The 112,617-nt window shown below is 62.3% G+C and carries 106 protein-coding genes and 1 riboswitch (1 of these 107 only partly in view); of the genes, 55 read left to right on the top strand and 51 right to left on the bottom strand.

What is annotated here, in order from left to right:
• From GC127_RS22870 to GC127_RS14635, 5 genes are all read right to left on the bottom strand, one after another.
• Positions 1 to 79, bottom strand: the 5' portion of a protein-coding gene (locus GC127_RS22870) for a hypothetical protein (protein WP_199861265.1). 65 nt of this gene lie to the left of the window's left edge; the window shows 79 of its 144 coding nt (coding positions 1-79); it begins with the start codon at positions 77 to 79; its stop codon lies beyond the left edge, outside the window.
• 153 nt (positions 80 to 232) lie between these two features.
• Complete coding sequence (thiC, locus tag GC127_RS14650; RefSeq protein WP_151978832.1) at positions 233 to 2,035, bottom strand: phosphomethylpyrimidine synthase ThiC; 1,803 nt, start codon at positions 2,033 to 2,035, stop codon at positions 233 to 235.
• Between the two features lie 112 nt (positions 2,036 to 2,147).
• Positions 2,148 to 2,279: riboswitch (TPP riboswitch) on the bottom strand.
• Between the two features lie 137 nt (positions 2,280 to 2,416).
• Entirely contained in the window at positions 2,417 to 3,418 is a 1,002-nt protein-coding gene (gene gap / locus GC127_RS14645) for a type I glyceraldehyde-3-phosphate dehydrogenase (protein ID WP_151978831.1), read from the bottom strand.
• Positions 3,419 to 3,660: 242 nt separating this feature from the next.
• Entirely contained in the window at positions 3,661 to 6,471 is a 2,811-nt protein-coding gene (locus tag GC127_RS14640; protein WP_151978830.1) for a nidogen-like domain-containing protein, read from the bottom strand.
• 115 nt (positions 6,472 to 6,586) lie between these two features.
• The gene (locus tag GC127_RS14635; RefSeq protein WP_151978829.1) at positions 6,587 to 8,383 is read right to left on the bottom strand and encodes a pre-peptidase C-terminal domain-containing protein; all 1,797 of its coding nucleotides are present in this window, start codon (positions 8,381 to 8,383) and stop codon (positions 6,587 to 6,589) included.
• Positions 8,384 to 8,528: 145 nt separating this feature from the next.
• On the opposite strand from GC127_RS14635, the gene gatB reads away from it, so the two are divergent.
• Positions 8,529 to 10,043: an Asp-tRNA(Asn)/Glu-tRNA(Gln) amidotransferase subunit GatB gene (gatB, locus tag GC127_RS14630; RefSeq protein WP_151978828.1), complete on the top strand. Its 1,515-nt coding sequence runs from the start codon at positions 8,529 to 8,531 to the stop codon at positions 10,041 to 10,043.
• Positions 10,044 to 10,097: 54 nt separating this feature from the next.
• Here the strand turns inward: gatB and GC127_RS14625 are convergent, their stop codons facing one another.
• Positions 10,098 to 10,874 (bottom strand): 2OG-Fe(II) oxygenase, encoded by a 777-nt coding sequence (locus GC127_RS14625; RefSeq protein ID WP_008280257.1) that lies wholly within the window; start codon positions 10,872 to 10,874, stop codon positions 10,098 to 10,100.
• Between the two features lie 30 nt (positions 10,875 to 10,904).
• On the bottom strand, positions 10,905 to 11,663 hold the full coding sequence (locus GC127_RS14620; protein ID WP_199861264.1) for an FkbM family methyltransferase: 759 nt from the start codon (positions 11,661 to 11,663) through the stop codon (positions 10,905 to 10,907).
• Between the two features lie 292 nt (positions 11,664 to 11,955).
• Between GC127_RS14620 and GC127_RS14615 the strand changes: the two genes are divergently transcribed.
• A complete protein-coding gene (locus GC127_RS14615; RefSeq protein WP_151978826.1) occupies positions 11,956 to 13,584 on the top strand; it encodes an AMP-binding protein in 1,629 nt (542 codons plus the stop codon).
• Between the two features lie 96 nt (positions 13,585 to 13,680).
• Positions 13,681 to 15,069 carry a bifunctional enoyl-CoA hydratase/phosphate acetyltransferase gene (locus GC127_RS14610; protein WP_151978825.1) on the top strand — a complete coding sequence of 463 codons (1,389 nt, stop codon included), beginning with the start codon at positions 13,681 to 13,683 and terminating at the stop codon, positions 15,067 to 15,069.
• Between the two features lie 6 nt (positions 15,070 to 15,075).
• Here the strand turns inward: GC127_RS14610 and GC127_RS14605 are convergent, their stop codons facing one another.
• The 5 genes from GC127_RS14605 to GC127_RS14585 form a co-directional block, all read right to left on the bottom strand.
• Complete coding sequence (locus tag GC127_RS14605) at positions 15,076 to 17,031, bottom strand: cache domain-containing protein (RefSeq protein ID WP_151978824.1); 1,956 nt, start codon at positions 17,029 to 17,031, stop codon at positions 15,076 to 15,078.
• Between the two features lie 88 nt (positions 17,032 to 17,119).
• Complete coding sequence (locus tag GC127_RS14600; protein WP_081508225.1) at positions 17,120 to 18,136, bottom strand: Fe(3+) ABC transporter substrate-binding protein; 1,017 nt, start codon at positions 18,134 to 18,136, stop codon at positions 17,120 to 17,122.
• Between the two features lie 87 nt (positions 18,137 to 18,223).
• On the bottom strand, positions 18,224 to 19,033 hold the full coding sequence (locus tag GC127_RS14595; protein WP_151978823.1) for a metal ABC transporter permease: 810 nt from the start codon (positions 19,031 to 19,033) through the stop codon (positions 18,224 to 18,226).
• Positions 19,033 to 19,794 (bottom strand): metal ABC transporter ATP-binding protein, encoded by a 762-nt coding sequence (locus GC127_RS14590; RefSeq protein WP_151978822.1) that lies wholly within the window; start codon positions 19,792 to 19,794, stop codon positions 19,033 to 19,035. Before GC127_RS14590 ends, GC127_RS14595 begins: the two co-directional genes overlap by 1 nt.
• Entirely contained in the window at positions 19,785 to 20,273 is a 489-nt protein-coding gene (locus GC127_RS14585; protein WP_037297240.1) for a Fur family transcriptional regulator, read from the bottom strand. Before GC127_RS14585 ends, GC127_RS14590 begins: the two co-directional genes overlap by 10 nt.
• A 108-nt stretch (positions 20,274 to 20,381) precedes the next feature.
• On the opposite strand from GC127_RS14585, the gene GC127_RS14580 reads away from it, so the two are divergent.
• Entirely contained in the window at positions 20,382 to 21,431 is a 1,050-nt protein-coding gene (locus tag GC127_RS14580; RefSeq protein WP_237183479.1) for a zinc ABC transporter substrate-binding protein, read from the top strand.
• A gap of 126 nt (positions 21,432 to 21,557) precedes the next feature.
• A complete protein-coding gene (locus GC127_RS14575; protein ID WP_151978821.1) occupies positions 21,558 to 23,441 on the top strand; it encodes an acyl-CoA synthetase in 1,884 nt (627 codons plus the stop codon).
• Between the two features lie 116 nt (positions 23,442 to 23,557).
• Here the strand turns inward: GC127_RS14575 and GC127_RS14570 are convergent, their stop codons facing one another.
• Positions 23,558 to 25,123: a 2-isopropylmalate synthase gene (locus tag GC127_RS14570; protein WP_008280268.1), complete on the bottom strand. Its 1,566-nt coding sequence runs from the start codon at positions 25,121 to 25,123 to the stop codon at positions 23,558 to 23,560.
• 262 nt (positions 25,124 to 25,385) lie between these two features.
• Between GC127_RS14570 and GC127_RS14565 the strand changes: the two genes are divergently transcribed.
• Together GC127_RS14565 and GC127_RS14560 are read left to right on the top strand one after the other, a co-directional pair.
• Positions 25,386 to 26,051: an SDR family NAD(P)-dependent oxidoreductase gene (locus tag GC127_RS14565; protein ID WP_151978820.1), complete on the top strand. Its 666-nt coding sequence runs from the start codon at positions 25,386 to 25,388 to the stop codon at positions 26,049 to 26,051.
• Positions 26,045 to 27,574: a cryptochrome/photolyase family protein gene (locus GC127_RS14560; protein WP_151978819.1), complete on the top strand. Its 1,530-nt coding sequence runs from the start codon at positions 26,045 to 26,047 to the stop codon at positions 27,572 to 27,574. Before GC127_RS14565 ends, GC127_RS14560 begins: the two co-directional genes overlap by 7 nt.
• Here GC127_RS14560 and GC127_RS14555 read toward each other — a convergent pair whose 3' ends face one another.
• Positions 27,575 to 28,987 (bottom strand): MORN repeat-containing protein, encoded by a 1,413-nt coding sequence (locus GC127_RS14555; protein ID WP_151978818.1) that lies wholly within the window; start codon positions 28,985 to 28,987, stop codon positions 27,575 to 27,577.
• Between the two features lie 153 nt (positions 28,988 to 29,140).
• On the opposite strand from GC127_RS14555, the gene GC127_RS14550 reads away from it, so the two are divergent.
• The 3 genes from GC127_RS14550 to GC127_RS14540 all read left to right on the top strand — a co-directional run bounded on the left by GC127_RS14550 (position 29,141) and on the right by GC127_RS14540 (position 32,578).
• On the top strand, positions 29,141 to 30,808 hold the full coding sequence (locus GC127_RS14550; protein WP_008280272.1) for an NAD+ synthase: 1,668 nt from the start codon (positions 29,141 to 29,143) through the stop codon (positions 30,806 to 30,808).
• A gap of 117 nt (positions 30,809 to 30,925) precedes the next feature.
• Positions 30,926 to 31,729, top strand: a complete 804-nt coding sequence (locus GC127_RS14545) for a PHB depolymerase family esterase (protein ID WP_151978817.1) — start codon at positions 30,926 to 30,928, stop codon at positions 31,727 to 31,729.
• Between the two features lie 69 nt (positions 31,730 to 31,798).
• The gene (locus GC127_RS14540) at positions 31,799 to 32,578 is read left to right on the top strand and encodes a methyltransferase domain-containing protein (protein WP_151978816.1); all 780 of its coding nucleotides are present in this window, start codon (positions 31,799 to 31,801) and stop codon (positions 32,576 to 32,578) included.
• 9 nt (positions 32,579 to 32,587) lie between these two features.
• Here GC127_RS14540 and GC127_RS14535 read toward each other — a convergent pair whose 3' ends face one another.
• From GC127_RS14535 to GC127_RS14515, 5 genes are read right to left on the bottom strand one after another with little or no spacing between them, the layout of a single operon-like run.
• Positions 32,588 to 33,385, bottom strand: coding sequence for a phytanoyl-CoA dioxygenase family protein (locus GC127_RS14535; protein WP_151978815.1), 798 nt, complete (start codon positions 33,383 to 33,385; stop codon positions 32,588 to 32,590).
• Positions 33,378 to 34,757, bottom strand: coding sequence for an aminotransferase (locus GC127_RS14530; protein WP_151978814.1), 1,380 nt, complete (start codon positions 34,755 to 34,757; stop codon positions 33,378 to 33,380). The genes GC127_RS14535 and GC127_RS14530 overlap by 8 nt, the downstream gene beginning before the upstream one ends.
• Before the next feature lie 17 nt (positions 34,758 to 34,774).
• Positions 34,775 to 35,947: an aminomethyltransferase family protein gene (locus GC127_RS14525; RefSeq protein WP_151978813.1), complete on the bottom strand. Its 1,173-nt coding sequence runs from the start codon at positions 35,945 to 35,947 to the stop codon at positions 34,775 to 34,777.
• The gene (locus GC127_RS14520; RefSeq protein WP_254700120.1) at positions 35,944 to 37,503 is read right to left on the bottom strand and encodes an NAD(P)/FAD-dependent oxidoreductase; all 1,560 of its coding nucleotides are present in this window, start codon (positions 37,501 to 37,503) and stop codon (positions 35,944 to 35,946) included. The genes GC127_RS14525 and GC127_RS14520 overlap by 4 nt, the downstream gene beginning before the upstream one ends.
• Positions 37,500 to 39,137 (bottom strand): NAD(P)/FAD-dependent oxidoreductase, encoded by a 1,638-nt coding sequence (locus GC127_RS14515; protein ID WP_151978811.1) that lies wholly within the window; start codon positions 39,135 to 39,137, stop codon positions 37,500 to 37,502. The genes GC127_RS14520 and GC127_RS14515 overlap by 4 nt, the downstream gene beginning before the upstream one ends.
• Positions 39,138 to 39,275: 138 nt before the next feature.
• Here GC127_RS14515 and GC127_RS14510 point away from each other — a divergent pair, with 138 nt between their 5' ends.
• Positions 39,276 to 39,917 (top strand): TetR family transcriptional regulator C-terminal domain-containing protein, encoded by a 642-nt coding sequence (locus tag GC127_RS14510; RefSeq protein ID WP_151978810.1) that lies wholly within the window; start codon positions 39,276 to 39,278, stop codon positions 39,915 to 39,917.
• Between the two features lie 9 nt (positions 39,918 to 39,926).
• Here GC127_RS14510 and GC127_RS14505 read toward each other — a convergent pair whose 3' ends face one another.
• Entirely contained in the window at positions 39,927 to 40,685 is a 759-nt protein-coding gene (locus GC127_RS14505; RefSeq protein WP_151978809.1) for a cupin domain-containing protein, read from the bottom strand.
• Between the two features lie 262 nt (positions 40,686 to 40,947).
• Here GC127_RS14505 and GC127_RS14500 point away from each other — a divergent pair, with 262 nt between their 5' ends.
• The 13 genes from GC127_RS14500 (at position 40,948) to GC127_RS14440 (ending at position 51,484) form a co-directional block, all read left to right on the top strand.
• The gene (locus tag GC127_RS14500) at positions 40,948 to 42,072 is read left to right on the top strand and encodes a PotD/PotF family extracellular solute-binding protein (RefSeq protein WP_151978808.1); all 1,125 of its coding nucleotides are present in this window, start codon (positions 40,948 to 40,950) and stop codon (positions 42,070 to 42,072) included.
• 71 nt (positions 42,073 to 42,143) lie between these two features.
• Positions 42,144 to 43,079, top strand: coding sequence for an ABC transporter permease (locus GC127_RS14495; RefSeq protein WP_151978807.1), 936 nt, complete (start codon positions 42,144 to 42,146; stop codon positions 43,077 to 43,079).
• On the top strand, positions 43,076 to 43,876 hold the full coding sequence (locus GC127_RS14490) for an ABC transporter permease (protein WP_008280284.1): 801 nt from the start codon (positions 43,076 to 43,078) through the stop codon (positions 43,874 to 43,876). Before GC127_RS14495 ends, GC127_RS14490 begins: the two co-directional genes overlap by 4 nt.
• A 13-nt stretch (positions 43,877 to 43,889) precedes the next feature.
• Positions 43,890 to 44,993, top strand: a complete 1,104-nt coding sequence (locus tag GC127_RS14485; protein WP_081508241.1) for an ABC transporter ATP-binding protein — start codon at positions 43,890 to 43,892, stop codon at positions 44,991 to 44,993.
• A gap of 47 nt (positions 44,994 to 45,040) precedes the next feature.
• On the top strand, positions 45,041 to 45,739 hold the full coding sequence (locus GC127_RS14480; RefSeq protein WP_151978806.1) for a TetR family transcriptional regulator C-terminal domain-containing protein: 699 nt from the start codon (positions 45,041 to 45,043) through the stop codon (positions 45,737 to 45,739).
• Positions 45,736 to 47,802 carry an FAD-dependent oxidoreductase gene (locus GC127_RS14475; protein WP_151978805.1) on the top strand — a complete coding sequence of 689 codons (2,067 nt, stop codon included), beginning with the start codon at positions 45,736 to 45,738 and terminating at the stop codon, positions 47,800 to 47,802. The genes GC127_RS14480 and GC127_RS14475 overlap by 4 nt, the downstream gene beginning before the upstream one ends.
• Positions 47,803 to 47,822: 20 nt before the next feature.
• Complete coding sequence (locus tag GC127_RS14470) at positions 47,823 to 48,305, top strand: hypothetical protein (protein WP_151978804.1); 483 nt, start codon at positions 47,823 to 47,825, stop codon at positions 48,303 to 48,305.
• A complete protein-coding gene (locus GC127_RS14465) occupies positions 48,302 to 48,544 on the top strand; it encodes a hypothetical protein (protein ID WP_151978803.1) in 243 nt (80 codons plus the stop codon). Before GC127_RS14470 ends, GC127_RS14465 begins: the two co-directional genes overlap by 4 nt.
• Positions 48,545 to 48,708: 164 nt before the next feature.
• A complete protein-coding gene (locus tag GC127_RS14460) occupies positions 48,709 to 49,149 on the top strand; it encodes a hypothetical protein (protein WP_151978802.1) in 441 nt (146 codons plus the stop codon).
• The gene (locus GC127_RS14455) at positions 49,146 to 49,823 is read left to right on the top strand and encodes a MotA/TolQ/ExbB proton channel family protein (RefSeq protein ID WP_254700118.1); all 678 of its coding nucleotides are present in this window, start codon (positions 49,146 to 49,148) and stop codon (positions 49,821 to 49,823) included. The genes GC127_RS14460 and GC127_RS14455 overlap by 4 nt, the downstream gene beginning before the upstream one ends.
• Complete coding sequence (locus GC127_RS14450; RefSeq protein WP_008280291.1) at positions 49,816 to 50,193, top strand: biopolymer transporter ExbD; 378 nt, start codon at positions 49,816 to 49,818, stop codon at positions 50,191 to 50,193. Before GC127_RS14455 ends, GC127_RS14450 begins: the two co-directional genes overlap by 8 nt.
• Positions 50,190 to 50,570 carry a biopolymer transporter ExbD gene (locus tag GC127_RS14445; protein WP_151978800.1) on the top strand — a complete coding sequence of 127 codons (381 nt, stop codon included), beginning with the start codon at positions 50,190 to 50,192 and terminating at the stop codon, positions 50,568 to 50,570. The genes GC127_RS14450 and GC127_RS14445 overlap by 4 nt, the downstream gene beginning before the upstream one ends.
• Positions 50,567 to 51,484, top strand: coding sequence for an energy transducer TonB (locus tag GC127_RS14440; protein WP_151978799.1), 918 nt, complete (start codon positions 50,567 to 50,569; stop codon positions 51,482 to 51,484). Before GC127_RS14445 ends, GC127_RS14440 begins: the two co-directional genes overlap by 4 nt.
• A 33-nt stretch (positions 51,485 to 51,517) precedes the next feature.
• Here the strand turns inward: GC127_RS14440 and GC127_RS14435 are convergent, their stop codons facing one another.
• Positions 51,518 to 52,876, bottom strand: coding sequence for a serine protease (locus GC127_RS14435; protein WP_254700821.1), 1,359 nt, complete (start codon positions 52,874 to 52,876; stop codon positions 51,518 to 51,520).
• Between the two features lie 704 nt (positions 52,877 to 53,580).
• Between GC127_RS14435 and GC127_RS14430 the strand changes: the two genes are divergently transcribed.
• Genes GC127_RS14430 through GC127_RS14415 form a run of 4 tightly spaced genes read left to right on the top strand, consistent with a single transcriptional unit; the run spans position 53,581 to position 57,608 of the window.
• Positions 53,581 to 55,704, top strand: a complete 2,124-nt coding sequence (locus tag GC127_RS14430) for an AAA family ATPase (RefSeq protein ID WP_199861263.1) — start codon at positions 53,581 to 53,583, stop codon at positions 55,702 to 55,704.
• Entirely contained in the window at positions 55,688 to 56,197 is a 510-nt protein-coding gene (locus tag GC127_RS14425; RefSeq protein WP_151978796.1) for a hypothetical protein, read from the top strand. The genes GC127_RS14430 and GC127_RS14425 overlap by 17 nt, the downstream gene beginning before the upstream one ends.
• Positions 56,198 to 56,226: 29 nt before the next feature.
• Positions 56,227 to 57,036 (top strand): metallophosphoesterase, encoded by an 810-nt coding sequence (locus GC127_RS14420; protein WP_151978795.1) that lies wholly within the window; start codon positions 56,227 to 56,229, stop codon positions 57,034 to 57,036.
• Positions 57,033 to 57,608, top strand: a complete 576-nt coding sequence (locus GC127_RS14415; RefSeq protein WP_254700116.1) for a metallophosphoesterase — start codon at positions 57,033 to 57,035, stop codon at positions 57,606 to 57,608. Before GC127_RS14420 ends, GC127_RS14415 begins: the two co-directional genes overlap by 4 nt.
• A gap of 152 nt (positions 57,609 to 57,760) precedes the next feature.
• Here the strand turns inward: GC127_RS14415 and GC127_RS14410 are convergent, their stop codons facing one another.
• From GC127_RS14410 to cysE, 5 genes are all read right to left on the bottom strand, one after another.
• Positions 57,761 to 58,900, bottom strand: a complete 1,140-nt coding sequence (locus GC127_RS14410) for a UvrD-helicase domain-containing protein (protein WP_151978794.1) — start codon at positions 58,898 to 58,900, stop codon at positions 57,761 to 57,763.
• The gene (locus GC127_RS14405) at positions 58,897 to 60,528 is read right to left on the bottom strand and encodes an ATP-dependent endonuclease (RefSeq protein ID WP_151978793.1); all 1,632 of its coding nucleotides are present in this window, start codon (positions 60,526 to 60,528) and stop codon (positions 58,897 to 58,899) included. The genes GC127_RS14410 and GC127_RS14405 overlap by 4 nt, the downstream gene beginning before the upstream one ends.
• A gap of 401 nt (positions 60,529 to 60,929) precedes the next feature.
• Positions 60,930 to 61,241 (bottom strand): ETC complex I subunit, encoded by a 312-nt coding sequence (locus GC127_RS14400; protein ID WP_008280571.1) that lies wholly within the window; start codon positions 61,239 to 61,241, stop codon positions 60,930 to 60,932.
• 84 nt (positions 61,242 to 61,325) lie between these two features.
• On the bottom strand, positions 61,326 to 61,679 hold the full coding sequence (locus tag GC127_RS14395) for a DMT family protein (RefSeq protein ID WP_008280572.1): 354 nt from the start codon (positions 61,677 to 61,679) through the stop codon (positions 61,326 to 61,328).
• A 5-nt stretch (positions 61,680 to 61,684) separates the two neighbouring features.
• Positions 61,685 to 62,515, bottom strand: a complete 831-nt coding sequence (cysE, locus tag GC127_RS14390) for a serine O-acetyltransferase (RefSeq protein ID WP_008280573.1) — start codon at positions 62,513 to 62,515, stop codon at positions 61,685 to 61,687.
• Between the two features lie 85 nt (positions 62,516 to 62,600).
• On the opposite strand from cysE, the gene GC127_RS14385 reads away from it, so the two are divergent.
• Positions 62,601 to 63,578 carry an NAD(P)H-binding protein gene (locus tag GC127_RS14385; RefSeq protein ID WP_151978792.1) on the top strand — a complete coding sequence of 326 codons (978 nt, stop codon included), beginning with the start codon at positions 62,601 to 62,603 and terminating at the stop codon, positions 63,576 to 63,578.
• A 153-nt stretch (positions 63,579 to 63,731) separates the two neighbouring features.
• On the opposite strand, the gene bfr is transcribed toward GC127_RS14385, so the two are convergent.
• The 4 genes from bfr to hemP all read right to left on the bottom strand — a co-directional run bounded on the left by bfr (position 63,732) and on the right by hemP (position 65,110).
• Entirely contained in the window at positions 63,732 to 64,217 is a 486-nt protein-coding gene (gene bfr / locus GC127_RS14380; protein WP_008280575.1) for a bacterioferritin, read from the bottom strand.
• The gene (locus tag GC127_RS14375) at positions 64,165 to 64,398 is read right to left on the bottom strand and encodes a bacterioferritin-associated ferredoxin (RefSeq protein WP_368074233.1); all 234 of its coding nucleotides are present in this window, start codon (positions 64,396 to 64,398) and stop codon (positions 64,165 to 64,167) included. The genes bfr and GC127_RS14375 overlap by 53 nt, the downstream gene beginning before the upstream one ends.
• A gap of 80 nt (positions 64,399 to 64,478) precedes the next feature.
• Complete coding sequence (locus tag GC127_RS14370) at positions 64,479 to 64,949, bottom strand: hypothetical protein (protein ID WP_151978791.1); 471 nt, start codon at positions 64,947 to 64,949, stop codon at positions 64,479 to 64,481.
• The gene (gene hemP / locus GC127_RS14365) at positions 64,946 to 65,110 is read right to left on the bottom strand and encodes a hemin uptake protein HemP (protein ID WP_008280579.1); all 165 of its coding nucleotides are present in this window, start codon (positions 65,108 to 65,110) and stop codon (positions 64,946 to 64,948) included. The genes GC127_RS14370 and hemP overlap by 4 nt, the downstream gene beginning before the upstream one ends.
• A 160-nt stretch (positions 65,111 to 65,270) precedes the next feature.
• On the opposite strand from hemP, the gene GC127_RS14360 reads away from it, so the two are divergent.
• On the top strand, positions 65,271 to 65,795 hold the full coding sequence (locus tag GC127_RS14360; RefSeq protein ID WP_308341292.1) for a DUF1178 family protein: 525 nt from the start codon (positions 65,271 to 65,273) through the stop codon (positions 65,793 to 65,795).
• Between the two features lie 15 nt (positions 65,796 to 65,810).
• Positions 65,811 to 66,458 (top strand): SDR family oxidoreductase, encoded by a 648-nt coding sequence (locus GC127_RS14355; protein ID WP_081506673.1) that lies wholly within the window; start codon positions 65,811 to 65,813, stop codon positions 66,456 to 66,458.
• 4 nt (positions 66,459 to 66,462) lie between these two features.
• Here the strand turns inward: GC127_RS14355 and GC127_RS14350 are convergent, their stop codons facing one another.
• A complete protein-coding gene (locus tag GC127_RS14350; RefSeq protein ID WP_081506674.1) occupies positions 66,463 to 66,876 on the bottom strand; it encodes a VOC family protein in 414 nt (137 codons plus the stop codon).
• An 84-nt stretch (positions 66,877 to 66,960) separates the two neighbouring features.
• On the opposite strand from GC127_RS14350, the gene GC127_RS14345 reads away from it, so the two are divergent.
• From GC127_RS14345 to GC127_RS14335, 3 genes are all read left to right on the top strand, one after another.
• Positions 66,961 to 68,241, top strand: a complete 1,281-nt coding sequence (locus GC127_RS14345; protein WP_037297460.1) for an O-acetylhomoserine aminocarboxypropyltransferase/cysteine synthase family protein — start codon at positions 66,961 to 66,963, stop codon at positions 68,239 to 68,241.
• Between the two features lie 116 nt (positions 68,242 to 68,357).
• Complete coding sequence (locus GC127_RS14340) at positions 68,358 to 70,739, top strand: hypothetical protein (protein WP_151992564.1); 2,382 nt, start codon at positions 68,358 to 68,360, stop codon at positions 70,737 to 70,739.
• A gap of 27 nt (positions 70,740 to 70,766) precedes the next feature.
• Complete coding sequence (locus GC127_RS14335) at positions 70,767 to 72,665, top strand: monovalent cation:proton antiporter-2 (CPA2) family protein (protein WP_081506676.1); 1,899 nt, start codon at positions 70,767 to 70,769, stop codon at positions 72,663 to 72,665.
• A 12-nt stretch (positions 72,666 to 72,677) separates the two neighbouring features.
• On the opposite strand, the gene GC127_RS14330 is transcribed toward GC127_RS14335, so the two are convergent.
• Positions 72,678 to 73,766, bottom strand: a complete 1,089-nt coding sequence (locus tag GC127_RS14330; RefSeq protein ID WP_151978790.1) for a DUF2235 domain-containing protein — start codon at positions 73,764 to 73,766, stop codon at positions 72,678 to 72,680.
• A gap of 118 nt (positions 73,767 to 73,884) precedes the next feature.
• Positions 73,885 to 75,015 carry a type III PLP-dependent enzyme gene (locus tag GC127_RS14325; RefSeq protein WP_151978789.1) on the bottom strand — a complete coding sequence of 377 codons (1,131 nt, stop codon included), beginning with the start codon at positions 75,013 to 75,015 and terminating at the stop codon, positions 73,885 to 73,887.
• Positions 75,016 to 75,129: 114 nt separating this feature from the next.
• Between GC127_RS14325 and GC127_RS14320 the strand changes: the two genes are divergently transcribed.
• From GC127_RS14320 to GC127_RS14310, 3 genes are all read left to right on the top strand, one after another.
• On the top strand, positions 75,130 to 75,564 hold the full coding sequence (locus GC127_RS14320; RefSeq protein ID WP_008280588.1) for an Lrp/AsnC family transcriptional regulator: 435 nt from the start codon (positions 75,130 to 75,132) through the stop codon (positions 75,562 to 75,564).
• Positions 75,565 to 75,696: 132 nt separating this feature from the next.
• Positions 75,697 to 78,816, top strand: coding sequence for a valine--tRNA ligase (locus tag GC127_RS14315; protein ID WP_151978788.1), 3,120 nt, complete (start codon positions 75,697 to 75,699; stop codon positions 78,814 to 78,816).
• Between the two features lie 451 nt (positions 78,817 to 79,267).
• Positions 79,268 to 79,603, top strand: coding sequence for a hypothetical protein (locus GC127_RS14310; protein ID WP_008280590.1), 336 nt, complete (start codon positions 79,268 to 79,270; stop codon positions 79,601 to 79,603).
• Between the two features lie 85 nt (positions 79,604 to 79,688).
• Here the strand turns inward: GC127_RS14310 and ribD are convergent, their stop codons facing one another.
• The 4 genes from ribD to fabA form a co-directional block, all read right to left on the bottom strand.
• On the bottom strand, positions 79,689 to 80,759 hold the full coding sequence (gene ribD / locus GC127_RS14305; protein ID WP_151979759.1) for a bifunctional diaminohydroxyphosphoribosylaminopyrimidine deaminase/5-amino-6-(5-phosphoribosylamino)uracil reductase RibD: 1,071 nt from the start codon (positions 80,757 to 80,759) through the stop codon (positions 79,689 to 79,691).
• Positions 80,760 to 80,779: 20 nt separating this feature from the next.
• Entirely contained in the window at positions 80,780 to 81,262 is a 483-nt protein-coding gene (gene nrdR, locus GC127_RS14300) for a transcriptional regulator NrdR (RefSeq protein WP_008280592.1), read from the bottom strand.
• Positions 81,263 to 81,397: 135 nt separating this feature from the next.
• Positions 81,398 to 81,829 (bottom strand): hypothetical protein, encoded by a 432-nt coding sequence (locus tag GC127_RS14295; RefSeq protein ID WP_151978787.1) that lies wholly within the window; start codon positions 81,827 to 81,829, stop codon positions 81,398 to 81,400.
• A 23-nt stretch (positions 81,830 to 81,852) separates the two neighbouring features.
• A complete protein-coding gene (gene fabA, locus GC127_RS14290; protein ID WP_008280595.1) occupies positions 81,853 to 82,362 on the bottom strand; it encodes a bifunctional 3-hydroxydecanoyl-ACP dehydratase/trans-2-decenoyl-ACP isomerase in 510 nt (169 codons plus the stop codon).
• Between the two features lie 189 nt (positions 82,363 to 82,551).
• Between fabA and irrA the strand changes: the two genes are divergently transcribed.
• The 3 genes from irrA to GC127_RS14275 all read left to right on the top strand — a co-directional run bounded on the left by irrA (position 82,552) and on the right by GC127_RS14275 (position 84,777).
• Complete coding sequence (gene irrA, locus GC127_RS14285) at positions 82,552 to 82,971, top strand: iron response transcriptional regulator IrrA (RefSeq protein ID WP_037297550.1); 420 nt, start codon at positions 82,552 to 82,554, stop codon at positions 82,969 to 82,971.
• A gap of 11 nt (positions 82,972 to 82,982) precedes the next feature.
• Positions 82,983 to 83,972 (top strand): NADPH:quinone reductase, encoded by a 990-nt coding sequence (locus GC127_RS14280; RefSeq protein WP_151978786.1) that lies wholly within the window; start codon positions 82,983 to 82,985, stop codon positions 83,970 to 83,972.
• 166 nt (positions 83,973 to 84,138) lie between these two features.
• Complete coding sequence (locus GC127_RS14275; protein ID WP_151978785.1) at positions 84,139 to 84,777, top strand: hypothetical protein; 639 nt, start codon at positions 84,139 to 84,141, stop codon at positions 84,775 to 84,777.
• A 181-nt stretch (positions 84,778 to 84,958) separates the two neighbouring features.
• On the opposite strand, the gene GC127_RS14270 is transcribed toward GC127_RS14275, so the two are convergent.
• Entirely contained in the window at positions 84,959 to 85,387 is a 429-nt protein-coding gene (locus GC127_RS14270) for a peptidylprolyl isomerase (protein WP_008280601.1), read from the bottom strand.
• Between the two features lie 205 nt (positions 85,388 to 85,592).
• Here GC127_RS14270 and GC127_RS14265 point away from each other — a divergent pair, with 205 nt between their 5' ends.
• The 7 genes from GC127_RS14265 to GC127_RS14235 all read left to right on the top strand — a co-directional run bounded on the left by GC127_RS14265 (position 85,593) and on the right by GC127_RS14235 (position 91,866).
• Entirely contained in the window at positions 85,593 to 86,279 is a 687-nt protein-coding gene (locus tag GC127_RS14265) for a haloacid dehalogenase type II (RefSeq protein ID WP_008280602.1), read from the top strand.
• Complete coding sequence (locus GC127_RS14260; RefSeq protein ID WP_081506682.1) at positions 86,279 to 87,112, top strand: alpha/beta fold hydrolase; 834 nt, start codon at positions 86,279 to 86,281, stop codon at positions 87,110 to 87,112. Before GC127_RS14265 ends, GC127_RS14260 begins: the two co-directional genes overlap by 1 nt.
• The gene (locus GC127_RS14255; RefSeq protein WP_151978783.1) at positions 87,109 to 88,086 is read left to right on the top strand and encodes a threonine/serine dehydratase; all 978 of its coding nucleotides are present in this window, start codon (positions 87,109 to 87,111) and stop codon (positions 88,084 to 88,086) included. The genes GC127_RS14260 and GC127_RS14255 overlap by 4 nt, the downstream gene beginning before the upstream one ends.
• A 161-nt stretch (positions 88,087 to 88,247) precedes the next feature.
• Positions 88,248 to 88,571 carry a hypothetical protein gene (locus tag GC127_RS14250; protein WP_008280605.1) on the top strand — a complete coding sequence of 108 codons (324 nt, stop codon included), beginning with the start codon at positions 88,248 to 88,250 and terminating at the stop codon, positions 88,569 to 88,571.
• 50 nt (positions 88,572 to 88,621) lie between these two features.
• Entirely contained in the window at positions 88,622 to 89,419 is a 798-nt protein-coding gene (gene pcaD, locus GC127_RS14245) for a 3-oxoadipate enol-lactonase (protein ID WP_151978782.1), read from the top strand.
• A 66-nt stretch (positions 89,420 to 89,485) separates the two neighbouring features.
• The gene (locus tag GC127_RS14240; protein ID WP_151978780.1) at positions 89,486 to 90,571 is read left to right on the top strand and encodes a zinc-binding dehydrogenase; all 1,086 of its coding nucleotides are present in this window, start codon (positions 89,486 to 89,488) and stop codon (positions 90,569 to 90,571) included.
• A 62-nt stretch (positions 90,572 to 90,633) separates the two neighbouring features.
• Entirely contained in the window at positions 90,634 to 91,866 is a 1,233-nt protein-coding gene (locus tag GC127_RS14235; protein ID WP_151978778.1) for a mandelate racemase/muconate lactonizing enzyme family protein, read from the top strand.
• Positions 91,867 to 91,869: 3 nt separating this feature from the next.
• On the opposite strand, the gene GC127_RS14230 is transcribed toward GC127_RS14235, so the two are convergent.
• A complete protein-coding gene (locus GC127_RS14230; protein WP_151978776.1) occupies positions 91,870 to 92,790 on the bottom strand; it encodes a LysR family transcriptional regulator in 921 nt (306 codons plus the stop codon).
• A 105-nt stretch (positions 92,791 to 92,895) separates the two neighbouring features.
• Here GC127_RS14230 and metF point away from each other — a divergent pair, with 105 nt between their 5' ends.
• From metF to ptsP, 4 genes are all read left to right on the top strand, one after another.
• Positions 92,896 to 93,762, top strand: coding sequence for a methylenetetrahydrofolate reductase [NAD(P)H] (metF, locus tag GC127_RS14225; RefSeq protein ID WP_008280610.1), 867 nt, complete (start codon positions 92,896 to 92,898; stop codon positions 93,760 to 93,762).
• A 61-nt stretch (positions 93,763 to 93,823) separates the two neighbouring features.
• Positions 93,824 to 94,315 carry a PaaI family thioesterase gene (locus GC127_RS14220; RefSeq protein WP_151978774.1) on the top strand — a complete coding sequence of 164 codons (492 nt, stop codon included), beginning with the start codon at positions 93,824 to 93,826 and terminating at the stop codon, positions 94,313 to 94,315.
• A gap of 82 nt (positions 94,316 to 94,397) precedes the next feature.
• Positions 94,398 to 95,636 carry an aspartate kinase gene (locus GC127_RS14215; RefSeq protein WP_008280612.1) on the top strand — a complete coding sequence of 413 codons (1,239 nt, stop codon included), beginning with the start codon at positions 94,398 to 94,400 and terminating at the stop codon, positions 95,634 to 95,636.
• Between the two features lie 67 nt (positions 95,637 to 95,703).
• Positions 95,704 to 97,947 carry a phosphoenolpyruvate--protein phosphotransferase gene (ptsP, locus tag GC127_RS14210; protein ID WP_008280613.1) on the top strand — a complete coding sequence of 748 codons (2,244 nt, stop codon included), beginning with the start codon at positions 95,704 to 95,706 and terminating at the stop codon, positions 97,945 to 97,947.
• A gap of 10 nt (positions 97,948 to 97,957) precedes the next feature.
• Here the strand turns inward: ptsP and GC127_RS14205 are convergent, their stop codons facing one another.
• From GC127_RS14205 to GC127_RS14190, 4 genes are all read right to left on the bottom strand, one after another.
• The gene (locus GC127_RS14205) at positions 97,958 to 99,154 is read right to left on the bottom strand and encodes an HlyD family secretion protein (protein WP_151978772.1); all 1,197 of its coding nucleotides are present in this window, start codon (positions 99,152 to 99,154) and stop codon (positions 97,958 to 97,960) included.
• Positions 99,147 to 99,521: a hypothetical protein gene (locus GC127_RS14200; RefSeq protein ID WP_008280615.1), complete on the bottom strand. Its 375-nt coding sequence runs from the start codon at positions 99,519 to 99,521 to the stop codon at positions 99,147 to 99,149. The genes GC127_RS14205 and GC127_RS14200 overlap by 8 nt, the downstream gene beginning before the upstream one ends.
• A gap of 109 nt (positions 99,522 to 99,630) precedes the next feature.
• Positions 99,631 to 100,401 (bottom strand): EcsC family protein, encoded by a 771-nt coding sequence (locus GC127_RS14195; protein WP_008280616.1) that lies wholly within the window; start codon positions 100,399 to 100,401, stop codon positions 99,631 to 99,633.
• A gap of 68 nt (positions 100,402 to 100,469) precedes the next feature.
• Positions 100,470 to 100,955 carry a GNAT family N-acetyltransferase gene (locus GC127_RS14190; RefSeq protein ID WP_081506690.1) on the bottom strand — a complete coding sequence of 162 codons (486 nt, stop codon included), beginning with the start codon at positions 100,953 to 100,955 and terminating at the stop codon, positions 100,470 to 100,472.
• A gap of 89 nt (positions 100,956 to 101,044) precedes the next feature.
• Between GC127_RS14190 and GC127_RS14185 the strand changes: the two genes are divergently transcribed.
• Positions 101,045 to 101,650 (top strand): flavin reductase family protein, encoded by a 606-nt coding sequence (locus GC127_RS14185; RefSeq protein ID WP_199861262.1) that lies wholly within the window; start codon positions 101,045 to 101,047, stop codon positions 101,648 to 101,650.
• Positions 101,651 to 101,682: 32 nt separating this feature from the next.
• Here GC127_RS14185 and GC127_RS14180 read toward each other — a convergent pair whose 3' ends face one another.
• Positions 101,683 to 103,347 (bottom strand): iron ABC transporter permease, encoded by a 1,665-nt coding sequence (locus GC127_RS14180; RefSeq protein WP_081506691.1) that lies wholly within the window; start codon positions 103,345 to 103,347, stop codon positions 101,683 to 101,685.
• A 77-nt stretch (positions 103,348 to 103,424) separates the two neighbouring features.
• A complete protein-coding gene (gene cobT, locus GC127_RS14175; protein WP_151978768.1) occupies positions 103,425 to 104,441 on the bottom strand; it encodes a nicotinate-nucleotide--dimethylbenzimidazole phosphoribosyltransferase in 1,017 nt (338 codons plus the stop codon).
• Between the two features lie 78 nt (positions 104,442 to 104,519).
• On the opposite strand from cobT, the gene cobS reads away from it, so the two are divergent.
• Positions 104,520 to 105,278, top strand: coding sequence for an adenosylcobinamide-GDP ribazoletransferase (gene cobS, locus GC127_RS14170; RefSeq protein ID WP_081506693.1), 759 nt, complete (start codon positions 104,520 to 104,522; stop codon positions 105,276 to 105,278).
• A gap of 57 nt (positions 105,279 to 105,335) precedes the next feature.
• Here the strand turns inward: cobS and GC127_RS14165 are convergent, their stop codons facing one another.
• The 5 genes from GC127_RS14165 to GC127_RS14145 form a co-directional block, all read right to left on the bottom strand.
• Positions 105,336 to 105,845 carry a CarD family transcriptional regulator gene (locus GC127_RS14165; protein ID WP_008280623.1) on the bottom strand — a complete coding sequence of 170 codons (510 nt, stop codon included), beginning with the start codon at positions 105,843 to 105,845 and terminating at the stop codon, positions 105,336 to 105,338.
• 291 nt (positions 105,846 to 106,136) lie between these two features.
• A complete protein-coding gene (gene fdxA / locus GC127_RS14160) occupies positions 106,137 to 106,475 on the bottom strand; it encodes a ferredoxin FdxA (protein WP_008280624.1) in 339 nt (112 codons plus the stop codon).
• A gap of 52 nt (positions 106,476 to 106,527) precedes the next feature.
• On the bottom strand, positions 106,528 to 106,908 hold the full coding sequence (locus GC127_RS14155) for an RNA-binding S4 domain-containing protein (protein ID WP_151978766.1): 381 nt from the start codon (positions 106,906 to 106,908) through the stop codon (positions 106,528 to 106,530).
• Between the two features lie 3 nt (positions 106,909 to 106,911).
• Complete coding sequence (locus GC127_RS14150) at positions 106,912 to 109,824, bottom strand: helicase-related protein (RefSeq protein WP_151978764.1); 2,913 nt, start codon at positions 109,822 to 109,824, stop codon at positions 106,912 to 106,914.
• Between the two features lie 21 nt (positions 109,825 to 109,845).
• On the bottom strand, positions 109,846 to 110,406 hold the full coding sequence (locus GC127_RS14145; RefSeq protein WP_151978762.1) for a tetratricopeptide repeat protein: 561 nt from the start codon (positions 110,404 to 110,406) through the stop codon (positions 109,846 to 109,848).
• A 71-nt stretch (positions 110,407 to 110,477) separates the two neighbouring features.
• Here GC127_RS14145 and GC127_RS14140 point away from each other — a divergent pair, with 71 nt between their 5' ends.
• Both GC127_RS14140 and GC127_RS14135 read left to right on the top strand, forming a co-directional pair.
• A complete protein-coding gene (locus GC127_RS14140) occupies positions 110,478 to 110,768 on the top strand; it encodes an SCP2 sterol-binding domain-containing protein (protein ID WP_151978760.1) in 291 nt (96 codons plus the stop codon).
• Positions 110,768 to 111,757 (top strand): alpha/beta fold hydrolase, encoded by a 990-nt coding sequence (locus GC127_RS14135; RefSeq protein WP_151978758.1) that lies wholly within the window; start codon positions 110,768 to 110,770, stop codon positions 111,755 to 111,757. Before GC127_RS14140 ends, GC127_RS14135 begins: the two co-directional genes overlap by 1 nt.
• Here the strand turns inward: GC127_RS14135 and GC127_RS14130 are convergent.
• Positions 111,711 to 112,541 carry a fumarylacetoacetate hydrolase family protein gene (locus GC127_RS14130; protein WP_151978756.1) on the bottom strand — a complete coding sequence of 277 codons (831 nt, stop codon included), beginning with the start codon at positions 112,539 to 112,541 and terminating at the stop codon, positions 111,711 to 111,713. The two genes, GC127_RS14135 and GC127_RS14130, sit on opposite strands and share 47 nt — an antisense overlap.
• Positions 112,542 to 112,617: the final 76 nt, after the last annotated feature.

Genomic DNA, 112,617 nt, shown 5'->3' with positions numbered 1-112,617 from the left:
GGCTATCGTTCAGTATGACATCGGCACCGATCGCCACTAGGACGATCCCCCCAAGGCCAATCGCGATTGTGTTGGTCATGCCGCGCGCCTTTGCCGTCTGCGTCTCGCAGGGTATGCAACAGAGGCTGCCGCCATGCAAGCCGGATCAAGGGCCGGGAGGGGCCTGGCCATAGGGCCGGAGGCGCAAAACGGCCCCCGGTGCCGGGCACCGGGGGCGTGCGATCAGGTCTGATCACTCGTCAAGGGGCAGGTAGATATCGCCGGCTTCGCGGAACTTTTCGGCCATCGCCGCCATACCCTCTTTCTGGGCCTCGGCGCGGATGTCGTGGCTGATCTTCATCGAGCAGAATTTCGGCCCGCACATCGAGCAGAAATGCGCCACCTTATGCGCCTCTTTGGGCAAGGTCTGATCGTGGAAGTCGCGGGCGGTTTCCGGGTCGAGCGAGAGGTTGAATTGATCCTCCCAGCGGAATTCAAAGCGCGCGCGGCTGAGCGCATCGTCACGCCGCTGCGCCCCCGGCAGGCCCTTGGCAAGGTCGGCGGCATGGGCCGCGATTTTGTAGGTGATGACGCCGGTTTTCACATCGTCGCGGTCGGGCAGGCCCAGATGTTCCTTGGGGGTGACATAGCACAGCATCGCACAGCCGAACCAACCGATCATCGCCGCCCCGATGCCGCTGGTGATATGGTCATAGCCCGGCGCGATATCGGTGGTGAGTGGCCCAAGGGTGTAGAACGGGGCCTCGTGGCAGCATTCAAGCTGCTTCTCCATATTCTCTTTGATCTTGTGCATGGCGACATGGCCCGGCCCCTCGATCATCACCTGGCAATCCTTGCGCCATGCGATTTTCGTGAGTTCGCCCAGCGTCTCCAACTCGGCGAATTGTGCGGCGTCATTGGCATCGGCGATAGAACCGGGGCGCAGCCCATCGCCCAATGAAAAGCTCACGTCATATTGGCGACAGATGTCGCAGATGTCTTCGAAATGCTCATAAAGAAAGGACTCGCGGTGGTGATGCAGGCACCACTTGGCCATGATCGAACCGCCTCGGCTGACGATGCCTGTTACCCGATTTACCGTCATTGGCACCATGTGCAGGCGCACGCCCGCATGGATGGTGAAATAGTCCACGCCCTGTTCGGCCTGTTCGATCAGCGTGTCGCGGAACACCTCCCATGTCAGGTCTTCGGCAATGCCATTCACCTTTTCCAGCGCCTGATAGATCGGCACGGTGCCGATGGGCACGGGGCTGTTGCGGATGATCCATTCGCGCGTGTTGTGGATGTTGCGGCCCGTCGAGAGATCCATCACCGTATCCGCGCCCCAGCGGATCGCCCAGACCAGTTTCTCGACCTCTTCCTCCATCGAAGAGGTGACGGCGGAGGTGCCCATGTTGGCATTGATCTTGACCAGAAAATTGCGGCCGATGATCATCGGCTCCAGTTCCGGGTGGTTGATATTTGCGGGGATGATGGCGCGGCCTGCCGCAATCTCTTGCCGGACGAATTCGGGGGTCACGTAGTCGGGAATATTCGCGCCCCAGTCGTTGCCGTCGCGGTGACAGGGTGTCAATTCCCGCAGCTGGTTTTCGCGGATGGCCACGAATTCCATCTCGGGCGTGATAAGGCCTGCGCGGGCATAGGCCAGTTGGGTGGGGGCCGCCCCCGGCTTGGCGCGCAGTGGCCGGTGCTGAACCGGAAACTCCGGCACCAGTCTATCGCCGGTGACAAAGCCGTTATCCTCGGGCTTGACGTGGCGGCCCTCGTAATCCTCCACAGTCCCGCGTGCCATGATCCACGAGCGGCGAAGCGGCGGCAAGCCTTGGCGAATATCGGTGGTGCGGTCCGGATCGGTATAGGGACCAGAGCTATCATAGACGGCCAGCGGTGCCTCGCCTGCGGTGGGATGGGTCGAGATTTCGCGCATGGGCACTGCGATTTCGGGATAGTGCTGGCCGTTCACATAGATTTTTCTAGAGGCGGGCAGGGGGCCGGTGGTCACGCTAGGGGTGATGTTCTGGGTGGGGACGTTCATTTTGGTGCTCCTCGAGTCAGTTTCTACAAAGAGACCAGATGAGCGTGGCAGGGAGGCAGGAGGGCAGCATATACGCCCCGGTTCAGGCCATGGGATCTGCCGGAACGTGGCATGATCGCGAGCCCTAGCTTCCTACGCCAGTATCAACTGGGTCAGGTTCAAAGGGTCGCGACACTGCAATATCTGCAAAGATGGTTGCCAGCCGCCTCTCAGTCCCTCAGTTGGGACTCCCCTGCGTAGGAAAAGCGTATGCGGTAACAGAGGGCCGCGCAACCCGAAGTTTCGGGCCTGCGAGCCCAGAGGCAGATCGGCGCGTTCCAATGGCAAAGCGCCGGGCCGCGCGTATCGCGGCCCGGCGCTGCACAAAATGTGAGGGCTTGTTTACTGCAACCGGCCCATGGCGACGGCGACATCGGCCATGCGGCAGGAAAAGCCCCATTCGTTGTCATACCATGCCAGCACCCGCACCAGACGGTTGCCGATCACTTTGGTCTGATCAGGGGCGAAGATCGAGCTTTCCTCGGTGTGGTTGAAGTCGATGCTGACCTTGGGTTCGGGATCATAGCCCAGAACGCCCTTCATCGCGCCAGCGGCGGCCTCGGCCACCACGGCGTTGACATCGGCCTTGGTCACATCGCGCTTGGCGACAAAGGTCAGGTCCACCGCCGAGACATTGGGCGTGGGCACGCGGATGGCAGAGCCGTCGAGTTTGCCCGCGAGTTCCGGCAGCACCTCACCAAGCGCTTTGGCGGCCCCGGTCGAGGTGGGGATCATCGACATCGCGGCGGCGCGGGCGCGGTAGAGGTCATTGTGGCGACGGTCCAGCGTCGGCTGGTCACCGGTATAGGCGTGGATCGTGGTCATGATGCCGCTCTCGATCCCGATCGTATCATTCAGCACCTTGGCCAGCGGCGCGAGGCAATTGGTGGTGCAAGAGCCGTTCGAGATCATCCGCTCAGAGGCCAAGAGCGCGTCATGGTTGACGCCGTAGACCACGGTGCGATCCACGTTCTTGGCGGGGGCCGAGATCAGCACCTTGCGCGCGCCGCGTTCAAGATGGGTGCGGGCCTTGTTTCCATCATTGAAATTGCCGGTGCATTCGAGCACCACATCAACCCCGTCCCAATCCAACTCGTTCATGTCATAGGTCGAGAACATCTGGATCGGGCCGCGCCCGAGGTCCATCGTCTGGCCCTCGACGGTGATGGGATGGGCAAAGCGGCCATGCACGCTGTCATAGCGCATCAGATGCGCTGCGGTCTCAATCGGCCCGGTTGCGTTCACCTTGACCACCTTGATATCGTTGCGCAGGCTTTCCGAGATATGGGCAAGCGTGGCGCGACCGATACGGCCGAAACCGTTGATTCCTACGGTGATGGTCATGGGCGACTCCTGATAGCTGAATTGGCGTCCGTATAGACGGGGCAGAGGACGCCGGAAAGCGGTAAAAGTCGTTTTCCAGTTGGAATACAGGATGTTAGCGGTAACCTTGCGGGGGTTGGCGTGGCTTTGCCGGTGATTGCGCTAACGCAGGATGGCAGGTTTGGGCGATCAGAAGGCGCAGATTTGCCGCCAAGACATAGAGGCGCCCGAGAGCGCCCCTGTCGTTGATCTGCCAGTCCGAACTAGAGGAACGTGAAATCATCCACGGTGAGTTGCGCGGCGGTGATGCCTTCGACGAGGATCGTGTTGCCATTCACCGTCATCTGCGCGCCGCCCGCGACGTCGACGATATTCATCGCCGTGACGAACCCCGCGAGACCGTTACCGCCGTTGTTGATGTTTTCAACGCCAGTATCGGGATCGAAACGGCGGATGAAGAAACTGTCCAAACCGTCCTCGAAATCGGTGATCACATCCGCCTCGCCATCGAAGAAGGCGCTGAAGACGAATTGATCGGCCCCGGTTCCGCCAGTGATCACGTCATTGCCAGCACCTGCATTGATCGTGTCATTGCCCGCGCCGCCGTCGATCGTGTCGTTGCGCCCGCCGCCGGCGAGGAAATCATTACCGTCGCCGCCAAGGATGCTGTCGTCGCCTTCACCGCCGCCCACGCTGTCATTGCCCGCACCGGCATCAATGGTGTCCTGTCCGGTGCCGCCGCCGATGTCATCCGCGCCCTCGCCGCCGTCGATGAGGTCATTGCCAAAGCTGCCCGACATGCTGTCGTTGCCATCGCCGCCCGAGAGCGTGTCGTCGCCCGCGCCGCCTGCGACCACGTCATTGCCTGCGCCGCCGGTCACGGAATCCGCGCCAAAGCCGCCGCCCAGAATGTCGTCACCATCGCCACCGTCCAGGGTGTCATCCCCCAGACCGCCGCCGATATTGTCGTTGCCCGCCCCGCCAATGGCCAGATCATTGCCATCAGAGGACGAAATCCGGTCATCGCCAGCACCGCCGTCAAGGGTGTCATTGCCCTCGCTGCCGCTGAGCTGGTCATTCCCGCCGCGCCCCTCGAGCCGGTCATCGCCACCCAGACCGCTGAGCGTGTCGTCAAGCGTGGCCCCGAGCAGGGTGTCATTGCCTTCGGTGCCTTCGAGGTTGAGCGAGACCGGATCAGCGGTGGTGACGGTTTCGGTCACTGAGGCAGGCACCTCGGCGGCAGAGTCGAAGAACGAGCTATCGCCTGTCAGGGCAAAGTCGAGCACGGCGTTTTCGAAATTGGGCGTGCCTTGGATCAGGCCCGCATCGAGCGCCGCAGCAATCGCGGCATCCCGCACCGCCGGGTCGAGCGTGTCGAGGCTGACAATCTCGCCGGGGAATTCGGGCAAGTAAAACCCATCAAGGCTTTCGCCCGCGTCATAGGTAAAGAGGCTGTCCGCCTCAGAGGCGACGCGCCAATCCTCGCGGTATTGACCGTAGAGATCGGCAAAGGCAAAGGGACGGGCCAGCACGGTGCCATCGGCGCGCGCGACATCATTGCTGGCGTCGCCGTCGCCATCGCCCAGCAGACCTTCGAGACGACCCAGCAGCTCTTCGTTGAGGCGCACGTCGATATCAACCCGCCCGTCACGCACGATCACGCGCACCTGGCTGTCGCCATTGCCGACCACGTTATCTGCGCCCGCATAGACGATGATATAGGTATCGCCTTCACGGAAAATACGGTCATTGCCAACCGCGACAGAGCCGAAATCCTCAATCTCGGTGGCCACGCCGCCGATATGCAGCGGGGTCGCGTCATTGGCGTCGATCATCACTGCCGTGCCGCCGAGATTGGTGGCGATGGCCTGATTGACGCTGACGTTATCGCCCACTGGCACCATGCGCGCCTGAAGCTCGAAATCGCTGTCGGTGCCACGCAGCAGCACGAATTCGCCCGCCGCCTGGAAATCATAGCCGACGCCGTCGAGTGTCGCGAGATGCGGGTCACCCGCAACCCAACCGCCCGCGCCGACCGGCGGCAGAAGCGGGACGATAGAGTCGACCACGCCGCCGTTGCGCACGGCAAAGTTCCAGATGCCGATCAGTCCGGTATTGCCGGGGATCACATCCAGGCTGAGGATTTCATCCTGATTGCCGGATTGCGGCAGCTCAAAGAACGTGCCTTCGACGCCGGTGCCCGATGTATAGCCCGCGCGCGCAACCGTGCCGCCAAGGCCGTTGGTGCCGCCGCTGGCGTTACCGGTTGTCCAGTTCACCTCTTCATAGCGGAACTGAATGTCGAAATCGCCATTGCCACGATCCGTGAGGATAAGTTGGAAGGCGTTGAGCAGGTCGGTGCGCGAGCTAAAGTAGCCGACATCGTCCCATGTGACGATAAGTTGGTCGCCCAGCGTGTTGAAATCCCAATGCACAAGGTTGCTGCCTTGCGAGTTTCCGCCCGGGGTTGGGGCAACTTCGCCGCCGCGGGTGTCGACATCCGCAAAGAACGGCGTGATGTTGGGATTGTTGCTGACGCCTGTGATCACGTCGGGCGTGAAGGTGCCGCGCGGTCCGGTGAAGGTCACCGAGCCGTTGTTGTTGATCCAGAGACCTTGGTAAACGGTGCCAAAGAAATTCAGCCCGTTCTCGAAGATCGGGGTGATGTCGATCTGTACGGTTGAGCCGTCATCGTTGCGGGCCAGAAAATCCTCGCCGAACCCGGCATCGCCGCCCAGACCCCGGATCAGGCCGGGGCTGGTGTTGTCTGGGTTGAGCAGCACATCGGTGCTGATGTTGTCGAATTGCAGGCGCTGGATATTGACTAGAATGTCGGTGTCGCCGGTTGCGGTATGGGTGATAGTGCGCTGTGCACTTTCATTCACGCCGGTGCTGTAATCGGCGGCATTGCCCGCGAAGACGGCCGTATCGAACCCCGCGCCCCCATCCAGCAGATCGTTACCCGCGCCACCTGTTAGCGTGTCATCCCCAGCATTCGCAGTGATCGTATCGTTATCGGCGGTGCCGACAAGATCGTCAGCCTCCGGTGTTCCCGGAATTACAAGACCTTCCATGGTAAAACTCCCCAGTTTTCCAAATGCGCCTTATTCAAACACTATGATCACGATTCTGTGAAGTGTTTTAAATTCGGAGTTTCGCATGTATGAATTTGGGGGGAGGGGGAGACCTTTAGAGGAACGTGAAATCGTCCACTGTCAGTTGCGCGGCGGTGATGTCTTGGACGATCACAGTCTGTCCGTTGAAGGAAATTTCTACGCCGCTGGCAGTGTCGACGATGCCCAGCGTTTCGAAGGGCGCTGCTGATGAGGGGGCAGTGGGTGGCTCTGGTGTATCCATGGCCATGAACCGAATGACGATAAGGTCGACGCCATCTTCGAAATCGAGAACACTATCGGTTTCTCCCTCTTTAGCGACGGTGAATTCGAAGTGATCTGCACCCGCGCCGCCCCTGAGTACGTCGTCGCCACGTGCGCCGTTGACCGTGTCATTGCCATCGCCGCCCTCAATCGTGTCCGCACCGCTGCCACCCGAGAGGTCGTCATTGCCGCTCCCGCCTTGGATGCTGTCGTCGCCCTTGCCGCCGCCGACTTGGTCGTCACCTGCGCCGCCGATGATCGTATCTCGGCCTGTGCCACCGCCAATCTGGTCGGCCCCGTCGCCCCCATCAATCCGGTCATCGCCCGCGCTGCCGGACAGGCGATCATTGCCCGCGTCGCCCGTGATGCGGTCATTGCCGGACGCACCGGCAACTATGTCATCGCCCGCGCCCCCCGAGAGGTAATCCGCGCCGCTGGCACCCGTGAGCGTGTCATGGCCGTCGCCACCGTCCAAGGTATCGCGGTCCCAGCCACCGGACAAAAAATCATCCCCGAGACCGCCCGTGATCAGGTCGTTTCCTGAGCCACCGCCAACGGTGTCGTCGCCATCGCCTGCGTCAATCGTGTCATTGCCCAGCCCGCCACCAATATTGTCATTTCCAGCATCGCCGGTGAGGGAGTCATCCCCCAATCCGGCGCTGAGGGAGTCGTGACCTTCACCGCCGTTGAGGGTGTCGTGGCCGAGACTGCCGTTCAGGCGGTCATCCCCGCTCTCGCCGAATATCTCATCACCGCCCTCCTGACCAAAGAGCCTGTCGTTGCCATCGCCGCCCAAAAGCGTATCGTTTCCTTCGTCCCCCGCGAGACGATCATCACCGGCAAGACCGTTGAGAAAATCATCGTCACGATTTCCCAAGAGCGTGTCATTCCCAAGGGTGCCGACTTCGGTCAAAGGGAGAATCGCGTCTACCCATTTGACGGAATAGGGGATGGGAAAAAAGTTGGCATATCTGTCGTATCCCACTGCATATCGCGCGCTGACATAGAATGTGCCGGACTCGTCTGGAATGTAGGTCACATACTTGTTTGACGCTCGCGCGTCCGAGCTTGCGAGGCTTTCTCCATTGGCATCCCGCACCGACAGATCGGAGAGCGTGATGCCGTCCAGTTCGAAGCTCGCGGCCTCACCCGCGGTCAATTCCACTGCGAACCAGTCATAGTCGTTGCCGAAATCCATCTGCGCCTGGACCGAGGTGTTGGGGGCCAGCGTCGCGTGCGTGGTCACATCGCCGGGGACGTCGTCTTGAAACACGTTGGCCCGGATGACGTAGTTGTCCAAGTCGCCGCCCATGGTGCCGAATGTTGCGCCGATGGATATGAAATGCCGCCCGGATTGCTGCGGTGAGAAAACAAAAACGTTGTCTTGGTCGGATCGCAGCTCTGGGTCGCCGGTGTTGTTCATAAGCGGTATCTCATCGGGTGACAGGATTTGGACAAAAGGCAATCCCATGTCGATTTCGAACCGATAGGCAGTGTCTGCCTCAAGGTTTACCGCGATCCAGTCCCGACCGTCCGCGACGCTGCCACTGACGGAGCCACCGATTTCCAAAAACCCAGTTGTCTGCGCATTTGCGGTAAAATTATCCATAATATCATGTCCTTGTCTTGGAAATGGCGGTCGGCCCTTTAGTGTTTTCACGATTCTTGGTGGAGGTCTATGCCCCTCTTTCCCTGTTGCCCCCTTCGTGCGCCTGTCCTAGAACGCCTCTGATATGTCAGCCGGAGGCAGTGCCATGCTTGATCTCGCCTATGAAACGCCGAAACCTCGCGTCATTGCGGGGGCCAAGCATGATTGGGAACTGGTGATCGGGATGGAGGTGCATGCGCAGGTCGCCTCGAAATCCAAGCTGTTTTCCGGGGCGTCTACGCAATTCGGGGCGGAGCCCAATTCCAATGTCGCCTTTGTCGATGCGGCGATGCCGGGCATGTTGCCGGTGATCAATGAATTCTGTGTCGAACAGGCGGTGCGCACGGGGCTGGGTCTTAAGGCCAAGATCAACCTTTGGTCGGCCTTTGACCGCAAGAACTATTTCTACCCCGATCTGCCGCAGGGCTATCAGATCAGCCAGCTCTATCATCCGTTGGTGGGCGAGGGCGAAATTTTGGTTGATATGGCCCCCGGCATGGCGCGTCTGGTGCGGATCGAGCGCATCCACATGGAACAAGACGCGGGCAAGTCGATTCACGATATGGACCCGGCGATGTCCTTTGTTGACCTGAACCGCACCGGCGTCTGCCTGATGGAGATCGTGAGCCGCCCCGATATTCGCGGCCCCGAGGAGGCCGCCGCCTATGTCACCAAGCTGCGCCAGATCCTGCGCTATCTGGGCACCTGCGATGGCAATATGCAGAATGGCAATCTGCGGGCGGATGTAAACGTATCGATCTGCCGCCCCGGCCAGTATGAGAAATACATGGAGACGCAGGATTTCAGCCATCTGGGCACGCGCTGCGAGATCAAGAATATGAACTCCATGCGCTTTATCCAAGCGGCCATCGAATATGAGGCGCGACGTCAGATCGCGATTGTCGAGGCGGGCGGCACGGTGGTGCAGGAAACCCGGCTCTATGATCCGGACAAGAACGAGACCCGGTCCATGCGCTCCAAGGAAGAGGCACATGATTACCGCTATTTCCCCGATCCTGACCTCTTGCCGCTGGAGATCGAGCAGGCTTGGGTGGATGAGATTGCGGCCAACCTGCCGGAACTGCCGGACGCCAAGAAGGCGCGGTTCGTGCTGGAATTCGGGCTATCGGAATATGATGCCAACGTGCTGACCGCTGATCTGGCCAATGCCGCCTATTTCGAGGCGGTGGCAGAGGGCGCGGGCGATGGTAAGCTGGCGGCGAATTGGGTGATCAACGAGCTCTTTGGACGGCTCAAGAAAGAGGATCATTCGATCGAGGATAGCCCCGTTAGCCCGGCGCAATTGGCCGGGATCGTCCGGCTGATCAAGTCTGACGCCATTTCCGGCAAGATCGCCAAGGACCTCTTCGAGATTGTCTATACCGAAGGCGGCGACCCCGAAGAGATCGTCGAGGCGCGCGGCATGAAGCAGGTGACGGATACCGGCGCGATTGAGCAGGCCGTGGCCGAGATCATCGCCGCCAACCCCGCACAGGTGGAAAAGGCGCAGGCCAACCCCAAACTCGCGGGCTGGTTCGTGGGGCAGGTGATGAAAGCCACGGGAGGCAAGGCCAATCCCAAGGCGGTCAATGACATCGTGATGGCGAGGTTGGGGCTGTAAAAGGCCCCGGGCCATCCCGTCGCGGCGCATGGCCGCGACGCAGGCCTCTTACGCTCAGTTCTTCGGAACCTCGATATTGATCGTGAGGGACCGGCGGAACATGTCGGGGCGGGGGGCCTTGATCGGCTCAACGGCGTGCCAGGAATTGAAGGTCTTGACGAAGATCATGCATTGGTTCGAGTTGAACTCGTAGCAATCGAGCGTGTCCACCTCTTCGAACGGCAAGAACGTGTTGCGGAAGTTGAAGCTGCGCGTTTTGTCCTTGGGCCAGACGACCGAAGTGCCGCCGCCATACTCCGGCTTCCATTCGCCCGGCGCGACCATCGAGACGACCACGGTGATCAATTTGGCGGGCGCGTCTGTGTGCGGCAGGATCGAGCCGCCATCGCCCGGCATCATCGAGAATTCAAAGCGCGAGCGCAGCGGAGTCTTGCGCCGCTCGACCAAGGCCGCGCCGCAGAGCGCCTCGGTCAGGCGCAGGCCAAGGCGCGCGCCGGGCGTGTTGGTGAGCACCATCTTGCGGCCAAGGTCGAGGTCGATGTTGTGGCTGGCCAGAAAATCGACGATGCCGCGCACGAAGCGTTCGCTTTTGACCTCGTCGTGAAAGCGTTTCCAGACCGGGGTCGACTTGATGAAGTCGTGATACTGTTTGGCGTTGTTCACCTCGGAGAGGGAATATTTGTTGCCCAGCTTGGGCATGAACTGAAACCGCTCGGTGTCGGGCCAGTTGTCCAGCATCTCTTGGTAGAGGTCGGCGTCAAACACCGGCTTGGCAAAGGCGATGGGAAAGGGATCGTGGCGGACGTCAGCGCCGTCGAGATTGAACATCATGGGTGTCTCCTTGTTCGGGCGGTGCGGGTCTTAGGCCGCAGCCGGAGCGTAGATTGCGTTATGCGCAATCAACACCGGATCGGCGCCGCGTGCAAGTTTGCGTAAACCGATGTCGGTGCGGTGCCGCTTTTGCGCCCGGTAGCCAAGCCCGTCCATGAAGGCATCGAGATCCTCTGCGTAGTGGGGGCTGACCTCGACCTGAACCGAGCGGGGGCGTTTGGCAGAGCCAAGCACGTTGCGCATCCCCGCCATGACCAGAAGCTCGTTGCCGTCGACATCGACCTTGATCACATCGGGTGTGGGCACGATGCCTTCGGCAACCAGATGATCAAGGGTAAAGGCGGCCTTGAATTCGCGCAGGACCGGCACAAAGGGGCGCTCGTGCCCATCAAGGGTGCGGTCAAGCTGGCTCATGGCCGAGCCTGCCGTCGCCTCGATGATATTGAAGTCGAAAAAGCCGTTGCGGTCGCCCAAAGCGGCCGAAATCACCTTGGCGCGGCTGCTCAGACCGTTCAACGCCATGTTTTGCATCAGGCTGAGCGCATTGGCGGCATGCGGCTCAAAGGACAGGATATGCCCGGTCTCGCCCACAAGGTTGCCGGAAAAGACCGAGTAGAGGCCGACATTGGCCCCGATGTCGCAAAAGGTATCGCCGGGGCGCAGCGTGTCGCGCAGCCAGCGGATCGTGCCCTCTTCCTTTTGCAGGAGAGTGACGGCGCGTTTGTATTCGGTATAGCTGCGGCACGCGAACCGGTAGCTGCCTGTGTCGGTCCGAACCTCGATGGTCATACCGAGGGCCTGCGCAAGCGCGAAGCGTAATCTGAACAATCGACTGGTCAAGACATTTGGGCGGCGCGTGCCGGAAACAATCATACAAATACCTTTCAGAATCACGCCGCCCCGTGCTGAAATTTTGCACACGTCGCTTCGTCCCCTTAGTGCTGCGATTTGAACCTGTAAAGTTACTTTTTCAGCGTGAAAGCACGCTCTCACAGGCTCTGGGACGCGTGTTTGGCAATTGCATCGCTCTGGCATTGCTCTATTCCTTGGACGGATCCGCAGGGACAAGAGGAGGTGCGCGATGGGCTGGATGAAGGAGGAGACCGGGCTGGAGAAATGCGCCGCGAATTTTGTGGCGCTGACGCCGCTGTCGCATCTGAGGCGCGCGGCGCAGATATTTCCCGATCGTGAAGCGCTGGTTTATCGCGGCACGCGGCGCACGTATGCAGAGTATCACGCGCGCGTCTCGCGGCTGGCCTCGGCCTTGGTCAAGCTGGGGATCGAGCCCGGCGATGTGGTGGCGACCCTCCTGCCCAATATACCTGCCCATTGCGAGGCGCATTTTGGGGTGCCCGCCTGTGGCGCGGTGCTCAATGCCATCAACACAAGGCTAGAGGCCGATACAATCGCCTATATTCTCGATCATGGCGGGGCGCGGGTGGTGCTGTGCGATCCGCAATTCCTGCCGGTGCTGGCGCAGGCAATCGAGTTGATGGAAGGCCCACCGCCCGGCGTGGTCGAGGTGGCGGATGATGCGGCGGGCGTGCATGCCCATGGGCATTACATGGAGTATGAGGAGTTGCTGGCCTCTGGCGATCCCGATTTTGCATGGATCATGCCCGAGGATGAATGGGAGAGTTTGGCGCTCAATTACACCTCTGGCACCACCGGGCGGCCCAAGGGCGTGGTCTATCACCATCGCGGGGCGTATCTGATGACCATGGGCACGGTCGTGAGTTGGCAATTGCCGCGCTATCCGACCTATCTGACCATCGTGCCACTGTTTCATTGCAACAACTGGAACCATGTCTGGCTGATGCCGATGCTGGGGGGCAGGGTGGTTTGCTGTCGCGATATTACGGCGCGGGCGATTTATGACGCGATTGCCGATGAGGGGGTCACGCATTTCGGCGGCGCGCCCATCGTGCTGAATATGATCGTCCATGCCAAAGAGGGCGAGCGGCGCGCGTTCGACCATGTGGTCGATGTGTTCACCGCAGGGGCCCCGCCGCCCGCCGCGACATTGGCTGCGATCGAGCCGTTGGGCTTTACCGTGACGCAGGTCTATGGCCTGACCGAGACTTATGGTCATGTCACCGAATGTCTGTGGCAGGATGGCTGGGATGCCCTGCCTGAGGATGAGCGCTATACGATCAAGGCGCGCACCGGGGTTTTGATGCCGATGATGGAAGAGATCACGGCGATGGACCCCGAAACCATGGCGCAAATCCCGATGGATGGCGCAACCTTGGGCGAGATCATGATCCGGGGCAATTCGGTGATGAAAGGCTATCTCAAGAATCCGGCGGCGACCGCAGAGGCGTTTCGCGGGGGCTATTTCCATTCCGGCGATATCGCGTTTCAGCATCCCGGCGGCTATCTAAAAATCGCGGATCGGGCCAAGGATATCATCATTTCAGGTGGCGAGAATATTTCCTCGGTCGAGGTCGAGGGGGTATTGATGCGCCATCCTGCCGTGATGCTTTGTGCCGTGGTCGCCAAGCCGGATGAGAAATGGGGCGAGGTGCCCTGTGCCTTTGTCGAGTTGAAGGACGGGGCCGAGGTGAGCGAGGCCGAGTTGATCGCCTTTGCGCGTGAGAGGCTGGCGGGGTTCAAGACGCCCAAGGCGGTGGTGTTTCAGGAATTGCCCAAGACATCCACCGGCAAGATCCAGAAATTCGAACTGCGCCAGAGCGCCCGCGCGCTTTGATTTGGCGGGCTGCGTCATACGCCTGACACAGGCCCGCGTTTGGGTGGGGTGAGGCTGGGTTAGGGCGCGCAGGCTGCAGGGCAGGAGGTTTGCCGGATGAAGATCGAGAACCGCGTCTTTGACGAGTTGCAGGTGGGGCAGAGCCAGAGCCTGCGGCGGCTGTGCACGCAGGATGATTTGCTGGTCTTTGCCAATATGTCGGGCAATCACAACCCGATGCATCTCTATGATCTGGATGGCGATGGTGATGGTCAGCCCGAGGCCTATGTGCCGGGGATGTTTCTGGGGGCGTTGATATCGGCGGTCTTGGGCAATCTTTTGCCGGGGGCGGGAACGCTTTACCGCGCGCAAAGCCTTGTGTTTCACAACCACGCCCATGCCGGGGACGAGGTTGAAAGCCGGGTCACCGTGACGGATCGCAATGACCGCGACATGACCGTGACGCTGGCCACTGAGGTGCGGCGCCTGCGCGATGATGCGCTGATCGTATCGGGCGTGGCGGTGGTCGAGGCCCCGCGCCGCAAGCTGAACTATTCCAGCCACGATCTGCCCGGCCTTATCGTGCAGCGGCACCGGCATTTCGAAAAGCTGCTCAAGCGGGCGGAGCCGCTCGAGCCGCTGGTAACGGCGGTGGTCTGTCCCGAAGAGGTCAATTCCTTGGGCGGCGCGCTGCGGGCGCGGGCGCATACGCTGATCGCACCGATCCTGATTGGGAATCCCATCCGCATTGCGGCTGCAGCGCAAGCGCTGGAGGCGGATCTGACAGGGATCGAGATCATCGCAGAGCCAGACCCCGAGGCCGCCGCCCGGCGCGCTGTGGCGCTGGTGCAGGCGGGGCGGGCAGGGGCGGTGATGAAGGGGCATCTGCATACCGACCAACTCTTGCGGGCGGTGCTGGACAAGGCGGCGGGGCTGCGCACGGGGCGGCGTCTGAGCCATGTGTTCGTGATGGATGTGCCGGGGCTGGCGCATCTTTTGTTGGTGACGGATGCGGCGATCAACATCACGCCTGATCTGCGCGCCAAGATGGACATCGTGCAGAACGCGATTGATCTGGCGCTGAGCCTTAGGATCGAGATGCCCAAGGTCGGCGTTCTGTCGGCGGTCGAGACGGTCAATCCCGATCTGCCCTCGTCGATTGATGCGGCGCTCTTGTCCAAGATGGCCGAGCGGGGGCAGATCACCGGCGGGCTGGTGGATGGGCCGCTTGCGATGGACAATGCCGTTGATATGGCCGCGGCACGGACCAAGGGGCTGTCATCGCCGGTGGCGGGACGGGCGGATATTCTGGTGGTGCCCAATCTTGATGCGGGCAATATGCTGGCCAAGCAATTGACCTATCTCGCCCATGCCGAGGCGGCGGGTGTGGTGCTGGGCGCGCGGGTGCCGATCATTCTCAATTCGCGGGCGGATGACGATATGGCAAGGCTGGCGTCCTGCGCCGTGGCAGCGCTGCATCATGCCTGGCTGACCGGGCCGGGCTGATCGCGCTTAGCCGGGCAGCCAGACGGTGAATTCCGCGCCGCCTTCAACACGATTGCGCACGGTGATCCGTCCGCCTGCCTGTTGGATCAGGGTCTGACTGACCGAGAGACCAAGCCCGGTGCCTTCGCCCTGTTTGGTGGTGAAGAACGGATCGAACACCAGCGGCAGCTTGTCTTTGGGAATACCGGGGCCGGTGTCTGCAACCAAGAGCGCGGCACCGGGGCAGCTGCCGCGATCCTCGGGGCGGGTGGTGAGGGTCAGGTGACCGGGCGTTTTCATGGCCTGCGCCGCGTTGGTGACAAGGTTGATGATCACCTGCTGCAACTCACCCGGATTGATGCGCACCGGCGGCGTGTCGGGATGGGCGTTCAGCGTTACCGTATGCCCGGATCTGGTTACAACGTGATCCACCAGAACCAGACAATCGCGCAGGACACTGGCCAGATCGACATTTTCCTCGAAGGTGCCGAATTCGCCGGGGCGGGCGAATTGCAGCAATTTGCCCACGATGGCGGTGATCCGCCCGATCTGACGGTCAATGAGGTTAAGTTCGGTGATCACCGGTTCGGTGTGCGCCCCCAGCGTCTGGCGGATCACGTCAAGATTGCCTTGGATCACCGCCGCCGGGTTGTTGATCTCATGGGCAACACCGGCGGTGATCTCGCCGATAGAGGCCAGTTTTTCGGACATCACCAGTTGCTGATAAGTGGTCTCAAGCTTGGCATTCGCGTCGCGCAATTCGGCGGTGCGGGCCTCGACGCGGGCGTTCAGGTCTTCGTTCCATGCGCGCAGGGCGCGGTCGCGTTCCTGCACCTGATCGAGCAGAGTGTCGAGATGGGCCGCCACGGTGCCAATCTCGTCGCGTGCGGCGATGGGGCCGATGCGTGCGGTCATATCGCCGGCTTCGACCTCTTCCATGGTGCGGGTCATGCGTTCGAGCGGGGCAAAGATATTGCGCGCAAGCCTGAGAAAGAGCGGCGCGCTGACGGCCAGAACAACCAGAAACGCGGCAAGAACCAGTAGGTAGGCGCGCCGTTTGGCGGCATCAAACGGGGCCTGAAGAAAACCCACGTAAAGCATGCCCACCCGTTTGCCAAAGCTGTCGGTCAGGGGGCGATAGGCCGAGATATACCAGTCATTGACCACGAACGCGCTATCAAGCCAGGTCTGGCCCTTGTCGAGCACGGTGGCGCGCACTGCCGCCGAAACCCGCGTGCCAAGCGCGCGTTCGCCCGCAAAGAGCCGCACATTGGTCGATACGCGCACATCCTCGAGAAAGAGCGTGGCGGTGCCTTGGCGGTCGCCGGTGGTGCCAGTGTCGCGGTACACCAGCGCATTGATTGTGTCGATGAAATCAAGATTGCGGTTGAGCAGAAGCCCACCGATCAGCACACCTTGCGCCCCGATTGCCGTGACTGGCGTGGCGCTGTGCACGACCATGCCGCGATCCTCGGTCTGGCGGCTGGTGGGCTGCGCGGCAACAGTCGCAACAAGCGGGACGCGCGCGCGATTGGCAAGGGTTACGCCGGTCTGGGGCAGCGAGAGCAGATCGCCGGGCGTGAAAATGTCGATCTCGGTGGCGGGTTGGCCGCGTAGGGCGGTGTCAATCACCGGCCAATCGGCCGAGCGTTTGCGCGCCTCGTGCTGCGGCATAAAATAGAGAAAATCAAGGCCAAGCGCGCGACGGTTCTCTTCCAGAAACGCGGGCAGGTCGGCGGGAGAGGTGCGCGCCACCTCGTCAAAGCGCAAGGAGCGGGCCAGGCTTGTCACCTCAGAGCCGGTGCTGGTCAGCAGGCGTTGCAGATATTGGTCTGCGATGCGCAGATCACTGGCCACATTGGTGATCAGCAGGTTGTCATAATTCGCGGACCAGCGGTTGATCGCCACCAGCAACAAAAGCGGCATCAGCACCGCCAAGGGCAAAAGTGCCAGGATCAGCAATCGTAGCCGAACGGATGTCATGAAAAAGCCGGGCCCCTGTTGAGGAGCCCGACCTTAGGTCAATCATGCAAGCCGCGCAATCGTGCAGGGCCGCAGAGGGGGTGACGGATCAGTTCCAGCCAACTTCGTTAAAGATGGCCTGTGCCTTTGCGGCATTCGCGCCAAAAGAGGCGGTGGGCGTTGTGCTGTCGGGTTTGAACTCGCCCAGCTTGGCCACATGCTCGCCGATATCCACACCGGCCAGCACCGGGTATTCGTTGTTGCCATTGGCGAATTGCTCTTGTGCGGTTTCGCTGGCGAGGAATTCGAGCAGGGCAAGCGCCTCTTCCGGGTTGGGGGCGTTGACGGCAATGCCAGCCGCCACAAGGTTCATATGCGCGCCCCGGTCTTCCTGATTGGGCCAGACCCAGCCGATGCCGTCGATACCGCTGGTCAACCCGTCCACGTCCCCGGCAAGGCCGCGGGCAAAGTAATAGGTGTTGGAGACAGCGATATCACATTCGCCCGACACGATGCCCCGCAGCTGATCGGTATCCCCGCCCTCTGGCGCGCGGGCCATATTGGCGACGATGCCTGCCGCCCACTCTTTGGCCGCCTCTTCGCCATGCACTTCGATGATCGAGGCCAGCAGCGACTGGTTATAGACGTTCGACGAGGAGCGAATGCAGATCTGGCCCTGGTATTTGGGGTCGGCCAATTCCTCATAGGTTTGGGGCGGGGTCTCGACCCGGTCCTTGGCGTAGAAGATGATGCGCGAGCGCTGCGAGAGGCCGGTCCAGAGATTGTCGGGATGGCGCAGATTGGCCGCGACATTGCTCTCGATCAGGTCCGAGGAAAAGGGTTGCAACAGGCCCTCATCCACCGCGCGCGAGACATTGCCCACATCGACGGTCATGAACACATCCGCCGGGCTATTGGCGCCTTCGGCCTTCATGCGTTCGATCAGCTCGGCTTCTTTGCCTTCGATCCGGTTGATCTTGATGCCGGTTTCCTTGGTGAAGGCCTCGTAAAGCGCATCATCCGAATCGTAATGGCGGCTGGAATAGAGATTGACCTCTTGCGCCAGCGCAGGGGCGGTCAGGGCAAGCAGAGCGGTCACGCTCAGGGCGGCTTTGATCGGGTGCATCGGGGGTCCTTTCGAGGTATCCGAGTGATTTGATAGGATATCTCTCGTATTTCCGACAAAAAGAGTCAAGGGTGATTTCCGACTGTTTTAGTCGGATGCCGCGCCGTGATGCCGCAGGCCGCTGCCGATCAGGGCGGTCGTGGCAAAGATCAGCGCCGCGACACAGACGATCGTCGGCCCTGTCGGCGTATCGAACTGGAACGAAAGCCGCAAACCGCCCAAGGCAGAGCCCCCCGCAATCAGCGTGGCGATAGCCGCCATGCGTTCGGGCGTTGCGGCCAAGGGACGGGCGGCGGCGGCGGGCACGATCAGCATCGCGGCGATGAGCAGCACGCCCACCACCTTGATCGCCACGGCAACCACGACGGCCAGTGCCAGCGTGAGCACAAGCTGTTCGCGGCGCGGGTCGATACCTGCGGACCACGCAAGATCCGGGCTGAGCGTTGCCGTCAAAAGCGCCTGCCAGCGCCATGCAAGCAGGCTGAGCACGAGGGCTGCGCCGCCCCAGATCACCAGCAAATCCCCCCGGCTGACCGCCAGAATATCGCCGAAAAGATACGCCATAAGGTCAATCCGGACGCCCGACAGAAAGGACACCGCCACAAGGCCAAAGGCCAGCGCCGAATGGGCCAGAACGCCCAGCATCATATCCATGGCAAAGCCGCGCCCCGAAAGGGTGGAGACCGTGGTCGCCATGATCAGCGACATGGCCAGCGCGCCAACAAAGACCGACATCGAAAAGGCCAGCGCCATCGCCACGCCCAGGATTGCGGCATGGGCCGTGGCATCGCCGAAATAGGCCATCCGCCGCCAGACCACAAAGCTGCCCAAGGGGGCGGCGGCCAGTGCCACACCTAGACCAGCAAGGGCCGCGCGCACCATGAAATCATCCAGCATTATTCGGCGGCCTCGTGGCTGTGGGGGTGATCATGTGCAGGACCGTGGTCATGGTCATGGGCGTGGTTGTGTTCATGCCGGTAGAGCGCCAGTGCGCCTTGGGTGCCGGTGCCAAAAATCGCGCGATATTCCTCGGCTTGGGCGACCACCTCGGGGTGGCCTTCGCAGCAGATATGCCCATTGAGGCAGATCACCCGGTCAGAGGCGCTCATCACCACATGAAGTTCGTGGCTGACCATCAGAACGCCGCAGTTCAATTCGCGCCGCACCTCTTCGATGCGGCGGTAAAACGCGGCGGAACCGGGTTGATCAAGCCCCTGCGTGGCCTCGTCGAGGATCAGCAAATCTGGCTTTTCCAGAAGCGCACGCGCCAGCAGAACGCGCTGAAACTGCCCGCCCGAGAGGTCTGTCATTTGTCGATTGCGCAGGTCTGGCAACCCCGCCTGTTCGAGAGCGGCGCGCGTGGCCTCGGCCGGGTGGTGGCGTGGCAGGCTGAGAAAGCGGGTGACGGTCAGCGGCAGGGTTGGGTCGATATGCAGCTTTTGCGGCACATAGCCTAGGCGCAGGCCGGGGCGGCGGATAATCTCGCCGCGTGCCGGTTTCTGCGCCCCGATGAGGGCGCGCAGCAGCGTGGATTTGCCCGATCCATTCGGGCCGACGATGGTCACGATCTCGCCCCGGTCGAGCGCAAGGCTGACATTCGACAGAACCGTCGAGCGGCCAAACTGAACGGTCAGCCCCTTGGTTTCGATCAGGCGCATGGCTGGGCGCTCTCGCGACATTGCGGACACAGGCCCATCGCCTCGACCACCGCCTGTTCGATGGTAAAGCCCGAGTCGGCGGCGGCCCGGCCCAGCATCCCCTTTGAGGGTTCGGCATGGGCCTCGGCCACCGCATCGCATTGGCGGCAGATGAGGAAGGCGGGCGTGTGATCCTGCCCCGGATGGGTGCAGGCGATAAAGGCGTTCAGGCGCTCGATCTTGTGAACAAACCCATGTGTCACAAGGAAATCCAGCGCGCGATAGGCCACTGGGGGCTGTGAGCCCAACCCCTCGCTACGCAGCGTGTCGAGGATTTCATAGGCCCCCATGGCGCGGTGTTCGCTAAGCAGGATTTCCAGCACGCGACGGCGGACGGGGGTGAATTGCAGCTTGTGGCGGGCACAATGCGCCTCGACAGCGGCGAGGGCGGCGCGCATGCAGCCCTTGTGATCATGCGCCTCGAATCCGATCGTATCCATCTTGCCCTCCGTCAGTGTTGCCCGTGGGATCATTTGGGGGTTGATATGTTATAGGGTTACATTTATCAAGTGGCGCTAAATGTTATGATATCACATATGGAGACTGCCATGCCGATCCGTTTTCTTGCTCCACTCAGCCTTGGGATGACGCTTGCCTCAGCCGCGATGGCCGACGCGCCCCGAGTGGCCACGGATATTGCGCCAGTGCAATCGTTGGTGGCGCGGGTGATGCAGGGGGTGGGCGAGCCTGATGTGATCGTGCGCTCGGGTGCCTCGCCGCATGGCTATGCAATGCGCCCCTCCGAGGCGGCGGCACTGGAAGAGGCCGATCTGGTCTTCTGGATGGGTGAGGGGCTGACGCCGTGGCTGGAAGGCGCGATTGATGCGCTGGCATCCGAGGCACATGCCGTGGAGTTGCTGGGGGCTGCGGGCAGCCGCGTCTTGCCGTTCCGGGAGGGGGTTGCGTTTGAGGCGCATGCGGATCACGGGCATGAAGATCATGGGCATGAAGATAACGACCACGAAGATCACGGGCACGAAGATCATGGGCACGAGGACAAGGGCCACGAGGATCATGCGGAGGCGCATGATCACGACCATGATCATGACCACGGACATGGGCACGATCACGCCCATGGCGGGGCCGATCCGCATGCTTGGCTTGATCCCGCGAATGCGCAGGCTTGGTTGGGATTGATCGCGCAGGAATTGTCCGAGCATGACCCGGAGAATGCCATGATCTATGCCGCCAATGCAGAGACAGCGCAGGCGGAATTACAGGCCCTGTCCGAAGAGATCAAAGCGCAGTTGGCCCCGGTGCGGGATGTGCCGTTTTTGGTGTTTCACGATGCCTATCAGTATTTCGAGACCGCCTTTGACATTTCCGCAGCGGGGGCGATTTCGCTAAGCGATGCGGTGGCGCCGGGACCGGCCCGAATTGCCGCCTTGCGGGAAATGGCTGAGGCGCGCGGCGTCACTTGTGTCTTTTCCGAGCCGCAGTTCGATCCCAAGCTGGTCGAAACGGTGTTTGGCGAGGGGGTGTCGCATGGCGTGATTGATCCGCTCGGCAGCCAGCTTGCGGCAGGGCCGGGGCATTATCCGCAGATGCTGCGCGATATGGCTGGCGCGATGGTCGCCTGTGTGTCGGGGGCAAGTTAGAGCCACGCGGTACAAATGCGTCAAAACGCAGCGTAAATCTTGCACGAACCTGAATTCCCGCACATTCTGCCGTGAACGGGAGAAACCCGCGCCGGGAACGCGGGATAAATCAGGGAGGACGGACCGATGGCGTTCATGACGCGACAGGATGCGCTCGACATCCAGAACGAAATGCCTTGGGCGGCGCGCGAGCGCCCCCAAACGATCTATCAAATGTTGAGCAATGTCGCGCGTAGCTTTCCGGACAGGCCCGCAATCAGCTATCAGCTGTTTTCCGGTGCAACGGACAAGGCGCAAACCCTGACATGGCAGCAGTTTCATGATCAGTGCTGCCAAGCCGCCAATCTGTTTCGCAGCCTCAAGCTGGGTGAGGGCGATGTGGTGGCGCTGGTATTGCCCAACTGTCTGGAAACCGCGGTTGCAACGATTGGCGGGATGATCGCGGGCATCGTCAACCCGATCAACCCGCTGCTCGAGCCAGAGCAGATCAGCGCCATCCTGCGCGAGACAGGGGCCAAGGTGGTGGTCACGCTCAAGGCGTTTCCCAAGACCGACATCGCGCAAAAGACCGCCGAGGCGGTGCGCCACGCGCCGAGCGTGCATACGGTGATCGAGATTGACCTCAACCGCTATCTCACGCCGCCGAAAAGCTGGATCGTGCCCCTCGTGCGGCCCAAGAACCCGGTGCAGCACCACGCCGATTGTCTGGATTTCAACAAGGCGATCGCGCGTCAGCCCAAAACGCTGAGCTTTGCCGATAGCACAGGCGACCGGGTGGCGGCCTATTTCCACACCGGCGGCACCACTGGCATGCCCAAGGTGGCGCAGCACAAATATTCCGGCATGATCTACAATGGCTGGATCGGTCACACGCTGCTCTTTACCGAGCAGGACAATGTGATGTGCCCGCTGCCGCTGTTTCATGTGTTTGCGTGTCATGTGATTCTGATGGCGATGATCAAATCGGGCGCGCATGTGGTGTTTCCGACGCCCGCAGGCTATCGCGGCGAGGGCGTGTTTGATAATTTCTGGAAGCTGTGCGAGCGCTGGAAGATCAGTTTCATCATCACCGTGCCCACGGCCGTTTCGGCGCTGATGCAGCGCAAGGTGGATGCGGATCTGTCGACCGTCAAGAACGCCTTTTCCGGATCGGCCCCGATGCCGCTTGAACTGTTCAACCGGTTCGAATCGGCCACCGGCATTGCGGTGATCGAGGGCTATGGCCTGACCGAGGCGACCTGCCTTGTCTCGGCCAATCCGCCCGAAGGCGAAAAGAAGGTGGGATCGGTGGGGGTGCCGTTTCCCTATACGGATGTGCGGATCATCAAGGGCACGCCGGATGGGCCGATGGATTGCGCCGTCGATGAGGTGGGCGAAATCTGCATTTCCAATCCGGGCGTTTACGCCGGCCATACCTATACCGAGGGCGACAAGAACCGCGATCTTTATTACCATGGCGACTACCTGCGCACTGGCGATCTGGGCCGGATTGATGCGGAGGGTTATCTCTGGATCACAGGGCGCGCCAAGGATCTGATCATCCGGGGCGGGCATAACATTGACCCCGCCGAAATCGAAGAAGCGCTGATGGTGCATAAGGCGGTTGCCATGGCCGGGGCCATTGGTCAGCCGGATGCCCATGCGGGCGAAATCCCCTGCGCCTATGTCGAACTGGTGGCCGGGGCCACTGTCACGGGCGAGGAGCTGCTCGAGCATTGCAAGCGGCATGTGCATGAGCGCGCGGCGGTGCCCAAGCATGTCGAGGTCTTGGCGGAATTGCCGAAAACCGCCGTGGGCAAGGTGTTCAAGCCCGATCTGCGCAAGCTGGCGATCACGCGAATTTACAATGCGGCCTTGGCCGATGCCGGGATTGATGCGCGGGTGACATCTGTGGTGGATGACAAGAAACTGGGGCTTGTGGCCAAGGTATCGGGGTCTGCCAGTGCCGAGGGCGAGGCCGTGGGGCATGTGCTGGGCCAATTCGTGCGGCCTTGGGATTGGGCGAAGTAGGGCGCGCTTGCGCGTCCCGCGCGGCTCGGCCAAGGAACGCATGACACCAGAGCACCGACAAAAAAGCCCGGATGATCCTGTCATCCGGGCTTATCTTTTTCTCGCTCAGACCTGGCCTATGACACGTCTTTGTAGCTGACCTCGCGCGCGTCGCTGCCGGTTTTCTCGCGGCGCACGAGCAGGCGGTTGAGGGCGTGGACATAGGCCTTGGCCGAAGCCACAACCGTATCGGTATCGGCCGATTGGCCCATTACGATGCGCCCGGCCTCTTCCATCCGCACGGACACGGTGGCCTGTGCGTCTGTCCCCTCGGTCACCGCGTGCACCTGATAGAGTTGCAGCCGCGCCTCATGCGGAAAGAGCGCTTTGACCGCGTTGAACGTGGCATCGACGGGGCCGTCGCCGGTGGCCTCGGTCGAGACCTCGCGCCCGTCAATGTCCATCGTCAGCGTCGCCTGTTGCGGGCCATCGGTGCCGCAGATCACGCGCAAGTGTTTGATCTGAAGGCGGTTATTGTCGGGGTCTACGCCTGCGTTGACGAGCGCCACAAGATCGTCATCGTAGATTTCTTTTTTGCGATCTGCCAATTCCTTGAAGCGGACGAACACATCGTTGAGCTGGTTGTCGGCCAATTCATAGCCCAAATCCTTGAGCTTGGAGCGCAGCGCAGCGCGGCCTGAATGCTTGCCCATGACGATATTGGTCTCGGTAAGACCGACATCCTCGGGGCGCATGATCTCGAATGTCTCGGCGTTTTTGAGCATGCCATCCTGATGGATGCCGCTTTCATGCGCAAAGGCGTTCTTGCCAACAATCGCCTTGTTGAACTGCACCGGAAAGCCCGACACGGCGGCAACCCGGCGCGAGATGTTCATCAGCTTGCGGGTATCGACGCCCGTTTCATAGGGCATGATGTCGCCGCGCACCTTGAGGGCCATCACCACCTCTTCCAATGCGGTGTTGCCTGCGCGTTCGCCAAGGCCGTTGATCGTGCATTCGATCTGCCGCGCGCCGCCAGCGACGGCGGCCAGTGCATTGGCCGTCGCCATGCCCAAATCGTTGTGGCAATGGGTGGCAAACACCACCTCATCGGCCCCCGGAACGGTGGCGATCAGCCGACGGATGAGCGAGGCCGATTCCTCGGGTGCGGTATAGCCCACGGTATCGGGGATATTGATCGTGGTCGCCCCCGCCTTGATCGCAATCTCGACCGTGCGGCAGAGATAATCCCATTCGGTGCGGGTGGCATCCATCGGCGACCATTGCACATTGTCGCAGAGGTTGCGGGCATGTGTCACCGTTTCGTGGATACGCTCGGCCATTTGGTCCATGTCGAGATTGGGAATGGCGCGGTGCAGCGGTGAGGTGCCGATAAAGGTATGGATACGCGGACGGGCGGCGTGTTTCACCGCCTCCCAGCAGCGGTCGATATCCTTGAAATTGGCCCGCGCGAGGCCGCAGATCACGGCATTTTTCGAGTTCTTGGCTATCTCGCTGACGGCATTGAAATCGCCCTCAGAGGCGATGGGAAAGCCCGCCTCGATGATATCGACGCCCATGTCATCGAGCAGCCCGGCAATCTCGAGCTTTTCGGCATGGGTCATGGTGGCGCCGGGGCTTTGTTCGCCGTCGCGCAAGGTTGTGTCAAAGATGACGACGCGATCTTTAGAGGTGTTGGTCATGTTGGTCTCTTTCAAAAAATCCTAAGCCTGCGGCGCGAAACGGCACATCCTCTGAGCGGTCGCGCCAAGACGGCACGCTCAGAGGCGGCTTAGGCCTAGCAGGACAGCCCGAGCGGCACGCCGAGGGGCGTGGGGCAAGGGCGTGATATGATCCTGCATCAACATGGGCGAAACTATAGGCATGCGGCGCGGCGATGAAAACCCCGAAATTGCGCTTGGCTTTGGGGGTTGAAGCTGTGCTGGCTTCGGCTAGGTCTGCGCCATGGAAAAAGCATTGATCATCGGCGCTTCGGGCGGCATCGGGCAGGCTGTAAGCGCGGCCTTGGAAGCGCGTGGTGTGACGGTCACGCGCCTGTCGCGCAGCGGCGACGGTTTGGACGTGACCGATGAGGCGTCGGTTGCGGCAGCCCTTGGCGCGCTGGACGGGCCGTTTGACCTGATATTGGTGACGACTGGCGCGTTGGAAATTGCCGGGGCCGCGCCGGAAAAGGCGCTGCGGCAGGTGAGCGCGCAGGCGATGCTGGATCAATTCGCGCTCAATTGCATGGGGCCGTCCTTGGTGCTCAAGCACAGCCTGCGCCTTTTGCCGCGCGAGGGGCGGGCGGTCTTTGCCGCACTCTCGGCGCGGGTGGGGTCGATTGGCGACAATAGTTTCGGCGGTTGGTATAGCTATCGCACGGCCAAGGCGGCGCTGAATCAGATGATCCACACCGGCGCGATTGAATTGGGGCGCAGTCACCGAGGGGCGATTTGCGTGGCGCTGCATCCGGGCACGGTTGAGACAGAGTTTACCCGCAAATATCTGGGGCGGCATCCGGCGGTGCCCGCAGCGCAGGCGGCAGAGAACCTGCTTGGCGTCATCGAGCGCTTGCGGCCCGAGGAGAGCGGCGGCTTTTTTGATTGGCAGGGGGCAACCGTGCCATGGTAACGCGGCTGCTGCTGGTGCTGGGGGATCAACTCAGCCCGGATCTTTCGGCGCTGCGCGCTGGCGACAAGGCGCGCGACGTTGTGGTCATGGCCGAGGTGAGGGATGAGGGCAGCTATGTGCCGCACCACCCCAAGAAAATCGCGCTCATCCTGTCGGCGATGCGGCATTTCGCGGAGGCGTTGACGGCCGAGGGCTGGCAGGTGGCCTATACGCGGCTGGACGATCCTGCGGCCACGCCCTCGATTGTGGGCGAATTGATGCGGCGGGCCGAGGAATTTGGGGCGTCTGAGGTGATCGCCACACAGCCGGGGGAATGGCGGCTGATCGAGGCCCTGTCGGACGCCCCTTTGACGGTGCGGCAGCTGCCGGATGATCGGTTCGTCTGTTCATTGGAAGAGTTCGACCAATGGGCCGAGGGGCGCAAAGAGCTGCGGATGGAGTATTTTTACCGCGAGATGCGCCGCAAGACCGGGCTGATGATGGAGGGCGACCAACCGGCGGGGGGCAAGTGGAATTTCGACCATGACAACCGCAAGCGGGCGCAGGCGGATTTGCTGCGCGAGGGGCCGTTGCGGTTTGAACCAGATGCGATCACGCAAGAGGTGCTTGATCTGGTCGAGGCACGCTTTGGCACCCATTTCGGAGCGCTGCGTCCGTTCTGGTTTGGCGTGACGCGGGATGCGGCGGCGCAGGCGTTCGACCATTTCGCGCGGCACCTGCTGCCGGGGTTCGGCGACACGCAGGATGCGATGCTGGAAGGGGATGCGTTCCTGCATCATTCGGTGATTTCGATGTATATGAACATCGGATTGCTTGATCCTGTGGATATCTGCGCCCGTGTTGTTGAGGAATGGAAAGCAGGCCGGGTGCCCATCAATGCCGCCGAGGGCTATATCCGGCAGGTGATCGGCTGGCGAGAATATATGCGCGGCCTCTATTTCCGCGAGGGGCCGGACTATGTGACGCGCAACGCGCTGGGACATAAGCGCAAGTTGCCGGCGATGTTCTGGGGGGCCAAGACGCGCATGAACTGTGTCGCCCATGCCGTTGAGACCACGGCAAAAGAGGCTTATGCACATCACATTCAGCGCCTGATGGTGACGGGCAATTTCGCGCTTTTGGCCGGGATTGACCCGGGTCAGGTGCATGAGTGGTATCTGGCGGTCTATGCCGATGCCTTTGAATGGGTCGAGGCCCCGAATGTGATCGGGATGAGCCAGTTTGCCGATGGCGGCATCATCGCAAGCAAACCCTATGTGAGTTCAGGCAACTACATCGACAAAATGTCGGATTACTGCCGGTCCTGCGCCTATTCCGTCAAGGAGAAGACGGGCGAGAATGCCTGCCCCTTTAACCTGCTATACTGGGATTTCCTGATCCGGAATCGCGACCGGTTCGGGCGCAATCCCCGTATGGGGCCAGTTTATCGCACATGGGACAAAATGGAGGCGGGCCGCCGTCAAGCGGTGCTTGATGGGGCGGCGCGGGTGTTGGGCGATCTTGATGCGGATCGGGCGATCTGATCACTCAGTCTGGGTTGTCGCCCCGGAGAGCGCGCCATCTTCCCATGTGCCGCTGGCCTCTTGGCCGCTGGCATAGCGCATAGTGCCTTCGCCCTGCCGCTTGCCCGCACGGAACATGCCCTCATAGACATCGCCATTGGTGTAGGTGGCCACACCCCGGCCAGAGATTTCGCCGTTCTGCCATTCGCCCTCGTAGACAAAGCCATCGGGCATGGTGATCTTGCCTTGCCCGTGGCGCTGGCCTTCGACGAACCCGCCCACATAGATCGTGCCATCGGGATAGGTGGCGGTGCCGGTGCCGTGACGCTGGCCGTCCTGCCATTCCCCCTCATAGCGATAGCCGTCGGGGTAGGTCATAACCCCCGTGCCATGGTTGCGGGCGTTCTTGAATTCGCCTTCATAGACAAGGCCATTGGGATAGGTGGCACGCCCCGTGCCCTCGATCACGCCGCCAACCCATGACCCTTCATAGGTTGCGCCGTCCGGATAGGTGATGCGCCCTTCGCCATTGGCCAGATCATCGCGGAACTGCCCCTCATAGACCGAACCATCGGGATAGGTCACGCGCCCCTGACCCGAGATTTTGCCCGCGACCCATTCGCCCTGATACAGATAGCCATCGGTGCCGGTGAATGTGCCCTGACCATGGCGGCGGTCCTCCTTGAAGGCCCCCTCATAGAGATCGCCATTCTGATAGGTCACACGGCCCGTGCCTTCGCGCCGTCCGGCGACAAGATCGCCCTCATAGACATCGCCATTGGGCTGCGTGAGTTTGCCCTTGCCGTCAATCTCTCCGGCGCGCCACGTGCCCTGATAGATCAGCCCATCGGGCATGGTGAGCGTGCCCTCCCCCTCGCGCGCTCCGCGTGCAACAGCCCCCTCATAGACCGCGCCATCAGGATAGGTGATATTGGCCACGCCTTCCTTGACGCCATTCACCCAATCGCCGTCATAGATATAGCCACCGGGGCTTTGCATCCGGCCGCGCCCGTGGTGCATGGCATTCAGAAACCCACCCTCGTAGCGCACGCCGTTGGCGTAGATGGCCACACCTTGGCCGGTGATCTTGCCATCCTCCCATGCGCCCTCATAGGTGCCGCCATCGGTGAACACGATCTTGCCGATGCCATTGGGTTTGCCGCGCGCGAATTCGCCCTCATAGACCGAGCCATTGGGAAAGCGTGCTACACCCTTGCCCCTGATCTCGCCTTCGACCCATTCGCCGGTATATTCATAGCCATTGGGCAGGGTATAGCTGCCGGTGCCATGTTGCAGCCCGTCCTTGAACGTGCCCTCATAGATGCCGCCATCGTCATATTGCTTGGTCTGCACCTCCGCATCCTGAGCGGCGGCCATACTGGCCGCACCAAGTGCGATGCTCAGAAGGATGGGTCTTGTGCGCGAAAACGTCATATTTGCCCCGATGCCCGATCCCGCCCGATGATACGGCGGCTGAGGCAAATCTAGAGGACGGGGCAGGGGCTGACAACGGCTTTTGGGCAAATCGGCTTTTCCTCCGGCGGCGATCTGCTACATCGGAGGCGTGGATATGCAGAGGGCACGCGCATGGCTGACCGGTTTCGCCTGACTTTGGCGCAGTTGAACCCCACGGTGGGGGATCTGGCGGGCAATGCGCGTCTGGCGCGCGACGCATGGGACAAGGGGCGCGCGGCGGGGGCCGATCTGGTGGCGCTGCCCGAGATGTTCATTACCGGCTACAACACGCAAGACCTTGTGCAAAAACCCGCCTTTCATCAGGCGGCGATTGCCGCGATCGAGGCGCTGGCGCGTGACTGCGCCGACGGGCCGGCGCTGGCGATTGGCGGCCCGGCCTTGGATGGTGTGAGCCTGCACAATGCCTATTATATCCTGCAGGGCGGGTCTGTGCGCGCCCGCGTGCTCAAGCATCATCTGCCCAATGAGACGGTATTCGACGAGGTGCGCCTCTATGACAGCGGGCCGGTGGCGGGGCCCTATACGGTGGCGGGCGTGCGGATCGGCAGCCCAATTTGCGAAGATGCCTGGCACGAGGATGTGGCCGAGACTTTGGCCGAAACCGGCGCTGAAATCCTGCTCGTGCCGAACGGATCGCCGCATTACCGAGACAAGATGGACCTGCGCCAGAATATGATGGTTGCGCGGGTGATCGAGACTGGATTGCCGCTAATCTACCTCAATATGGTGGGCGGGCAGGACGATCAGATGTTCGATGGCGGCTCTTTCGTGCTCAATCCCGGTGGGGCGCTCGCGGTGCAATTGCCGATGTTTCAAGAGGCGGTGGCGCATGTCGATCTGGAGCGGGGGCCGGAAGGCTGGCGCGCGCTGCCGGGGGATCTGGCGCATCTGCCCGATGATATGGAGCAGGATTATACCGCTATGGTCCTTTCCTTGCGCGATTACCTGCGCAAATCGGGGTTTTCCAAGGTCTTGCTGGGGCTTTCGGGCGGGGTGGATAGCGCCATTGTGGCAACCATTGCCGTTGATGCGGTGGGGGCTGAGAATGTGCGCTGCGTGATGTTGCCATCGGAATATACCTCGGCAGAATCGCTAGAGGATGCCAAGGCGGTCGCTGAAAACTTGGGGTGTCGCTATGATTTCGTGCCCATCGACGCGGGGCGCGCGGCGATCACGGCGACGCTGGCGCCGCTGTTTGATGGCAGGGCACCGGACCTGACCGAAGAGAATCTTCAGTCACGCCTGCGTGGTCTGTTGCTGATGGCGCTGTCGAACAAGTTTGGCGAGATGCTGCTGACCACCGGCAATAAATCCGAGGTGGCGGTGGGCTATGCCACGATCTATGGCGATATGGCGGGGGGCTATAACCCGATCAAGGATCTCTACAAAACGCGGGTGTTCGAGATTTGCCGCTGGCGCAACGCCCAATATCGCGGCTGGATGCTGGGGCCAAAGGGGGCGGTGATCCCCGAGCAGGTCATTTCCAAGCCGCCCAGTGCCGAATTGCGCGCCGATCAAAAGGACAGCGATTCGCTGCCGGATTACCCGGTGCTGGATGGGATTCTGGAAATCCTCGTGGATCAGGATGGCTCGATTTCGGATTGCGTTGCGGCGGGTTATGATCTGGCCGATGCCAAGCGGGTGGAACATCTGCTCTACATCAGCGAATACAAGCGGTTTCAGGCGGCCCCCGGCACACGGCTCAGCAAGCGGGCGTTCTGGCTTGACCGGCGCTATCCGATTGTGAACCGCTGGCGGGATGGATCTGCTCAGGGGTGACCCACGCAGAACAGCCGGATCACATCCGCGTTATCTGATGGGGAATGCCACGCGCGCGTGATCTCGATCTGTCAGGTTTGACGGCAGGATATGGCATGCGGGTTCAAGGAGAGTGCGATGCGGGTTCTTGCAATTTTGTTGGCGCTGTCGGCACTTACGGGGCCTGCTTGGGCCTGTGGGCCCGATACAGATTGTCAGTTGGGCGATCGGCATTACCGCATCGCCATGCCCGAAGGACAGATAGGCAGCCCGGTGGGGGCGGTGGTTTTTGCCCATGGCTATCGTGGTTCGGCGGCGGCGGTGATGCAGAACCAGAACCTGCGTCAGGTGGTGTCTGACATGGGGCTCGCACTCATCGCTCTCAAATCCGCCGATGACGATTGGGTGATTCCCTATGCGCCGCGCCATATGGACAGCGACGGATCGGTGGAATTTCGCTATGTCGAGGCGGTGATCGAGGATGCCGCGCGCCGGTTTCCGATTGATACCGAGCGCTTGATGGCGGCAGGGTTTTCTGCGGGCGGCATGATGGTCTGGAACCTCGCCTGCACCATGCCTGAGCGTTTCGCGGGCTTTGCGGCGATTGCCGGAACCTTTTGGATGAAACCGCCCGAGACCTGCGCCACGCCTGCGGCGAGCCTTGTGCATATTCACGGCACGACTGACCCGACAGTGCCGCTGGCCGGGCGCCCCATTCTGGAAACGCGGCAGGGCGATGTGGCCGAATCGTTGGACATGTATCAGGCGCTGGGCGGGTTCACCCCGACTGGCGAGACTGAACTCGAGGATCTCGTCTGTCAGAACCGCCGCAACGCCACGGGCGACGTGCTCGATTTTTGCCTGCATCCGGGCGGTCACAGCTTTCGCAGCAGCTATTTGCGCTTTGCATGGGAAAAGTTGCAGGCGGCGGGACAGCTCTGAGCGGGGGCTTGTCTGAGGGGCCACTTCGCGGAATACTCCATTGAACGGGTATTCAGTCGGAGGCTGCTCATGTCTGAGGATATTCTCTACGATCAGAGCCATATCGGTTTTCTCGAAGACCTTTGGGGCGAGGGGTTTCTGTCGCCCGGTGGCCAGGACGAGGTGGCGCGGGTGCTGGATGGGGTCGATCTGACAGGGGCCAAGGTGCTGGACATTGGCTGTGGGTCGGGGGCGATTGCGGTGCTTATGGTGCGCGCTCACGGCGCGGCGCATGTCACCGGCATCGACGTGGAAGACCCGGTTTGCGCTGCTGCGCGCGCCCGTGCCACAGCTGCGGGGCTGGCTGGACAGATCACTATAGACAAGGTCACGCCGGGGCCGTTTCCCTATCCAGATCAAAGCTTTGATGTGGTGTTTTCAAAGGATTCGATCATCCATATCCCCGACAAGGAGGCGCTGGCAGCCGAGGTGTTTCGCGTGCTCAAACCGGGCGGCGTCTTTGCCGCATCGGACTGGTTACGCGCGCATGACGGCGCGCCCTCGCCCGAGATGGCGCATTACATCGCGCTTGAGGCGCTCGATTTTGCCATGGCGTCACCGGCGCGCTACCGCGCGGCGCTGGCGGCGGCGGGGTTTGCCGATGTCGCACTGGTGGATCGCAGCCCATGGTATGCCGAGGTGGCAGCGGCCGAATTACGGGAGCTGTCAGGCCCACGCCGCGCCGAATGGGAGGCGCGGCACGGCGCAGAGTTTATCGCGCATCAGATCGAGACATGGACCGCGATGGTGCCGGTCGTGCAATCGGGCGAGCATTGTCCGCACCATATCCGGGGCCGCAAACCGGGCTGACATGGGCGCTCAGGCGTCGAACCAATAGCCATCTGGATCGCCGGGATAGACGCCTAGATTGCGGCCGTGGCCCTGATAGCCCAGCAAGCGGCGCACGTCATCGGGATAGGCATCGGCCTTGGATTTCGGCACTGAGAGATACATGTTTTCCTCTTGCCGGAGCCAGCCCAGAGAATAGGTGGTGATCAGCCCTTTGCGCGGCGCAGCGGCGCGGTTGGCCCCACCTGCATGCACCGTGGCCCCAAGGTAGAACAGCACCGAGCCGCGCGGCATCACAGCTTGGGTGATCTGGTCGTCGGTGATGCTGTTGATCGGGCGCAGATCCTGCGAGCCGGGGACAACCCGCGTTGCGCCATTCTCGGCGGTGAAATCATCCAGCGCCCACATTGCGGAAATCTGGAATTCCACACCGGGAATGCGGATCGGATAGAAATCATCGTCGCGGTGCAGCACCTGCGCTTTTTCGCCCGGCAGGATTTCGATCGCGGTCGAAGACCCGATGCGATAGTTGACACAGTGACGTTTCAGCACCCGGTCAGCCACCTCCATCACCAGCGGATGCGCCAGAATATCCGCAGCCGCCTCGGAAATCTTGAGGATGCTGCCCAAACGCCGGGTCTTGTAGCCGTTGAAGTCATTGGCAAACTTGTGCCCTTGCTGATCGAACGGGCCGCGCAGATCACTGGTGACCCGGTCAAGCAAGTTTGAGCCTGCCACGTTTTCAACCACCACGCCGCCGTCTTGCAGCAGACGCTTGACCACCGTGCCCGGATCGGTATCCGCCTTGAGGCGCGCGATCTCAACCATCGTATTCGGCGCTGAGTTGGGTCAGCCCCGCCTCCATGATATCGAACATTTCATCTATCTCCTCTGTGGTGATGATCAGCGGCGGCGAGAACACCGCCATATTGCCATAAGGCCGCAACAAAAGGCCGCGCGCCTCGCAGGCGGCATCGAGTTTGGCCCCGAATTGCAGGTGTTTGGCATAGCTTTCGTCGCTAAGGTCGGGCCGACATTCGAGGCAGCCCAAAAGACCCATGCCGCGCGCATCGCCGACGATGTCAAACCTCTCGCCGATGGCGCGCAACCGCGCCTGAAACTGCGGGGTGATGCGGCGGACATGGGCCAGAAGATCCTCGCGCTCGATGATCTCGATATTCTTGAGGGCGGCGGCGCAGGCCACGGGGTGCCCGCAATAGGTATAGCCGTTGTAGAACACATCATCGCCCTCGACCCCGGCCAAGCGCTCCATCAGCGCATCGGACAGGATGCAGGCCCCAAGCGGCACATAGCCCGAGGTAAGACCCTTGGCGCAGGTGATGATATCGGGGGTGAACCCGAACACATCCTGAGAGGCGAACCAATGGCCAAGCCTGCCAAAGCCGGTCACAACCTCGTCCGAGATATAGAGGATGTCGTGCTTGTGGCATATCTCGTGGGTGCGTTGGTGATAGCCGGGGGGCGGCACGACAACGCCACCGGAACACAGGATCGGTTCGGCGATAAAGGCGGCGATGCGCTCGGGGCCAACCTCGGCGATCATCTGCTCGAACTCGGCGATTTTGAGATCACCCCAATCCGCCACGCTCATCCCTGCGGGGCGGCGGTAGGGGTTCACATCGGGCAAGAACCGCACCAGATCATCGGCCTTGTCAAACCGCGTCTTGAAGCGTTCCTTGCCGGTCACGGTTGCCGCCAGATAGGTCGAGCCGTGATAGGCCTTTTCGCGCGAGAGCACGATTTTCTTGTCGGGCCGACCCAGCCGGTTGTTGAGAAATTGCACGACCCGGATGGCGGTATCGACAGCGGTCGAGCCGCCGGTGGTGAAATGCACGGTGTTGAGGTCGCCGGGGGTCAGCTCTGCGAGTTTGCGCGCCAGAAGGGCGGCGGGTTCGGTGGTAAAGGACCAAGGCGAAGCATAGGGCATCGCCATGGCCTGCGCTGCTATCGCCTCGGCCATCTCGGCGCGGCCATACCCGATCTGCACGCACCACATGCCCCCCGGCCCGTCGATATGGCGCTTGCCCGTGCTGTCCCAGATATGGATGCCCTGCGCGGTGTTGACCCGCAAGAGATCAGACTTGCGCCAGTCGCGGATGCCGGTCCAGGGGTGCAGGTTATGCGTGCGATCCCAGAGGGTCAGATCATCGGGGGCAGGGGTGTTTGCATGTGTGTTCATGTCATCTCCGTCGGAATTCAAGTGTTGCCGGGCGGGGTGGCGCGGGCGCGCGGCGGGCGAAAGAAGGCAGATTTGACCGGCGTCAGCCGTGCCATGCGGCGATCCCATTGCCCTTCTTCCAGCGTGTAAATCTCGGCCCAGAGATTGCTCGGGTGCTGCGCCGCCATAGGCATCCGCACATGCGCAAGGGCGATATTGCGCTTGGCCGTGGGGGACCAGACACCCGAGGTGACATGCCCCACCTCGCGCCGCTTGGCGTGATAGACCAGCGCGCCCTGCGCCGGTTTGAACCCCTCGACATCGAGCCGCATCAAGAGGCTGCGGGGTTTGGCAGCCAAAAGTGCGCGGCGGCCGTTGAAATGCCCTTTGGTGAGATCGACCATCGGGCCAAGGCCCAATTCTATCGGCGTGTGCCCCCGGTGCAGACGTTCCGTGGCATGGGTGGGCTGAAAATCGACGCCCGCGACCATGAACCCTGCCTCGATCCGCGCGATATTCACCGCCTCATAGCCGATGGCGCGCAGGCCAAGGTTTTCACCCGCCTGCCACAGCCTGTCCCAGAGGGGCAGGGCATCGCCCCACGCCGTCCAAAGCTCATATCCCAAGTCGCCGATGAACCCGGTGCGCGAGATCATCAGCCCCGGTTCCACCTCGGCCAGATCAAAGGGGCGCAGATGCCCCACATCCAGCCCGGCCGCGCGCAGCACTGCATAGGCGGTCGGCCCTTGCAGGGCCAGCCCGGCAATCTTGCGGCTATCGTCAAGAATATCCACGTCAAAGCCCCAGGCCGCATCCAAGAGCCATGTCAGCATCGGTTCCTGACAGCAGAGCCGCCAATCCTCCGCCCCAAGGTGAAAGAGCGTGCCATCGTCGATCACCATCCCCTCTTCATCGCACCAGATCGCATAACCGACCCGGTGCAGGGGGATCTTGGTCACATCGCGGGTGACAAGGCGGTTGAGAACGCGCGCCGCGTCCGGCCCGGTGATGCGGTATTTATGCAAGGGTGAGACGTCAAAGAGCGCGGCTTGGTTGCGCAGGGCGAAATATTCGAACTCCACCGTATCGAGCATGCTTGGCGCGGCGTATCCGGCCCAGCCATACCAGCCCTGCGCCCGGTTGAGCGGCGCGAGGCGGGGATGCACCGGCCCGTCGATCAGGCCCAGCTTGGGATCGGTGGCGATGCTCATGGCGTGCCTCGGAGGGCTGCGTGCGCCGCGTTGCGCCCCGCCAGCCCCATCAGATCGCCACCGGGATGGGCGGAGGCCCCGCAGAGAAACAGCCCGGATGGACCCATCCCATAGCGCCCGATGCCGATGGCGGGGCGCAGGGCAAGAAGCTGATCAAGGCTCATCTCTGCATGGTGCCAATGCCCGCCCGGCGCGCCGGTCTCGGCCTCGATCTGATCGGGCGGGATCACCTCGGACCCGGTCACAAGGTCGGACAGGCCGGGGGCATAGCGGGTCAGCGTGTTGAGCGTGGTCCGGAGCAAGGCATCGCGCGCCGCCTCATGCCAGCCCCCCGCTATATCGACCGGCGCATATTGCACGATGAGCGAGAGAGCATGGCCTTGCGCGCCCCGTTGTGCAGGGTCGGATTGACCGGGCAACAGCGCCTCGATCACCGGATGGGGCGAGATTTCGCGGTATTTCGACGGGTTGAACGCCTCTTCGACGTAAGATGCGGAGGGCGCAATCACGAGGCGGGCCGAGAGCAGATCATCAGGCAGGCCGGGGATGGTGGGCAGGGCGTCAAGGGTCAGGTTGATCTTGGCCACCGTGCCGCGCGCGCGGATGTGGCGCAGACGGCGGGTGGCTTCGATGTCGAAATGCGCGAGCCCGGCCATCTCTGCGGTCATGCGCGCGCCGCCGCTGCTCAGCACGCGGGTGGTATGGAGTGTCTGGCCCCGGTCGGTGATCACGCCGGTCACGCGGTCCTGATCGGTCAGGATACGCGCCACGCCGCAGCCTGTCTTGATCACCGCCCCAGCCCGCCCGGCCGCCCCGGCAAAGGCGTCGATCACCGCCGTCATGCCGCCCATGGGCAGGCTGGCACCGCCGCCATGCCCCATGCGGTAGAGCAGGCCAAAGACCGTGCCGGGCGCGCGTGGCCCCGCCGCAGCCCCGCGCACCGCATCCGCCGCCAAAAGGCCCGCAAGCGGGCCATCGGGGATGTCATCGAGGATAAGATCATAGGCATTCGACAGCAGGATTTGCAGGAACCGCCGCATCTCGGGCTTGCCCATGCGCCGCAGGCCAAGACCAACCCGGCCCAGTCGCAGCACTTCTTTCAGCCGTGCCGAGGAGAGGATCGGCGCATCACCCCCCGGCGGGGCTGCTTTGGCCAGATGTCGCAAGAGCGCGGCATAGGCGGTCAGGCGTTCGTGCAGCGCCGCAAAAGCCGCCGCATCGGGATGGGGGCTGCCATCGGCAAAGCGCGCGCTTGCGCCCTGCGTGACCACATGGCGGCCATCCTCGGACAGCGCCACCGTGGGCAAGGCCGCAGTTTCGAACGGCCAATCGCGGGCACCCAAGCCCAACTCGCGGCGCACCACGGGGCTGAGATTATAAAGCAGATGCGCCATGCGCGGCGCGCCGCTGGCACCGGGGGCGGCCATGCCGCCCAGATGCGCTGCACGCTCTAGCAGGCACACAGATTGCCCCGCCCGCGCCAGCACGCCCGCGGCCACCAGACCATTCAGCCCGCCGCCGATCACGATGCTGTCAAAGGTGCGGATGGCGCTCATGCGGCATAGCCCTTGCGCGGGGCGCGGGGCCATTCGCGGCGCAGGATCGCGCGGGCGGCATTGGCCCCCGGTGCCGCCATCACCCCGCCGCCCGGATGCGCGGACGAGCCACAAAGATAAAGCCCCCCGATGGGCGAGCCATAGCCGGAGTAGCCGGGCACGGGCCGGTTGAAGAAAAGCTGATCAAAGGTCAACTCACCCTGAAAGATATTGCCCTCGGTCAGCCCCACCTCGGTCTCTAATTCGAGCGGCGAGCGGATCTCCATATGCTGAATGCGGTTGCGGATATCCGGGCAGGCGATGCTGATCTGATCCAGCACCGTCTCGGCCAGCGCGTGCCGTGCGGTATCTGTCCAGTTCTGACCGCTGCGCTGGCCATTTGCCACCAGGTCATAGGGCGCGTATTGCACAAAGACCGTCATCATATGGCTGCCGGGCGGGGCCATGGTCGGGTCGATCTGGCTGGGGATCAGCATGTCGATATAGGGGCGCGCAGACCAGCGCCCGGCCTTCCAGTCATCATAGGCGCGCTCCAACTCCCAAAGGCTTTGGGACACATGCAGATCACCGCGCAGGAAGCTGGCATTTGCGGGGGCGGCGGGAAAGGCGGGCAGGCGGTCAAGCGCGATATTGAGCTTGGCTGAAGACCCTCGGATCTTGAACCGCTCTACCGCGCGGGTGAAGTCCTCGGGCAGGGCGGCGCGATCGACATGGCGCAGAAACGTGCGTTTCACATCCATGTTCGACGCCACGACCGGCGCGTGAAATTCGCGCCCATCCTCCAGCGCCACGCCGGTCACGCGGCCCTCTTTGACAAGGATTTGCGCCACGCCTGCGCCAATATGCATGGTGCCGCCTGCCGCCTCAAAGGCCGCGCCAAGGGCGTTGGAAATCGCCCCCATGCCCCCCCGGGCAAAGCCCCAGGCCCCGATACCGCCGTCAATATCGCCCATGTAATGATGCAAGAGCACATAGGCGGTGCCCGGAGAATAGACCCCGAGCCCCGTGCCGATGATGCCCGAGCCTGCCAGATGCGCCTTGATCAGATCGCTCTCGAAATGCTCGTCCAGTAGATCGCCGATCGACATGGTCCAAAAGCGCAGGGTTTCAGCCAGTTCGCGCCGCCCCAGCCCATGCGCCCGTTTCACCATATAGGCCATCTCGCCCAGATCACGGGGATGAAGTGAGGCGGGATCAGGGGCATCGCGCAACAGGAACGGGCGGATGAACCGGCATTGCCGCATGATCATCTGTGCATAGCGCGGATAGGCATCGGCATCGCGGGGCGAATGGCGGGCCATTTCGCGCTGCAAGGCGTGGTGATCCGAGTAATAGGCGAAATAATCGCCGTCTGGCGTGAAACTCGCCCCGCCCTCATAGGGGATCACCTGAAGGCCGTATTTCGGCAGGTCGAGATCGCGCACAATCTCGCGCCGCAAGAGCGAGCAGACATACGAGCAGTTGGAATAGGTCCACCCGTCGTGCAGCGACCGGCTGACCGCTGCGCCGCCGATCCAGTCGTTCTTTTCCACCACCAGCACCTGACGCCCGGCGCGCGCGAGATAAGCGGCAGCGGTCAGGCCATTATGGCCCGCGCCGATGATGATGGCATCAAAAGAGGATTGGGGTCGCATGGCATTGCTCCTGTGATCATCCTAGCCAAAGCGGATTTTCTCGTAAAGTTTTTTTGAGCGCTCAAATAAATAAATTTGGGCTGACGTGCCGCGCGGCCTGTGGCATGGATGGAAAAACCACCGCACAAAGGGGCAAATGTGACCGACGCAACGCCCAGAAAACCGCGAAAAGAGCGCAAGGAGAATGCCGAACGCCGCCGCAGGCAGCTTCTGGATGCGGCGCGGCGGTCGATCCTGACGCATGGTCTGGCCAAGACCACGCTGGCGACGGTGGCGGATGAGGCGGGGTTATCGCAGGGCGTGGCGGTGTTCTATTTCACCTCCAAAAGCGGGCTGCTCACGGAAACCCTGCGCGATCTCTATGAAGGCTATGAAAACCTCTGGATGCGCGCCTTGGAACAGACCGGCGATGCCCCGCTCGACCGATTGATGGCGCTGCTGGATGCGGATTTCAGCGCCGAGGCCTGTGGCCCCGATGTGCTGCCGCTGTGGTTCGCCTTTTGGGGCGAATTGCGTTTCACCGGGCACTATGCCGAGGTCGCGGCCGAGTTCGATGCGCGGCGGCATAAGGCGCTCTCGGGCATCTGGGCGGCGCTCTTGCCCGAAAGCTGTCGCAGCGATGCGGATCAAATGGCCGAATGGATGGAATCGCTGACCGATGGCTATTGGCAGCGCCTGCATCTGGCGCCCGAGAGCCATGATCGCATGCACGCCTTGGCGGCGAGCAAGCTCTGTCTGTCGCGGCTGGTGCCGGAGCTGCTGCCTGCGCCGCCTGAGTAATGGATCGTGTCAGCCGTCGGGGCGGTTCTCGGGATCAAGGGCTGCGTAGAATTTGCGCAAGTAGCTGGGCACATGCCAGATGCAGGGTGTGCCTGCTGGGATAAAGAACACATCACCGGCGGTGAAATGATGCCGTGTGCCATCTGCCTCGGTCAGATATACCTCGCCCTCCAGAACCTGCGCCATTTCGTGATAGGGGAACGGCTCTAATTCAGTGTTCAGCACCTGCGTATCCCAAAGGCCGACATCGAAATTGCCAAGGTCATTGCTAAAGAGGATGCGGTCGCACTGGGGCGTGCTGGCGTCTTCCATCAATTCGGCATCGGTCAGCGTCATCTCGGGCGAGAGCGTGGTTAAGCCGCCCTCTGCCGTCAGGTCCTGCGGCGCTGCAGCGCGAGGATCGTTGTAGGTCATGAAGAATTTTCTGACAGACCCGTCTTGGTGCCAACTGACCGGGATGCCGTTGCGAATTGCCGCGCATTGCCCCGCCTTGGCCCCCACGCCCACGCCCGTGCCAGCGCCATCGCGCAGGCCAAACGCGCCCTCGAGCATGACGATGAACTCATCCCCGGGGAAGGGACCGAACGCCTCTTGCATCGGGGCCGATTGCCAGACGCCCACGTTAAGACCAAGTGCCGGATCAGCAAAATAGATATGCAGGTTCTGCGCCTCTGGCGGGGTGTCAAACTCTGCCGGATCAACGGCGACGGGCGTCAACCCGTCTGGCCCATTGGCATGCAGGCGGATGATTCCGGTGTTGTCGCGCATTCCTTGTCTCCCTCGAAATAGGCAGCCGTGCCGCTTGATCCTTGATCACTCCGGGTCTGCCCGACACTCCCGGTCGGGGCAGGTCGAGCAAAACGCTTGACTCGATTCCCCAATGGCTGAAATGATTGAATGACCATTCAATGACATGCCCGAGCGACGGAAAATGTCAACAGTCCTGAGCTATGGCGCATGAACCATAACGATTGTGTGACGGGACCCATCCCATAGCTGGGTCCGCGCCAACAGGGGAGACTGGGACCACATGGATATTCTGGACCAATTGGGTGCTGTGCACGAAGGCAAGTTAAGTCGGCGGAAATTCACCAAGGGCCTTTTGGCGGCAGGGGTGGCGATGACAACGGTGCCGTTGCCCGCACGCCGGGCTATGGCCTCTGAGGGTGAGCAGGCCACCTATTTCACATGGGGGGGCTATGACATCCCCGAATTGTTTGGCCCCTATCAGGAGCAAAACGGCACCCTGCCGAATTTCGCCATTTTCGGCGGCTCGGAAGAGGCGCTGACCAAGATGCGGGGCGGGTTCGTGGTGGATGTATCGCACCCTTGCAACCAGTCGATGCCGCGCTGGGTGCAGACGGGGCTATTCCAGCCGATTGACACCGCGCGTGTCGCCAATTGGGGCGATGTGATCCCTGAATTGGTCGATCTGCCCGGCAATGGTGCCGAGGCGGGCAAGGTCTGGATGGCGCCCTTTGATTGGGGTCAGACCTCGATCACCTATCGCACCGATCTGGTGGAGTTGGAGGGTGAGGAAAGCTGGGATATCCTGTGGGACCCACGCTATGCCGGGCGGTTGGGGTCGCTGGCCTCGGGCGGGGATGCGTGGTGGTGCGGGGCGATCAAGGCTGGCATTGATTTCGCCAATATCGACACACCCGAAGCCTTTGACAAAATCGCCGCCGTGATGCGCGAACAGCGCCCGCTGATGCGCCTTTATACCGATGATACGACCACGCTCGAACAGGCGCTTTCCGCTGGCGAGATGGTGGCCTCGATGACGTGGAACAGTTCGGCGGTGCTGCTGCAGGCCGAGGGCATCCCTGTCAAATTCGCGCGGCCCAAAGAGGGCGCGCTGACATGGGTCTGCGGCGTGATGATCCACAAGGACGCGCCCAATCTTGACCGCGCCTATGACGTGATCGATTCCCTGCTCAGCGTCGAAACCGGCCATTTCATGATCAACGACTGGGGGTACGGCCATTCCAACAGCAAGGCGTTCGACCAGTTCGAGGAAGAGACGCTGGCCGGGCTGGGCCTGAGCAAAAACCCGGTCGAAATCCTGAATGCGGGGCATTTCCAGCAGCCGCAGACGCAGGAATGGGAAACCCAGATGAACGAGCTCTTCGAGCAGATCAAGGCTGGGTTCTGACCCTGTCCGCACCGCCCGTCCGCCCCCGCGGGCGGGCCTCTTGATCCAGCCCCTGAGGAGTGCGCGCAGGAATGGCCGAAACCTCTTTGCCCAAAAGCCGGACAGCGGACAGGCCTCCTCGCGCCTCTGGGTCGCGCATTCTGCGCCTGTTCCAACGCAGCGAAAGCGCGCGTGGCTATCTGATGATGGGCCCCACGCTCGCGATCATGACCTTTGGTATCGTGGTGCCTTTTGTCATTCTGTTGGTGATCAGCCTCTGGACGCGGCAAGGCTTTGGCTTTGACACCACGCTCACGCTCAACAACTATATCCGAAGCTGGAATGAGCCGATTTACGGCACGTTGATGTTACGGTCGTTCTGGATGTCGGGCGTGGCCACGGTGGCTACGGTGCTGCTTTGCTATCCCATGGCCTATTTCGTGGCCTTTCATGTCCACAGAAATAAGATGCTGTGGATCATCCTGATGACCCTGCCATTCTGGACAAGCTATCTGCTGCGGGTTTTCGCGTGGAAGGTGATCCTTGGCTACGAAGGTGTGATAAACTCGGGGCTGATGTCGGTGGGACTCATCGAGGCACCGCTCAGTTTCCTGCTCTATAGCCCCACGGCGGTCATCATCACGCTGGCCCATGCCTGGGCGGCCTTTGCGATTCTGCCGCTCTATGTGTCGCTGGAAAAGATCGACCGCTCTCTTTTGGAAGCCGCGACTGATCTGGGCGACGGGCCGATGGCGCGATTTTTCCGCGTGACGCTGCCTTTGTCGATGCCGGGGGTGATCGCGGCCTCGTTCCTGATCTTTATCCCGACCACTGGCGATTACATCACGCCCGCGCTTTTGGGTGGGCCGGATGGGGCGATGATCGGCAATCTTATCCAGTTGCAATTCGGCGCGGTCAACAATTGGCCGATGGGGGCCACCCTATCGATTGTCCTGATGTTCTGGATTGCGGCGCTGGCGCTGGTGTTTCTGCTTGTCACACGCAAAGTGCAGGGGCGCATTACATGAGCAGCTATATCAAGCGCCCGAACCGCGCGCTGCAACTCTACGCGGTGCTGTTTTTGATCGTGCTCTATGTGCCGGTGCTGTTCATCCCGCTCTTCAGCTTTAACGACTCGATCTATGTCCGCTTCCCGCTTCAGGGCTTTACCCTGCAATGGTACGGCGAGCTTTGGACGCGCGAGCCGGTGTGGAATGCGCTTTGGAACAGCGTCAAAGTGGGGCTGGTGGTTTCGGTCATCTCGACCGTGCTGGGGGTGATGGCGGCCCGCGCGATCACCCGCACGCGGATGCGGGGCAAGGGCGCGCTTGTGACCTTCATCATGATGCCGCTGGTCATTCCGGGGATCATTTTCGGCGTGGCGCTTCTGGTGCTGCTCAGCCGGATGGGCGTGCCGCTTTCGCTTTATACGGTGGGTCTGGGGCATCTCATTATCTGCCTGCCCTTTGCCGTGGCCACGCTCTTGCCTCGCTTCGAGGGCTTTGATCCATCGATGGAAGAGGCCTCGGCTGATCTGGGGGAAAACGGCTGGTGGACCTTTTGGCGCGTGACCTTTCCGATGGTCCTGCCGGGCATCGTGGCAAGCCTGCTGCTCACCTTCACGATCTCGTTTGACGAATTCATCATGGCGTTTTTTCTGACCGGCACCGATCCGACGTTGCCGATGTATATCTGGGGGCAACTGCGCTTTCCCAAGGAATTTCCCTCGGTGCTGGCAATGGCCGCGCTGATCCTGTTCGTGTCTTTCGCCCTTGTCTTTGTCGCCCAATGGATCGGGCGCAAGGGGCTGGAGGATCAAGAGTGAAGGCCGCCCAACGATGACCCCCTCGGACCGTTTCATTTCTATCCGCAATGTCAGCAAGCGCTTTGGGGCCTTTACCGCCATCGAAGAGGTGTCGATGGACATCGCGCAGGGCGAGTTCTTTTCCCTGCTTGGGGCCTCGGGCTGTGGCAAGACCACGCTTTTGCGGATGCTGGCGGGGTTCGAATCCACCTCGAATGGTGAGATTTTCATTGACGACCAACCGATGTCGGACGTGCCGCCGCATCATCGGCCGGTCAATATGGTGTTTCAGAGCTATGCGATTTTCCCGCATCTCAACGTGCGTGACAATATCGCTTACGGCCTGCGCAAACAAAAGCTGACCGCTGCCCGCCGTGCCGAAATGGTCGAGGAAATGCTCGATCTGATCAAGCTGCCGGGCTATGGCAGCCGCAAGGCCAATGAGTTGTCGGGCGGTCAGCGCCAACGCATCGCCTTGGCGCGCGCCTTGATCCTGCGACCCAAGGTGCTGTTGCTCGACGAACCTTTGGGGGCGCTCGACAAACAATTGCGCGAGCAGATGCAGCTTGAGTTGCGCGCGCTGCAACGACAGGTCGGCATCACCTTTGTGTTTGTCACCCATGATCAGGAAGAGGCGCTGACCCTGTCGGATCGGATCGCGGTGATGTCCGGGGGCAAGGTGTTGCAGGTCGACACGCCTGCGGGCCTCTACGAGGCACCAAGAACGCGCGCCGTCGCAAGTTTTATCGGCAATATGAATTTCTTTCACGGCACGGTGCGGCGCAATGGCTCTGCCATGGCCGCGATCGAGGCCGAGGGGCTGGGCACCATCCCCATGGCCACGGCGCAGCTTACCAAACCTGACGGCGCGCCTGTGCATATCGGCCTCAGGCCCGAGAAATTCAGCCTCTCGCCAACGCGGCCCGAGGCGGGGCTGGCGGTTGAGGGGCGCTTGCGCACGGCGGCCTATATGGGAGAGCGCAGCCAGTATTACCTGAGCATTCCCGGCAAGGCAGAGCCGGTCGCGGTCTCTGCCCCGAACACCGATCGACGGATGGGGGCCGATGATCTGCCCGAGGGTCAGGCGCTCTGGCTCTCGTGGTCACCAGAGGCCATTGTCATTCTCGATACCGACTAATCAAAGGAGAGGGGCGCGCCACGCCACGGCGGCGACCCGGAAACAGAATGCAGCAGATCGCACCACCCCCAACCCGCGACACCGGCAAGCCCCGCCGCACCGAGCCCAAGCAGGTCCGGCGCAGGCAATTGATCGAGGCCACCATCGATTCCATCGCCCAATACGGCATCGCGGGCACCACCATGTCTACCGTCACGGATATTGCCGGCCTGTCGCTTGGCCTTGTGAATTTTCATTTCCAGAGCAAGCAGAACCTGCTGGAAGAAACCCTTAAGTTTCTGGCGCGCGAACACCATGACCATTGGCGTCGTGCCTATGGCGATGCCGGGCTGAGCGCGCGCGACAAGCTGATGGCGATTGTCGACTCGCATTTCGATCCAAAGATTTGCACGCAAAGAAAGCTGGCGGTCTGGTATGCCTATTTTGGCGAAGGGGGGCGGCGTACGGTCTATCGCGCGCTGGTGGATGCCCTTGATAACGAACGCTTTGACCTGTCGAAACGCCTCTGCCGCGATATCGCGCGCGAGGGCGGGTATTCCGGCCCGTCAGCCGATACCATCGCGCACACGCTGGAGGGGCTCTACGATGGGCTTTGGCTCAATATCCTCATGTATCCCGACACTTTTGATCGTGATGCGGCCCGCGCCAAGGTGCAGGCCTATCTGGCCATGGCCTTTCCCCGGCATTTCGACATGCCGCAGGATGAGACCGCCGATCAATCAACCAGAACAGAGCGTTGCGAATGAGCCGGGACCCAAGCCATGACATCCTGTTCGAGCCGGTGCGCATCGGTCCTGTGACAGCCCCCAACCGGTTCTATCAGGTGCCGCATTGCACCGGCATGGGCTGGATGCGCCCGCGCACGCTTGCGGCCATGCGGGGCGTCAAGGCCGAGGGCGGCTGGGGCGTGGTCTGCACCGAGTATAACTCCATTCACCCCACATCGGATGACCTGCCGCATCCGTCCGCCTCGCTCTGGGACATGAGCGATGTGCGCGCCCATACCCTGATGACCGAGGCGGTGCATGCCCATGGATCGTTGGCCGGGGCAGAGCTCTGGTATGGCGGGGCGCGCACGCCCAACATGATGACGCGGTTGCCGCCGATGGATCTGGGGTCGGTGCCCAATCTTGCGGGACACCCCTATCAGACCCGCGCCATGGACAAATCCGATATCCGGCAGTTTCGCCACTGGCATAAACGCGCCGCGCTGCGCGCCCGCGATGCAGGGTTTGACATCGTCTATGTCTATGCCACGCATGGCTATCTGATCTCAAACTTCCTCAACCCGCGCATCAACACGCGGGGCGATGAATATGGCGGCAGCCTTGAAAACCGGGTGCGTCTGGTGCGCGAGTTGATCGCGGACACCAAGGATGCGGTTGGCGACCGCTGTGCCGTGGCGGTGCGGTTCTCGGCGGATGAAGAGGGGGGCAGCGACGGGCATCCGGTCTGGGGCGAGCGGCGCGACATGTTCGCGATGCTGGCCGAATTACCTGATCTCTGGGATATCAACATCGCGGATTATTCGCTGGAAATGGGCGTCTCGCGCTTCGTCAAGGAGGGCGCGCTGGAACCCTATATGACATGGGTGAAATCGGTCACGACCAAGCCCGTCGTGACCGTGGGCCGCTTCACCTCGCCCGATACGATGGCGGCCCAAGTCAGGCGCGGCATCGTGGATTTCATCGGCGCGGCCCGTCCCTCGATTGCCGATCCATTTTTGCCGCGCAAGATCGAGGAGGGGCGGTTGTCGGCGATCCGCGAATGTATCGGCTGCAATATCTGCTATTCCGGCGACAGTCTGGGCGTGCCCATCCGCTGCACGCAAAACCCGACCATGGGCGAGGAATGGCGGCGCGGCTGGCATCCTGAACGTATCGCACCGCAGGGCAGTGCCGCCCATGTGCTGATCGTCGGCGCCGGACCAGCGGGGCTTGAGGCGGCGCGCGCCTTGGGCGCACGCGGCTATCGCGTGACACTGGCCGAGGCCACGCGTGATCTGGGCGGGCGCGTTCTGCGCGAGGCGGGCTTGCCGGGGCTGCGTGAATATATCCGCGTGCGCGACTACCGCGAGCAAGCCTTGCGCGACATGCCCAATGTCGAGATTTTCCGCGAAAGCCGCCTGACGGCGCAGGATGTGCTGGATGTGGGCGCGGATCACGTGGCCATCGCCACCGGCGCGCAGTGGCGCAAGGATGTGTTCGACGGCGAAGTCTTTCAGTCCGTGGCGGAAGGCGCGGCAGAGGCGCATATCCTGACCCCCGATGATCTCATGGCGGGCCGCCTGCCGGATGGGCCGACCGTGGTCTATGATGGCGACGGCTATTACATGGGGGGTGTTCTGGCCGAGCGTCTGCGCATGGCGGGGCTGGAGGTGACACTTGCCACGCCCGATGACAGCCTGTCGCGCTGGGCAGGCAATACCGCCGAACGCTGGCGGGTGCGCCGCCATTTGCAGGGCCTTGGCGTCAGGTTTGAACCGGCGCGCGAGATTGCAGGGTTTGACGGGCGTGCGGTGGTCCTGCCCTGCGCGTATGGCGGGGCGGAGTTGACCGTTGCCGCCTCTCATCTCGTGATGGTCAGCGCGCGGCGACCCGAGGATGGGCTGTATCACGACCTATGTGCCATGGCCGGTCCGCTGCCCTTTACCCTTACACGCATCGGCGATTGCGAGGCGCCGGCGATTATCGCGGCGGCGGTCCATGCCGGGCATCGCTACGCACAGGAACTGGATGCGCCGGTTGATCCCGACCTGCCGCTGAAACACGACCGAATCGACGTGGGCGCGCCCGGTGGGGCCGCCTAGACGACAGGAGAACAGCCGATATGACCGAACCGGATCACGCCTATCTTGCCAAGCTCTTGCTCTATTACGAAGAGGAGATTGAGGGCGAAGCCTATTTTGACGCGCTCGCCCGCCGCTTTCCCGAGCCTGCGCAGCACAAGCGCCTGAGGCTTTTGGCCGAGGTTGAACGCCACGCCGCCCAAGGCGTTGCCCCGCTCATCGCGCATTATGATCTAACCCCCCGGTCGGTCGAGAGCCTAACCCTGAGCGGCCATGAACAGGCGCGCCGCGCGCCGGGCACTTGGGCGGGGCTTCTGGACGAGATGAACCGCACCTATCCTGCCTATCTCGCAGCGTTCGAGGCGCTCGAGGCGATGGGGCCAGAGGCGGATCAGCCGCGCCTGCGGTTCTTGACCGAACATGAGGTGGCCGCGCTCGACTATCTCGCGCTGGAAAACGCAGGCGCGCCGCAGTCCTACGCGCCGCTTGAGCGCTACCTTGCGTCCTCCCCGGTGCCCGCATGAGGGCAGGCGCGCTGCTTGTGGTTCTGATCTGCGCGGCCTTTAGCCTTGGCGCGCAAGAGGCACCCGTCGTCTCGTCGCCACAGGAGTGCGATACCTGTCAGGCCCGGCACCGGGCTTTGCAATCGCTCCAATCGGCAGGTGTCGGGGCTGGGCGGCAAGCAGAGGCAAACACTACTCAACCCGCTGCTTCCGTTTCAACCGGGGCAGAGCCGCAAGCGGTGACGCCCGCCAAACCGTGACGCAAAGACCGGCGTCACGACAAACTTGACTCTTTCAGTCAACTCAGTCAAAACCGGGTCAATCCCTGCGCTCTACCGGCGCGGGCCATCTCTCACCCCGTGCCAGCCCCGCGCCAGCCATGCGGTTTCCAGCCCCGTCTGATGATCGGGGAAAGGAGCTTTTAATGCTGGCATTCCACCGCCCTGCGTTTTGTTGTGCCCTGGCGTTCTTGGGCGCGGCGACCATGGCCCAAGCGGATGAGACCGCTGCCGCCTCGGCGCTTACCCTCACGCTCAACAGCTTGCACACCACCGAGACAGGCGGCTGTCGCCTGAGTTTCGTGCTGCAAAACGATCTGGGTGCCGCGCTCGACAGCCTCAAGGCCGAAGCAGTGTTATTTGATGCGACGGGGCAGGTGGCAACGCTCACGCTTTTTGATTTTGGCGCGCTGCCCGAGGGGCGCCCGCGCGTGCGCCAGTTCGATCTGGCGGGGCAAGGCTGCGACGCCATCGGGGGGGTGCTGATCAATGGCATCGGCACCTGCGACGGCGCGGGGCTTGCCCCGGAGGTCTGCCTCGGCGCGCTCCACCTTGCGAGCGAGACCGACATCGAGGTGACAGGATGAGCGGGATAGCAGCCATGATCGACAGGCTGAACGGGCTGATTGCCATGGGCGGGCCGGTGATCGCGATGATCGCCGTGCTTTCTGTCGGCACGCTTGCGGTCATTCTTTACAAACTCTGGCAATTTCGCGCCTCGGGGGTGGGGCGGCACCACGCGCTGCGCGCCGCAGTGACCGATTGGGACCACGGCGAGACCGCCGCCGCACATCGCAGGCTTGCCACGTCACGCAGCTATCTGGCCCCGGTCATCGCCCGCGCTTTTGCCGTAGACCCACGCGATACCGTCGCCACACGGCGGTTGATGGCCGAGGCCGAAGCCCGCTTTGCTCGGCTCGAACGCGGCTTTCGCTTTCTCGACACCGTGGCACAGGTGGCCCCGCTGCTGGGGCTTTTCGGCACGGTTCTGGGCATGATCGAGGCGTTTCAGGCGCTTCAATCCGCCGGATCACAGGTTGATCCGTCGCTCCTCGCAGGGGGCATCTGGGTGGCGCTTTTGACCACAGCGGCGGGGCTTGCCGTGGCGATGCCCGCCTCGGTCGTGCTGTCGTGGTTCGAATCGCGCATGGCCGAGGAACGTGCGCTAGCCGATCATGCGCTCAGCATGGTTCTGGGCCCTGATGGGCAAGAGGCGCGACAAGCGATACCAGAGGGCCGGGCGGTGCCCGCATGTGCGTAAGTCCGGGTTCCAGCGCCGCAAACTGTCGCTCACCTCGCTTATCGACGTGATTTTTCTGCTGCTACTTTTCTTCATGCTATCCTCGACCTTTTCACAATTCTCAGAGGTGGATCTGGCCACGGCGGGGCAGGGGCAAGCGCCCTCCGAGGCGCGACCGATCTTTCTGCAGCTGCGGACCACGGATCTGAGCGTGAATGCGCGCGCCGTGCCACTTGCCGCTCTGGCCGAGGCGCTGCGCCCTCTGATGTCAGACGAGACGCAGGTTCTGGTCAGCGCCAGCGCTGATGTCACGGCACAGCGGCTGACCGATCTGCTGGTGGCCTTGCGCGCCATCCCCGGCCTCTCGGTACAGGTTTTGGTGCCGTCATGAAAACCGACCGCACCCGCCGCGAACCCACGATTGCCCTGATCAACATCATTTTCCTGATGCTGATTTTCTTCATGGCCGCCGCCACGCTTGCCCCGCCGCTTGCGCAAGATCTGCGGCTGGTGCGCACCGCCGAGTTGGAGGGCACCGCGCCACCTGATGCGCTGGTGGTTCACGCCGATGGGCGGCTGACCTATCGCGGCGCGCCCGTGTCGGATGCTGCCAGCCATGTCGCAACCTTGCCCGAAACGGCCCGCGGCACCCTGCGCCTTGTGCCCGATGCCGCGCTGCCCGCTGCGGATCTTCTGCGATTGGGCGAGGCGCTGCGCCGGGCGGGGGCAGGGCGGGTGGTGATGATCACCGAACGGGGGCTGCCATGATCCGGGGGTCGCGCTTTGTGCTGTCGGTTTGTGCGGTCACGGCGCTTGGCCTGCATGGGGCGGGGTTCTGGGTTTCGCACAGCCCGGCAGGGCCAGAGATCGAGGGGGGGGCCGGGGCGTCTGAGGTCTTGTTGGGGTCAAGCTTTGCGGATCTGGTTGCCGGCGCGGCACAGCCAGTGTCCGACACCCCCGTAACCCCGAGTGTGACGGCGGCAGAGGTTCTGCGCCCGACCAAGCTCGATGGCACCGAGGCTCAGGCGGTTCGTCCTCAGAAGGTTCAAGCGGTGGCCAAGGCCAGTGTGGCCCCCCAAATGCCGGTGGTTCCATCAGCACCGGCGGTGACAGCCGCCACACTGGCCACCCCAGCCACGAAGGATCCAGCCCCCGCGCCCGCGTCACAGCCCAGTGTCGCCCGTCCTAAGGCTGAAACTGGCCTTGAGATATCCAAGCGGCCCAAGGCGCGGCCCACCCAACTCACCGCCACGGCCACGCCCCGTGCCGCGCCAAAGCCAGACCGCAAGACCGCGGCGCGGGCGACGTCCGGCAGCAATGCCGACCAGACCGCCACACGCGGCAGCATGACCGGCCATGAGACCGCCACCGCCGCCACCGAAGGACGCCCCAAAGATCACCAAAGCAAGACGCCCGGCACGGCCGCCACCAGCAACTATCCCGGTCAGGTCATGCGCCATCTCGCGCGCGTGCCACGCCCCCGCGCTGATACGCGGGGTGTGGCGCTGGTGCAGTTCTCGATTTCTGAGGGGGGGCGTCTGGCATCGGTCCGCGTCGCGCGATCGTCTGGGTCGACCCGGCTTGACCGGGCCGCGCTGACTGTGGTCGAGCGCGCAGCACCTTTTCCCGCGCCTCCGGCGGGCGCGCAGCGCAGCTTTTCCGTGCAGATCAAGGGGGAATAGGGCGGGGCGATGCGGCCCCGCCTCAGGTTTCGTCTAGTCCCAGCAACTGACCAAAACGGTCATCTCACCAGCGCGGTCCGTCAGCGCCTCGGCCGGGATGCGCTCTTGATCCGAGGTCACGCGCGGGGTGATGCCCCCCTGCGTCAGCACCGCTTGCAGCGCGCCATTGGTGGCGGCAAAGCTGACTTCGTCGGGCAGGGTGCGGCCATCTTGCGCCCGTGCCAGCAACATGCCCAACACCGCACCGCCGGTATCAAGCACCGGACCGCCCGCATCCCCCTCAAGCGCGCTCAAGGCCAGCCGTTTCAGATGCGCCTCACCATTCAGCCCCTGCAACTCAGCCAACTGGCCAAAGGTGACGGTGGGGGCACCCAAAAGACCGCCATAAGAATAGCCAGAAACCGCCACATCGCTCAGCAAGCGGGGCGTCACCTCTTGAAAGGCTGCAACCCGCACCGGTGCAAGCGGCTGACGCGGGCGCAGGATCGCCACGCCAAGATCCGCATCGCTCAGCACCACATCGGCCTCATAGGCTTCGTCAATCGTGATCCGCCCACAGTTCGCCACGGCCTCGGCGGTGGTCAGCACGGCGCCGCTGGCATCCACGTAAAAACCCGACCGCGCCTGCTTGGGCTTGCGGATTTCCAATCCTGAAATCAGGTCAATATCCTGTGCCCCGGTGCCCTCGGCGGGATCAAGCGTGCCGGGCAGCCATTCGAAACTGTCCTGCATCCGCCCCAAAAGACGGCTGCGCCTTGCCTCGTCACCGGCGGGCCAGATCAGCGTAAAGCCCTTGATCGCACCGTCGCGCAACCAGACCTGAGTATGCGAGATCTGCAACGCCCCTTCGCCGATCAGCGTGAAACGATCACCGTCAAGGCTGCGCGGCCCGCTCTCGGGTACGATTTCCAGCGTCTGCATGATGTCATACAGCCCCGCCAGTGTGGCACGGTCGCCCGATTGGCTGATCAATAGAAGCCGCGCGTCGATATCGCCGGTGGCGTTGAAATGCGCGAAAGGCGGCTCGTAGCGGTCAAAGCCCAGCACGGCGGTGGGCAATTCCATTGCGATGCCGGTGGCATTATCGCGCACCACCTCTAGGCCAAGCCCGTCAAACACCGCGTTGAACTGACGAAACAACTCTGCCCGCTGCCGGGTGGTCAACACGCCGGTTGCCTCAAAGCCGTTTTGCGCCTGCCACCGCGCCATGGCGGCACGGGTGCCTTGGCCAAAGGCCGCGTCGATAGCCCCGTCATAGACCCCGGCCCATGTCATCGCCTCTTGCAAGGCGGCGCGCGCGTCGCGGTCAAGCAGGCTCTCGCTTTCGCGCGCCTCGCGCAGGGTCTCGTCGGCGGGCTCGGGGATGGGCGCGGGGGCCGGGTCTGCCGCCACAACGGCGCCGACGGCGGCCGGTATCGGTCACAGATAGGATCTCGACTTCGGGTCTGTATCTATGGTCGGACATAACGTCGGACCTAAGCGGAAATCCTCAGCGCAAAAAGACGGCCCTCGGCGGAGGCTTACTCTCAACCTGACACACTCAAGTTTACCCCTTCAACAACAGCCCCCTCCGGCAACCCCGCCAACGCATTTTCCACTGCCTCGGCGATCACCGCTTCCCGGTCCGTCCCCGCCCGAATGAAAGCCAAGCCAGTGTCAAAAATACTCGACATTTCGGCCCGGCCCCGGGGAAATGTCGAGTATTCTGGACATCACCACCGGGGCGAAGCTCTTCGATGAAGGGGGTCACATCGCGTTTGCGAAAAAACTGTCCCTCGCCCAAATAATCCAAACCATTTCAATGGGTAATCCCTCCGTCACCGCTTGCGAGAAATCCAAGCAGAAAAACCACAGTTTATCAGGTGGTTAGGGGTGGACTCAGGGTGCGACCGTAGCTATTTTGACTCCACGCAAAGGAGCGAATCGACCATGTCTCACCGCCGCAATTCGATACGGATATCCGTCCACGCCTGACCCGTTTTTCTGACGGGCACCGGATCGTTGCGGCCGCATGGCCACCTCTGAAATCATGACAGATCAACACATGGCGCATGCCATGCCCGGTGCCCTTTCGCGATTTCGAAAGGATATCCCCCATGACACGTAAATCCGCAAAACGAGCCACCGCAAAGGCGCAAAGCACGTCCGATCTCTGCCGGACTGATACGACGCTTCCGGGCCTCAAGGCTGTTCTGGCTCATCTTCAAAAGCTCCGCTCTGCGGGAACCACGACACTCTTGCTGGTTGAAGATGAGGAGCTTGACGAAGACGAAACCCCGAGCGTTCAGACACCGGAAATGCGCAATCCGCCCCGGGATTTACTTGATGCGTTGCTGATGCTGCGGCTTCATTCCATGCTGGCCAATGCGGGCTTGACGTCATTTCGACCGCCACGCGGCAGCCTGCAAGTCATTGTAGCACCCGTTGAATGCGACAGGACCGATATCCGGACCGTTCTGCCACGATTGATCGGTCGTGACCCGGCTTTGCCTAATCCTGCGATCCGTGCGGATGATGACGTGACACGCAAGCGCACTGTGACGGGTGTTCTCGGCAGCATCAGGGCAGATATCCTGCAAGGCAACCCGGTCATCGTTGCAATGGCGGCGGATAATTGGATCCCAGATGATCTTCGCGTTGCGATGCAACCGACCCTCCGACTTCCTTCCCTTTCGCGGCAGATGCTGCAAGCGGTGATGGCGTTTCAATTCAACGACCCATCCGTCGCGTTACAGCATCCGGATGCCCGGATTGCGCAGCTGTCCGATGTCGACTTGTCGAGCATTTTTGCGTCGGAGGATATCAGGACGGCGATCGAACGTCTGGATCGTGCAGCTTCCCAGAAAACCCAGACGCGGGTCACGCTCGATAATGTCCATGGACAGCCGCAAGCGGTCAAGGCGCTCCGGCAAGTGGTTGAAGATCTGCGAAGTTATCAGTCTGGGGCGGTGAAGTGGTCCGATGTGACGAAATCCTTCCTGCTTTTGGGTCCCCCTGGCACCGGAAAGAGCTTGATGGCGGCGGGGCTGGCGGGGTCAGCGGGCATCAGCTTCGTGAAGACTTCATATTCAGACTGTCAAAAATTCGGGCACCAAGGCGACATGCTGAAAGCTCTGAACACCGCCGTTGAAAGCGCCATTTCCGGGGCACCCAGTGTCTTTTTCATTGATGAGATTGACTCATTTTACAGCCGTGAGCGGGAAACCGGCTCCAGGAATGGCTACATCATCGGAGTGGTGAACGGCTTGCTGACCCAGATCGACCGGCTGTCGGCGACGCCCGGCGTCATTCTGATCGCCGCGACCAACAACGTCGAACGCGTCGATAGTGCCGTCATCAGGCCTGGTCGGTTTGACCGGCACATCCACGTCGGGCGGCCGGACCGGTCCGGGATCCTTTCTATGCTCGAAGGCCCGCTTTCTGGGCTGAGGGTTGATCCAGTAGAGATCGACAGGCTTTGCGATCAGCTGCTGGGGTCGTCTGGAGCGGAGATCGCGGCGATGGTCAGGGATGCGCGGACGCGTGCCCGCGCAGAACGCAGCCCGCTGTCGTTCGGGCACCTGCGGGCCGCCGTCGACGCGATCCAGCCCCCGCCGGAGCCTGGCGTCATCTGGCGGATCAGCGTGCATGAAGCCGGACACCTGCTGGCCGGCCATCTTCTGGGACTTCCTGCTGCCACACATGTCAGCGTTACCGGAATTCGCGGACTTGTCACCCGTCCACACCCCACATGCAAACTCCCGGGGACCATCAGCGATTTGATTGTTCATGCCCTGTCGGGGCGGGTGGCGGAGCGGCTCGTCTTTGGTGTGATCAGCCAGGGCGCCGGGAGCGGCCCGACCAGTGATCTCGCCCTGGCGACGCGTTCCGCTGTCGCAGCAGAAACCAGCTATGGTTTCGGGACATCCCTGAGCTGGATCGACCCGGAAACGCCGCTCTATCTGCTATCACGCGACATTCGGTCTAGGGTCGAGGCCCGGCTGAATGAGGCCGACACCCGCACACAGCGACTTCTGGCGGAGCGAAAGGCGGAAATTGAGCGGATCGCCCAGGTTTTAATGCAGAAGCGGGATCTCGATGCAGCGGCGATTTCTGCGCTGTTGTCTGGCGTCCCCAATGGAACAGGCCACACCATGAGCCCCGCGGAATGTGCGGCCTGCGAAACCCAGCATGTTGATCGCGATTTCTTGAAGGAAACCCCCGATGCACAATCACTTTAATCCCCATCATCCGATGCGGCATCTGATCTCAACGGTTGCTGAAACCTTGCTGCGTGATGATCCAGAATATGAAGAGAGCCCTGCGACTTTGCCGCCGGTAATTCGTCGGATGTACCAGGAATTCCTCCGGTTCCCGGAGCATGGCTCAACGGCGCCACGTCTGGTCGACTTTCTGCATTATATCAAGAGATTGGATGCGATCCGTCCAAGTGACAGTGATCTGGATGAGGCCCCGGAACTCGGCCGCTGGGCCCTAGTCCGCCGCCCCGCCTCAGAATTCTGTCAATTGACGGGATATGCAGCGGGACATCCCCGGTTTGAGTGGGGGGCACCTATTGTCACTTCATCGGTGTTCCGGCTGGACAGGGAATTCCGATGGGCCCGTACGTGGAGCCGGTTCTACTTGCTCTCAGAATATGCCCCGCCAACACTGCGCCGGATGCAAGCCGGTGGATTGATCAGCAGCGATGCAGAGCTGGTTGATCTCTTCTGATTTGGCAGATTTTGAAGAAGAGGTGACTTATGACGGTACTGATTGTCGGAGACCTGCATTTAGACATGTGGACCGAGGCCGGCCGGGACCCGTTTGCTGCGTTGTCAGCGGCGAAATGGTCCGGTATCGAAGCCGTTATCGTTGCTGGCGATTTAACGAATAAGCCCAGAGTCCGCTGGAAATACGCGATCCGGCACCTCGCTCGATACATCGATCCCGGGCGGGTTCACATCTTGCCTGGGAACCACGATTATTATGATTTCAAACTCGACGGTGAGGACCGCCTCGCCGAAATCGCAACGCGGGAAGGCGCAAATTTCGTACAGAAAGCGGAAATCTTGATCGGGAAAACCCGTTTTTTGTGCTGCACCTTGTGGACGGATTTTGCGTTGTATGGTGACGTCGCAGCGTCGCAAGCAATCGCGAAATCCCGCATGAACGACTACCGCTACATCCGCAACGCAGGCGCCGGCTACCGCCGCATCAGGCCATACGAGACTGCCTTGATCCATGCCGATCACAGGTCTTGGCTCGAGAACCGCCTGTCAAATCCGCATGCCGGACCGACAATCGTGGTTACGCACCATTGCCCGCACCCCGGGTTGATCAGCGAAACGCCGGGCGAACTTGACCCGATCTATGGCTCGGACTTGACCGACCTGATTCAGCGTCATCAGCCCGAGGAGTGGATGTTCGGTCACACCCATTTGCAAGCCGAAACAGTCGTTGGGCGCACCCTTATGCGGAACGTCAGCCTTGGGTATCCGGACCAGGTTCTAACTGGGCAGGAAGGGCAGATATTGCGGCGAGGATTGATCGACCTTCAAAACCTCGAATGACCGTAAATATCTGGAATATCATGAACTTCTACACAGCTGACCCGCACTTTTTCCATTCAAACATCCTGAAATTTTGCAAACGCCCATTCGGGAGCGTTGGCGAGATGAACCGGAAAATTTTGCATAATTATCAATCAACTGTCAGTGACGACGACGATCTATGGATCCTGGGCGACGTCGCTGTCGTTCACGTCGACGCCGCACCCGAACTGAGTGCGATGCTTGCTTCAATTCCTGGACGGAAGCACCTTATCACGGGCAACCATGACAAGGCGTGGATCAAGTCACTGCCGGTCTGGACTTCGGTGCATGGCATTGTGGAAATCAAAGATAGCGGACACCGGATCACGCTGTGCCATTACCCGATGATCACGTTCGCTGGCGCACGACACGGTGCGGTCCAGCTGTTCGGGCATGTCCACGGTAATTGGTATGGGAGCCGGAACTCGGTAAACGTCGGGGTCGACTGCTGGAATTTCCAACCGGTAACGCTCAAGCAAGTCATGGAAAGGGCCGAAACGCTGCCGGTGAACCCGCTTTGGTCGACTGTCGAGCCCGGCACGGGCGCTTGATGCTGGGACGGTCGCCTCGAGGGCATGGAAGCATTCCATGGCGATAGGGGGCAATCAGCGTGGAAGTGGATATCTGAGAGCGACAATCAAAAGGAGCACAAAGAGGCTGATGAGATCTGCCGGCTGTCGGAATGTCGGCTGTCGATATTTTTCTACTTGAAAACCGTGAATCCTGCGACGGCCTCACCATCGACGGGATCGTATACCACAGCTACTGCATGCCTCGCTCGGGTGAGACCAACATAGAGTTTTGCCCGGGTTTCTGCTTTTAAATTCGATTGGGAATTTTTCAGCCAGTCCATCATTTCTCTGGTGGGATAAATGATTACGCGATCGAAGCCGAGGCCCTTAGAGCGTCCAAACGTGAGCGTCTGCTGATCTGGCGATGCGACTTTTACGGCAGAGCTCCATCGGAGCTGGACCAGTCTCCGCGTCTTGAGATATCGGGGCAGATCCTTTTGTCGAACGATTAAGAGACCAGCATCAACTGGGGGTGGTTGTCTACAGTCGGGGCATTGGCAAGGCATCGCAGCAGTCAAGTTTGGATAGAGCTTTGACGACAATTCGCAGATCGCAGGGCTATTTCTGTGTGACGTCATAAGGCTGGTCTCGTCAATGTCGCAGGTCACCCCTCGGGGAAGTTCCGCCCGAATAAAGTCTGCAATGCCGCCATCCCTGTACTTCTTAAGGCGAGCCTCCAGATGAGTTACATAGGTGACCTGACGGGGATCACCCACCATGACAACGTTGGCCGGGCTTTGGAAGAGCGCCGCCAAAATGTCGAGGTCGTAGCCTGCGAGATCTTGTACCTCATCCACAAAAATGAAAGGGTAAATACGTGAAAGCCGGTCGACGACAGCGCCGTTTGATGCTTTGTTGCACCGTATCATTAACTTCGACAATTTGTCTGAATACACGCGATTTCGACGATCGAAATAGTGGTTTCTGAAGTCTTGCTCACCCCAATAAATGGGATGGCCTTGCCGACCGGGTCTGCGAAAACCGGATCTCTGCGAAACCAGAAGCATGCCAGCGACATCCCAATCGAAGAGCTTTCCTTGAAAGGGCTTGATGCCGTGCTCTATCAGCAGGCTGAACCAAGTCTGGATATGCACATTGCCAGGAACCGAGCCATTGATTTCGAAAAATTTGCGTCGGATTTCTTCTTCGTTCGATTCCGTGTAGGTGGTAATGAGGACACGTTTTTGTTCAACCGCAAGGGCCTGCCGGACTAGGTAGGTGGTCTTACCGGAGCCCGCTGCGGCGATGACGAGCTTATTCGCCCCCATCATTTGGCGATCGCTTCCAGAATATATTCCGGATAATCAATTTTCGTCTCCGCCGAGAAAATTGCCAAGGCGCACTCGGTCTTATTGTTCTTCATATACCGATGAAGGCTATCAAGATCATGCTCGGTACCGAACAGCGTGTTAAAGGTCTCGACGCTGTTTGATTTAACCAGCTTCGGCTCAAGGGTATTATAGTTGAAAGGCTTGCCGCCATGCATCAGTTCGCCCTTATCCACCACAGGATCATAGCAGATTTTGACATGTTCGACGTCTTTGAATTTGGCGTACTTCCTTTCTAGCGCACCCGGATCCCCATCATTGTCGGTTGCGACCACGACGGGGATTTTCAGCACCGTCGCCAGTTCGAGAAAACGCAGGAACGAAAGCCCGACAGAGATGACATCAATCTCGTCTTCGATCGGTAATTTCCCGCCATTGTTATCCATGTAGGCACGTTGAAGGACCAATTCGTCCGCATCACCCTCTACAAGGATCGACTTCTGCGACAACACGAGACGCAGGGTGTCATAGCCTGGCAGCTTATGGAAGAAATCGCTCGACTCTAAATCCTTGATCCGCGTGACCCTCGCGTCCCGTAAAAGGATCAAGTGCTCCAGCCCAAGTTTGTTCGCGACGAAGCTGCTATGCGTGGTGATGATAACCTGTTTCCCGCCATTATCTGCGCTGATATCGCTGATGAGCTGGTTGAGCTTCGAATGCGAGAGGTGATTTTCCGGTTCCTCGATCAGCAATACAGTCGCTTCTCTGTTCTTCTTGTTGCTAAGTGCGAGACGGGTTTTAACAATGCATTGCTCACCCTTTCCGATATAGTGAAAGGGCACGTCGTCAATATAGGTCATGAGGCTGTTTTCCCAAGCATTGTGGGAAGACATGTCGACCGAGATACTGACCTTTTTCCGGCTGATCTTTGCGGCTTCCGCCAATCTTGCATTAATGGCACCAACATTACCGTCAGCCCTGAATGCGTCTTTCAACTTGCGGTGGGCTTGGGAGATTGCAACACGCTCCGTGTCATCCAAAAACTCTTTGACTATGCGGGAGATATACATATCCGAACCGCTCTGCACACGCGTGCTTGTCGAGTCGATGAGGGCCGATTTTACAGGAATTGTTCGGGCCATTGCCGGTTGGCGGGAGAATTCCGACCATTGTACCTGATAGAATTCTAAGGGTATCGAATTTATCTCGTTGCTTTTCAGCAACTCGGTATAAGCACCGTCGTATTTTTTATCGAACTCGATTGAAAAAAGTAGACCACGCGCCTTGTCGTTCTTCTCTGAGTTTCGGTTTCCACGAAGGTCTTCAAGCACAGCGTCATCACCGTCAAGAAACAGTTCAATCTGTATGTCCGGTGGTTGTATTGGGGTTTTCGTGAAGAGGCTCTCCAGATAGGCTCGCTCAATATTCCTATTGAAAAGGTAGGGGGATAGCTCGTTGCGAAGATACTTCCCATTCAGCATGCCTGTCAGGCATAGATGGATGGCTTCGAGCAATGTCGATTTTCCAGCCTCGTTGTTGCCAACGATGATATTGACGCCCTGATTGAAATCAACTTCGAACCAACCTTCAAAACATTTGAAATTCTTGATCTTGACCTTCTCGATGTACATCTCACACCCCACTGACGGCTACCCAATCCTAGCGTGTTCGAGGAAAATCGACGAGCCGAAATTAGCGGTGGCTCCGTACAAATTGAGATCAGACTGATAAGTCGAAGCTCTGAAGCCGAGCAAAATGACAGTCTGCGCCTTGCGAAGCTCGGACGCCTGATCGAGGGTCCTGGCATGAAAGTCGTCGTGATACAGGATTCTGTCTTACAGCGTCATGCCCTAAAGCTTCCCGCCTTGGCGTGTGCAGGCAATGCCTTGCAGTTCGGATGTTTTCTCGCAGCACGAGGAAATAATATATCTTGTGGAAGCCGCACCAAGCACCACAAGATGCGGACGCTCCACGAGTCACCGCGAAATCTTTGCCCGATTTCGTGCTAACTTAACCCCGATTTACAACGTGCCTAGTGCGTCCAGACTTGGCGGCGGTTGGTGGCAAAGTTATCGCCATAGCCGCCGGGGCGGATATTGGGTTTGCGGGCCTGCGGTTCCTGAACCACGGCGTCGATGCCATGTTCCTTGGCGTATTGCAGCGCCGCTTCTTTGGTCTCGAAGCGCAGGCGCACTTGGGTTTGCGTATCGGCGTTGGAGGTCCAACCCATCAGCGGATCAACCTCGCGCGCGGTCTCGGACACGAATTCCAGAACCCAGTGCCGGGTTTTGCCGGTGCCGGATTGCATGGCGGTGCGGGCCGGTTTGTAGATGCGCGCAGACATGGGACTCTCCGTGAGATGATCGCTGGCGTCTTATCCCAAATCGGGCGCGGCGCGGCAAGAGGCGAATGGGCGCAGGTGGCCCGGTCAGAGCGGGGCGCGGAATATGACGAAAGCCCCTGCCGCAATCAGCGAAAAGCCAAGCGCGTGGTTCCAGGTGATCGGTTCCTTGAGGTAGAGCACGGAAAAACCCGCAAAGATCACCAGCGTGATCACCTCTTGCATGGTCTTGAGTTCCGCCGCCGAATAGACGCGGTGCCCGAGCCGGTTGGCGGGCACCGCGAGCATATATTCAATCAGCGCAATGCCCCAGCTTATCAGGATGACAAGCCAGAGGGCGACATGCGGAAACTTGAGGTGCCCATACCACGCGAAGGTCATGAAGATATTGGACAGGCTCAAGAGCACGACCGGTGCCAGCCACAGCCAGAGGCCGTGCATGATCGTCAGTCGCTCGCGTCGTCGTCAGTGCCGCGTACGCCCAAGAGCTGGTCCATCTTGACCGAGGGTTGATCGCAGCCAGCCTCGCCCACGATTTTGGCGGGCACGCCCGCGACGGTCTTGCAGGGGGGCACCTCTTGCAGAACGACCGAGCCTGCGGCGATACGGCTGCAATTGCCGACGCGGATATTGCCCAGCACTTTGGCCCCGGCCCCGATCAGGACGCCATTGCCAATCTTGGGGTGACGATCCTCTTCTTCCTTGCCGGTGCCGCCCAAGGTGACGGAATGCAGCATCGAGACATTGTCGCCGACCACGGCGGTTTCCCCGATCACGATGGAATGGGCGTGGTCGATCATGATGCCCTTGCCGATGCGGGCGGCGGGGTGAATATCGACGCCGAACACTTCGGAGGCGCGCATCTGGAAAAAGCGCGCAAGATCACGGCGGCCCGTCGTCCAGAGCCAATGGGCGATGCGATAGGCCTGGATTGCCTGAAAGCCCTTGAAGAAGAGGAGCGGCAAGAGGAACCGGTCGCAGGCCGGATCGCGGTCATTGACGGCCACGATATCGGCGCGGGCGGCAAGGCCGATGGACGGGTCAGACGCCAAAGCCTTGTCGCAAATCTCGCGCAGGATCTGTTCGGGCATCTCGTTGGAGGTGAGCTTGAGGGAAATGCGATAGGCAAGGGCTGATTCGAAGGTGCCGTGATGCAGCACGCTGGAATGGATCAGCCCGCCCAAGAGCGGCTCATCGGCGATGGCGGCCTTGGCCTCTTGGGCGATCTGCCCCCAGACCGGATCGAGTTCGGCCAGCTTTCGTCTTGTATGTGCCATGGGCTATGCTCCTCTGGGTCGTGGGAAGTATAGCAGATAGGCAGGGCGGGTAAAATGCAAAGGGGTGCGGGGAGGTATCACCAAAATGAATGAGACGCAGGCTTGGGCCGGAGGGGGCCGGGTTCTGGTGCTGGGCGGCACCGGCACGATTGGCCGGGCTGCGGTGGCGGCGCTGTTGGCGCGGGGGCATGAGGTGGTCTGTGCCCTGCGACCGGGGGCGAAGGCGGCGGGGTTGCCCGCCGGGGTCACGCTGTGGCGGGGGGAGATTTCGGACCTCGCCCGCGAGGGATTTCACGGTGCCAAGTTCAAAGCGTTGGTGTCTTGCATGGCGTCGCGCAGCGGCTTGCCCGCCGATGCCTGGGCGGTGGATCACGATGCGCATCTTGTGGCGCTCGAGGCGGCGCAGGCGGCGGGGGTGCAGCATATGGTGCTTTTGTCGGCGATCTGTGTGCAAAAGCCGATGCTGGCGTTTCAGGCGGCCAAGCTGGCCTTTGAGGCGCGGCTCATCGCCTCTGGCCTGCGTTATTCGATCGTGCGGCCCACGGCCTATTTCAAATCGCTGTCGGGGCAGATTGCGCGGGTGCAGGCGGGCAAGCCCTTTTTGGTGTTCGGGGATGGGCAGTTGACGGCGTGCAAGCCGATCAGTGATCGGGATCTGGGCGACTATCTGGCGGGCTGTCTGGACGTGCCGGACCGCTGGAACAAGGTGTTGCCGATTGGAGGGCCCGGCCCTGCGATCACCCCGCGCGATCAGGCCGACTGGCTGTTCAAGCGGTTGGGAAAGCCCGTGAGCCTGCGGCAGGTGCCGGTGGGCATGATGGATGCGATCATCGGCGGGCTGTCCTTGGGCGGGCGCGTGCTGCCACGGTTGCGGGCCAAGGCGGAACTGGCGCGGATCGGGCGCTATTACGCTACCGAATCGATGCTGGTCTGGGATGCGGCAGCGGGGGCCTATGACGCCGAGGCCACGCCCGAAACCGGGCAGGACAGGCTATTCGATTACTATGAAGCGGTGATCTCGGGCCGCGCGCGGGTGGATTTGGGGGCGCATGCGGTGTTTTAGGGGGGCGGCTTATACGACAAAACCTCTGGAGTTATCCTAGTGGTAGGCTTGCCCCCACGCACACCGCGCGGCACCTTCGGTGCCATGCGCGCGGGGGATTGGGGCCAATGACGGCGCAACCTAATCCCCCGCATGCTGCGGAGCCTCCTCTATTTACGCGCCCTCGTCCGCCGGACTTGCGTTGAGCAGGCCGTAGCGTTCGGCCCCCAACTGGTCATAGAGGTCGATCTGGGTTTCGAGAAAGTCGATATGGCCCTCTTCATCTGTGATCAGCTCTTCAAAGAGGTTTTTGGACACATAATCCGCCACGCTTTCGCAATGGCCGCGCGCCTCGATATAGAGGGTGCGGGCGTCGTGTTCGGCGGCAAGATCCGCCTCGAGCGTTTCGCGCAGGTTTTGCCCGATACGCAGCGAGTCGAGTTTTTGCAGGTTGGGATGCCCCCCCAAAAAGATGATCCGTTCGATCAGCTTGTCGGCGTGCTGCATCTCTTCGATGCTTTCGGCGCGGGATTTGGCGGCGATACGGCCATAGCCCCAATCCTCTTGCAGCCGGTAGTGGAGCCAATACTGACTGACAGCGGTCAGTTCACTCCGCAGAGCCTGATTGAGATAGTCGATGACCTTGGCGTCGCCCTTCATGTGGTTCTCCCTGTGTGGATGCGCGGCGGAGGCCGCGCAGGTGCATGGGTATGCTCAGGCTATCGGCCTGACGCATGGTGTCAACAAAGAGCGGCAAACATCCGCCGCAATCGGCACGCTTTCCGAGCGCGCGGTAGATTTTGCCGGGGGTGATCAGCGTCTCGGCATCCGCCGCGCGCATCCAGTCCATCGCGCGGTGAATGTCGGCGTCGGTGATGGCCATGCAATGACAGATGATCATCGGTTCAGTCCCTTTTACGGCTAGTGACGTGTTGCGCTGGCAGGTTCGGGGATGCGCGACTGCGGTGCGCGCAGCGCTGCGCGGTGCAGGCAGAGGCCCAAGCGCGCCGCCGCATCCGTGAGAGGCAGGATGGCGCGCGGTTGCACCAGAATACTGGCCAGAAGAAGCGCATCTTCGCGGTCGCCCAAGGCCGCCTCTTGGACAAAGCGGGCAAAGGCGGCCTCGTCCAGCCCGACACAGGCGCAGTTGGGCGCATGACAGCGCAGCGGGCGGCGGATATGCGGGCCCAACACCTCGGTCAGGTCCTGCAACGCCTCGAACGCGGCGAGCGCCATCGGTTCGGCCATGCGATCACACAGGAGCGCATGGGCGCGCAGCGCGCCGCCCGCGTTCCAAGCGCGCAGCGCGGCCACGGTCAGACCGTTCAGCCCGTCCAGCTGTGCCATCTGGTCCACCGGCATCTGGCCGGTCAGGTCGCGCGCGTGCTTCATTTGGTCAGGATCAGTTTGCCCGCGCGGGTGATGCGCAGGGTGTAGATTTGCCCGTCGAGCACGATAAGCGCGGTATTGGCACCATTGGTGAGGGCGCGCGCATCGTGGCAAGGGGCCTCGGCCACCAAAGCGGGATCGGATTTGGTCTGAGCGCGGATCATGCGAAGGCCCTCGCCGGGCTGGTATGAAGAAGTGACATGGTGTTTCGGTCCTTTGTTACAGGGTGGCCGGGCTGACCGCAGGACCGGGCTGGCTTGGCCCTTCTTTTCTGACTTAAACAATCAGGTATGTCAATTCCGATTCTTTTCGTAGGCTTTAATCATGCGCCGCGTGCCCGATTGGCCCCCCGCGCTTGGGCTGCAAGATCAAAAGCATAGCTTGAAATTCCCGGCGGGCGGCGTAACTATCGACGGCGATGCGATGGACCGGGAAATGATCAAGTTCACCCTCAGATGCGCGGATAAGCACGAGTTCGACAGTTGGTTTCAATCCGCTGCCGCCTTTGACAAGCTGCAGGGAGCGGGCATGGTGACATGCGCCGTATGTGGCGGCACTGAGGTGCAAAAGGCGTTGATGGCCCCCAGCCTGCATACTGCGCCCGACAAGGCGCCTGCCCCGGCCCCAACCCCAGAAGAACAGGCGCTGGCGCAGCTCAAACGGCAGATCGAACAGAATTCAGAATATGTTGGCCTTAATTTCGCGCGGGAGGCGCGCGAGATGCATGATGGGCTGGCCCCGGAACGCGCCATTTATGGCGAGGCGAAACCCGAAGAGGCGCGCAAGCTGATCGAGGATGGCGTGCCTGTGGCCCCCCTGCCCTTTGTGCCGCGCCGCAAATCCAACTGACCGAAAGGCCCCGTCATGCATATCCTCATCACCGGTGCCAATCGTGGCATCGGGCGCGCCCTCGCCGATCATTACCGCCAAGCGGGCCATGAGGTGACTGCCACGGCGCGCAGACCGTCGGAGGGGGAGTTGGCGCTGGATGTGACCGATCCCGCCTCTTGTGCGGCACTTGCCGCGCGGCTGGGCGGTCGGGCGGTGGACCTTTTGATCTGCAATGCGGGCGTATACCTCGACAAGGGGCAGGCATTGGCAGAGGGCTATGCGGCGCAGATGTGGGCCGACACCTTTGCCACCAATGTAACGGGCGTGTTTCTGACCGTGCAGGCGTTTCTGCCGCATCTGCGGGCGGGCAAGGGCGCGAAAATCGCGATCATTTCCAGCCAGATGGCCAGCCACACCCGCGCGCCGGGGGGCAGCTATATCTATCGGGCGTCCAAGGCGGCGGCGCTCAATCTCGGGCGCAATCTGGCCAGTGACCTTGCGGGCGATGGCATTGCCGTGGGCATCTATCACCCCGGTTGGGTGCGCACCGAGATGGGCGGCGATTCGGCGGAGATTTCGGTAGAAGAGGCCACGTCCGGGCTTGTGGCACGGTTCGCGGCGCTGGATTTGGCATCAACGGGGTGTTTTCAAACCTGGGACGGGCGCGACCACCCCTATTGAAGCGTCAGGCGGCAAAGACCGTCGTCATATCGGCAAAGCCCTTGAGTTCCACCGGATTGCCCGAAGGATCACGGAAGAACATCGTCCATTGCTCGCCCGGCTGCCCCTCGAACCGGACCGAGGGGGGGAGGACGAAATCGACCGCCGCCGCCGTTAACCGCTCGGCCACGCCGCGCCAGATGTCGAGCGGCAGCACCACGCCGAAATGCGGCATCGGCACCATGTGATCGCCGACCTTGCCGGTGGCTTGTGTGGCAAAGGGCGTGCCCAGATGCAGGCTGAGTTGATGGCCGAAGAAATCGAAATCGACCCATGTCTCGGTGGAGCGCCCTTCGATCCCGCCCAAGAGCCCGCCGTAAAAGGCGCGCGCCTCACCCAGATCGGTTACATTGATTGCCAGATGAAAGGGATGTGCCATATCATGTCTCCTCATGCCCGTTGCATGGCACCTAGCGATGCCTTAACCGGGTTTGCAAGGTATATGACGCGGGAGGACGCTGAAATGACATACGGATTCGACACGTTGCAGGTACATGCGGGCGCGCGGCCTGATCCGGCCACGGGCGCGCGGCAGGTGCCGATCTACCAGACCACGGCCTATGTGTTTCGCGATGCCGATCACGCGGCGGCGCTGTTTAACCTGCAAGAGGTGGGGTATATTTATTCGCGCCTGACCAATCCCACGGTCGCCGCGCTGCAAGAGCGGGTGGCCACGCTAGAGGGGGGCGCGGGCGCAGTCTGTTGTTCCTCGGGCCATGCGGCGCAGATCATGGCGCTGTTTCCGCTGATGGGTCCGGGGTTGAATGTGGTGGTCTCGACGCGGCTTTATGGCGGCTCGATCACGCAATTCAGCCAGACGATCAAGCGGTTTGGCTGGTCGGCCAAGTTTGTTGATTTCGACGATCTGGGGGCCATTGAGGCCGCGATTGACGACAATACCCGCGCGGTGTTCTGCGAATCCATCGCCAATCCGGGCGGCTATATCACCGATCTGGATGCGGTGGCGGCGGTGGCCGACAAGGCGGGTCTGCCGCTTATTGTCGATAACACCTCGGCCACGCCGTATCTCTGCCGTCCGATCGAACATGGGGCGACATTGGTCGTGCATTCGATGACCAAGTTCCTGACCGGCAATGGCACAGTCACGGGCGGTGTGGTGGTTGATTCGGGCAATTTCAATTGGTCCGCGTCGGACAAGTTCCCGTCCCTTTCGGCCCCGGAACCCGCCTATCACGGGCTCAAGTTCCACGAGACCTTTGGCCCCTTGGCGTTCACCTTTCACGGCATTGCCATCGGGCTGCGCGATCTGGGCATGACGCTCAATCCGCAGGCGGCGCATTACACGCTGATGGGGATCGAAACGCTGTCCTTGCGCATGGCGCGGCATGTCGAGAACGCGGAAAAGGTAGCGGCCTGGCTGGAAGGGCATCCGGCGGTTGAGGCTGTGACCTATGCGGGTCTCAAATCTTCGCCCTGGCATGACAGGGTGGCGCGGATTTGCCCCAAGGGGGCGGGCGGGCTGTTCACCGTGGCGCTCAAGGGGGGCTATGGTGCCTGTCTCAAGCTGGTGGATAGCCTTAACCTCTTTAGCCATGTTGCCAATCTGGGTGATACACGGTCGTTGATCATTCATTCCGCCTCGACCACGCATCGGCAGCTTACGCCCGAGCAACAGACCGCCGCCGGGGCCGCGCCCAATGTGGTGCGGATTTCCATCGGAATCGAGGATGCCAAGGACATCATCGCCGATCTGGAGCAGGCGCTGGCCAAGGCGAGTGCATAATCGGCCTTGCGCCGGGGCGCGACCGGATGGTTGGCCTCGGCGCGAAGCTGCTGTAGGATGGGGGGATCGAGAACAAGGACTCCCGCCGATGTCGGACGAGTGTTAAAGCGTTCCCCATGAAACCGAATTTTGCCCTGTCCCTTTCTTTTGAAGGCATCGGCCTTTTGCACCGCGCGGGCAGCGCGGGCTGGCATCTTGTCGGCGATGTGCCGCTTGATGCGGAGGATTTGGCGGGGGAACTGGCGGCGCTTAGGGCCAAGGCGGCGCTGCTTGACCCGTCGGGATTGTCCACCAAGCTGATCATTCCGGACGAGCAGATCAAATACATGGATCTGCCCGCCACAAGCGCGCCGGACGGGGATTATGACCGGGCCGCCGCCGAAGCCTTGGAAGGGGCGACGCCCTATCACATTGATGATCTGGTCTATGACTGGAGCGTGGAGGACGGGCGGCTTTATATCGCCGCCGTGGCCAGCGAGACCTTGGACGAGGCTGAGGCCTTTGCCGCTGAGCATCGGTTCAACCCGGTGAGCTTTGTCGCGCGGCCGCAATCAGATCGCTTTGCGGGCGAGCCGTTCTTTGGAGCGGCGGCGCAGGCGCGGGGCGTGGACCGCGACGAGGCACCGGTGCGTATTCTGGGCAGCGCGCGCCTGCCCGAGGCACCACCACCGGTGGAGAGCGTGGCCAGTGCCGCGCCAGTCATCGCGCCTGCCGCGGACGCGGCTGTGGCCACGCCCAAGGCCCCGAACACCGCTCCCGTGCCTGCTCCTGCCCCTGCGCCGCCCGCGGCCCCGGACAAGCACGTGGCCCCTGCGCTCAAGGCTGAACCGGACCTGCCGGCGCTGTCGTTTTCCAGCGTCCGGGCCGAGCGGGGGGCGCCGATTGCCGGGGCACCCAAGCTGGAAGGTGCCGCGCGGATCACACCGCTGCCTGATACCGCCCCTTCCCCAGAGTTGCCGCGACCGGGCGCTGCGCCGCTTTTGACCGGCGGGGCAAATCCGGCGCTGACCGATCTGGCCGCCGCAAGCCTTGCGCCCGAAGCGGCGAAGGGAGCGGGCCTGGCCGGGCTGCTTGCGCGCCGGGACAAGACGACGGCCCCTGAACGGGTTGTGGCCAAGCCTGCGGATGAGGCGGAGCGTCTGACGGTGTTTGGCGCACGCAGCCAGCCCTCAGCACGTGGCAAGCCCCGGTTTCTGGGGCTGATCCTGACCGCGCTTTTGCTGCTCTTACTGGTGGGCGTGGCGGCGTGGTCGACGATCTTTGGCGGAAGCGATCCGGCAGAGATTTCGGTTGAGAGCGCGCCTGAAATCGCGCTGACGCCACCGATTGAGGCGGAGCCGGAAGTCGCCGTCGGGGTTGAAGCAGAGCCCGTACCGGAGATTACCCCCCCGGAACCAGAGGCTGAGCCAGAGGCAGTTGCGACCACGCCACCGCCCCCCGAAGACTTGACGCCGGATGAGATGATGGCGCGCTATGCCGCCACGGGCATCTGGCCATTGGCCCCCGAGCCGCCCGCGCAGACGGATACCACCGATCTGGATGAGTTTTACCTGACCTCGATTGACGAGGCCGTAAACTTTCAAGATGCCGTGGCGCTGCCCCCGGCGTCTGAGACCGTGCTTGACCGTCGCCCCGAGACCCCGGCCGCGCCCGCGCCGCCGGGCACGCAATTCACACGTGATGCACGCGGCTTTGTGCAGGCCACGCCAGAGGGTGCGCTGACGCCTGACGGTATCTTGGTGCGGGCCGGGCCGCCGCCGGTGCGCCCCCCCGAGACCCCCACCCGCGCGCTGCCGGTTCCCGGATTGGAGCAAAGCGCCGAGACCGCCGCCGAGGCGGCGCGGCTGGGCGGTATCCGCCCCCGCACCCGCCCCGAGAACCTGATCGAGCAGCAAGAGCGCGGGGCGCTCTCGGGTCTTACACGCTCCGAGCTTGCGTCGCTGCGTCCGCGCCTGCGCCCGCAAGCGGTGATCGAGGCGGCAGCGGCGGCAGCAGCCCCGCCGCCCGTCCCAGAGGTGCAGCCCGCCGATATCAGCTCCGCCTCGCTGGCCGCCGCGCTGATCGAGGCCAATCGCGGCTCTGTCGCCGAGAGCCTGCCGCAGGCGGTGGGCACGTCGATCAAGCCCAAGGTGCGGCCACAAGAGCTAGAGCAGGCCGCGCGCGCGCCGCAGCCGGACCGGGCGACGCCGGGCGAGGATGAGGAACCCGAAATCCAGACCGCTGCTGCCGCGCGGGTGGCCCCCAATATTCCCACAACCGCCTCGGTTGCGCGATCGGCCACCGAGGCCAATGCCATCAACCTGCGCAACGTCAATCTGATCGGCGTCTACGGCAGCCCGCAAAGCCGCCGCGCGCTGGTGCGGCTGGCGAATGGTCGGTATCAAAAGGTGCAGGTGGGCGACCGGCTGGATGGGGGGCAGGTTTCAGCCATTGGTGATTCCGAGTTGCGCTATAACAAACGCGGGCGCGACGTGGTGCTGCGCATGCCGAAGGGGTAGGATAATGACCTACGCCCTTATTCGCTGATGGACGGGTTCCTGTTTCAGGCCACGGTTTACCTTGCCGCCACTGTGATCGCCGTGCCGATTGCGGCGCGGTTGGGATTTGGATCGGTGCTGGGCTATCTGGCTGCGGGCATTCTGATCGGGCCGGTTTTCGGGCTGGTGGGCGGGCATGAGACCGCAGAATTGCAGCATGTCGCCGAGTTTGGCGTGGTGATGATGCTGTTTCTCATTGGGCTGGAACTGGAACCCCGCGCGCTTTGGAATATGCGGCACCGCTTGCTGGGTCTGGGCGGATTGCAGATCACCGTGACAACGCTGACGGTGATGGTGGCGGGGCTTTACCTTTTGGGGATGGGATGGAGCGTGGCCTTGGCGGTGGGGTTGATCTTTGCGCTCTCCTCCACGGCCATCGTTCTACAAACCCTGTCGGAAAAGGGGTTGATGCAGACGCAGGGCGGACGATCAGCCTTTTCCGTTCTGCTGACGCAGGACATTGCCGTTATCCCGATGCTGGCGTTTTTGCCCCTTCTGGCCCTGCCCAAGACGCCCGAGATGATCATGGGCGAGCTTTTGTCGCGCGGCGCGCCTGAGGCGGGGCATGGCGCGAGCGGGCCGCATGAGGCGGCGCAAAGCTTCATCGCCTCTTTGCCCGGTTGGGGGGCGACACTGGTCACGATTGCGGCGGTGGCGTCGATTGTGCTGGCGGGGGTTTACCTGACCCGGCCGGTGTTCCGCTTTATCCATGGCGCGCGTCTGCGCGAGATGTTCACGGCGATTGCCCTGTTGATCGTGGTGGGGATTTCATTCCTGATGACGCTGGTTGGCCTCTCGCCCGCGTTGGGGGCGTTTCTGGCCGGTGTCGTGCTGGCCAATAGCGAATTCCGGCATGAGTTGGAAAGCGATCTGGCCCCCTTCAAAGGGCTGCTGTTGGGGCTGTTTTTCATCACCGTGGGGGCGGGGATCAATTTTACGGTGCTCTTTGGTGCGCCGGTGTTGATCGTGGGATTGGCGCTTGCGGTGATCGTGACCAAAGGGGCAATCCTCTATGTGCTGGGGCGCATTTTTGCGCTGCGCGGGCGCGATCTTTGGCTTTTTACGCTGTCGCTGGCGCAGGCGGGCGAATTTGGCTTTGTTCTCGTGGCCTTTTCGGTGCAGCAGCATGTGCTGCCTGCCGGGCTGAGCGAGGTAATCCTGTTGGTGATCGCGCTGACGATGCTGATCACGCCACTTCTCTTCATTCTTTATGATGTCCTGTCGCGAAACCTGCGCGAGCGGGGCGAGGCACCGGAGGCCGATACGATTGATCAGACCGGGCCGGTGATCATCGCGGGCATCGGGCGTTTTGGACAGGTGGTTAATCGGCTGGTGCGTTCCAGCGGGTTTGAAACCGTTGTGCTGGATCACGACCTTTTGGCCATCGAACGGATGCGGCGGTTTGGCGTGCGGGGGTTCTTTGGCGATCCGACGCGGCCTGACCTGTTGCATGCGGCGGGGTTGGCGCGGGCGCGGGTCTTGGTCGCGGCGCTGGATGATCCCGAAGCGACGGTGCGGCTTGTGAGCTTTGCCCGGCGCGAGCGCCCGGACCTGCATATCATCGCCCGCGCCTATGACCGCACGCATGTGTTCCGGCTGTATCAGGCGGGGGCCAATGACATCGTGCGCGAGATGTTTGACAGCTCGTTGCGCGCGGGGCGCTATGTGCTGGAAAACATGGGGCTGACGGAATTCGAGGCGGCGGAGCTGGAAAAGACATTTTACCAGCATGATCGCCAATCGGTGCGGGAATTGGCGGCGCTGTGGGACCCGGCGCGCCCGACCGTGGAAAATGACGCCTATATCACCCGCGCGCGCGAGCTGGAGGCGGAATTGCAGACCATGCTGCTGTCGCAACTGGAAGAAACGGGCGGCCCGAAAGCGTAAGGCGCAGAATGTTCAGGTGCCGCCCTGTTCCTTGACCATGCCGGTCAGGCGCGGGCCGCCCCAACGGCGGGGGGCAAGGCCACCCACGCTTTCGTGCAGACGCTCGGAGGGGTCATGCCCCACCACGCGCGGACCGCGCAGCACAAAGATCTTGCCCCAGCCCACCCATGTGCCGACGGAGGGCGCGTTTACATCCTGCGGAAAGCGCGTGCGCCAGTCTTGGGGTAATGGCAGCGCGCAGCCCTCTAGCCGCTCGAGCATCCAGACCAGCGGGATATTGGCAAGGGGGCGCGCGGCGTGGATGCCGCAGAGTTGCCCACCCACATCCGAATGACAGCCCCGGAACCAGACCTGTTCGACATGGCCGCCAAAATTGGGCGGACAATCCCAGAGGACGGGCGCATAGGCCTTGCGTGTCTCGTCGAGGGCCAGCGCGTGAAAGCCATTCCGCGTGGTGCGCCCGAGGTGATGATTGTGAAAGCCATGCGCGTCGGCGCGATAGCGCCACAGGATCGGGATGCGCAGGCCCAGCGCCTTGACCGTATCCCAGACGCCGATCATCTCGACATGGGTGTCGCCGTAGCAATGGGCGCGGGCAAAGGCCTGTGCGGCGCGGCCCGACGGCGTGCAGCGGTAATGGCGAAAGGCCTGATGCACATTGCGTTCGGTCGCCTCTTCGGCGCGCAAAAGGCCGATGCGGTCTATCACCCCCGCCAGCGAGCGCACCGCATAGGCCCCGCGCGAATAGCCCATCAGGAATATCCGGTCGCCGGGCCGGTAGCGATTGGCGAGATAGCCATAGGCGCGGCGAATTTGGCGATTGATACCGCGCCCCATGACGATATCGCCGGTTGCGCGCCAGTCGCGCCACTGAATCCCCGCCTCGTAATAGAGCGAGAGATTGGCCCCCGACACCTCGCGCAGCAATTTATAGGTGAGGCCAGCGTTGGTTTCATAGCCCGGTGTCAGGCTCGACATGGTGCCATCGAGGATCAGCACATGATTGACCGGGCCGCGCCGGTGACCAAAGGCCGGATGCCCCGCGCTCGGCCCCGGTCGCAGCCAATCCAGAATGCTTTTGGTCCATCCCCGCCATGACATGACGCACCGCCTTTACCGCCCGAAAACGCGCCCATGGCATCACAGGCGCGACCGGACCTTGGGGTAAGTTTGCGCAGAAATCCGTTGCGATTCCATGAAATTCGGCGTGAGCCGCGCGTTACAGATGCGCCACGGTCACAACGTCGCGCAGGCCGTAGCCGTTGAAATCGGTACTGAGGCAGCGGGTATAGGCGCCCATGCCCGCGATGAGCAGATAATCGCCCTCGGCCAGATCACCGGGCAGGGGCAAGGGATCGGGCAGCCGGTCAATGCTGTCGCAGGTGGGGCCAAAAACCACGCGCGGGTGCGGCGCGCCGGTGCGCGGCGTGCCATCGGGGGCCAGAACGGTGATCCGGTCCGGCGCGCCGATGTCGCGGATTTCGGTGAGGCCGCCGTAGACGCCATCATTGACGAAAATCGCGCCGGTCTCGCGCAGCGCCTTGACGCGCACGGCAAGGCTGAACGCCTCGGCCACCATGGCGCGGCCCGGTTCGCACACGAGCGCCGGGGCATCCGCGCCAAAGACACGGGCGACCTCGGCCCCGATATGGGTGAAGATTGCGCCAAGGTTCGGCATGGTCCCGGTGCGATGCGACGCAAAGCCGCCGCCCACATTGAGCCGCGCGAGACGCACGCCAGCGCTGCGCGCCACCTCGGCCACAACGCCGATATAAGCGCCCCATGCGACCGGGTCGGCGCATTGCGTGCCGGGATGAAAGGTCATTGACGGGGTAAAGCCACGGTCTGCGACCACGCGCAGCAACTCTGCCGCGCGCTCTGGTCCGACGCCGAATTTGGCCCCGAAATCATAGGCAGCCCCCCGCACCGGCAGGGCAAGCCGTACGGTGATTTCGGCATCCGGTGCAATCCGCCCCGTCAGCTTGTCCAATTCGCGCAAGTCGTCGATGGAATAGGACCGCACGCCCATGTGCGCCGCGACCTCGATCTCGGGGACAGAGCGCACGGGGTTGTTGTAATGCAGCACGGCAGCCGGGCAAACGCTGCGCACGGCGCGCATTTCCTCGGGGCTGGCCACGTCAAAGGCGGTGATGCCCGCCGCCACCAGATTGGCCAGCACCTCGGCCCCCGGATTGGCCTTGACCGCATAGGTCACAAGGCCGGGAAACCCGGCCTGAAAGGCCTGTGCGGTGGCCTGCAATTGGTCGGGCGAGAAATAGAGCAACGCCGCGTCGGGGGTTTGGCGCATCAGATGCGCGCGCGGATCGGACCAAGGGGCGGCGTTTTTCATGGGCATACCTCAATCTGCTACGTGTTTTCTTTGAGTGTGCTGCGAAATCTCGTCGATTCAGGGTGGCGTTTCGTATAGATTGCAGGAAATTTTCGTCGTATTGACGGAGGCACAATGCAAACCGACGAAACTGATCGCGCGCTGATCGCGCTCTTGCAGGAAAACGCCCGCCTGCCGGTGGCGACATTGGCGCGCCGTCTGGGTCTGGCGCGGACCACGGTGCAGGCGCGGCTGGAGCGCTTGGAAAACGCCGGGATCATCACGGGCTATAGCGTGCGGCTGAGCCAGAGCGCCCGCCCTGCCCTGCGCGCCACCGCGCTTGTCAGTATCGAGCCGCGCTCTGGCCCTGCGGTGTTGGCGCGGCTCAAATCTTTGCCTCAGGTGCGGCGGGTGCATACCACCTCGGGGCGGTTCGACCTGATTGTGACGCTGGAGGCCGAGACCACCGAGGCGCTGGATGAAACGCTGGACCGGATCGGCGAGGCCAAGGGCGTGCGTGGATCAGAGAGCCTTATTCACCTGAGCACGAAACTTGACCGGGGCGCGTGAGGCGCGGCCGGGATTTGCGTATTTGCGGAACGGTGAAACCGGGGGCGGGTCGATTTTCCCGCACCGCGCCTTTTCCTTTGCCGTCACATTCGCTAGAGCAGGGCAAACCCCGTTTTGCAGGATCACGACGTCATGGCGATGGAAAAGACATTCAATGCGGCCGAGGCCGAGACGCGGCTTTATCAGGCGTGGGAGGACGCGGGCGCGTTCCGGGCTGGGGCCAATGCCGCGCCGGGGGCTGAAACCTTTAGCATCATGATCCCGCCGCCCAATGTGACGGGCAGCTTGCACATGGGCCATGCGTTCAACAACACCTTGCAGGATATTCTGATCCGCTGGCACCGGATGCGGGGCCATGACACCCTATGGCAACCGGGGCAGGATCACGCCGGCATCGCCACGCAAATGGTGGTCGAGCGCAAGCTGGCCGCCGAGGGCGCGCCCACGCGGCGCGAGATGGGGCGTGAGGAGTTTCTCAAGAAGGTCTGGGAGTGGAAAACCCAGTCAGGCGGCACGATCATCAATCAGTTGAAGCGGTTGGGTGCCTCCTGCGATTGGTCGCGCAATGCCTTTACCATGTCGGGCGCGCCGGGGGCCCCTGCGGGCGAAGAGGGCAATTTCCATGACGCGGTGATCAAGGTCTTTGTCGATATGTACAACAAGGGTCTGATCTATCGCGGCAAGCGGCTGGTCAATTGGGACCCGCATTTCGAGACGGCGATTTCCGATCTGGAGGTCGAGAATATCGAGGTGGCGGGCCATATGTGGCATTTCAAATATCCGCTCGCCGGTGGGCAGACCTATGAATATGTCGAAAAGGACGCCGACGGCAATGTGACCCTGCGCGAGACGCGCGATTACATTTCCATCGCCACGACCCGGCCCGAAACCATGCTGGGCGATGGGGCGGTGGCGGTGCATCCGTCGGATGCGCGCTATGCGCCCATCGTCGGCATGCTTTGCGAAATTCCGGTGGGGCCCAAGGAACATCGCCGCCTCATTCCGATCATCACGGATGAGTATCCGGACCCCAATTTCGGCTCGGGTGCGGTCAAGATCACCGGCGCGCATGATTTCAACGATTATGGCGTGGCCAGCCGCAATGGCATCCCGATGTATCGCCTGATGGACACGCGCGCGCAGATGCGGGCCGATGGCGCGCCCTATGCGGACTGCGCGGCGCGCGCGCAGGAGATTGCGGAAGGGGCCGCATTTACGGCCGAAGAGATTGATACGCTCAACCTCATCCCCGACCATCTGCGTGGGCTGGACCGGTTCGAGGCACGCAAGCGTGTCGTCGAGCAGATCACGGCCGAAGGGCTGGCGGTGATGGTAGAGGTCCCGGGTCAAGCCCGGGACGCCGAGGACAGCGTCGAACCCGCGCCCGAGATGGTCCCCTTTGTCGAGGCCAAGCCGATCATGCAGCCCTTTGGCGACCGCTCCAAGGTGGTGATCGAGCCGATGCTGACCGATCAGTGGTTTGTCGATACCGCCAAAATCGTTGGCCCCGCGCTGGATGCCGTGCGCTCGGGCGAGGTGACGATCCTGCCGGAGAGTGATCGCAAGGTCTATTTCCATTGGCTGGAGAATATCGAGCCTTGGTGCATCTCGCGGCAACTCTGGTGGGGGCATCAGATTCCGGTGTGGTATGGTTTTGACCTGAGCGCGCCGGAGTTCCACGATGACGAGGGCGATGGCACGCTTGATCTGGTAGAGATGCTGCGGCTGTTGAATGAGGGGCATTTGGGGCCGCTGATGGAATGCGGGGCCGATTTCGAGGGAGTTACGGCAGCGTTTCACGACCGTCTGGCAAATCTGCCGGTGCCGCTGGCGTCGATGCAGGTGGTCGAGGTCGAGAGCCGCGAGGCCGCCTTGCACCGTTTGGCGAGTGCGCTGGCCGATTACACCGCCACGCAGGACCCGACCCATCTGGTCTATCCGGTCTGGCGTGATCCCGACGTTCTCGACACGTGGTTTTCCTCTGGCCTCTGGCCCATCGGCACGCTGGGCTGGCCCGAGGATACGGCGGAATTGCAGAAATATTTCCCCACTTCGGTTCTGATCACCGGGTTTGACATCATCTTTTTCTGGGTCGCCCGGATGATGATGATGCAATATGCCGTGGTCGGGCAAAAGCCGTTTGCCCATGTCTATGTCCATGCTCTCGTGCGCGACGAGAAGGGCAAGAAAATGTCCAAGAGCCTTGGCAATGTGCTCGATCCGCTCGACCTGATCGAGGATTATGGCACCGATGCCGTGCGGTTCACGCTGACGTCGATGGCGGCCATGGGGCGTGACCTCAAGCTCAGCAAAGAGCGCATTGCGGGCTATCGCAATTTCACCACGAAACTGTGGAATGCCGCGCGCTTTGCCGAGATGAATGGCGCTGTGGGCAGCGCGGGCACGGTGCCCGCCCCCACCGCGACGGTCAACAAATGGATCATCGGCGAGACCGCCAAGACCCGCGCCACCGTCGATGAGGCGCTGGAAAATTTCCGCTTCAACGATGCGGCGGGTGCGCTTTATGCCTTTGTCTGGGGCACGGTCTGTGACTGGTATGTCGAGTTTTCCAAGCCGCTTTTGCTGGATGGCGATGCCGCGACCAAGGCGGAAACACAGGCGACAATGGCGTGGGTCATTGACCAATGTCTGATCCTTTTGCACCCGATCATGCCCTTTGTGACCGAGGAGCTGTGGGGCACGCTGGGCACGCGCGCGAAGATGCTGGTGCATGGCGATTGGCCGACCTATGGGGCCGAGTTGATCGACGCCGAGGCGGACCGCGAGATGAATTGGGTGATTGCCCTGATCGAGCAAATCCGATCTGCGCGCGCGCAGATGCATGTGCCTGCGGGGCTTTATGTGCCGCTTTTGATGACAGAGTTGAACGAGGCCGGGCGCGCGGCCTGGGCGCGCAATGAGGTGATGATCAAGCGTCTGGCGCGGGTTGAGAGCCTGAGCGATGTGGATGCCTTTCCCAAGGGCTGTGTCACCGTGGCGGTGGAGGGCGGCAGCTTTGGCCTGCCTCTGGCCGACATCATTGACGTGGCCGAGGAAAAGGCGCGGCTGGAAAAGACGCTGGCCAAGCTGGAAAAGGAATTGGGCGGGCTGCGCGGGCGGCTGAACAACCCCAATTTCGTGGCCTCTGCCCCCGAAGAGGTGGTGGAAGAGGCGCGCGAGAACTTGGCCCTGCGCGAGGAAGAGGACAGCAAACTGCGCGCAGCCTTGGCACGGTTGGCGGAACTGGGCTGAGCCCCCCACTTGTCGCATGCTTGAGACTGCGGCCCCAAGGCCGCAGTTTTTAACGCGCTAGGCGCGACCTGCAAGAATGTCTAGCGCGGGATCGCGACCTGTCGGGTATGGGGGCGGCCCAGCGCAAAGGCGCGCCGCGCTGTCGAGAGATCACTCAAAGTATCTTTGGAGACCATGCAAAGCCCGCAGGCTAGGTGCATACTGAAGTTGTGCAAGACGTTGCCACACACGCGCGAGGCCAAATCCAAATGCGTAAGTCGCTGAAAATCGTCTACGAATACAGAGGCAGCCGTGCCAGTCTGACGGATGGCGGTCTCTTGAATTCCAGTCTCATCGACGCGCGTTCCGGGGGCTGCCGCCCCTGTCCGGCATGTCGATCACCTTCGATATCGCTGCGACGGTCTCTCACAGCCTAACTTCATTTCCACCTCACTTGGTAAAGGGCACACCCATGGAAACTCTGTCTGGACATACGCCGATCAAGGACCCTGCTGTTGGACCCAACCTTCTCGCGCTGGCGCGGGAGCGTCGCGTTGCCGCAGTCGACGGCCATCCGCGGCTGGCTTATGTCGCGCGGTTGCGCGACCATATGGGGCTTCAACATGAGATCGCCTTTGCGACCTCAACAGAGTTCGAAACCGTCGAGAAGAACACGCGAGAGAACGGTCTTTGCGACAAGATCGTAGTGCTGGACATGAATGTGCGCGCGATCAAGCCGCGCCCTTTGGTGTTGTCGCCCTGCCAGCGTATCAAGGCGTATCACGCGCTGGCAATCGCGGCGGAATAAGGCACGCGAGCGCGCGTCGTCGAAGGACGGCGCGCGGTGGCAAACCTTGTCGGATCAAACACCGGGTGGGGTGCGTGGCTTGGCGTCAGGCGCGGGACCAGCGGTGCATCACATCGCCGCCCAAGGCGCGGGTTTCTACCAGCCGGTAGCGTTGGGCCTCGTCCAGCCGCGCGAGGCCCAGAGCGCCGACGCCCGGCAGACCCTCGGCACCGATGGCAAATCCTGCGGTAAAGCCCACCAACTCATCCACCAGCCCCGCCGACAGGAGCGATGCCGCGAGCGCCCCGCCACCTTCGCAGAAGACCCGCGTCAGCCCCTCGGCCCCGAGCGCATGGAGCACCGAGGCCGGATCGACCTGGCCTTGTGTCACCTCGCAGGGCAAGAGCCGTGCGCCAATGCCCTGCCAAGCCTTGACCAGCGCCAGATCGACATGTGGCCCATGGCAGAGCCAGAGCGGCACATCGCGCGCTGTGCGGGCGAGATTGCTGAGGAGCGGCAGATCAAGGCGGCGCGAGACCACGACCCGCACCGGTTGGCGGCGCGCGCCCATGTCACGCACGGTGAGTTGCGGATCATCCGCCCGCGCGGTCCCGGCCCCCACCATCACCGCGTCATGGCGGGCGCGCAGGCCGTGGACCACGCGCCGCGCCTCTGGACCGGTGATCCATTGGCTGTGTCCGGTCGCGGTGGCGATGCGGCCATCAAAGCTCGAGGCGAGTTTGAGCGTCACGAGGGGCCGCCCGATTTCGTTGCGCATGAGAAAGCCAGCCAGATCACGCCCGGCCTGTTCTGCCATGACGCCGGTGCGCACCTCGATGCCCGCCGCGCGCAGCATGGCAAAGCCACGACCGGCGACGCGCGGATCATTATCGTCAAACGGGGCCACGACCCGCGCGATGCCCGCCGCAATAAGTGCGTCGGCGCAGGGTGGGGTTTGGCCGTGATGGGCGCAAGGCTCGAGCGAGACATAGGCCGTGGCCCCGCGCGCCAGTTCCCCCGCCTGCGCCAATGCCTGAGGTTCGGCATGGGGCCGCCCGCCCGGCGAAGTCCAGCCACGCCCGACGATGCGCCCGCCCTGCACGATGACGCAGCCCACGGCGGGGTTGGGCGCGCATTGGCCCATTCCCCGCCGCCCCAGCGACAGGGCCAGCGCCATAAAGCGGGCGTCGGCGCCGGTCACGCGTCCGGTTTGGGATTATGGGCCGCGTCCTCGGGCCGCAATTCGCTGACGAAGCGGTCGAAATCATCCGCTTCCTGAAAGTTCTTGTAGACGCTGGCAAAGCGTACATAGGCCACGGTGTCGATCCGGGCCAAGCTTTCCATCACGATCTCGCCCACGGTTTTCGAGGGAATATCGGTCTCGCCCATGCTTTCCAGCCGTCGCACAATGCCGGAAATCATCTGTTCGATGCGCTCGGGCTCTATGGGTCGTTTCTGGAGCGCGATGCGGATCGAGCGTTCCAGCTTGTCGCGGTCGAAATCCTCGCGCCGACCATTGGATTTCACAACTACCAGATCGCGCAGTTGCACGCGCTCATAGGTGGTGAAACGACCGCCGCAGCCCGGGCAAAACCTGCGCCTGCGGATCGAGACATGCTCTTCCGCTGGGCGCGAATCCTTGACCTGTGTGTCGATATTTCCGCAAAACGGGCAGCGCATTGGCCGTCCCCCTTTTCTGTCCTTGCCTCTTGGATCATGGGTCTGATGCCCAGTTATCCACAGCCACTATAGGCCAGCCGCAAGGTTTTGGGTAGGGGGGATTTTACTGCCCCAGATCATGGGGACGAAGCGGGATCAAAAGCTGTAATTTACGGTTCCGGCGCGGCATTTAAGGTGCGCAATCTCGCCTTTGCCGTCCTGCAACACCACCACGCCGCCAAAGCGGCTGTCGGGTTTGCTGTCGTCGACTGCGTCGAACTTATCGAACCCTGCATAGACCTCGTAAATCACGGCGTTGTTGCGCAGGCGCACCGCCTCCCAGATGGTGCGACCGATGCCGGGCCATGGCACGAGTTCGGCCCCGTCGCCGATGGGGCGTGTCAGCGCCAGCTCTGGCGTGCCGCCTTTGGGGCCAAAGCGGTAACTGACCTCGGTCTCGCTGCGGCAGACGCTGAGCGCCTTGCTGCCTCGCTCCATGTCGCAGGTGAGGAAAGCTGTCTGGCCTTCGGGACAGGCGGTGGCGGGATAGGCGATGACGCTCACGAGGGCCGCAATCCATCCACGCATTCGCCCTGCCCCTCTGTGTCCGCTCAGTTTTCCGACAGCGCGACCTTCATATCCGTGACCTGATAGATCACCTCGCCATCCGCCTCGACCCTTCCATTGGCCACACCCATGGTCAGGCGCCGTGTCTGCACCGCCTTGGTGAAATCCACGTAATAGGTCAGCATCTTGCGGTCGGGCCGCACCATGCCGGTGAGTTTGACCTCGCCCACGCCCAGCGCATAGCCACGCCCCTGCCAGCCACGCCAGCCAAGGTTGAAGCCGGTCAATTGCCAAAGGCCGTCAAGACCCAGACAGCCGGGCATGATCGGGTTGCCGGGAAAATGGCATTTGAAGAACCACAGGTCCGGGGTGATGTCGAACTCTGCCACCACATGCCCCTTGCCATGGGCACCGCCATCGCCGGAAATCTCGGTGATGCGATCCATCATCAACATGGGCGGTTCGGGCAACTGGGCATTGCCCGGTCCGAACAACTCGCCTCGGGCACATTTAAGCAGGTCGTCACGGTCGAAGCTGCTTGGATAATCGGCCATGCAGGCGGCCCCCTTCATTGCAAATACCGGTCACTGCCCCCTCTATCATCCTGCAAAAGGCGCATGCAAGCCTGCGACATCACCGCACCTCGAATTGCCCAGTGCAGGAAATTAATTGAAACCACCCCCATGCAGGCCCTATATTGGATGAAACACGGGATGAACGAGACGATGACAGCCTATGACACGATGACCACTGAGGCCGGAACGATTGCCGGAAAATGGCTTTCCGATGCAGGATTGCGGCCCACGCGGCAGCGCATGACGCTGGCCACTTTGCTGATCGGCGATGGCAAACACCGCCATGTGACCGCCGAGAGCCTTTATGCCGACGCGCAAAACAGTGACGAGGCGGTGTCCTTGGCTACGGTCTATAACACGCTGCGCGCCTTTTGCGACGCGGGTCTGCTGCAAGAGGTGACGGTGGATGGCTCGAAGAGCTATTTTGACACCAATACCGTCGATCATCCGCATTTTTACTGGGAAGACGAGAATCGGCTGAGCGACGCCCCGGCGAGCGAGCTGGAAATCGCACGTCTGCCCAAGGCCCCGGACGGGGCCGAGATCACCTCGGTGGATGTGGTGATCCGCCTGCGCCGGACCAAGTGATCCCGCGCAGCATGCGCGCGGTCAGCTACACGCGCTTTGGCGCGGCGCATGATGTTCTAAGCCTGCATGAGACAGACACGCCTGCGCCCGCTGCGGGCGAGGTGCTGGTGCGACTGCATGTCTCGGGGGTGAACCCGTCGGATGCCAAGGCGCGGGCGGGAAGCCGCCCCGGTGTCACGAAACCCGCCTATCCGCGAATCATCCCACATTCGGACGGGGCTGGCGTTGTTGCTGCGGTGGGCGAGGGCGTCAATCCGGGGCGCATCGGGCAGCGCGTTTGGGTCTGGAACGGTCAGTGGCAACGCAGCCATGGCACCGCCGCCGAATTCATCGCCCTGCCTGCGGTGCAAGCCGTGCCTCTGCCGGATGAGGTGTCGTTCGAGGTCGGCGCGACGCTTGGTATTCCCGGCCTCACGGCGGTGCAGACGGTGTTTGGCGGCGGCGATGTGGCGGGACAGACGATCCTGATTTCTGGCGGGGCGGGGGCCGTTGGGCATACGGCCGTGCAACTGGCCCATGCCGCCGGGGCACAGGTGATTGCCACCTGTTCGGCCCCCGCGATGGAGCGGGTGCGCGCGGCCGGGGCACGCCATGTGTTCGACTATGCCGATCCGGATCTGGCGGCACAGATCATGGCGGCGACGGGTGGGCGCGGTGTCTTACGCGCCATCGAGGTGGAGTTTGGCCAGAACGCCGCTTTGCTGGCCGAGGTGATGGCCCCCAACGGCACCATCGCCGCCTATGGATCAGGCAAGGACATGGCACCGACGCTGCCGTTTGGGCCATATCTTTTCAAGGCGCTCAAGATCGACATCACGCTGATCTATATCCTGCCATGGCCCGCCCGCGAGGCGGCGATTGCCCGGCTGCATGCCGCACTTGAGGCGGGCACGCTGCACCCGGAGATTGCGATGCGCCTGCCGCTGACGGATTGCGCCAAAGCGCATGAGGCGGTGATGACACCGGGGCGCGCAGGCGCGGTGCTGCTCGATATCGGCTAAGCGCCCGCCGAGAGGCCATGGGCGTCAGTCAAGCCCACCATAATTTCCATTTCATATCAAATGCTTGATAGAATTAGGCCCCCGCCCCGGAATATTTCGCGGGGCGGCACGTTTTCACGAAACGAGATCATCAACACGCTCATTGAATGACGAAAAGGAACGGGTCATGACGACACCACACCTCAGCCGGCGCTTTTTTATTGCCGCACTTGCTGGCGGCGCAGTGACGGCGGTCGCCGGATGCGTGCCGGATATGCCGGTGATCCAGCTGCCAGGGGCATCGGCGCAGCTTGGGTTTGGGCTCTGGGCGGGGGTGCCCGGCGCGAAATTCGGGGATCGGATTGATCGCACCGTCGGGGCGCGGCGGATTCAGGGGCCGCGCCGTTGGACCCATCCGGTGACAGGCCAGCGCATGACGATCTATGTGCGCACGAAACGTGAGAAATCCGGCACCAAGACCAGCTATTACACGCTGCGCCCGGATGGCATGGCCCTGGCGCGGGTGCTCGACAAGCGACCGGGCGCGGCCAACAGATATTTCACCGGTGATGGCTTTGTGCCGGTCGGCCCATGGCGCAGCGGCATGACCAAAAGCTACAAGATGGCGCAGCATATGGGCGGCAAGACAACGCGGTTCACGGTGACGATCCGAGTGACCAGAGTGTCCTTTACCTACAAAGGCCGCCCCGGTTCGATGGAGTATATCTGGACCGAGCGGACCCAATCGGGGCGCAAGACCAAGCAGCTGCGTTATATCTACAGCCCCAGCATCGGATTGGCGGATGTGGACAACCTGATGAAATGAGCGCGGGCGCGACCGGGATCAGAGCAGATTGCGCCTGATCGGGGTCACATCGCCCCGGCCTTCAAGCCGGGGCCTCCACGCTGCTGCGGTGAGGTCCCGGGTCAAGCCCGGGACGGGTGTGGTTTCGATCAGCGCATCACGCCCCGGAAAACTCCGGTCGCGCCCCTTGGCACTTGGAGGCCTAGCCGATGGCCACCAGTTCGATGGCAAAGGTCAGGTCCTTGCCTGCGAGCGGGTGGTTGGCATCCAGCACGACTTCGGTGTCGGAGACTTCGGCCACCGTCACCGGCAGCACCTGACCCTGCGGCGTCTGCATCTGCAACTGTGTGCCCGGATCAAGCGGGATTTCCGCCGGGATATCGGCGCGGGGCACGGCCTGCCGGGCATTGGGATCAGGCTGGCCATAGGCCATATCGGCGGGCACCTGAACGGTTTTCTTGTCCCCCACGGTCATGCCGGGGATCGCGGCATCAAGGCCGGGGATGATCTGGCCCGAGCCCACGGTGAATTCCAGCGGATCGCGGCCCGCGCTCGAATCAAAGGTGGCACCATCGGCCAGTGTGCCGGTGTAATGAATGCGGACAGTATCGCCCGATTTGACCTGCGTCATGGGATTTCCAATCTGTTGTGAAGGGGGATGGGTTTGCAAGGCCACGCAAGGATTGCGCGGGTGCTTGAGACGACTGCCTGTCAATTTAGGCAAGCTGATCCGGATTTGCAAACCGATGCCCAAACTCTGACGCGGCCGTGGTGTTCGGGGTCTTTCCCCCTCTGACGTTCCGTGACAGTCTGCGCGCAACGAACGAGGGGACACGATGCCGATTACCACCTGCATTTTTGATGCCTATGGCACGCTCTTTGACGTGGCCGCCGCCGCGCGCAATGCCGCGTCCGAGCCGGGACGCGAGGTTTTTGCCCGGCACTGGCCCGCGATTGCCGAGAAATGGCGGCTGAAACAGCTGCAATACACCTGGCTGCGCGCCGTGATGGGGCAACACACCGGGTTTTGGCAGGTCACACAGGACGGGCTGGATTGGGCACTGGAGGCGGAGGGGCTACAGGGCGACAGCGACTTGCGCGCGCGGCTGTTGCAGCTCTATTGGGAGCTTGAGGCCTATGCCGAAGTGCCCGCCATGCTGGCCGCGCTGAAAGCGGCGGGGATGAAGACCGCCATTCTCTCGAACGGATCGCCGGATATGTTGCAAGGCGCGGTAGACTCTGCCGGGATTGGCGATGTGCTTGATGATGTGCTCTCGGTGGAGAGTGTGGGCATCTTCAAACCGGCGCGGGGGGTCTATGATCTGGTGGGGCAGCGGTTTGGCTCTGCGCCGGATGAGGTGCTTTTTGTATCGTCGAATGGCTGGGATGCGTCTGCGGCGGCAGGCTATGGGTTTACGACCGCTTGGGTCAACCGCGCGGGTGATCCGGTGGATCGCCTGCCCGCCACACCGCGCCACCAATTGCGCGACCTCACAGGCATCCCCGATCTGGTGCGCGGCTGATGGGGCGGTTTAGCACCTCGGACGGCGTGTCGCTCTATTACTCTGATGAGGGGGCGGGCGCGCCGATCCTGTGCCTTGCGGGGCTGACGCGCAACAGCGCCGATTTCAGCTTTGTCGCGCCGCATCTGGCGGGCTACCGCGTGATTTGCATGGATTATCGCGGGCGCGGGCAATCGGATCATGCGCCCGATTTCATGTCTTACAACATCCTGCGCGAAGGGCAGGATGCGATTGAACTGATGGACCATCTGGGGTTGGAGCGCGTGATACTGATCGGCACATCGCGCGGCGGGCTGATCGCCATGGCGCTGGCCTATGGGCAGCCTGCACGCCTGCGCGGTGTCGTGCTCAATGACATCGGGCCAGAGGTGGCCCCCATCGGGATCGAGCGGATCATGGATTACGTGGGCAATGAGCCGGCGCAGGCCGATCTGGAGCAGTGCGCCGCCGCGCTTGCCCATGTCCATGCCGCTGGCTTTCCCGGTGTGCCGCTTAGTCGCTGGCGGCAACAGGCAGAGTTCATGTTCTATGAGAAACCGGGCGGCGGGCTTGGCCTGCGCTATGACGCGCGGCTGCGCGATGCGCTGGTGGGGCAAGCGGGGGCGGGCGAAGCAGTGGACCTGTGGCAACTTTTCGACGCGCTGCGCGATATTCCCACCGCCGCGATCCGAGGGGCGAATTCCGACCTTCTGAGCCTTGAGACCTTTGAGAAAATGCAGGCGCGTCATCCCGCGCTGATCACCGCCACCGTGCCCGACCGGGGCCATGTGCCCTTTCTCGACGAACCGCAATCCCTCGGCGCAATACGCGCCCTATTGGACCTGACAAAATGACCGACATCACGATGATCCGCGCCGCCGCCACCCGTCTGGCGGGCCATGCAAGGCGCACGCCGCTGCTCTCTTCGCCCTTTCTGGACGAGATCGCGGGACGGCGCGTATTCGTGAAACCCGAATGCCTGCAACATACCGGCAGTTTCAAATATCGCGGTGCGCGCTCGGCTGTGTCGGCGCTGGATGAGGGCACCCGCGCGCGGGGCGTGATCGCCTTTTCCAGCGGCAACCATGCGCAGGGTGTGGCGCTGGCGGCGCGGCAATTCGGGGTGCCCAGTGTCATCATCATGCCCGGCGACGCGCCGCGCATGAAAATCGACAACACCCGCGCGCTGGGGGCCGAGGTGGTGCTTTATGACCGTGCGACCGAGGATCGAGACGCCATCGGCGCGGCGCTGAGTTCTGAGCGCGGTCTGACCCTGATCAAACCCTTTGACGAGCCACAGGTGATCGCAGGCCAAGGCACCATCGGGCTGGAGATTGCCGAGGATGCGGCGGCCATGGGCATTACCCGCGCCGATGTGCTGGTCTGTTGCGGCGGTGGCGGTCTGACCTCGGGGATCGCCCTTGCGCTTGAGGCAGACGCGCCGGGGCTGCGCGCGCGCCCTTGTGAGCCGGAAGGCTTTGATGACGTCGCCCGTTCGCTGGCATCGGGCCAGATCGAGCGTAACGCCCGCACCGCGGGCAGTCTCTGCGATGCCATCATCACGCCGCAGCCGGGGAACATCACCTTTCCGATCATGCAGCTGCTGTGCGGTCCGGGATTGGTGGTGAGCGAGGATGAGGCGCTGCACGCGGTGGCGCTGGCCTTTTCGCGGCTTAAACTGGTGGCAGAACCGGGCGGTGCCGTGGCGCTGGCGGCCGCCCTTTTTCGGGCCGATCAGATCGAGGGCGAGGCGGTTTTCGTCACCATTTCTGGTGGCAATGTCGATGCGGATGTATTCTGCGATGCGCTGTCGCGCTTTGCTGTCTGAGCTCTGATCATGGGCCAAACCTGAGCCGCGTCATACTGCGCCGGTATGGAAAACCGGACTTGAACTGACGCAAGGTAAGCTGCAACACTCAGCCCAGAAGAACGCCATCATTCACTCCAAAAACATTTTAATGCCACGGACTTGTGGCAAAGGAGGATACTATGGCTGTTTTAAATGCTCAGGCAATTTTTCTGATTGTCCTGTCGGCGCTAGGTTATTCGATTGCGACAATTGGACTGAAGATGGGGTCATCCACGATCAGCCTCGCGGCAATCGGATTGGTTGCGCTTGGCTTTGGGGCGGCGGCGCTGTGCGAAATCGAGATCCTGCGCCATGTTGATCTTGGGGTCGTCTATATCTCGATCATCGGTCTGGAAACACTGATCGTGCTCAGCTATGCGTGGTTCATTGGCGAGGCGCTTAGCGTGCGTCAGATCGGTGGTGCGACCATGGTGTTGGCGGGCCTTGCTGTGGTGTCGCACTGACAGGGGGGACCTGCCCCCGCGTCGCGCCCAAGGGACAAGGAGCGACGCGGATGATGTTTGATACAGGCGATGTGACCCTGCATTACCTCGACGAAGGCGACCCCGAAGGCGCGCCCATCGTCTTTGCCCATGCGCTTGGCACCGGCACGTTTCTCTGGGATGCGGTGGTGCCGCTGTTGCCGCCCGGCCTGCGGATCATCCGCTATGATGCGCGCGGGCATGGGCAATCCTCGACCCCGCCTGCCCCCTATTCCATGGGCGCGCTCATCCGCGATACCGAGCGATTGCTGGATCACTTGCAGGTGCGTGAGGCGATGTTTGTCGGCCTTTCGATTGGCGGGATGGTGGCGCAGGGGTTGGCGGTAAAGCGCCCCGACCTCATTCGGGCGCTGGTGCTGTCCAATACCGGGGCCAAGATCGGCACGCCCACGCTTTGGGCCGAGCGGATCGCCACCGCACGCCGCGCGGGCGGCATGGCAGAGCTGGCGCGCGGATCGTGTGAACGGTGGTTCACGCGCAGCTATCTTAAGGAAAACAGGCACTTGCCATGGTTTGAGCGGCTTTGCCAGCATGATCCAGAGGGCTATGCCGGCTGTGCCGCTGCCATTTCCGGAACGGATTTCTACACGCCTACCTCTGGCCTGCGCCTGCCCACGCTGGGCATTGCGGGGGCCGAGGATGGCTCGACCCCGCCGGATCTTGTGCGCGAGACGGTGAACCTAATCCCCGGCTCAAAATTCGAGCTGATGCGCCGCACCGGGCATGTGCCCCCGGTGGATCAGCCGCAAAAATACGCGCGGCTGCTGTCAGAGTTTCTGCGCGCCACGGGGCATATCGGCCACGCCTGATAGAAACCCGCTTGCGGTGACGCGCGAATCCGGATCACTTGCGCCCAGCATTGGAAGGGAGGCCCCATGCAGACCATCACAGCCGCCGTATGCCATGAATTTGGCGCGCCTCTCGTGATCGAACCGGTGCATCTGCGCGCGCCAGAGGCGGGTGAGGTGCAGGTCGAGGTCAAGGCGGTGGCGATTTGCCACTCGGATATTTCCTATGCGATGGGGGGTTGGGGCGGCACCCTGCCCGCCGTTTATGGCCATGAGGCGGCGGGGATTGTGAGCGCGGTTGGCGCGGGTGTCCCCGGCTTTGCGTTGGGCGATCCGGTGGTGGTGACGCTTATTCGCGCCTGCGGGCACTGCGCGCCCTGCGCCACGGGCCGCCCAACGGGATGCGAGACGCCACAAGACGACGGGCACGGCCCGCTTTCGACGCTCTCGGGGGGAAGATTGCATCAGGCCATGGCCTGCGGGGCCTTTGCCACATCTGTTGTGGTGCATCACAGCCAGATCGTGAAAATCCCACATGGGATCGACATGGCGGCGGCTAGCCTATTGGCCTGTGGGGTGATTACCGGCGTGGGGGCCGTGATCAATGCGGCCAATCTGCGCGCGGGGCAGGATGTGGTGGTGATTGGGGCAGGCGGTGTCGGCCTTAACGCCATTCAGGGCGCACGCATCGCGGGCGCGCGGCGGATCGTGGCGGTGGACATGACCGAGGACAAGCTGGCCGCCGCCCGTGAATTCGGCGCGACCGATGGTGTCTTGGCGACCGAGGAAAAGCCGTGGCGCAGCGCCAAGGCGGCGATGGGACGCGGGGCCGATGCCGTGCTTGTCACCGTGGGCGCGGCCAAGGCCTATGATCTGGCACCCCGCTATCTGGCCGGGGGTGGCAAGGTGATCATGGTCGGCATGCCCCATACGGGTGCCGCCTCAAGCTATGAAGCCGCGAGTTTCGCCGCGATGGGACAATCCATGGTCGGCTCCAAGATGGGCGAGGCGGTCATTCGCCGCGATATTCCGTGGATGGTCGATCTTTATGGTCAAGGGCGGCTCAAGCTGGACGAGCTGATTTCCCGGCGCTGGCGGTTTGACCAGATCAACGCCGCCATCGCCGATACCAAATCCGGGTCGGCCCGGCGTAATGTGATTGTGTTTGAATGACAGCCTTTCATCTGGCCGCAAATGCCGCGTGCCCCGCTCTTGCGTTTTAACAGGACACAGCCATGAAGCTCAGAGACCTTGATATCATCGTGACCTCACCACCCGCGCCCGGCTGGGGTGGGCGCTATTGGATTTTGGTCAAGCTGACCACGGATGACGGGATCACCGGCTGGGGCGAATGCTATGCCGCGAGCGTCGGGCCTGAGGCCATGCGCGCGGTGATCGAGGATGTGTTTGCCCGCCACATGGAAGGCGAGAACCCCGAGAATATCGAGCTGATGTTCCGCCGCGTCTATTCCTCGGGCTTTACCCAACGCCCGGACCTGACGGCCATCGGGGCCTTTTCGGGACTGGAGATTGCCTGTTGGGATATTCTGGGCAAGGCGCGGGGGCGGCCTGTCTGGGCGCTTTTGGGCGGCAAGATGAACCCGCGCATTCGCGCCTATACCTATCTTTATCCCCTGCCCCATCATCCGATCACGCCATTCTGGACCTCGGCCGATATGGCCGCCGAAAGTGCGGCGGATTGCGTGGCGCGCGGTTATACGGCAGTCAAGTTCGATCCCGCAGGCCCTTATACGCTGCGCGGCGGGCATATGCCTGCGATGACGGACATATCCCTGTCGGTCGAGTTTTGCCGCAAAATCCGGGCGGCGGTGGGCGACAAGGCCGATCTGCTTTTTGGCACCCATGGGCAATTCACGACCGCAGGCGCGATCCGTCTGGGCCAAGCCATCGAGCCTTATTCGCCGCTCTGGTATGAAGAGCCGGTGCCGCCCGACAATGTGGGCGCAATGGCACAGGTCGCGCGCGCGGTGCGCATCCCTGTGGCGACAGGCGAGCGTTTGACCACCAAGGCCGAGTTTGCGCCTGTGCTGCGCGAGGGCGCGGCGGCGATTTTGCAACCGGCCTTGGGCCGTGCAGGCGGCATCTGGGAGATGAAGAAAGTGGCCGCCATGGCCGAGGTCTATAACGCGCAAATGGCACCGCATCTTTATGCCGGGCCGGTGGAATGGGCGGCGAATGTGCATTTTGCCGCGTCCATTCCCAATATCCTTATGTGCGAGAGCATCGAAACCCCGTTCCATGATGCGCTGATCAAGGGCAGCATCCGGGTTGAAGGTGGTTATATCACCCCGCCAGAGGCCCCCGGTCTGGGGATCGAGGTGGATGAGGCGCTGGCGCGCGCCAACCCCTATCACGGCACCGGCCTGCATCTGGAGATGCAGGAAGCCCCCTGCGACTATACCAACGGCAACAGCTTTGCCGGGGGGGCGCCGCACGAAGAGGGCTGACGCTCAGCCCCCCACCTTATCGCCACGTTGCAGGCGCACCGGGATTTCGCGGGCAAGTTTGAGCAGATAGGCCATATAAGGCTTGTCTGCGTCATCGTCGCGGATCGCGGCATAGAGGCGTTTGGTCTTGCCCGAGGCCGTGAGGGGACGTGTCACGTAATCCGTGCTTGTCTTGACCTCGCGCACCACCCAATCGGGCAGCACGGCGACACCGCGATTGGAGGCAACCAGAAGCAGGATTACGGCGGTCAGTTCGACCTGTCGGATGCTTTTGGGTTCGACCTTGGCCGGGGTCAGCAATTCGGTAAAGACATCAAGCCGCGAGCGGTCCACCGGATAGGTGATCAGCACCTCATCGCGAAAGTCAGCCGCCTCGACATAGGGTTTCTGCGCCAAAGGATGCTGGCTTGAGGCGACAAAGACCGGCTCGTAATCAAAGAGCGGTTTGAAGCTGATTCCCGGCAGATCCTCGGGGTCGGAGGAGACCACCAAATCCACCTCTTCCTTTTGCAGGGCGGGCAGCGCGTCAAAGGCCAGACCGGGGCGAATATCGACATCGACCTCGCCCCAGGTTTTGCGAAAGCGTTCCAGCACGGGAAAGAGCCATTCGAAACAGGCGTGGCATTCAATCGCGATATGCAGGCGGCCCGCGCTGCCCTCGCGCAGGCCTTCGAATTCCTGTTCCAATGCCTCGATCTCGGGCAGGATTTTTTCGGCCAGCCGCAGCAGGCGCTGACCGGCAGCAGACAGGCGTAAGGGTTTGGAACGTCTCACAAAAAGCTCGACCCCGGTCTGATCCTCAAGCCCTTTGATCTGATGGCTGAGGGCGGATTGGGTGATGTGCAACAGGTCCGCCGCACGTGCCAAACCGCCGGCCTGATGAATGGCACGGATCGTTTTCAGGTGCCGGAACTCGATATGCATTATTAGTGAACCTCATTCAAACCATGAATTTAATGAAGTTGTCTCACATTGCTGCACCTGCAACAAGAGGATAACAGATTTCACTCCTGCACGGGATGACCCAAGATGACAACGCCGCGTATCTCTTTTGAATTCTTCCCGCCCAAGACGCTTGAGGCCTCGTTTCGCCTGTGGGAGACGATCCACGCGCTTGCGCCGCTCGACCCACGGTTTGTGTCCGTGACCTATGGCGCGGGCGGCACAACCCGCGAATTGACCCGCGAGGCGGTAGGCACCTTGCACAAGGCCACCGGCCTGAATGTGGCGGCGCACCTGACCTGCGTCGATGCCAGCCGCGCCGAGACGCTGGAGATTGCCGACCAATTCGCCGCCGCTGGCGTGTCTGAGATTGTCGCCCTGCGCGGCGACCCGCCCAAGGGATCGAACGGGTTTGTGCAGCACCCGGATGGGTTCGCCAATAGCTGCGAGCTGATTTCGGCACTGGCCGATACCGGCAAGTTCACCATCCGTGTTGGTGCCTATCCCGAGAAGCACCCCGAAGCGGCAGATCAACGCGCCGATATCGACTGGCTCAAACGCAAGATTGACGCAGGCGCGTCCGAGGCGATCACGCAATTCTTCTTTGAAGCAGAGACCTTTTTCCGCTTCCGCGATGCCTGTGCGGCGGCAGGGATCAATGCGCCGATCATCCCCGGCATTCTGCCGATTGAAAACTGGGTCGGCGCGCGCAAATTCGCACTGTCCTGCGGAACGCAGGTTCCTGCGTGGCTGGATGAGGCGTTTGACAAGGCCATTCGCGACAACCGGCATGACCTGCTGGCAACCGCACTGGCCACGGAACTGTGCAGTGACCTGCTGGATGGTGGGGTCGAAGACCTGCATTTCTACACGCTCAATCGCCCGGAATTGACCCGCGATGTGTGCCATGCCTTGGGTGTCACACCCAAGGTGACGCTGCGCGACGTCGCCTGAGCGCTTGCCGAGACAGTCGGCCCCGCCTACCCTGCACCCCGCAGGGACAGGAGGGGCCGATATGCCGTCAACCCACGCCACATCGCTGGACGAATTGCCGAACCTCGCGGCCATTTTGGCCCGAACGGGGCTGGGGTTCATCGAGGATATGATCGCCGGCCGCTTGCCCTGCCCGCCGATTGGGGCGACGCTGGGCTTTCGGCCGATTGAGGCGCGGCAGGGTCATGTGGTGTTCGAGGGGGCAGCACAGTTTGACGCCACCAACCCGATGCGCGGCGTGCATGGTGGCTGGTATGGCGCGATTCTCGACAGTTGCATGGGCTGCGCGGTGATGACGGCGCTCGAGCGTGGCGAGACCTACACAACCCTGGAATACAAGGTGAATATCACCCGCGCCCTGCCGCTTGATGTGCCGGTTCAGGCGATTGGCACGCTTGAACACAAGGGCCGCTCGACCGCCGTGGCGCGCGGCGAATTGCGCGGGCTGAGCGATGGGCGGCTTTATGCCACCGGATCGACCACCTGTTTGGTGATGCGTCCCGACGGCGCATAGATGCTCCGGGCGCAGCACCCCCTTGCGCAGCGCCCTGCCCGCGCGTAAACCGCGCCCGATACTTCGGCTCAGGACTGCACCCATGCCCGTTCTCGTGATGAAATTCGGCGGCACATCGGTCGCCAATATCGACCGCATCCGCCGCGCCGCCAAGCGTGTGGGCCTTGAGGTGGCCAAGGGCTATGACGTGATCGTCATCGTCTCGGCCATGTCGGGCAAGACCAACGAACTGGTCGGCTGGGTCAATGAAATCGCGCCCTTACATGACGCGCGCGAATATGACGCCGTGGTCAGCGCGGGCGAGAATGTGACGGCGGGGCTGATGGCGCTTACGTTGCAGGAAATGGACATCCCGGCGCGCAGTTGGCAGGGCTGGCAGGTGCCGCTCAAGACCAATTCCGCGCATTCCGCCGCCCGGATAGAGGAAATCCCGACCGAGAACATCAATGGCCGCTTTGCCCAAGGCATGCGCGTGGCCGTTGTGGCGGGCTTTCAAGGGGTTTCGCCCGAGGGCCGCATCACCACGCTGGGGCGTGGCGGATCGGACACCACCGCCGTGGCCTTTGCCGCCGCCTTTGATGCGGAACGCTGCGATATCTATACCGATGTGGACGGGGTCTATACCACCGATCCGCGCATCACCTCCAAGGCGCGCAAGCTTGATAAGATCGCGTTTGAGGAAATGTTGGAACTGGCCTCGCTGGGGGCCAAGGTGCTGCAAACCCGTTCCGTGGAACTGGCGATGCGGTATAATGTGAAACTGCGGGTGCTCAGCAGTTTCGAGGAACCATCTGATGAGGCCGGCACGCTGGTCTGCGCCGAGGAGGAAATCATGGAATCAAAGGTTGTCAGCGGCATCGCCTATTCCCGCGACGAGGCGAAAATGACCCTCATTTCGGTGGCGGACCGCCCCGGCATCGCGGCCGCCATCTTTGGGCCCCTGTCCGAGGCGGGCGTGAATGTCGATATGATCATCCAGAACATTGCCGAAGAAGGCCGCACGGATATGACCTTTTCTTGCCCGACGGATCAGGTGATCCGCGCCGAGAAGGCGCTACGCGAGGCCAAGGACCGCGGCGACATCAACTATCACGACCTTGTGGCCGATACCAATGTGGCCAAGATTTCGGCAGTGGGCATCGGCATGCGCAGCCAATCGGGTGTTGCCGCCAAGATGTTCAAGACGCTGAGCGATGAAGGAATCAACATCAAGGTGATTGCAACCTCCGAGATCAAGATTTCCGTGCTGATCGACCGGAAATACATGGAACTCGCGGTGCAGGCACTGCATGATGCGTTCGAGTTGGACAAAGCGGCCTGACCCGGCCACAGCATCCCTGCCGCCGGGTCTGGCCAATCCCTGAATCTGCTTGGGGGGATCGCCACCCATGAGCGAACATTTCAAGACCGACAGCCGCCAGATGCTGGGCCGTCTGCGTGCCATCATGGCCGAGGATGCGGGAGGACAGACGCGGCTTGACCAGATTACCCGCCTCATCGCCGAGGAAATGCGGATCGAGGTGTGCTCGATCTATCTGTTCCGTGACGAGGACACGCTGGAGCTGTGCGCGACAGAGGGTCTCAAGGCCGAGGCCGTGCACCAGACCCGGATGCGTATGGGCGAGGGTCTGGTGGGCCGTGTGGCGCGCACCGGCGAGGTGATCAACACCGACAATGCCCCGGCAGAGCCCGGATTTCGCTACATGCCAGAGACCGGCGAAGAGGCCTATTCGTCGTTTCTGGGTGTGCCGATCCAGCGGCTTGGGGAAAAGCTGGGCGTTCTGGTTGTGCAATCGAAACAGGCGCGGCTGTTCTCGGACGAAGAAATCTATGCGGTCGAGGTGGTGGCCATGGTTCTGGCCGAAATGGCCGAACTGGGCGCTTTTGTGGGCGAAGGGGCCGCCATGTCGGCGCGCCACCAGCAAGCGGTGCTGTTTCGTGGCGCCAGCGCGCAGGAAGGCACGGCACAGGGCCGGGTCTGGCTGCACGAGCCGCGCGTGGTTGTGACCAATCCCATCGCCGATGATCCGGTGCGTGAATTGACACGGCTGAACGAGGCGGTTGAGGCGCTGCGCGTGGGCGTGGACCGCATGCTGAATTCGGCCAATGGCGGCGACAAGGATCAGACCGAAATTCTGGAAGCCTATCGCATGTTCGCCAACTCCAAAGGCTGGATGCGCCGGATGGAGGCCAATATCGACAGCGGTCTTTCAGCAGAGGCAGCGGTGGAAAAGGAGCAGTCCGCCGCCCGCGCGCGCATGGGCCAGGTGACGGATGCCTATCTGCGCGAGCGCCTGCATGATCTTGATGACCTTTCCAACCGGCTGTTGCGGATCCTGACCGGGCAGGGCAACGAGACTGGCGCGGACATGCCCGCCGATCCGATTCTGATCGCCCGCAACATCGGCCCGGCAGAGTTGCTCGATTATGGCCGCACCCTGAAGGGGATCGTGCTGGAGGAGGGATCGGTCGGGTCTCATGCCGCGATTGTGGCGCGGGCGTTGGCGATTCCGCTGGTGATCCATGCCAATCGCATCACGACCGAGGCCCTGAACGGCGATCCGATCCTTGTCGATGGTGATCAGGGCATCGTGCATCTGCGGCCCGACGATACGGTCGTGTCAGCCTTTCGCGACAAGATGGCGATGCAGGCCGAGGCGCAGCAGCGCTATGCCTCGATCCGTGACAAACCCGCCGAGACGCTCTGCGGTCAGCGCATCAAGCTCAAGATGAACGCGGGGCTTATGGCCGACCTGCCCAGCCTTGTCGGCTCGGGGGCAGAGGGGGTGGGGCTGTTTCGCACCGAATTGCAGTTCCTGATCCGCAACCACATGCCCAAACGGGCCGAATTATCAGAGCTTTATGCGCGGGTGATGGATGCCGCCGGGGAGCAGCGCGTGGTGTTCCGCACACTTGATATCGGTTCGGACAAGGTGCTGCCCTATATGAAGCCCAATGACGAACCCAACCCGGCGATGGGCTGGCGCGCGATCCGGGTGGGGTTGGACAAGCCGGGGGTGATGCGGATGCAGCTTCAGGCGCTCATTCGCGCCGCCAAGGGGCGACCGCTGACCATCATGTTCCCCTTTGTGGCACAACGCGACGAGTTCACCGCCGCCCGCGCCGAGATGGACAAGGCCCTGGAGCGCGAGCGTATTCTGGGCCATCCGATCCCTGCGCAGATCGAAGTGGGCGCGATGCTGGAAACCCCATCGCTGGCTTTTGCGCCGGATGACTTTTATTCAGAGGTGGATTTCATCTCGGTGGGTGGCAATGACCTCAAGCAGTTTTTCTTTGCCGCTGACCGTGAAAACGAGCGCGTGCGCCGTCGTTATGACACGCTCAACATCAGCTTTCTCAATTTCCTTGAGGGGATTGTCTATCGGTGTGCCACGCTTGGCACGCCGCTGAGTTTCTGTGGCGAAGATGCGGGCCGCCCGATCGAGGCCGCGTGCCTTGCCGCCATCGGGTTTCGCACGCTCTCGATGCGCCCCGCCTCTATAGGCCCGGTCAAGAGCCTGTTGCGGCGGATCGACCTTGGACAGTTGCGCGAGCTGATCCATGCAGAGCGCGCGCGCGGTGCGCAGACCGTGCGCCCGGCGGTGATGGATTATCTGCGCGACCAGATGTGAGGCGTTTGCCTCAGTGGCCCCCACCCCCGGCCAGGCCCACGCCCGACACCAGCGATCCCCAGACCTTGATGCGCAGCCCCACCGCCTTGACCACGCCGGTGGCTGCGATCACATGGCCGAAAAAGCCGGGCAGATTGCTGGTATAGGTCTGAATCATGCAGCCGCTGCCATCGAGCATGATCTTTTCATGCTCTGGATGCGCCAGTTCAAAATAAACAAGGATCGACCCGCGCCGCAGCATTTCGGCGGGGTCCATCAGGCGACCACCGGGCACGATCTGCCCCGTGGAGATGGCCGGTTGCACCGAGACCACCCGCGCCGGAAGGACCGCATCGCGAAATGACAGGCTTATATTGCTGTCGCAGGCGATTTCGGCGGGCATGCCCTCGTAGATCGTGCTGTTGGCAACTTGAGAAAATCCCGCAACGGTGCGCACGGGCGTGCCTTGTGGCCGGTCGGGGATCATCACCATGGCCGGGCTGAGGATCAGGGTCGAGGCGGGGCTGCCCAAGCTCATGGCAAGCTGGGTGACAACACCGCCCGTATAGGCATGCACCTCGGTTTGCGCCAAGGCCACTTGCGCGCTGTGCAGGGCGGCTTCGGCGGCGCGGCGTTGCGCGGGAAGGGTTTGGGAAATATCCGTCTGAGCCAAGGCAACCTGCGCCTCTGCTGCGGCAACCCCAGCCTCGGCAATCGCGACCGAGGATTCCAATTGGCGCACGGCATCACGCGTGCCGACGTTGCGGGTGACAAGCGTCAGCGCGTTATCGAGATCGACGCGCAGCTTGTCGAGCGACGCCTCTGCCTCGGCAACAGAGGCTTGGGCGACCTTGAGCGTCTCGGCGGCCTTGGTCTCGGCCGCGCTGATCTTGGCGAATTCCGCCTCTGCCTGTTCCAGGGCGGCGCGTTGGGCCCGGTCATCGACTTGGAACAAAAGATCGCCCGCTTCGACCCGTTGACCATTGATGACGTTGATCGCCGTCACAGGCCCGCTGGCCTGTGACACCACGGAAATGGTGCGGAACGGCGCGATGCCCGAATAGGATTTGGGGTGGAAATAAAAGATGAGGAGGAACAGCAAGAAGGCCAGCACCGCCCAGATCAGAACGGCTGTGCGCATGTTCCAGACGGTCATCGCCTCGCCGCGACGCTTGAGCTGAAAATACCGGATAATGACCGGAAAAGAGGTCAGAAGCAGCTCAATCACGTTGGGTGTCTCCTGTCGGCTTGGCCGTATCTTCGGGCGTCTGTGCGCCTGCGCCCCACAGGTTGAAGCGCGCCAAATCTGCCATAAGCGCAATCAGGATGGCACTGATCGGCAACAGGATATTGAAATGCCCGAGCGGAAACAGCTCGTAAAGCAGGGCGACGGTGAGCATCGTCGGGATCGTCTTGGCCAGCGGCGTGCCGTGCGATTGATGTTCGGCCCAGCGATCAAAGGCCGCGTAGAGCGTGACGAGCACATAGATCACCGCGATAAGCAGCCCCAAGGACACCCATGCCAGCGTGTCGCCCTCTCCCGGCGCGGCGAACCATCCCGGAAGCGCAGCGCCGTGTTCCTCTGTAGTTGCCATAGCTGAAATCCATCACGATCAATCGCCATCAGCCTATGGGTTATAGCTGCAATATCAAGGAAATTATGTGCTGCATCCGCCATGCTGATGCAGGGGCGGATAGATCGGATCAGCTGACGCGGCCCGGTGTGCTTTGGGCCATTGCACGAAACTCGGCGCATAACGCGGAATGGTCGCGACCGGCGTCAATCGCCAGCCGACGCAGCCCGAAATGCACCTGCGCCATATCCTGATAATAGCGGGTGTAGGCATAATTGGTCGCCGCCCCCGCTGCGGCCCCCAAGATCGGCACAGTCTGCGCCGCCAGCTTTTGGCCCAGCACCGCCGCCAGACGCGGCGCCACCCGCGCGATAAGCGCGTTGAGCGCGGGGCCGGTCACAGTCATCCGACTGCCCAGAAAGCCCAGATTGGCCCCATCGTCGCGCTCGAGCGGCCCTGCCGCGCCGAACACCTGCACCGAATCGAACCGCACAGCGGGTTCGGATGGGTCAAACCCGTTTTCCACCGCCACATCCTGAATGGCGCGCAAGAGCACGGTAACCGTGATCGGCAGTTCGGCCAGCGCTGTGGGCAGGCCGCCGATGCCGCCCACCGCCCCCATTGAGGTGGTCAGCGCCCGCGCCATCCAGCCCGGCTGATCGCCCACAACCCCGCGCGAGCGATGCGCCATTTCGGCGGCGCGGCGCAGCGCCTCTTCGGTGGTCTCGTTAAGGCGCGCGCGCAAACTGGGCGGCAAGCGATCCAGCAAGCCCTCGGCGCGCCCACCCACAAGGTTGAGCAGATCAATCACCCCATTGCCCGCCTGCGCATTGCGCGCCACCAGCGCGCGCAAGCGCCGCTCGGTTTCGGTCTCGTCAATCGGTCGGCCCAAAAGCTCCATCCGCGTGTCCCACCACAAGTTCCAAGCCAAGGCTCACCCGGCACAACTGGCCACGGCAGAGCCTGAATTCAAGCGTCGCGCATCACTTTGCCAGCCACATCCTCCCACGCGCCGGGGCGCAGTTCCAGCCCCAGCACACGCTCTGGGTTGGTGGGGGGCGGCATTTCCACGGCGGTCAGCTTGGTAAATCCAAAGCGGCTATAGTAGGGCGCATCGCCCACCAAGATTACCCGCTCCCAGCCGAGCGCCGCTGCGCGCTCCAGACTGTCGCGCATAAGCAGCGCGCCCAGCCCCTCGCCCTGATGGGTGGGATGCACGGCAACAGGCCCCAGCAAAAGCGCGCGCGCCGTGCCGATCCGAACAGGCCAATAGCGGATTGCCCCGGCCAAAATCCTGTCATGATCGCGCACCACAAGGCACAGATCGCGCACGGGGGACACATCATCACGCAGCCGGTAAGACGACAGTGCCTCGCGCCCCGGCGCGAAACACAGGTCATAGAGGGCCTCAACCTCCCAGTAATCAACGGGTTTCTCCGTCTCGAGGGTGAACATGCCGCGCGTTGCCCTTGCCAAAAATCGACTGGCCATGCGCGTAGCACGACGTTACGACAGGCACAAACCCGATGACCAAGGAGAGGCGGATGTTTTACCGACCCGAAGAGGGCCATGGCCTGCCCCATAACCCGTTCAACGCCATCGTGACCCCGCGTCCGATTGGCTGGATCTCGACCCGTGGGGCCGATGGGCAGGACAATCTGGCCCCCTATTCGTTTTTCAATGCGGTCGCCTATGTGCCGCCACAGGTGATGTTCGCCTCGACCAGCGCCAAGCCGGATCGCGGCGATACCAAGGACAGCGTCGCCAATATCCGCGAGACAGGCGTCTTTTGCGTCAATATCGTCAGCGAAGCGTTGCGCGATGCCATGAACCAGACCTCTGGCGCGTGGGGCCGTGAGGTGGATGAATTCACCGATGCCGGGTTGGACAAGGCGACCTGCGAAACCATCGCCTGTTCCCGCGTGGCGGCAAGCCCGGCCAGTCTGGAATGCAAGCTGACGCAGATTGTGCAACTGCCCGGCGAGGCTAATTTCGTGGTCTTTGGCGAGGTGATCGGCGTGCATATGCGCGACGACTGCATGGTCGAGGGCCGGTTTGACGTGACCCGGTTCAATCCGCTGACCCGGCTTGGGTATCAGGATTATTCGGTGATCCGCGAGACCTTTAGTTTGAGGCGACCCGGGGAGTAAGCCGCGCGGGCGTGATTGGGGTGAATGTTACCCTACCCCGCTGAAATCGCCGTGCCCAGTTTTGCCGCGCGCCGCCCCATGCTCTCGCGGCCCAGCGTGCGGCAGAGGATCAGCACCGGGATCAGTCCGAACGCCACCAGCACCAGCGATGGCACCGCCGCCTCTGACAGCCGCTCATCGGCAGCGAGGCGGTGCGCCTGCACCGCCAGCGTCTGAAAATCAAAGGGGTGCAGGATCAGCGTTGCGGGCAATTCCTTCATCACATCGACAAAGACGATCAAAAGCGCGGTCAGAACCGAGGTGCGCGCCACCGGCAGATGCACCCGTGTCAGCAGTTTTGGCCCCGGCTGCCCCAAAGAGCGGCCAATCGCATCAAGATGCCCCGGCACCGTCGCCATGCCACTGTCATAGGCGTTGAGCGCCGCCGCCATGAACCGCACCATATAGGCCATGATCATCAGCCAGATTGATCCGGTGATCAAAAGCCCGGTGCGGATGCCGAATGTCTCTTGCATGAAGGCGTCGATGGCATTGTCCAGCCCCGCCATCGGCACCATGAGGCCAACGGCAATGACGCCACCGGGCACGGCATAGCCCAGACCTGCCCCCATCACCAGCCAGCGCGCGCTGCGCCCCGGACGGGTGCGGGCGCGAAACCCCACGAGGATTGCCCCCACCACCGTCAGCACTGCCGCGACACTGGCCAAGAGCACCGAATTGGTCATGAACCCCAGATAGCGCGCCGAAAGGATATTTTGCCCCGATCCGATGGCCATTTCCCCCAGCATGATCACCGGAATGATGAAGCCAAACAGCACCGGCAGAAAACAGAGCGTAAAGGCCCCCCAACCCGCTGCACCGCGCAACTGCGGGCGTTCCATCGTCTCGAACCGTGCGCCGCGCCCGGCGGTGCGCGACCGCCCCCGGCTTGCCCGCTCTAACCCGGCCAAGAGCAGCGCGAAACTGAGCAGGCACAGCGCCAGTTGCGCCGCCGCCGCCCGGTCGCCAAGGCTGAACCACGCCTGATAGATGCCGGTGGCAAAGGTCTGGACGTTGAAAAACGCCACGGTGCCGAAATCGGCGATCGTCTCCATAACCGCAAGAAGTGCCCCGCCCGCAATCGCCGGGCGCGCCATCGGCAGGGCCACCCGCCAGAAGGCCTGCATCGGCGAACGCCCCAGCGTGCGCGCCACAAGGAACGCATTGCCCGATTGCTGCCGAAACGAGGCCCGCGCAAGGAGGTAGACGTAAGGATAGAGCACGATTGTCAGCATCAGGGCCGCCCCGCCAAGGCTGCGCACCTCTGGAAACCAGTAATCGCGCGGCCCCCAGCCCGTGATCGCGCGCAAGGCGGTTTGCACCGGGCCGGGATGGTCCAGAAAATGCGTATAGGCATAGGCCATGACATAGGCCGGAAACGCCAGCGGCAGCGCCAGCGCCACCTCTAAAAGCCGCGCACCGGGAAAGCGGTAGACCGTCACCAGCCAAGCCGTGACCGATCCGATCACCGCCGTGCTGACGCCGACGATGGCGACCAGCGTCAGGGTCGTCGCGGTATAGCGCGGCAAGACCGAGGACAGCACATCGCGCCAGGTCTGCAAATCGCCCGCGAAGGCCGCGAGCGCCGCCGCAAGGATAGGCGCCACGCAGAGCACGACGACGACCCAGGCAAGGCGGTGCAAAAGGGTTTCGCTCATGGGCCAAACGCTCCGGTATAATCCGACGGTTTTGATCAGTATTCCGGGGCGGCAGGCGGGTCAAGCCGATGAGGCGATTACGCCCCCGACACGCCCGCCTCGGCAAAGGTGGCCATGCCGGAATGACAGGCGAGCGCCGCTTGCACGATACCCATCGCCAGCACCCCACCCGAGCCCTCGCCAAGACGCAGGCCCAGCGCCAAAAGCGGCTCTTTGCCCAATGCGTGCAAGAGGCGTGGATGACCTGGCTCGGCGCTGACATGCCCGGCTATGGCGTGATCAAGCGCGCCGGGGCATTCCGCGTGCAGACAGGCGGCGGCGGCGGTGCAGATAAAGCCATCGAGCACGACCGGAATGCGCAGCTGCCGCGCCCGCGCCATGGCCCCGGCCATCGCCACCAATTCGCGTCCGCCCAAGCGGCGCAAGACCTCTAGCCCCCCTGCCCCAGAGGCGGCGTTGACCGTGACCGCCCGCGCCACGATCTGTGCCTTGTGCGCCAGTGCCGCATCGGCCAGCCCGGTGCCGCGCCCCGTCCATCCCTCGGCCCCGCCGCCAAAGAGCGCCAGCGCAATCGCCGCCGCAGAGGTGGTGTTGCCGATGCCCATCTCGCCTACAACCAAAAGGTCTGTAGCCGGGTCCACCGCATCCCAGCCGGCGTTGAGCGCGCGCAGCATGTCGTCCTCGGACATGGCTGGGCCAAGGCTGATATCGCCCGTGGGCCGATCCAGATCGAGCGCGACCACATCCATCCGCGCGCCCACTTGCGCCGCCAATTGATTGACCGCCGCCCCGCCCGCCCGAAAATTCGCCACCATCTGCGCGGTGACAGCCGCAGGAAAGGCGGAAATGCCCTGCCCCACCACCCCATGATTGCCTGCAAAGACGATCACTTGTGGGGCTGTCACCCGCGCCCGTGCGTCGCTGCGCCAGCCGCAATACCATTGCGCCAGATCTTCAAGCCGCCCCAGCGCGCCGGGGGGTTTGGTGAGGTCTGCGTCGCGGGCTTGCGCCGCTTGCGTCGCCGCCGCATCGGTGCCGGGGGCCGCGCGCAAGAGGGCTGCGAAATCCGAAAGCGAAGAGAAAGGAGACGGCATGCAAAGCCTCATTGATTGTGCTGCGCCCATTCTGTATCGCAGGCAAAGCCCCCGCCCCAGACGAAAAAGGGCACGCCCATGGCAGAAAACGACAAGGCGTTGATCCGCCTCAGAGATATGCCGCTGGCGCTGAGCCTGCTCAGTCGCTTGGCCGTGCCGTTGCGGCGGTTTGATCGCGGCGCGCGGGCGGCTTGGGCCTATCCGTTGGCGGGGCTGGTGCTGGGCGGTATGGCGGCCTTGGGTGGGATCGCCGCCCTGGCACTCGGGCTGCCCACGCCGGTTGCGGCGCTTGTGAGCCTGAGCCTACAGGTGGTTCTGACCGGGGCCATGCACGAAGACGGGTTGGCAGATACTGCCGATGGTCTTTGGGGGGGATGGACGCCGGCGCGGCGGCTCGAGATTATGAAAGACAGCCATATCGGCAGCTACGGGGTCATTGCGCTGATCCTGTCACTGGGCGCGCGCGGTGTGGCGCTCTGGCTGCTTTTTGAGGTCAGTCCGGCACTGGCGACCTCTGCCATTCTGGCCGCAGCCCTGCTGTCACGCGCGATGATGCCCTTGGTCATGTGTGCCCTGCCCCATGCCCGCGCCAGCGGGTTGTCGCAGGCGCAGGGGCGCGCGCCGCGGGCGACGGCGACGGTTGGGCTGGCCCTTGCGGTGGGTCTGGCGCTTGTGCTTGTTGGTGCGGCAGGGCTGAATGCGCTGGTTGCGGCGGCCGTCGCCACCTGCGCCCTTGGCCTGATTGCCCGCGCCAAAATCGGGGGGCAAACCGGCGACATCCTTGGGGCCACGCAACAACTGGCGGAAATCGCGGTGTTGTTCAGCCTTTTGATGTGAGCCATGAAAAAAGCCGCGCCAGAGGACGCGGCCTTTTCCTAACATTCGGGGTTGGGATCACGCCGCGCGCGACACCAGCACCTCATCCACCTTGCGGGCGGCCAGAACTTCATCGCCACCCGACACGGCGGCCACTTCGCGCGTCAAACGCTCGAGTGCGGCCTCATAGAGTTGACGCTCGGAATAGCTCTGCTCGCGCTGATCGTCGGAGCGGTGCAGGTCGCGCACCACCTCGGCAATGGCAATCAGATCGCCAGAGTTGATCTTTTGCTCGTATTCCTGCGCCCGACGCGACCACATGGCACGTTTGACCTTGGCCTTGCCCTTGAGCGTGCTCATTGCCTTGGACACGACATCGGGGCTGGACAGGCCACGCATCCCAATCTCGGTGGCCTTGTTGGTGGGCACACGCAGGGTCATCTTGTCCTTTTCAAAGGAGATCACGAACAGTTCCAGCGTGATGCCGGCGATTTCCTGCTCTTCGATCGAAACGATCTGGCCCACGCCATGGGCGGGGTATACAACGTAATCATCAGGGCGAAATTCGGACTTTTTGGTCTTCGACATTCAGGTCTTCCTCGCAGGGCTGCCAGCTCGGACGCACAAAAACACATGCCAAGGGCCAATGCGGTCCACGGAATATGTGTATCTGTCGCAGAGAAATCCACCCCCGGGCAGCAACGCGGGTGAATGGATATCAGGCACATTTGATCTTGTCATGAAACTTTATCACAAAAAACCGCCCAATGAAAGGGCGGTGTTCTGTACGGGCATATTCGCCCCTGCAAATCAACGGCTTATCAGGTTCACAATGTCACGCGCGGCGCTGTTTCACCGGCGAATGCCGCGAATCGGGTCTCAGCCGCCCAGTCCGGGGGCCTCGGAAAAGTATTTCTCAAGCTTGCCCGCCTCGCCGTCGCGCTCTTCGGCCTCGGGCAGCGGATCTTTCTTGGTGATGATCACCGGCCACATTTCCGCATATTTGCGGTTGAACTCGACCCATTTTTCCATGTCCGGCTCGGTATCCGGGCGGATCGCATCGGCGGGGCATTCCGGTTCGCACACGCCACAGTCGATACATTCATCGGGATGAATGACCAGCATGTTCTCGCCTTCGTAAAAGCAGTCGACAGGACAGACCTCGACACAGTCGGTATATTTGCAGGCGATACAGGCGTCGTTCACGATATAGGTCATGGCCGTCTCTCATTCTTGCCGAATTGCGCCTCACCTAATCCAGTGGGCGGGATCAATCAAGCGGTCCCGGTTCATTGAGATCGAGTTTGCGGCGGTCGCGCTTGGTCGGGCGCCCTTTTCCCTCATATTTGGGCGCGGGCGGAACGCTGTCCTGCGTCACCGGGTCGCTGAGATCGTCATAGAGCGCCTGCGCCTCGGGGGCTGGCCCACGCCGTGTGCCAAGCGCTGCGATCCGCACCACCCAGACACGTGTTGCCTGCGCAAATGTAAGGACATCGCCCGGCCCCACCGCTTGCGCAGGTTTGATGACACGCGCGCCGTTGACGCGCACATGCCCAGCCGAGATTTCCTTGGCCGAGAGGGTGCGCGTCTTGAAAAACCGCGCGTGCCAGAGCCATTTGTCGAGCCGGATTTTGGCGGCGGGCGCGTCCAAAACCTAGCCCTTGGTCCGCAACCCCATCAAGGCCGCAGCGAACGGATTGTCCGGGTCGATCCGATCATTGCGCTTCTCGGGCTTGGCGGCATAGGTTTTGGGCTGATCATCGCGCGGCTCGCGCGGCTTGCCTTTGCCGGGCTTTCCACGGGGCTTGCCGCCTTGGCGCTGCGGGCGGTCGCGTTTCTGCGCCGCGTCGCCATCCCCTTGGGCGGGCTGTCCAGCCTTTGCACCACGCGGGCCACGTCCGCCCTGTGCGGGGCGATCGCCACGTGGGCGATTGGCGCGCGGGGCCCAGGTGAAGGTGTAATAGACCTCGAGTTCGGTCGCCGCGACCTCGGGGCTTTCACCGGGAAGCACCTCTTCGGCCGGGGTCTCGTCGAGCGCGGCGGGAACGACGGTCTCGGCCACCGGCTCTGCGGCGATGGGCGCAACGCCCTCGTCGGGGATCTCGGCCACGATATCCGCGACGGGCGTTTCAGCCTCTATCGCCGCCGCCGCATCTGCGGGGGCCTCGGCAATGGCCTGATCGACCGGCTTGACCTTGGCGCGTTCGGCACGCTCGGCCTTGTAGCCCAGCCCCTGCATCAGCAGGGCAAACTGCTCGAGCGTCATCCCCGTGATAGAGAGCATATCGGGCTTGGCCTCGAATCCGCCGCGCGTATCTTCGCTGCGCAGCATGTCGGCCAGACGTTCCAGCATGTCGATGCGGATCGCCCGATCCCCGGCAGCGCGATACCCGGCCATCGTGAAATAGCCCTTGGGCGCGTCGCTACGGGCGGGCACGGTCACCAGACCCGGCGGCGGGGCCTCGGGGAATTCATCCATCCCTTGGCTCAGCGACCATAGCACCAGCCGCAACCGCGTCGGTGCAGGCTTGAGCAGGAGCGGCAAAAACACGGTGAACTGGCCAAAGCGGATGCCATGCTTGCGCAAGGCGCCACGCGCGTCTTGATCCAGCGCCTTGACCTCGTCGGCGATTTCACCGCGCGGGATCAGGCCCATCGCCTCGACCATGCGAAAGCCCAAACCGCGCGCCAAACCATTCAGCGTCTCGTCGCGCTGGATGTTCAAGAGCGGTTCAAACAGCGTGGCAATGCGCCGGTCGATATAGTGCTGCAAGCGGCGTTGCACCTTGGCGGCCACATCCGGGCCGGCCTCGTCATCGACAAAGGCCACGATCTGTGGCTTGAGCGGGTCGGCACCGGGCGTCAGCTTGCCCACCGCCTCTTTGCCCCACAAGAGGCCACCCTGTTCGGTAAAGTCGATCTCGGTGTCGGGTGCGTTGTAAAAGCGGTCCGCCTTGAGATGGAAATGCGGGGCAAGTGCCGCGACGCTCGCCTGTTGCAGCGTGCGTGCTTCCTTGCCTGCTGCCGCGCGGTCCTGCATGAAGCGGAACCCTTCGAGCCGTCCGACGAATTCGCCCTCGACGGTCACATCACCTTGATCGTTTACTTCGGCCACCATGGCTTCCTTCTGCTTGAGTCGGCGCAACAGAACCGAGGTGCGCCGATCCACAAATCTCTGGGTCAGCGCGCCGTGCAACGCATCTGACAGGCGGTCTTCTACAGCGCGTGTCGCCCCGCGCCAATGGTTTTCGTCATCCAGCCAGCCTTTTCGCTGTGCGACATAGGTCCAAGTGCGAATATAGGCCAACCTTTTCGACAGTGTGTCGATGTCACCATCGGTGCGGTCGATGCGGGCCACCTGCTGTGCCAGCCAGTCATCAGGCACGCGACCATAGTCGGTCAGGTCGCAATAGATGCGTTCCAAGAGGCTGGCATGTTCGGCGGCGCTGATGCCCCGGAAATCGGGAATGCGGCAGACATCCCACAAGAGTTTCACCGCTGTCCCCCCGATGGCGCGCGGCATCACATCGGGATGTTCGGCCAATGTCTTGAGCGCGCCCAGATCATCCGCCTCGCGGGCGCGGGCCAGCAACTCGTGATCGGGGCGCGCCTCGAGACTGGCGATGAGCGCGCCGGTGGTGCCGAATTGCAGCCGCGCATTGCGCCATTCCAGCTTGCGGATGGGGGCAAAGCGATGCTCCATGATCGCCTCGGCCAATTCGGGCTCAAGATCGGGCGCCTCGCCGGTCACACCAAAGGTGCCGTTGTTCATCCCCCGCCCGGCGCGCCCCGCGATCTGCCCCAATTCATTGGGCTGCAAATAGCGCATCCGCCGCCCGTCGAATTTGCTGAGCGACGAAAAGGCCACGTGGTTGATATCAAGGTTCAGCCCCATCCCGATGGCATCGGTCGCCACGAGGTAATCGACATCGCCATTCTGATAAAGCTCGACCTGCGCATTGCGCGTGCGCGGGCTGAGCGCGCCCATGACCACCGCAGCGCCCCCTTTTTGGCGGCGCAGCAACTCGGCCATGGCATAGACGTTTTCCACGGAAAAGCCGACGATGGCGCTGCGGGCGGGCATCTTGGCGATCTTGCGCGGGCCGGTATATGTAAGTTGCGACATGCGCGCCCGGCTGAGGAATTCGACCCCCGGCACCAGCGCGGCTATGGTTTGGCGCATCGTGTGGCTGCCCAGAAACTGCGTCTCGCGCAGGCCGCGCATCCGCAGCAGCCGGTCGGTGAACACATGCCCGCGCTCCGGGTCAGCGCAAAGCTGGATTTCATCCACCGCCACGAAATCCGCGCCCATCCCCTCGGGCATCGCCTCGACCGTGCAGACCCAGTATTGCGCACGCTCGGGCACAATCCGCTCTTCGCCGGTGACCAGCGCCACGACAGAGGGGCCGCGCACCGCGACGATCTTGTCATAGACCTCGCGCGCCAAAAGACGCAGCGGCAGGCCGATGATGCCTGTGCGATAGCCCAGCATCCGCTCGATAGCGTAATGCGTCTTGCCGGTATTGGTCGGGCCCAGAACCGCGAGGGTTCTTGACTGCTCGGACATCCAGAGCACTCCTTGATGGTGTCAGAGATCCGCGCCGCCCAATTCGCGCGCCACGTTGTCCCGCGCCTTGGTTACGTCCTCGTGATGGGGATGTATAGCCAGCGCGCGCGAAAACGCATCCCGCGCAAGATCGGGCTGTCCCAATTCATCCAGCAACACCCCAAGGCCGTAAATCGCATTGAAGTGGCGTGGCTCCAGCGCCAGCGCACGCTCGATATCATGGAGGGCCAGACCATAGCGCTCTTGCCGGTAAAACGCGACAGAGCGCAGATGCCATGCCTCGGCAAAGTCCGGCGCATGGTCGATGGCCGCGCTCAGATGCGCGATGGCTTCGGCCATATCGCCCGACTCAATTGCGTCTTCGCCGCGCCGCAACAAAAGATCCATTGCTGGCGATCCTGAGCGCGCCAATTCCAGCTCGATTTCGGCGGCAATCTTGCGCGCTTCCCCGGCCTCGGCCTGCGCCAAATGATCAAAGAGCCCGTCAAGCCGCGTCTCCTCTGCCAAGGCAGGTAGGGAAAACGTGACTATCGCTGCAAATGCCGCGACGATACGGTTGAGATTGAAGTTCGCTGCGCCCATAACGAGTCTGAGTTTAGCGCAGATTGTCCGGTTGCACAGCCCCGGCATCGCAAATGTGAAAGGAAGCGCAGATGAGCGACGTAATCACCACAGCCGTGGCCGCCCTGAATGAGAAACTGGGGGGCGAGGGCCTTGAAGGCAGCGCGAAATTCGTGATCGAAGATGAGGGTGCAATCGTGATCGACGCCAATGGCGCGCGCGCCGGCGATGACGACACCGATGTCACGCTGACGGCCAGCCGCGATACGTTCGAATCGATCCTCTCGGGCGATCTCGATCCCGCCGCCGCCTTTATGTCTGGCCGTCTAAGCGTCGATGGCGATATGGGCATGGCGATGAAGCTGGGCAGCGTGTTGGCCTGATGCAGGCCGCGCCGCTCTTTGACGATGTGGCCCAAGGGCCAGAGGGCGGTGCCGCATGGTGGATGTCTGCCTCTGACGGAATGCGTCTGCGGATTGGCCTGTGGAATAGGGACGGGGCCCGTGGCACGGTCCTGCTCTTTCCGGGGCGCACCGAATATATCGAGAAATACGGCCGTGCCGCTGCGCATTTCGCCAGGTGCGGGTATGCGACGCTGGTCATTGACTGGCGCGGTCAGGGTCTGGCGGACCGGCTGACCACGGATGCCATGGCAGGCCATGTGCATGAATTCGGGGATTATCAGCGGGATGTCGCGGCCATGGTCGAGGCGGCTGAGCGGCTTGATCTGCCGCGCCCTTGGCATCTACTGGCGCATTCCATGGGTGGCTGTATCGGACTGCGCGCGGTGATGCGGGGGCTAGAGGTGCAAAGCTGCGCCTTCTCGAGCCCGATGTGGGGCATCCATATGGCGCAAGCTCTGCGCCCGGTCGCATGGTCCCTGTCTTGGGGCAGTCGTCAGTTGGGCATGAGCCATCATTACGCCCCCGGCACGGCGGGCGCGCATTACGTGCTGGAAGAGCCATTCGAGAGCAACAAGCTGACCAATGACCGCGAGATGTATGACTATATGGCCCAGCAATTGCGCGCCCACCCCGAGTTGGGGCTGGGTGGGCCCAGCCTGCGCTGGCTGCACGAGGCGTTGAAGGAAACCCGGGATTTGGCGCGCCTGCCCTCTCCTGATCTGCCTTGCCTGACGATTCTGGGCAGCGACGAGCAGATTGTCGATGTGCCCCGTGTGATCGACCGCATGGCGCATTGGCCGGGCGGGCATCTGGAACTGGTCCCCGGCGGGCGGCACGAAACGCTGATGGATACGCCCGACATGCGCGGGCGCCTGCTGCGCCAGCTTTGCGATTTCTATGGCGGCGCGTGGCGCGCGTCGGCTACGGATCGCGCCGCACAGGCGAGCGCTGTTCCCCAAGCCCGCTGATCCGCACCACCATTTCATCGCCCTCGGTCAGATAGCGCGGCGGCTTGCGCCCCATGCCTACACCCGGTGGCGTGCCGGTGGCGATCACATCGCCCGGTTCCAGCGTCATCAGCGCGCTGAGATAGGCCACGATATGCGCCACCGAAAAGATCATGCGCGCCGTCGTGCCGGTCTGCATGCGCGCGCCATTCAGGTCGAGCGAAAGATCAAGCGCCTGCACATCCCCCACGGCATCGGCTGTCACCAGCCAAGGGCCCATCGGCGCAAAGGTGTCACAGCTTTTGCCCTTGGTCCATTGCCCGGCCCGCTCCATCTGAAAGGCGCGCTCGGACACATCGTTGACGATTGTGTAGCCCGCAACATGGTCCAACGCCTCAGCCTCGGTCACATATTTGGCGCGACGCCCGATCACCACGCCCAATTCCACCTCCCAATCGCCCTTCTCCGCACCGCGGGGCAGATACACAGGGTCTTGCGGGCCGCAAATTGCCGAGGTCGCCTTGAGAAACACCACCGGCTCTGGCGGGGCGGCAACGCCCACCTCTTCGGCATGGTCGGTATAGTTGAGACCGATGCAAATCAGTTTGCCCACCTGCCCCACTGGCGGCCCGATCCGGGGGGTGCCTGCAACCAAAGGCAGGCTTTCGGGGTCGATCCGGGGCAAATCAGCAAGCACCGCCCCGGCCAAATCGGGCACCACACCCGACAAATCCCGCAAGCGCCCCTGATCGTCCAGAACGCCGGGTTTTTCCTGACCCCTCTCACCAAATCGCGCGAATATCATGTGATCTTCCCCTTTCACCTTGCGCCCCACCCTAGCCAGCCGCGCCCGAATGGCAAGCACCCCGCCCCTTGTGGCC

The organism is Roseovarius sp. EC-HK134, assembly GCF_902498815.1.
Classification (GTDB): Bacteria; Pseudomonadota; Alphaproteobacteria; order Rhodobacterales; family Rhodobacteraceae; genus Roseovarius; species Roseovarius mucosus_A.
This window is presented reverse-complemented; position numbering and strand designations above follow the sequence as displayed.

Excerpts from the sequence above, each read along its gene's own strand:
- fdxA (WP_008280624.1), bottom strand. The coding sequence starts at position 106,475 with ATGACCTATATCGTGAACGACGCCTGTATCGCCTGCAAATATACCGAC.
- GC127_RS14270 (WP_008280601.1), bottom strand. The coding sequence starts at position 85,387 with ATGACGCAGGTCAAATCGGGCGATACTGTCCGCATTCATTACACCGGC.
- GC127_RS14195 (WP_008280616.1), bottom strand. The coding sequence starts at position 100,401 with ATGGAGCTTTTGGGCCGACCGATTGACGAGACCGAAACCGAGCGGCGC.
- GC127_RS14190 (WP_081506690.1), bottom strand. The coding sequence starts at position 100,955 with ATGTTCACCCTCGAGACGGAGAAACCCGTTGATTACTGGGAGGTTGAG.
- GC127_RS14570 (WP_008280268.1), bottom strand. The coding sequence starts at position 25,123 with ATGACCAACACCTCTAAAGATCGCGTCGTCATCTTTGACACAACCTTG.
- GC127_RS14180 (WP_081506691.1), bottom strand. The coding sequence starts at position 103,347 with ATGAGCGAAACCCTTTTGCACCGCCTTGCCTGGGTCGTCGTCGTGCTC.
- GC127_RS14635 (WP_151978829.1), bottom strand. The coding sequence starts at position 8,383 with ATGGATAATTTTACCGCAAATGCGCAGACAACTGGGTTTTTGGAAATC.
- GC127_RS14575 (WP_151978821.1), top strand. The coding sequence starts at position 21,558 with ATGGCGTTCATGACGCGACAGGATGCGCTCGACATCCAGAACGAAATG.
- GC127_RS14275 (WP_151978785.1), top strand. The coding sequence starts at position 84,139 with ATGACGACACCACACCTCAGCCGGCGCTTTTTTATTGCCGCACTTGCT.
- GC127_RS14220 (WP_151978774.1), top strand. The coding sequence starts at position 93,824 with ATGCCGTCAACCCACGCCACATCGCTGGACGAATTGCCGAACCTCGCG.
- GC127_RS14405 (WP_151978793.1), bottom strand. The coding sequence starts at position 60,528 with ATGTACATCGAGAAGGTCAAGATCAAGAATTTCAAATGTTTTGAAGGT.
- GC127_RS14620 (WP_199861264.1), bottom strand. The coding sequence starts at position 11,663 with ATGACCATCGAGGTTCGGACCGACACAGGCAGCTACCGGTTCGCGTGC.
- GC127_RS14615 (WP_151978826.1), top strand. The coding sequence starts at position 11,956 with ATGGGCTGGATGAAGGAGGAGACCGGGCTGGAGAAATGCGCCGCGAAT.
- GC127_RS14640 (WP_151978830.1), bottom strand. The coding sequence starts at position 6,471 with ATGGAAGGTCTTGTAATTCCGGGAACACCGGAGGCTGACGATCTTGTC.
- GC127_RS14350 (WP_081506674.1), bottom strand. The coding sequence starts at position 66,876 with ATGGCACATCCCTTTCATCTGGCAATCAATGTAACCGATCTGGGTGAG.
- GC127_RS14385 (WP_151978792.1), top strand. The coding sequence starts at position 62,601 with ATGAATGAGACGCAGGCTTGGGCCGGAGGGGGCCGGGTTCTGGTGCTG.
- GC127_RS14430 (WP_199861263.1), top strand. The coding sequence starts at position 53,581 with ATGACACGTAAATCCGCAAAACGAGCCACCGCAAAGGCGCAAAGCACG.
- GC127_RS14325 (WP_151978789.1), bottom strand. The coding sequence starts at position 75,015 with ATGAAAAACGCCGCCCCTTGGTCCGATCCGCGCGCGCATCTGATGCGC.
- GC127_RS14470 (WP_151978804.1), top strand. The coding sequence starts at position 47,823 with ATGACCGAACCGGATCACGCCTATCTTGCCAAGCTCTTGCTCTATTAC.
- GC127_RS14545 (WP_151978817.1), top strand. The coding sequence starts at position 30,926 with ATGCGGGTTCTTGCAATTTTGTTGGCGCTGTCGGCACTTACGGGGCCT.
- cysE (WP_008280573.1), bottom strand. The coding sequence starts at position 62,515 with ATGGCACATACAAGACGAAAGCTGGCCGAACTCGATCCGGTCTGGGGG.
- GC127_RS14425 (WP_151978796.1), top strand. The coding sequence starts at position 55,688 with ATGCACAATCACTTTAATCCCCATCATCCGATGCGGCATCTGATCTCA.
- GC127_RS14265 (WP_008280602.1), top strand. The coding sequence starts at position 85,593 with ATGCCGATTACCACCTGCATTTTTGATGCCTATGGCACGCTCTTTGAC.
- GC127_RS14370 (WP_151978791.1), bottom strand. The coding sequence starts at position 64,949 with ATGAAGCACGCGCGCGACCTGACCGGCCAGATGCCGGTGGACCAGATG.
- GC127_RS14465 (WP_151978803.1), top strand. The coding sequence starts at position 48,302 with ATGAGGGCAGGCGCGCTGCTTGTGGTTCTGATCTGCGCGGCCTTTAGC.
- GC127_RS14310 (WP_008280590.1), top strand. The coding sequence starts at position 79,268 with ATGGAAACTCTGTCTGGACATACGCCGATCAAGGACCCTGCTGTTGGA.
- GC127_RS14355 (WP_081506673.1), top strand. The coding sequence starts at position 65,811 with ATGCATATCCTCATCACCGGTGCCAATCGTGGCATCGGGCGCGCCCTC.
- GC127_RS14490 (WP_008280284.1), top strand. The coding sequence starts at position 43,076 with ATGAGCAGCTATATCAAGCGCCCGAACCGCGCGCTGCAACTCTACGCG.
- GC127_RS14240 (WP_151978780.1), top strand. The coding sequence starts at position 89,486 with ATGCAGACCATCACAGCCGCCGTATGCCATGAATTTGGCGCGCCTCTC.
- nrdR (WP_008280592.1), bottom strand. The coding sequence starts at position 81,262 with ATGCGCTGCCCGTTTTGCGGAAATATCGACACACAGGTCAAGGATTCG.
- GC127_RS14605 (WP_151978824.1), bottom strand. The coding sequence starts at position 17,031 with ATGACATCCGTTCGGCTACGATTGCTGATCCTGGCACTTTTGCCCTTG.
- GC127_RS14610 (WP_151978825.1), top strand. The coding sequence starts at position 13,681 with ATGAAGATCGAGAACCGCGTCTTTGACGAGTTGCAGGTGGGGCAGAGC.
- GC127_RS14400 (WP_008280571.1), bottom strand. The coding sequence starts at position 61,241 with ATGTCTGCGCGCATCTACAAACCGGCCCGCACCGCCATGCAATCCGGC.
- GC127_RS14595 (WP_151978823.1), bottom strand. The coding sequence starts at position 19,033 with ATGCTGGATGATTTCATGGTGCGCGCGGCCCTTGCTGGTCTAGGTGTG.
- GC127_RS14140 (WP_151978760.1), top strand. The coding sequence starts at position 110,478 with ATGAGCGACGTAATCACCACAGCCGTGGCCGCCCTGAATGAGAAACTG.
- bfr (WP_008280575.1), bottom strand. The coding sequence starts at position 64,217 with ATGAAGGGCGACGCCAAGGTCATCGACTATCTCAATCAGGCTCTGCGG.
- GC127_RS14590 (WP_151978822.1), bottom strand. The coding sequence starts at position 19,794 with ATGCGCCTGATCGAAACCAAGGGGCTGACCGTTCAGTTTGGCCGCTCG.
- thiC (WP_151978832.1), bottom strand. The coding sequence starts at position 2,035 with ATGAACGTCCCCACCCAGAACATCACCCCTAGCGTGACCACCGGCCCC.
- GC127_RS14555 (WP_151978818.1), bottom strand. The coding sequence starts at position 28,987 with ATGACGTTTTCGCGCACAAGACCCATCCTTCTGAGCATCGCACTTGGT.
- GC127_RS14295 (WP_151978787.1), bottom strand. The coding sequence starts at position 81,829 with ATGCGTGGATGGATTGCGGCCCTCGTGAGCGTCATCGCCTATCCCGCC.
- GC127_RS14550 (WP_008280272.1), top strand. The coding sequence starts at position 29,141 with ATGGCTGACCGGTTTCGCCTGACTTTGGCGCAGTTGAACCCCACGGTG.
- GC127_RS14520 (WP_254700120.1), bottom strand. The coding sequence starts at position 37,503 with ATGAGCGCCATCCGCACCTTTGACAGCATCGTGATCGGCGGCGGGCTG.
- GC127_RS14515 (WP_151978811.1), bottom strand. The coding sequence starts at position 39,137 with ATGCGACCCCAATCCTCTTTTGATGCCATCATCATCGGCGCGGGCCAT.
- GC127_RS14230 (WP_151978776.1), bottom strand. The coding sequence starts at position 92,790 with ATGCATATCGAGTTCCGGCACCTGAAAACGATCCGTGCCATTCATCAG.
- GC127_RS14480 (WP_151978806.1), top strand. The coding sequence starts at position 45,041 with ATGCAGCAGATCGCACCACCCCCAACCCGCGACACCGGCAAGCCCCGC.
- GC127_RS14235 (WP_151978778.1), top strand. The coding sequence starts at position 90,634 with ATGAAGCTCAGAGACCTTGATATCATCGTGACCTCACCACCCGCGCCC.
- GC127_RS14150 (WP_151978764.1), bottom strand. The coding sequence starts at position 109,824 with ATGTCCGAGCAGTCAAGAACCCTCGCGGTTCTGGGCCCGACCAATACC.
- ptsP (WP_008280613.1), top strand. The coding sequence starts at position 95,704 with ATGAGCGAACATTTCAAGACCGACAGCCGCCAGATGCTGGGCCGTCTG.
- GC127_RS14460 (WP_151978802.1), top strand. The coding sequence starts at position 48,709 with ATGCTGGCATTCCACCGCCCTGCGTTTTGTTGTGCCCTGGCGTTCTTG.
- GC127_RS14600 (WP_081508225.1), bottom strand. The coding sequence starts at position 18,136 with ATGCACCCGATCAAAGCCGCCCTGAGCGTGACCGCTCTGCTTGCCCTG.
- GC127_RS14145 (WP_151978762.1), bottom strand. The coding sequence starts at position 110,406 with ATGGGCGCAGCGAACTTCAATCTCAACCGTATCGTCGCGGCATTTGCA.
- cobS (WP_081506693.1), top strand. The coding sequence starts at position 104,520 with ATGGCAGAAAACGACAAGGCGTTGATCCGCCTCAGAGATATGCCGCTG.
- fabA (WP_008280595.1), bottom strand. The coding sequence starts at position 82,362 with ATGGCCGATTATCCAAGCAGCTTCGACCGTGACGACCTGCTTAAATGT.
- GC127_RS14200 (WP_008280615.1), bottom strand. The coding sequence starts at position 99,521 with ATGGCAACTACAGAGGAACACGGCGCTGCGCTTCCGGGATGGTTCGCC.
- GC127_RS14410 (WP_151978794.1), bottom strand. The coding sequence starts at position 58,900 with ATGATGGGGGCGAATAAGCTCGTCATCGCCGCAGCGGGCTCCGGTAAG.
- GC127_RS14560 (WP_151978819.1), top strand. The coding sequence starts at position 26,045 with ATGGTAACGCGGCTGCTGCTGGTGCTGGGGGATCAACTCAGCCCGGAT.
- GC127_RS14495 (WP_151978807.1), top strand. The coding sequence starts at position 42,144 with ATGGCCGAAACCTCTTTGCCCAAAAGCCGGACAGCGGACAGGCCTCCT.
- GC127_RS14565 (WP_151978820.1), top strand. The coding sequence starts at position 25,386 with ATGGAAAAAGCATTGATCATCGGCGCTTCGGGCGGCATCGGGCAGGCT.
- GC127_RS14250 (WP_008280605.1), top strand. The coding sequence starts at position 88,248 with ATGGCTGTTTTAAATGCTCAGGCAATTTTTCTGATTGTCCTGTCGGCG.
- GC127_RS14185 (WP_199861262.1), top strand. The coding sequence starts at position 101,045 with ATGTTTTACCGACCCGAAGAGGGCCATGGCCTGCCCCATAACCCGTTC.
- GC127_RS14415 (WP_254700116.1), top strand. The coding sequence starts at position 57,033 with ATGACCGTAAATATCTGGAATATCATGAACTTCTACACAGCTGACCCG.
- GC127_RS14375 (WP_368074233.1), bottom strand. The coding sequence starts at position 64,398 with ATGCGCGCGGCGGATGCCGAGACGCTGATCACCCCCGGCAAAATCTAC.
- GC127_RS14315 (WP_151978788.1), top strand. The coding sequence starts at position 75,697 with ATGGCGATGGAAAAGACATTCAATGCGGCCGAGGCCGAGACGCGGCTT.
- GC127_RS14330 (WP_151978790.1), bottom strand. The coding sequence starts at position 73,766 with ATGTCATGGCGGGGATGGACCAAAAGCATTCTGGATTGGCTGCGACCG.
- cobT (WP_151978768.1), bottom strand. The coding sequence starts at position 104,441 with ATGCCGTCTCCTTTCTCTTCGCTTTCGGATTTCGCAGCCCTCTTGCGC.
- gap (WP_151978831.1), bottom strand. The coding sequence starts at position 3,418 with ATGACCATCACCGTAGGAATCAACGGTTTCGGCCGTATCGGTCGCGCC.
- GC127_RS14340 (WP_151992564.1), top strand. The coding sequence starts at position 68,358 with ATGAAACCGAATTTTGCCCTGTCCCTTTCTTTTGAAGGCATCGGCCTT.
- GC127_RS14485 (WP_081508241.1), top strand. The coding sequence starts at position 43,890 with ATGACCCCCTCGGACCGTTTCATTTCTATCCGCAATGTCAGCAAGCGC.
- GC127_RS14500 (WP_151978808.1), top strand. The coding sequence starts at position 40,948 with ATGGATATTCTGGACCAATTGGGTGCTGTGCACGAAGGCAAGTTAAGT.
- GC127_RS14420 (WP_151978795.1), top strand. The coding sequence starts at position 56,227 with ATGACGGTACTGATTGTCGGAGACCTGCATTTAGACATGTGGACCGAG.
- GC127_RS14535 (WP_151978815.1), bottom strand. The coding sequence starts at position 33,385 with ATGGTTGAGATCGCGCGCCTCAAGGCGGATACCGATCCGGGCACGGTG.
- irrA (WP_037297550.1), top strand. The coding sequence starts at position 82,552 with ATGACCACTGAGGCCGGAACGATTGCCGGAAAATGGCTTTCCGATGCA.
- GC127_RS14440 (WP_151978799.1), top strand. The coding sequence starts at position 50,567 with ATGATCCGGGGGTCGCGCTTTGTGCTGTCGGTTTGTGCGGTCACGGCG.
- metF (WP_008280610.1), top strand. The coding sequence starts at position 92,896 with ATGACAACGCCGCGTATCTCTTTTGAATTCTTCCCGCCCAAGACGCTT.
- GC127_RS14445 (WP_151978800.1), top strand. The coding sequence starts at position 50,190 with ATGAAAACCGACCGCACCCGCCGCGAACCCACGATTGCCCTGATCAAC.
- GC127_RS14130 (WP_151978756.1), bottom strand. The coding sequence starts at position 112,541 with ATGATATTCGCGCGATTTGGTGAGAGGGGTCAGGAAAAACCCGGCGTT.
- GC127_RS14475 (WP_151978805.1), top strand. The coding sequence starts at position 45,736 with ATGAGCCGGGACCCAAGCCATGACATCCTGTTCGAGCCGGTGCGCATC.
- GC127_RS14320 (WP_008280588.1), top strand. The coding sequence starts at position 75,130 with ATGCAAACCGACGAAACTGATCGCGCGCTGATCGCGCTCTTGCAGGAA.
- GC127_RS14215 (WP_008280612.1), top strand. The coding sequence starts at position 94,398 with ATGCCCGTTCTCGTGATGAAATTCGGCGGCACATCGGTCGCCAATATC.
- GC127_RS14280 (WP_151978786.1), top strand. The coding sequence starts at position 82,983 with ATGCGCGCGGTCAGCTACACGCGCTTTGGCGCGGCGCATGATGTTCTA.
- GC127_RS14625 (WP_008280257.1), bottom strand. The coding sequence starts at position 10,874 with ATGATGTTCAATCTCGACGGCGCTGACGTCCGCCACGATCCCTTTCCC.
- GC127_RS14255 (WP_151978783.1), top strand. The coding sequence starts at position 87,109 with ATGACCGACATCACGATGATCCGCGCCGCCGCCACCCGTCTGGCGGGC.
- GC127_RS14525 (WP_151978813.1), bottom strand. The coding sequence starts at position 35,947 with ATGAGCATCGCCACCGATCCCAAGCTGGGCCTGATCGACGGGCCGGTG.
- GC127_RS14455 (WP_254700118.1), top strand. The coding sequence starts at position 49,146 with ATGAGCGGGATAGCAGCCATGATCGACAGGCTGAACGGGCTGATTGCC.
- GC127_RS14585 (WP_037297240.1), bottom strand. The coding sequence starts at position 20,273 with ATGGATACGATCGGATTCGAGGCGCATGATCACAAGGGCTGCATGCGC.
- gatB (WP_151978828.1), top strand. The coding sequence starts at position 8,529 with ATGCTTGATCTCGCCTATGAAACGCCGAAACCTCGCGTCATTGCGGGG.
- GC127_RS14395 (WP_008280572.1), bottom strand. The coding sequence starts at position 61,679 with ATGCACGGCCTCTGGCTGTGGCTGGCACCGGTCGTGCTCTTGAGCCTG.
- GC127_RS14580 (WP_237183479.1), top strand. The coding sequence starts at position 20,382 with ATGCCGATCCGTTTTCTTGCTCCACTCAGCCTTGGGATGACGCTTGCC.
- GC127_RS14530 (WP_151978814.1), bottom strand. The coding sequence starts at position 34,757 with ATGAACACACATGCAAACACCCCTGCCCCCGATGATCTGACCCTCTGG.
- hemP (WP_008280579.1), bottom strand. The coding sequence starts at position 65,110 with ATGATCCGCGCTCAGACCAAATCCGATCCCGCTTTGGTGGCCGAGGCC.
- GC127_RS14505 (WP_151978809.1), bottom strand. The coding sequence starts at position 40,685 with ATGCGCGACAACACCGGAATCATCCGCCTGCATGCCAATGGGCCAGAC.
- GC127_RS14335 (WP_081506676.1), top strand. The coding sequence starts at position 70,767 with ATGGACGGGTTCCTGTTTCAGGCCACGGTTTACCTTGCCGCCACTGTG.
- GC127_RS14260 (WP_081506682.1), top strand. The coding sequence starts at position 86,279 with ATGGGGCGGTTTAGCACCTCGGACGGCGTGTCGCTCTATTACTCTGAT.
- ribD (WP_151979759.1), bottom strand. The coding sequence starts at position 80,759 with ATGGCGCTGGCCCTGTCGCTGGGGCGGCGGGGAATGGGCCAATGCGCG.
- GC127_RS14540 (WP_151978816.1), top strand. The coding sequence starts at position 31,799 with ATGTCTGAGGATATTCTCTACGATCAGAGCCATATCGGTTTTCTCGAA.
- pcaD (WP_151978782.1), top strand. The coding sequence starts at position 88,622 with ATGATGTTTGATACAGGCGATGTGACCCTGCATTACCTCGACGAAGGC.
- GC127_RS14165 (WP_008280623.1), bottom strand. The coding sequence starts at position 105,845 with ATGTCGAAGACCAAAAAGTCCGAATTTCGCCCTGATGATTACGTTGTA.
- GC127_RS14360 (WP_308341292.1), top strand. The coding sequence starts at position 65,271 with ATGCGCCGCGTGCCCGATTGGCCCCCCGCGCTTGGGCTGCAAGATCAA.
- GC127_RS14345 (WP_037297460.1), top strand. The coding sequence starts at position 66,961 with ATGACATACGGATTCGACACGTTGCAGGTACATGCGGGCGCGCGGCCT.
- GC127_RS14135 (WP_151978758.1), top strand. The coding sequence starts at position 110,768 with ATGCAGGCCGCGCCGCTCTTTGACGATGTGGCCCAAGGGCCAGAGGGC.